Genomic DNA, 114,966 nt, shown 5'->3' with positions numbered 1-114,966 from the left:
CTGACCTGCGGTTTCTTCGAACATTCGTTTGCAGTTGGCTGTGCGTGAGCTAAGCAGCCTGGTGCTCGGCGAGTAGCGCTGCGACTTCCGGCACGTCCGCGTATTCCCTCAGCCGGTCGAGAATGACGCGCACTCGCTCAGCCACTCTTTCTGACGGGGTGTCAGCCCCTAGGGAAATGACTCGGTCAGCCACGCTCGCCGCTTCCTCGGGCTCATTCGCGTCTGCCAGTGCCACGGCTAGCCATGAGAGGTACAGCGCCATTTCCCGGGTGTGCGTTGCGTCGTATTCGCTGAGCACGCTTCGCAGCAAGGGAACGGCACGTAGGGGCCGGTGAAGCTCTGTGTAGACGCGCGATTCCATGACCCGTAGCTCGCCAGCGTCGACCCAATACAGGTAGGCAGGCGACTCGATTCCCTCGCTGTCTTGGCTGAGCGCTTGTCCGGCTTCCCCGAGTGCGCGCATGGCTGCTTGCCCGTTGTCGACTCCCCCGGCTTTTGTATGTGCCCAAGCGACTCGATCGAGGTACAGCGCGCGTGCCTTTGGCGGGGCATCCGGCCCGGCATCGTTCAGGGCTGCATGCGCCAGCGTGACGCCCTCGACTTCCCTGCCTGTGTTGCTGAGTTGGTAGGCGAGTGAGCCAGCGATGTTGCCTGCAAGGGTGTGGTCTTCCGCCTGCCTCGCTGCGCTGATCCCTAGCCGGTAGATGCGCTCAGCTTCCGCATGCTGGCCTGCGTCGCTGGCAATCCATCCCGCGATTTGGGCCAACTCGCCAATCTGACGCAGGAGTTGGCGCCCTACCTCGCTGGTGTGGCTGCTCTCCCGGTAGAGCTTCACAGCGCGTCTCATGTCCCGTAGCGCAGGGCGGATGAGATCTCCCCCGGCTAGGACGTCATCGGCGAGCCGTAGGCCATGCACGCGCTGCTGTAGGTCTGCCACGGTGCCCATGCCGATACGGCGCCCTGAGCGCCCCTCTAGCGGACTTAGCGGGTCATCCTCGGGCAGGAAGTCGGCGAGTGTCGGCAAGGGTGGCTCAGCAGGCTTGAGCGGCTCGCGCAGGGTCTCGATGGACACGCCTAGGGCGCCAGCAATGAGCGGCAGCCATTCGCGGGGTGTGCGCTTGCCTGTCTCCCACCGGCTGACCTCTTGGCGCCCTACCGGCTCGCCCTGAACGCCAGCGGCACGGCAGACCTCACGCGCGAGGCGTGCCTGACTCCAACCTCGCTGCTCGCGTAGGCGCCGGATGTTCGCCCCAATGCTGGTCACCACACCTCAAGTCTGGCCTACACGTGGCCTACAGGGGGCCGCTAGTCGCTGATCAATGCCCGCAGGAGTCTGGACCCTCTAAGGAGCGATTCGAGGGGACGTCATGAGCGCAGCGACGGAATACACGACCTATCCGCCCGCTGGTACGAGGTGCGCAGCGTGTAAGGCGCCGTTCAAGGTGACGGAGCAAGCCCGACGGCTGACCCCGGAACGTGTCTCAGGCTCGCCAGTCGTGCAGTACCAGCACCTAGGGCCGTGCCCGATCAGAGGGGCTAGCCATGCTTGATCTGCGTATCCCTCGGCCGGGCAGAGTGGACCCTGATACGTGCCCTGTCTGTGCGCGTCTGCGTGTGTCGCTGAGTGCCGTTATCCAGACCAGGGCGCCGCAATTGGCAAGGGAGGTCGTGTACGCCATGCACACGCACATGGTGTACGGGCACCCCAGCGACCCTCGTAATCTCCGGCCCGCTGATCGACTGGTGTAGGTCTCAGCGGGTCGGCTGCCCCGTTCGTGCGCACGTCCCCTGTGGTGCACGGGCGGGGTCATAACCGCAGGTCAGAGGCCCTTCTGTTCATGTCATCGTTCGTGGCGTAACCTTTGCGTATTCCCACTTGGTCATGGGGCCGACTGTATCCGCTGTTGTCCACAGCCTCCCGCGTAGCCCGAGCGCGGACTGGTTAGGCTCGAAGACGTGAGCAGGCTCCAGGTCGTCAGCGGCAAGGGCGGGACCGGAAAGACCACGGTCGCCGCCGCCCTCGCGCTTGCCCTCGCCACGGCGGGGAAGCGAACGCTTCTCGTCGAGGTCGAGGGTCGGCAGGGCATCGCACAGCTCTTCGAAACGGAGGCGCTGCCCTACGAGGAACGGAAGATCGCGGTCGCTCCCGGGGGCGGGGAGGTGTACGCCCTGGCCATAGACCCCGAACTGGCCCTGCTGGACTACCTCCAGATGTTCTACAAGCTCGGCGGCGCGGGCCGGGCCCTGAAGAAGCTCGGCGCCATCGACTTCGCCACCACCGTCGCGCCGGGCCTGCGGGACGTCCTCCTGACCGGCAAGGCGTGCGAGGCGGTGCGGCGCAAGGACCGCGCCGGCCGCTTCGTGTACGACCACGTCGTGATGGACGCCCCGCCCACCGGTCGCATCACCCGCTTCCTCAACGTGAACGACGAGGTGGCCGGCCTGGCGAAGATCGGCCCCATACACAATCAGGCGCAGGCCGTGATGCGGGTGCTGAAGTCCGCCGAGACGGAGGTGCACCTGGTGACGCTGCTGGAGGAGATGCCGGTCCAGGAGACCGTCGACGGCATCGCCGAACTGCGCGGGGCGCGACTGCCGGTGGGACGCGTCATCGTGAACATGGTGCGTCCGCAGGTTTTGGACGGGCTCGACCTGGAACGCGTACGGACCGTGCCGCGCACCGCGCTCGCCCGGTCCCTGTCCGCCGCCGGCCTCGGCGGCGCGCGGCGCGGCGGAAACGCCGAGCGGCTGGTGGAGCCGCTGCTGGAGCAGGCCGAGGAATACGCAGAACGGTATCTGCTGGAGCAGGAGCAGCGGTCCGTCCTCGGTGAGCTCGGCCTGCCGCTGCACGAACTGCCGCTGTTCGCCGAGGGCATGGACCTGGCGGGCCTGTACGAACTGGCGACCGAGCTGCGGAAGCAGGGGATGTCATGAGCCCGGACCCGGCCCACGCGCACGAACCGCCCCGCCGGCTGGCCCCCGCGCCCCTGCTCGACGTCGATCCCCTGCTGGACGATCCCGGCACCCGGATCGTGGTCTGCTGCGGTTCGGGCGGTGTCGGCAAGACGACGACCGCGGCGGCCCTCGGGCTGCGGGCCGCCGAGCGCGGCCGCAAGGTGGTGGTCCTCACCATCGACCCGGCCCGCCGCCTCGCGCAGTCCATGGGCATCGACTCGCTCGACAACGTCCCGCGCCGGGTGAAGGGCACTGAGGGCGACGGCGAGCTGCACGCGATGATGCTCGACATGAAGCGCACCTTCGACGAGGTCGTCGAGGGGCACGCGGACCCCGAGCGGGCGGCCGCGATCCTGGCCAACCCCTTCTACCAGTCGCTCTCGGCGGGCTTCGCCGGCACGCAGGAGTACATGGCGATGGAGAAGCTCGGCCAGCTGCGCGCCAAGGACGAGTGGGACCTCATCGTCGTCGACACCCCGCCGTCGCGTTCCGCGCTCGACTTCCTGGACGCGCCCAAGCGGCTCGGTTCCTTCCTCGACGGCCGCCTGATCCGGCTGCTGACGGCCCCGGCCAAGCTGGGCGGGCGCGCGGGCATGAAGTTCCTGAACGTCGGCATGTCGATGATGACCGGCACGCTCGGCAAGCTGCTGGGCGGTCAACTGCTCAAGGACGTCCAGACGTTCGTGGCCGCGATGGACACGACCTTCGGCGGGTTCCGCACCCGCGCGGACGCCACGTACAAGCTGCTCCAGGCGCCCGGGACGGCGTTCCTGGTGGTCGCGGCCCCGGAGCGGGACGCGCTGCGCGAGGCCGCGTACTTCGTGGAGCGGCTGGCCGCGGAGCGGATGCCGCTCGCCGGTCTGGTCCTCAACCGGGTCCACGGCAGCGGCGCCGAACGGCTGTCGGCCGAACGGGCGCTCGCCGCCGCGGAAAATCTTGAGGAGCGCCGCATTGTGGATCAGGGGGACGGGAAGGCTGGACTTCGTAACTCTCCCGACACGTACGGCAGTTCAGATGCTCCCGTTTCCGACGTCTCCGGCGCTTCGGGCGCACCGGCTCCCGGCGACGGCTCCCCCACCGGCCCGGAGCGATCCGGGACGGGGTCGTCGCAGACCGAGCCCGCGCCGGGCACGGAATCCGCGGACCCCGAGCGTTCCGTGGACCAGCTCACCGCCGGCCTGCTGAGGCTGCACGCGGACCGCATGCAGCTGCTCTCCCGGGAGCGGCGCACGCGGGACCGTTTCACCGCGCTGCATCCCGAGGTCGCGGTGGCCGAGGTGGCCGCGCTGCCCGGCGATGTGCACGACCTCTCGGGGCTGCGGGACATCGGAAACCGACTCGCGGACAACGAACGGGAACTGCCGGAGGCGACTGCCTGACACCCACGACACGTAACCGGAGGCCTTCCGCCGCCTGACCCGTGGCACCCATGACCCACATGACAACCGTGGCACCCCTGGCACCCGACACCGGCCAAGGGCGCACCCGGCCCTGAAAAGGGTGCGCCTGCCGACCCGGTACAGGGGCGCCCTCGACCATCGAGGAAGGCGCCCTCGATCCATGGAGGGACATGCCCTCGGGCCGCCGGCTGGGGAGGTGCCCTCAGACGGCCGCCACAAGTGCCCTCAGCTCACCGCCGCGTAGTTCTCGTACACCTGGTCGTCGTCGAGCGGCACCAGGCCCACCCCGCGCTCGTACTCGAGACGGGCGGTCTCGAGCAGCCGGCGCCACGAAGTGACGGTCGGCCGGCGGCGCAGCAGCGCGCGGCGCTCCCGCTCCGTCATGCCTCCCCACACGCCGAACTCGACGCGGTTGTCGAGCGCGTCGGCCAGACATTCGGTGCGTACCGGGCATCCGGTGCACACCGCCTTGGCCCTGTTCTGCGCTGCTCCCTGAACGAACAGTTCATCCGGATCGGTAGTGCGGCAGGCCGCCTGCGCACTCCAGTCGGTTACCCAGCCCATACCGGCGCCGTCCTCTCCCGAATCGAGGCTCCCCCACGGCGGCAGCGGCATATTCACCGCCGCCAGTTGAGGACGTTACGGAAGGTGGGCACAGCGCAACACCCCCTTCGGGCCCAATCTTGAATGGCCCGAACGGACTATGGGTAAGCGGCAGATCACCCGGGGGAGTGAGCTGACGACATGTGCGACATAACCGGCAATTGAGGACGGTCCTGTTGCGCCACAACGGACGCCAGGTGGCACACAAGGCGAATTCGGGCACACCCCACACGTCTCGACAAAGAAAGTCGCGCAGACCCGGAACGTTTCGGGTCCGCCGGACGTATTGATACGTGGCCGCGCCGCTGTGACAGTTGGCAGCAGCTTAGGCCAAGGCCTATACGCGTGTCCGGCGAATGAGAACGTAGGCTGCCCTCATGCCAAACAAGCGCTCGGGCGGTGGCCTCTCGCCCATGCAGCAGGCCGCCAAGTTCCTCGGGGTCAGTGTGCTCGCGGGAGTGGTGCTGGCCGGTATCGCGCTGCCCGCCGCCGGGGTGTTCGGCCTGGCGGCCAAGGGCTCGGTCGAGGGGTTCGACGAGATCCCGGCCAACCTCAAGCGCCCACCACTCAGCCAGCGCACCACCATCCTGGACAGCAAGGGCGGCCAGATCGCTCAGGTCTACTCCCGGGACCGTACGGTGGTCGACCTCAAGGACATCTCGCCGTACATGCAGAAGGCGATCGTCGCGATCGAGGACTCGCGCTTCTACCAGCACGGCGCGATCGACCTTAAGGGCGTCCTGCGCGCCCTGAACAAGAACGCGCAGAGCGGCGGGGTCGCCCAGGGCGCCTCGACACTCACGCAGCAGTATGTGAAGAACGTCTTCGTGGAGGAGGCCGGCGACGACCCGACGAAGGTCGCGCAGGCCACCCAGCAGACCCTCGGCCGCAAGGTCAAGGAACTGAAGTTCGCGATCCAGGTCGAGCAGGAGCTGGGCAAGAAGAAGATCCTCGAGAACTACCTGAACATCACCTTCTTCGGCGAGCAGGCCTACGGCATCGAGGCCGCCTCGCGGCGCTACTTCAGCAAGCACGCCAAGGACCTCACCCTCCCCGAGTCGGCGCTGCTGGCCGGCATCGTCCAGTCGCCGAGCCGCTACGACCCGGTCAACGACGAGGCGGAGGCCACCAGGCGGCGCAACGTCGTGCTGCAGCGCATGGCCGAGGTCGGCGACGTGTCGCAGGGGGAGGCCGACCAGGCGAAGAAGGCGCCCCTGGGCCTGAGGATGACCCAGCCGCGCAACGGCTGCATCACGGCGGTCAAGGGCGCCAACTTCTTCTGCAAGTACGTCGAGCAGGTCTTCCTCAACGACCCGGTGTTCGGCGCCTCCCGCGAGAAGCGCGCCAAGGTCTGGAACCAGGGCGGCCTCACCGTCCGCACGACGCTGGACCCGCAGGCCCAGCAGTCCGTGCAGGCCTCGCTCAAGAAGCACGTCTACCAGTCGGACGCGGTCGCCGCGGCGTCGGTGCTGGTCGAGCCCGGCACCGGCAAAATCATGGGGATGGGCCAGTCGAAGCCGTACGGCTACGGCAAGAACGAGACCGAGATCAACTACTCGGTCGGCAATTCCATGGGCGGCTCCAACTTCGGCTTCCCGACGGGTTCGACGTTCAAGCCGTTCGTGGCGGCGGCCGCGCTGGAGCAGGGCCGGCCGCCGACGCAGCAGTACTCGGCGCCGTACAAGATGGAGTACCCGAGCCCCGTCCAGACGTGCGACGGCCGGCCCTGGACCAACCAGGACCACACCCAGGTCGAGAACGAGAACGAGTCGGAGAAGGGCCCGTACCGGATGAAGGAGGCGATGGCGAAGTCCATCAACACCTACTTCGTCCAGATGATCTCCGACATCGGCCTGTGCCCGGTGGCCAACATGACCGACAAGCTGCACGTGGTGCAGGGCGACGGCAGCAAGCTGCCCGAGAAGCCCGCCATCGCACTGGGCTCGATCGGCCTCTCGCCGCTGACGATGGCGAGCGCCTACGCCGCCTTCGCCGACCGGGGCACCTACTGCACGCCGGTCGCCATCCAGTCGATCACGCAGCGGGTCGGCAACCGCGAGAAGTCGCTCCCGGTCCCGAAGACGACGTGCTCGCGGGTGATGTCCCAGAAGACCGCGGACACCGTGAACACCCTGCTGCAGGGCGTGGTCGACTCCGGCACCGGTCAGCAGGCCGGCCTGTCCGACCGTGACAACGCGGGCAAGACGGGTACGACGGACGAGCGCAAGAACGCGTGGTTCGTGGGTTACACGCCCAACCTGTCGGGCGCGGTGTGGGTGGGCAGCGCCACCCAGAAGGTGAAGATGATCAACATCCGCATCGGCGGTGTGTTCAACTCCCTGGTCTACGGCGGTCAGGTGCCCGGCCCGATCTGGCGGGACGCGATGACCGGCGCCCTCGCGGGCAAGCCGGCGCCGTCCTTCAACCTCATCGACATCCCGGACCCCGAGAAGGACAACAAGGGAAAAGGAAACGGGAAGGGCCCCGGCGGCCCCACCGGCGGCACCGGTGACATCGGCGGCCTGATCGGCGGCGGCACCAGCGACGGCGGCACCTTCCCGACTCCGACCTTCTCCTTCCCCGACGGCTTCATACAGGGCCAGAGCGGATCCAACGGAAACGGCGTCGGGGGGCGGAAGGGCTGACGCGGGAGCGCGTGAGGCTCTGAAGTCACCGGGCGCCGTACTGGGAGACACAGGGAAGGGCGCCGGCAGCGGGTTGCTGCCGGCGCCCTTGTCGTTCAGTGGGCGCGCCGCGGATGTGCAGAGCTGGAGCTGCGGACGGCTCAGCCGGCCAGCAGCCTCTTGACCGCGGCGGCGACGCGGCCGCCCTCGGCCTGGCCCGCGACCTTCGGGTTCACGATCTTCATGACGGCGCCCATGGCCCGCGGGCCCTCCGCACCGGCCGCCCTGGCCTCCTCGACGGCCTGCGCGACGATCCGGTTCAGCTCCTCGTCGGACAGCTGCTTGGGCAGGTACGCGGCAAGCAACTCACCCTCGGCCTTCTCCCGCTCGGCCTGCTCGGGACGACCGCCCTGCGCGAACGCGTCGGCGGCCTCACGGCGCTTCTTGGCCTCCTTGGTGATCACCTTGAGGACCTCGTCGTCGGAGAGCTCGCGCTTCTCCTTGCCCGCGACCTCCTCCTTGGTGATCGCGGTGAGCGTCAGCCGGAGCGTCGAGGAGCGGAGCTCGTCGCGCTCCCTGATCGCGGCGTTGAGGTCTTCCTGCAGCTTCGACTTGAGCGTGGTCATGGGTCCGATTGTCGCAGGTGCGCCGACACACCCGCGCGCCGATTTCCGGGGCACGCCCGAGTGTTGACCCCTCGCCGCCGTTCCTTCGATCTCCCGAACGATTTCCGCCGCACCGCACGGGCCTGACACGATGGACCCATGCGCGCGCGATACGGAGTACCCCTGGGCATCACGGCGGTCGCGGCCGCCGGTCTTCTCTACTCCGCGGGCTTCGAGGCCCGCTCCTTCCGTCTGCGGCGGGTGACCGTCCCCGTCCTGCCCTCCGGGATGCGCCCCCTGCGTGTGCTGCAGGTCTCCGACATCCACATGGTCGGCGGCCAGCGCAAGAAGCAGCGCTGGCTGCGCTCGCTGGCCGGTCTGCGCCCGGACTTCGTGATCAACACCGGGGACAACCTCTCGGACCCGGAGGGCGTGCCGGAGGTCCTGGACTCGCTGGGCCCCCTGATGGACTTCCCGGGGGCGTACGTCTTCGGCTCCAACGACTACTACGGCCCCAAGCTCCGCAACCCCGCCCGCTACCTGATCGAGAAGGCCCACGGCCGCCACGGCCTGAACGGCAACGCGCCCGCGGTCGGCGTCGTGCACAACCCGTGGGAGGACCTGCGCGACGGCTTCGACGCGGCGGGCTGGCTCAACCTGACGAACACGCGCGGCATCCTGAAGGTCGAGGGCGTGTCGGTGGAGCTGACGGGCCTGGACGACCCGCACATCAGGCGGGACCGCTACGCGCGGGTGGCAGGCGGCCCGTCGGGCTCGGCGGACTTCTCCATGGGCGTGGTGCACGCGCCGTACCTGCGCGTCCTGGACGCCTTCGCGGCCGACGACTACCCCCTGATCCTGGCCGGCCACACCCACGGCGGCCAGCTCTGCATCCCCTTCTACGGGGCCCTCGTGACCAACTGCGACCTGGACACGGACCGGGTGAAGGGCCTGTCCACCCATACGGCCGAGGGCCACACCTCCTACCTGCACGTCTCGGCGGGCTGCGGCACCAACCGCTACACCCCGGTCCGCTTCGCCTGCCCACCGGAGGCGACGTTGCTGACGCTGGTTGGTCGGGAGTAGGCAGCCCTGGGCAGGTCTCTGGACGGGTCCTGCCCGGAGCCGTGGCGGGCGGGTCCCTGGCCGGGACAGGCGCCCCGAACCGGCACCGCGCCCGCCGGGCCGTTCCGGGCGGGGGGTCTCACGGCACCCACCGGCAGGTCCGGGAACCGCGTCGGCCAGGCCGGGCCAGGCCGGGGGCCTCACGGCCCGGGGGCAGACCCACCCGGAACCGACCCCCGGCGCCGACCTGCCGTAACTCGGACAGCGCACCCGAATCGCCCCATTCATCCCCTCTCCCTACCGTGAGGGCATGACCGCCCCGATCCCCAGGGACATACCGGATCTCCCCGCGATCCCGGGCATACCCGTCCTGATGCCCTCCGCCGTCCCCGCGACCGCGGTGGTGGAGCCCACCCGACGCCCCTGGACGGCGCTCTACCGCCTGCTGGTCGCCGCATCGACCGCGGCCGCGGTCGCCGTCGAGGTGGCCATCGGCCCCCCGGCCCACGTCCTGAGCCACTTCGCGATCCAGGCCGCCGTCCTGCTGGCCGCCGTCATGGCCTCCTCGGCCCGCAGAGCGTGGACCGCCCGCCGTCCCCTGCCCTCGGCACTGACCGGCGCGGCGCTGCTCTACGTCATCATCGCGGGCCTGGTCTACCACCTGCTCCTGACCCGCACGGCCACGCCGTTCTCCCTGACGGGCGCACCGGGCACCCACACGGTGTGGCAGGCGGCGGCCGGCGCGATCATCCACACCGCGGCCCCGGTGGCGGCACTCCTGGACTGGCTCCTGCTGACCATCCCCGACCGCCTGCACCTGCGCCAGACGGCCACATGGATGCTGTACCCCCTGACCTACCTGGCCTTCTCCCTCACCCGGGGCGAACTGCTCCACCCCGGCGCACCGGGCCGCTACCTGTACCCATTCCTGGACGTCGTCCGGCACGGCTACAAGCACGTCCTCGGCAACGCCCTCCTCCTGGGCCTCTCCTTCTACGCCCTGGCCGTCCTCCTCGTGGCCCTGGACCACACCCGCCCGAACCCCGTCCGCCGTCGCTACAAAACCGGATTTCGTCTCCGGCCACCGGTGGGCTAAAGTAAACGACGTCGCCGCGGCAACGCAGTGGCATCGGGGTGTAGCGCAGCTTGGCAGCGCGCTTCGTTCGGGACGAAGAGGTCGTGGGTTCAAATCCCGCCACCCCGACACAGGTCAGAGGGCCAATCGCGTGATCGCGATTGGCCCTCTTTCGTGCTTGGGGGGCCAAACGGGGGGCCAACCGAAGTTGATCAGGGTTGGCGCTACGTCCACTAGGTCCTCCACATAGGGTCGTCCCAGACGCAGCACGAGACCCTTGTGCCGGCCTCAGGGGATGATGCTGTCCGCGGAGAGCACCGGTTCCGCCCATGCAGCGAAGCCGAAGATCGGTCGCTGAGTAAGCCTTCCCCCGCTGTCGTCATACAGCGTCCGACGCACCCTTCGGCCTCGACGCACCAGGTATCGGAGGCCCTCTACGTCGACGATCCCGCACCCGCCAGCGTCCAGGTCGATGGAAGCCTCGTCGACGCGGTTGACATCCCAACCCGCCTTCGCGGCGAGATGCATCCACACCTGGATCGCTCGCTCGGGCTGCTCCGCGGAGAAGCCCGTCCCGCTCTCGCGATGATCTGCCCCGGGTCAGGTCGCTCGTCAATGGCCATTGCAGCCCCTCTCATCGACAGGCGATCATGGCAGAGTCCTCAGCCCAGCCGACTCGCCGGGTCTCCGGGAAGCCTTTGCGGGACAGCCTAGGGTGCGGTTCTGATCAGCCGGGCGCATATGGGAGACACATGCCGGAGCAAGCAGAAGCCCTACGGATCGCGGTCACGTTCTTGGAGCGGAGCCAGCGCACCACAGAACCACCACTCGCCATCGATGCAGCGCGAGTCCGAGTGGGCCATGGCCTCCTGATCGTGCCCTATAACTCCGTCCAGTACCTAACCTCACGCGACCCCAGGGATCAGCTCCTCGACTGCTGGCCGATCCTCGTCGATCTTGAGACCGGGCACGTCCGGTTCGGCACACTCGAGGAGAGGCCTCTCTGGAAGCAGGCGTCCACCTTGAGCGCGATCGTGTGTCTGTTACGGGACAGCTCTTAAGGGTTGTCCCGTATGTTCTCGGGGCATGCTGAGCGTCGGGGCGACTGGTTGAACTGGGTAGCGATCGAGTGATCGCGAGTGGGCGGCAGAGTGCGTCCATGATCACGACGCTGTTTCTTTGCGAACCGCCTGCGGGGTTGGCTCGAGGGATGACCCGAGGCGATCTATTTACCCCCTAAAGACCGTAATTACAAGGGGGGTATGCATGGTAAACGGCAACGCATTCTCCGATCCTGCAAGCCATCTGATCGGCCTCTATCGAGATCAGAGCTCCGGTGGATTTCGATTCGTTATGCCCAGGCCAGGCAAAAGGGGCGTCAATACTGTCACCAGTGCGGCCTTCGCCACTTTCTACAGCATCCTTGACGCCAAGGACAAGCCGCCAAAGGCGTCAACCTCGCTTAAGTACATCAGCTTCGTGGCGAGCAAGCACGCAGCAGGAGCGGCCGTCGATATCCTCGTAGGGCAGCTGCTCGATACCGCGCTTGCTGACGCCCTCCGCACGCTTGGCGATGTGAGCCTCAGGGCTGCGTCTGTAGAGCTTGATGACGCCAACAACGAACCCACCGAGAAGGGCAAGAAACGTCATCGCATGCTCGCGCAGGGGCACCTTGGCGTGGTGTTCCAGGCGGCCGAGAGCGAGATAACAGCATTTGAGAAGAAGCTACTCCCCCACACAGATCGAAGAGCTGAGGCGCACCGCAAAGCGACTCTTGTTGCAGCCACCATTGCGCTCATCAACCACGACGCCGGCATGCAGGCAGCGGCTAAATGGGCCGAGAAGGCGAAAACTCATTTCGAGCGATACGACGAGCTGAAGGGCGACACTGATAGGGCGGTCCTAGCCCGCATGAACCGGCAGGAGAGCAAGCTTCAGTCCGGCCGGTCACCTATCGTGATACACCCCACCCGGAGTGGTAATGCCGCAGGGCCTTGCGGACCCCGCTGGGTCTTACGCAAGACCGCCATTCGGGAACTCCAAGAAGACAGGCGCCCGATCTTAGCACGCGTTACCACGCTTAAAGAGGAGCGATCGCATTTTGAAGTGCTCTATAGAGCCCTCCGGTCTTAAGAGGTTGCCCCGTATGGAGCGTGGGTTATCCGGTGAGGGTCAGGTTGTGTAACCGGGCGATGCCGAGCATGGCTTGGTGAACGCCGCGCCCCTTGAGACGGCAGTCCCGCAGGACCTTGGATGGCGTTGCGGGGGTCTGTTTGGTATACCGCAACGAGGTACAGCAACCACAGCAACCGACCCCGTCCTGTAGCGGCCTTGTGAGACCTCGGCGCGATGCCCGTCGCTTACCGGTCCACATAGAGCCACGGATCAGAAGGCTTCTGACATCCACGGCTGACATCAACGACGCCGGACGGGGACGAACATCAGCAACTCTGTCCGGCCAGGGCACCAGCCGACGACAGCAGCCGGAGCGGGTTCGGATCGAACTCCTAAAGCCAATGCCGGTGACTTTGCCGCCTTCCAGAGCTCGGCCGTGAGGGTACAGCCGCAGGTCAAAGGCTTGCGCGCGCCGTTAAGTCAGTGGCATTGCTCCTAAAGCGGGTGTCGGAGGTTCGAATCCTGCCGGGGGCACAGAAGAAAGGGCCAGCTCAGGAGGGTTTCCCTCCCAGGCTGGCCCTTCGTCGTTCCAGGCGCCGTGCCACACGCACGCCACTACGTCCGCTCGGCGTCCTCTCCAGAGGACTCGGAGGCCGCTCCCCCACCGCCTCGGATCATGGCCCCGAGCCGATCCGCGATGGCCCGATCACGGTCGCTGGTCATGTGCTGATAGATCAGAGCGGCCCGTGAGCTGCTGTGGCCCATGCGCGTCATCAGCTCACGCGTACTTGCCCCCGCCGTCGAGGGCCAGCGTGCCCGTGTGCCGGAGATCGTGGAAGTGCAGCTCCGCCGTGACGCCTGCGGCCTGCCGTGCCTTGACCCAGTCGTCCCGGAAGTTGCTCCGCCGTAACTGCCCGCCCTGCGGCCCGACGAAGACGTGACCGTCACGACCAGCCGCAGCGAACTGCTCCAGGTGGTGCGTTCAAAGAGACATCGGGTAGCTCAAGTTACGCTCAGAACCGAGATCTCTTTCTTGAAGTGCGCATGCTCAGCCCGTAGCGTTCTGGGCATCCGGCCGCCTGACCAGCGGCCACTAACAAGGGGGAACCCATGGGTATACGGATGCGTCGAACTGCCATCGCGTCCAGCACGGCACTGCTGCTCTGCCTCGGAGTAGGCGGGACTGCAAATGCAGACTCCAACCCCACAGAGAACCCGGTCGAGATCAACACTGCGCCGCCGCAGGAACCCGAGGAACAGGTCACCGATGTTCCCGATGACGCGGTCAACGATGAACCCACGGGCAAGCCGGATCCCGACGCAGTACCTGCCGGCCGAGACTGCGGTCAGACTGAATTCGTGTACAAGCCCAAGTCGCAGGGCAAGCAGTACCACCAGGGCGTGGGGGCCACGAACGCGAACTACAACGGCACCTCCAGAACTGCCAAGTCGACCTTCACCTCTGAGGTGACGGGCGAGGTAGGTGTCTCCGTCAGCGGCGATCTGCAAACGTCGGTCAACACGATGCTCATGAAGATCAAGGCCAAGTTCAACGTCACCGTGTCGGCGAAGCTCACCGCCAAGCTCGGCAACCAGATCGCCGTGGACACCCCACCCCACAAGACCACGCACGCCAAATACGGTGTCTACCGGCTGAAGCACACCGGGGTCAGCTACGTGATTCACACGAATTGCACTGTCTCCCCCGAGAAGACCGTTGTCAGCTACTCCCCCTACCGGGTCGGGTGGTACTTGTGGGAAAGCTGAAGAAGTTGACGGCCGCCGCGGGACTCGCAGCGGTGGTTGCGTTGGCGGGCTGCACCAGCGATCAGGACCCGGCCACGCCTTCTCCTCATAAGTCGCCGCCCCGGTCCACAACCTCTCCGACCAGCTCGCCGACGTCAGAGCGCGCTGAGAACGTTCCTGGGGAGACTGTGACCAAAGCGCCGGTGCTTCCGGACGGGAAGGTTGTGGCACAGGCCGTGAACGCCACGGGCAATCGAGAGGTGGAGATCCGAGGCGGAATCAAGGCCGGACCGCTGTCAGTCCTCGTGAATTGCCAGGGTAAGGGAACCCTGACCATCTCCGTGGAACCGATCGGGCTGAGCTTTCCCCTCGAATGCGTGGATGGAGAGGTCAGCAGTACCTTCAACCAACTCGCCCTGAAGCGCGCCCGTGATCACGGCACCGTGAACGTGACGGCCCCATCCCAGGTTCGCTGGGCACTTACCGTCGGACAGTAAACCGGAAGCGGTTCGGCACTCACGCCGATTGCCGAACCCATTTCGTGACGGTCGAACTTGGGCCGTCTGTGGGCCATCCGAGGGCGGCCGACGACGACAGATGACAACAGTCGACGACAGCCCTCCCCCTGCTCAACGGGGGGTGGTTCGGGTACCGGCGCAGGCGCTCATCCTTGAAGCAGAGTTGAGGAACATCAGAAGACCAGATGGCAGGCCCCCGACGCCGTATCCACCAGCAGTGACGGCAACGTTGACGGCAACGACGACGGACGGCAGCGGCACTGGACGGCCCGGCACGGTAGCGGCAGAGTGCCGGCGGGCCGTCCCATCACGGCGTGCCCGCATTTTCTAAGCGCCGGGTCTGGTTCGCGGGTGAGTGTCTAACTGCGTGACAACGCCGACGCACAGCGGCGGACGAGCGCGGACGGCTGTGGACGCTCGCAGCAGTTGAGAGGCCCACCGAACCGTGGTCGGCCACCCGCGCAAGTTCCTTCGGGACGAAGAGGTCGTGGGTTCAAATCCCGCCACCCCGACAGAGAAACACCAGTTCAGGGCGGGTGCTGAGAGATCAGCACCGGCCCTGAACTGTTCTCCAGAGGCTCTCTGGAGAAATCCTGGAGAAGATCTTGAAAATCGTCTCCAGACCAGTGCCCTACCCGCGAGCCCTCAGCAGCGCATCCAGAGCAGCAACGGGCGAGCCGGGGCTCATCGCTCGGCGCGCGTCCAACGCCTCCTCCCACATTCCGGTGAGCGCGGTCATCAGCGCCTGCCGCATGCCAGCCGTGATGTGGTCATAGCGGGACTGCACCGAGCCGTCCTCGTGACCCATGCGTTCGTCCATCAGCTTCGGCGGGGTTCCCACCTCTCTCATCAGGGTCTTGTGCGTATGGCGCAGCCCGTGCGGTGTCAGCCCCGGAGCGATCGGCACCCAGCACGCCTCAGCCCGCTTGGAGGCTCCTCGCCCACGTGCGGGAATCCCTGGCCACGGCTCAGCGACCACCGGCACAGGGTGCTCTTCCTGATTGCCGCGTCCGGGGTACCGTCCCGTGGCAGCAAGTCGAAAGAGCCAAGTGGCGAAGCCCGAGCGTCGCCAGTGTGCGGCCAGCTCCCCCGCTCCCGCGTTACGGACGTACCCGAGTTCGGTGATGGCATCCAGCACCTTCAGACGAGTCGGCTCCGCCACAGCGCCGGGGCGGTTGAGCACGTTGGAGACGGTGCCTGTCGAGACGACGGCGCGGCGAGCGACGTCGACCAGCTTTGCTCCCGGACGGCTCACAGAGCCATTGGCAGCGCCGTGGCCACGGAAGACGTAGGCCAGTCCGTGGCAATCACAAGGCTTCGGTTTTGGTAATAGATGCAATGCCGCTTTACCGCTTACGAAAACCCGCGGTGGTGGCGCGCAGCGGGCACTTGAAGAAGCAATCTTGGGTGGACTGCGTACTTTTTCTTCCTCACACCCTGGGGACGGGAAAACCTGCTGGCCAGAGCCGCTATCTCGTGCGGAGGAGTCGACTGTCCACAGGCCTGTCCCGCATTCGTCCACAGCGAAAGGTCAAGTTTCCCCAGAAGCAAGGCAGTTGTGCCCAGGCCCTGTGGACAGCCAGATTCGACTGAGGCCGAGAGCGTGCCACTATGAGTGAGCCATATGACTGTACTGGCCTTTTACGTCGCGCAATTGACGACCAGTGGGTTTCACGTGAAACGACGCGTGGGCACATCCTTGCCTGCAAGAAGTGGAGTTGAGCCTCTCATTTGTCATGGTCGTGCCGTAGAAACGACAAGCAAGACAGGCCACCGGCCCTTGCTGACACACCTCGTGTCAGTGCGGCGCCACAGAATGTTCCTTGGCGGCCTCTTTGGGGCCCGTCGCCAACACGGCGGCGGCCCCCTGTTGCGAGCAGGAGGCCACCGACTTCGACAGCAAGAACCGACGACCTGAGGAGGTCACGATTCCCACCGAAGACGAGCCTACGGGCTCCCACTGTCAAAGCAACTCTGACCAGCACCTTGACGGCCCGCCGCTCGGTGCGAAGCCCAGGGAAAGGCGCCTACGCCCGGGGCGGGCGCAGGCTCGTCGACTGCTGGAGACCGCGAGTGACGAGTTCGTGCGGTTGGCGGTGAAGGCGTCCACGATGGGCCTGGCCGGCCTGGCGGTCTACTGGTTCGAGCGCCGGTGATCCGGGCCGCCTAGGAGTGCCCGAGGTACTCCCAGGCGGCCCTCCTTGCCCGGTCTACGAGATGGGATACGCCGCCGGCGACGAGGTCGACATCTCCGCGCTCGCCGTGGGCGATGTCTTCGTGAAGTTCAGCTACGTCCGCGACGAGCCCCTGTTCGGGATTCCCGTGCGCCCACTCCTGGCCACTGCGACGCTTGATCAGGCAGTAAGGGGAGAGGAACCGCTTTGATCATCCTGGACACAAACATCCTGACGAAGTCCGGCATCGACAGCGCCACCACAGATCTGGTCAAGATCATCAGGGCGTCCGATGTGGAACGCGTGGCCGTGCCGTGGATGGTGCTGGAGGAGCTTACGGCCCACCGTGCGGTGCCGTACCGCCAGAAGTACGAGGCAGCCGAGGCAGCCCTACGCAGCCTCAAGGACGGAACGCCGTGGCCGATCCGCGTGACGCTGCCGCGGATGGATCTACAGCGTTTCCAAGACGAGTGGCGCCAGAAGTGGCTTGACGTGGTCGACGTCGTCCCAACGAGCGAGGCCGCGCTGAAGCAGGCCTTGATCCGGGAGGCGAACCTTCTGCCGCCGTGCAAGCAGGTCACCATCAAGGCGGGCGGCGACACCGGGAAGATAGGCGGGCGGGACGCCGCGATCTGGCTCACGGCCGTCGAGTACGCGCGGGAGCATCCTGACGAGACGGTCTACTTCGTCAGCAATAACACCAAGGGCTTCGGCGACGGGGCAGCCTTCCCGTACCCGATGAACGAGGACCTCACCGGCATTGAGGATCAGTTCGTGCTCCTCACCACCTGGTACGAGGTCGTGGAGAAGTTCGCCCAGCGGACGGACGATGTGGACGAGGACGCGGTGCGTTCGATCCTCTCGAGCCGGGAAAGCCTCAGCGTGATCGAGGAGGAGGCCGTTCGTCTGATGCTCGTGCCGCCGGACCTGGTGGGGCCGGACTTCGAAGCCGCGATGGGTCTCTTTGTGCAGGGCGAGGGCACGCTGGTCGATACCGACACCGTGCGGGTGCTTGGCTGGGCAGTACCCCCGTTCGTCACTTTCGATCAGGCAACCGATCTGACCGCCTACCGCATCGGGGACCACGTCTGGTGCACTGCCACGGTGCGGTGGGTCTTGGCCGCGCCCGGCCTCGTGAGGGACAGCCTTCAAATCCAGGGCGTTGCCTGTGTGTGGGAGACCCGTGTTCTCGTGAGCACGACGAACGCTGACGCCAAGCTCACTGTCCTGCGAAGCCAGGGCACCCGTGCGCTGTCCGCAGGCCAGTCCTCCGCCCTTTCCCGGGAACTCGCCGATTACGTCAGCATCATCAGCCACGAGCGTAGGTGGATGAATCTCCGCCATGAGTTCGCCGGCCGCCTCACTCTCTCAAGGATGGAGAGGCTCGTTGCGGAAGGTCTTCTGCCGCCACCTTCCGCTGCTCACTAGCCGATGCGGCACCCGTACGCCGACGCCGCGCGGCCCAGCCGGGCGCTCGGCTGGGGGCTATGGGGCGCGCGGCGTGGACGATGGCGCCCTGGTTGGCCTCCGGGATCAGGCCGTACACGAGGATGCAGGAGGCGTCGATGCGGCCCGGGCTGTCGGGGTCGGTGGACTGCCACGTCGACCACTCGCTGGAGAAATCCTGGAGACGATCTTGAGATAGCGGCCCCGGAGCACCACCGGAGACCGACGCATCCCGACCCTCTGACCTGCAACTTTGACATGATCCCCAGGTCGGCGCTCTTCTAAGGCCTAATTCGGGAGCAAGCGGTCCACGAGCAAAGTAGGGCGCGCACGGTGGGGCGCCGGCCACGGTCGGGGTTGATGCAGGTTCGGGTGACAGGTTGACCTGCCCCAGGTCCTACGGTCTCAAATTCGAGGGGGGAGCAGGCCCCGAACGAATGCCGTTCGGAGCCTGCTCCATACAGCCGCATCAAATCAGAGCGGAAGATGCGGTATCCCGGCCGAACGCAAGGCTCATCGCGCACCGGGGTCCCAGTGGCGCCTCCGCCCCGGGCGCCGCAGAGCGCCGTACATTGGGGACGGTAAGAAGGGTGTCATATTTCGCAGATGAGCATTGTTCTCGCAGGTGAGAAGCCTTGTAACTGACCTGGTCTCGGTAGGCCGCCGGTATGTCATGCCGTGTCACAATCCGGAACCGAGAGTGGCGATCGTCCGCCCGCTACTCAGCGGACTGGCGACCATACGTCGCATGAGACGATCACGGACCCGCCGGTCAGCCTCCATCTATGCCGTCCTGCAGGCCGTGACCGTGGTGTTGGCGCTGTGGCTGTCCAAGCACTTCCAGGTGGCGCGACTGGGCGCCACACTCGTCGCCCTGGCCCCCACCGTGCCGGGCGCCTACCTGGCCTGGGCCGCCTACCGCGACGACCGCCGCGAGGCCGCAGCGGACACCGACGCAAAGGTGAAAACGCTGGCCGCAGTCGTGGCCGCGGCCGAGACCCGGCAGCGCGCCCAGCTGATCGGGCCCGGCGCCCATCGCATCGACGTGGCCTTCCACCAGCGCACCGAGCCCGCCAACAACGCGACCGGCGCCGCAGCCCACGGCCGCCTCACCGACATCGTGTCCTACTACCAGAACCTGCGCCCCGCCCGCCTGACCATCACCGGTGAACCGGGCGCCGGCAAGACCCTGCTCGCCCTGGACCTCATCCTCGGACTGTTGACCCACCCCGGCCGCGCCGACACCGACCCCGTCCCGGTCCGCTTCTCCCTGGCTGACTGGAACACCGACCGCCCCCTTCAGGAATGGCTCGCCCACCAGGTCCACCAGCAGTTCCGGGACCATGGCATCACCCTCGCCGACGCATCCACCCTGGTGGACGGATACCACGTCCTGCCGGTCCTGGACGGCCTGGATGAGATGGACACCGACGCAACTCCAGCCGGCCGCCGCCGTGCCGCGCGCGCGCTGGAGAAACTCAACGCTTACCAGGACCCCACTGGCAGCGCCCCGGTCGTCCTCACCTGCCGCACCGCCCAGTACGAGAACCTAGCCAGCCTGGACCTGCGGATGCGTGAGGCCGCCCGCATCCAGCTCGACGACGTCAGCCCCGGCCAGGCCGCCGCTTATCTCACCGCTCGCAGCACCAGCCCCGACCGCTGGACGCCGGTCATCGAGACGTTCACGACCGCGCCCGGCGGCACACTGGCCCGCTCCCTTTCCACCCCCTGGCGCCTCAACCTGGCCGCCACCGCCTACGAAGAACGCCACCCCGACACCCTGGCCTACCTCCGCGAACCGGACCAGCTGCTCACCCTGGCTTCCCCCAGCGCGGTCCGCGACCACCTCCTCGCCCGCTACCTGCCCGCAGCCGCCCACCAGCACCCCACACACCCCATCCGCTACCGCCCCGACCAGACCCACCACTGGCTCGCCGCGCTCGCCGCCCATCTCGCCACCACCGCACCTGCATCCACCGCAAGCAGCACCGACATCGTCCTCCACCAGCTGTGGCCCATGGCCGGTCCCCGCCGCGTCCGCACCGCTGACGCCCTGCTCGGCGCCCTCCTCGCTCTCGCCTTCACCGCCCTGGTCCTGGCCCAGGTCCCCATCGGCTTCTCAACCAAACAACTATTCGGCGCCTCAGCCGGCGTGTTGGTTGCCCTGGGAACTATCTGGCAAGCCAGCCGTCCTCTCGTCCCAGAGCCTCAAACGTTCCAACTCCAGCGGCTGCGCAGCCCAACCCACCGCCGCAAGCTCGCCCGGACCATCGCAATGGGGCTCGTGACCGGGTTCGCAGCCGGGCTCGCGGGTGGGCTCGTGCTCGGGCTCGCCAGCGCGCTCGTGATCGGGCTCGTGATCGGGCTCGTGTTCGGGCTCGTAAGCGGGGCTGGGTTCGGACTCGTGATCGGGCTCGTGGAACCCCTGAAAGATGCTCCGCCGACAGACCCGCGTCATCCGGTGCGGGACGATCTCGCGTTCGGGCCTGCGGTGGGGCTCGTGTTCGGGCTCGCGGGCGGGCTCGCAACCAGCCTCGTAAGCGGGCTCCCAATCGGGCTCGTGCTCGGGCTCACGCTCGGGCTCGCGGGCGGGCTGTACTGGCTCTCTGGGGCTGGCCGCCGCTACCTGGTTTTCCTGCTCTGTATCCGGGGCCGATTGCCCTGGCGGCTCGGCACTTTCCTGAACTGGTCCTACGAGGCAGGACTCCTGCGGATCTCCGGCGTGGCCTACCAGTTCCGCCACCGGGAACTCCAGGACTGGCTCACCGCGCACCCTACGCCCTGACAGGAAGAGGATTCCTAGAAGTGGGCGCGCTGTGATCGTGGTTGCTGCCTTGGAGAAACCCTGGAGATGATCTTGCGTGGGGACCCCTGAGGTGCCGACAGAGGCCGACGCTTCCCAACACTCTGACCAGCGTGCTTGACCTGGAGCACAGGTAGACGATCTTCCAGGGCCTAATTCGGGACGAAGAGGTCGTGGGTTCAAATCCCGCCACCCCGACAGTGAGACACCAGGTGAGGCACCTAGGAACGTTCCTAGGTGCCTCACCTGTTTCGTCTGCGTGTCCATCTGCGTGACTACCGCTCCGCACCCCGCTTGAAGATGCCGTCCATGACCACGGCGCCGGTTTGGATCACGGGGCGGATCTGCTTTCGGTAGACCTCCTCGGTCACGGCCGTGCCGGAGTGGCCGACGAGACGGGAGATCTCTTCCAACGGGACGCCCCGGTCGGAGAGCAGGGACACGAAGCTGTGCCGCAGCTCCCTCGGGGTCCACTCGTTGGCGTTGATCCCTTCGGCGTCCTTGAGTGCCTGACGGAAGGCCCGCCGGACGTTGGTCGCGTCGAGCGGCTTGCCCACAGCCGACGAGAAGACCAGGCCGTGTTCCTCCCACTGATCCCCAGCAGCGAGCCGCTCCCAGCCCTGGTCCTCGAAGTGCTGCCAGAGGACCTCGACGCAACGCGCCGGCAGAGCGAGCGTGCGCCGGGACTTCCGGGTCTTGGTGTCCCCGCCACGCCGGACCGAGCGCCAGACCGCGATGTGGGGAAGCTGCGGCGGGTCAGCGTCGGACCTTCCTTTGAGGAAGACGTGGTCCCAGGTGAAGGCCCGAAGCTCCTCGGTACGCGCACCAGTCAGCAGGGCGACGACGACGTAAGCGTGCATCGAGATCCTCTCAGCCGCCTTGAGCACTGCCTCGGCCTGGGCGAAGTTGAGCGCCTTGGACGGCCGTCCCGGCTGACCCTGAGGTACCGAGCACAGCTCGACGACGTTGCGTTTCACCTTGTCGCGGGCCATGGCCCGCTTGACCGAGCGGTTCAGACAGGAGTGGACGGCGGGGGCGCCGCTCGCGGGTGCCGGTCCGTAGATGGCGTGCGTGGGGAGGCTCCCATCCCGTCTGCCGTCAACCCAGGCAGAGCCGAGCAGTCGCGGCCCAGGGCATCAAGGTCGTTCGTACAGTGGCGCGCTCCACCTTGACGCCCTGAAGCACGCCCGCTCCACGGTGTGTGGGTCGACGGCAGACGGGGTGGGAGCCGGGGAAGGTGATGGCCCAAGGCGAGAAGACCCGGTACGCCGCGCGTGAACACTGAGCCCGTAGGCCACTAGTCCGACTCGTTGATATATGGGCGTGTTACCCCCAGACGTGCCAAGTGATCCTGTGTGTGCGGTTCAAGCTCGCATCGGATGTAGGAGACATCCGAGACGCTTGAAACAAGGAGCACACATGAGTCCTGACCACAGGACACCTACGCCGTCCGGGCCCCTACTGCGAGGCAAGCGCAGGAAGATTGGCGGGCTCGCCACAACCGCGCTGCTGGTGGCGATCGGACTGATCACCCCCGCCGCGGCCATCGCACACACCATGACTGGCCACGCGTCCGCCGCCGACGATAGGTGCGACAAACCTGGCATGGGCGGGCTGGACAACTGTAGGGGGCCGAGGCCGCCGAAGCCGAAGCCGAAGCCGACCCCGACCCCGACCCCGCCGCCAACGGGCTGCAACGACATCGACTCAGCAGTTCAGGGGATGACCAAGTACGTCTCGGTGGTTTGTAGCGGGGAGGTGCGGGTCCTGTCCGTCGATGAGGCTGGTCCGAATCCGCCGACCCCTGTTGCTAACGGAAGCGGCGTCTTCTGGCAGCTGGTGGGAGGTCCGACCAACGTATTCGACGCCACGCTGTCGGTATTCGATGCTCGCCTCCTGGTCACCGAGCTGACCTCAACAGGAGAGGTGTGGCAGGGGGTGTGCACCTCAGCGCTGCCGCTGACGGTGCCGTGCACCTTCACGCAGATGCCCACGCCACCGAACACGTAACGAACCTGCTCGCGGCGATCGTGTGGCCTGTCGGAAGCATGCGGCGGTCCGCTCACTACCGTGGCAACATCGGCCGGCTAGGCTACACCGTGCCCCTGGCGTGCCCGTTCGAGAGGCACGCCAGGGGCTACGGGGAACACCGGAAACAACTCGAGGTCGCTGCCCAGCCGCTTGAGTGACAGCCGGGGGCGGGCGCGACCTACGTCACGTCGGCGACGGGTGGGCAGTCTCCTGGGCCGCCCCTGGGCCGTGCGGGGGCGCTCGACGATGACAGATGACGACAGTCGACAACGGCTCTCCCCCTGCTCAGGGGCGGTGCTTCGGGTGCCAGCGCAGGTGCCCATCGGTGAAGCAGAGTTGAGGAACTTCTGAGGAACGAGCATCTCGGCCGCGCCCGATTGCCTTCCAACGCGTCGCCCACCCGTCGGCGGCTCTTCCGGGCCCACGGGCCGCAGTCTCCGGACGGGCTGTTCGAGGTCGACAGCGGCCTGGCGACAGAGGAGTACCTGGGACTGCATGAAGCGTTCGAGGAACTTGGGGCCATTCAAGTGCGCCGCTTCGCTCCGACCACTCCTCGGACCCGGCCAATAAGGTCGCGTCGCGCAAGCATCAGAAGCTCGCATTTATATCGTCGGCACCACAGTGCAACCGTCCACGCGCCCGCCAAATCCTTTCCCGCTCTACCGAATTTATCGGCACTAAAATACGGCAACGCAACCCCTTGACCCGCTCTTGGGAGCTAGCTAGCTTTCACTCACCGCATCCGAGCCATGGGGGGAAAGTGAAACTACGACTCATCTCTCTCTTCTGTTCAAAAACAGAGGATGACACAGGCGAGGACGAACCCCGCCTGATCGTGAACGGCGTACAGGTTTGGGGAGCAGAAGCTCCTGGGCTGAACGATCGCGACACTGCGGACCTTTCGGCGGTTCCTGTAATCGAGTTCGGCACACGGGCTCGCATCGAGCTATTCGACGCCGACGCCGGCGGCGAGGACGACGACGACCTCTTGGGTCGTTTCTATGTAGGTCGCATGCAGAGCGGGCAAGGGGAAGTGGAGTACCACTTCGTCGAGGATGACGCTGACTATACGCTGACCTACGAAGTCACGTCGTAGTCCCTCGGCGCCCGGCCCGGAGCTCTCCTGGCCATAGGCAACATCTCTACGCCACGGGGGCATATGTGTGCAGTCTAAACCGGGTTGCCGCGCTCACCTGGGCCACAATAGGCCTGCTAGGAGCGGCGATTGCGTGTGGCGTAGGCGCGGTGTTCGCGCCCTGGCCATATGACATTGCTCTAGCAATAGCAGCTCTGGCATTCGCAGGCGGCGCGGCGCTCACGGTCCAGCTACTGAAAACCGCCATCAATGATTATGTGGCTTGCCGAGACCGGCAGGACGGACGGTCCGACTGCACGATCACCCCATCCTGGGAAACCTTTTTCCAGGCAACAAGCTTCATGTCACTCATTTCCTGGGTGGCAGCAGCTGGGTGCATCGTCATTCCTTGGTTCGGAAAAGGAGCGGCTGTCTATTTCCTCTGGTCCGGCGTCACAAATAGCGTCGCTGCGATTGGGGTACTCATCGGCCTACTTAGCAACCTGTACTCCTATGCTGCCTGTCGCGACAAGGCAAACCGCCCGGGGCCGATCGGGTGAGGGGTCACATCGCCCTGCGATCAAATGACCGTGAGGCATTGAAGGCAAGCCGGAGGGCCATTCATGTATTCGTGAATGGCCCTCGCTGGCTCACCCGTACTGCAGGCGGCTTAACAGATCAGGCCACGGTGCCGGCGTCGTCGCGCTTTACGGGATCTTCAGTGAAAATGTCATCCATCGCCTCGGCACCCTGCGTGATCACGGGCCGAAGTTGCATGCGGTAGACCGCCTCCGTGGTCGCCTGGCTGCTGTGACCGACCAGGAGCGCGATTCGTTCCAGGGGGATTTACGGTCCCTGACCTCCTAACCAGATCAGGGGCCGTTCTCCCTGCTCAGCGAGCGGAGGCGGTGGGATTTGAACCCACGGTGACATCGCTGCCACGACGGTTTTCAAGACCGTGTACGGATCGACTCTCCCCAGGCGTCGAGTGCGCCCACGGCCGTGTGGATATGAGCCGGGCCGCGAAGCAACCGTTCTCCCGCGCACCACCAGGACAGTTGCTCCTCTGCATCCTCCCTTGGATGCATGCCCAGGCCATGCTCGGGACAGAGGGGCCACGCATGCCACAGAAGCTCCATGACGGTCTCCTGTGCGGCATCGGCGACGCTCGCCAGCGCAGAGGCGAGGCCGTCCTGCGAGTCCGGGTCCAGGTGATTGCCGTGCCACTCGCCGTTGGCCGTGGCGACGTAGACGTTCTCCGGCTCATCCGCATCGTAGGACGGAAGGGCCAGCAGTTGCAGGGGTTCGAGCTGGGGAAGCGTCACCGCCAGGTCCCGGTTCAGAAGGGCGAGAGCCTGGTCCCACACGGGGTACTCGCCCGGCGAGACGCGGCGAGGCTCGGGAGGGTCGAAAAGAGCGCACATGAACACCATCCTCCGCCACACCAGGGGCAGCCCCCTCGCTCAACAGCGTCGCCCTCCGCAAAGACCGCGTGCGGCGGCTGACGTCAGCGGCTGATCGCGCGGCGTCCTCTCAGGGGCCGGCCCAGCGGTCTCGCCGTGCTTGCGCACCGATCGCCGCACGGCGACGTGAGGCGGGGTGTCGTCATCCGTCTCCAGGAAGACGTGGTCCCCGGTGCAAACCCCACTGCCTCCCCACGATGAGCGGAGAGAGCGGCTCCTGACCTGGGTAGCTGGCCGGGGGCCGTTCTCGTGCACGGTTCTTCACGACTGACCGCGGCTCGCCTCCGACCATCTCCGTAGATGCGCGAGAGAGCGACATGATGAGTTGAGACGTCTATTCCATTGTGCGAATCGGCATTTTATGACCTCTTCCAGAGGCCCATACGGTCGGATTCATGGAGTGGAATTTTCCGACGGCCGAAGAACTGGCGGCCGCCTTGCGTGCCGGTGAAGTGACATCGGTGGAGCTGACCGACCAGGCAATCGCCCGTATCGAGCGGGACGACAAGGTGATCAACGCGATCTGCGTGCCGGACTTCGACCGTGCGCGGGCCGCCGCGCACCGTGCCGACCGGGCGCGCGCCCGCGGCGAGGACAGGCCACTGCTCGGTATTCCGGTGACGGTCAAGGAGTCCTACAACATCGCCGAGCTGCCGACGACTTGGGGCATCCCGATGTACCGGGACTTCGTGCCGGCCGAGGACGCGGTACAGGTGTCGCGGCTCCGGGCCGCCGGCGCGGTGGTGCTCGGCAAGACCAACGTGCCCTTGGGGCTGCAGGATCTGCAGAGCTTCAACGAGATCTATGGCACCACCAACAACCCATGGGATCACGCTCGTACGCCGGGCGGGTCCTCCGGCGGATCAGCGGCGGCCCTGGCGGCTGGATTCGGCGCGTTGTCCATCGGCTCCGACATCGGCGGCTCGCTGCGCAGCCCCGCGCATTTCTGCGGTGTCTACGCGCACAAGCCGACACTCGGGCTGGTGGCGAACCGCGGTATGGTCCCGCCCACCACGCCGGCGTTGCCGGTCGACCTCGACCTCGCGGTCGTCGGCCCGATGGCGCGCACCGCCCGCGACCTCACGCTCCTGCTCGACGTCATGGCCGGGCCGGACCCGCTGACGCTCGGCGTGGCGCACGACTTGACCCTGCCGCCCGCACGCCACCAGCGGCTGAGCGACTTCCGGGTCCTGGTCCTCGACGAGCATCCGTTCATTGCGACCGGGTCCGCTGTGCGGGCCGGCGTGAACCGGGTGGCCGACGCACTTGTCGACGGCGGCGCCCACGTCGAACGGTACAGTCCGCTGCTGCCCGACCCGGCCGAAGCCGCGACGCTCTATATGCAGTTGCTGTTCTCGGGCTCCGTTGCGCGTTTTCCCGTCGAAGCGTACGAGCAACTGCGGGCCCGCGCCGCCGGACTGAGCGCGGACGACCAGAGTCTCGACGCGGCGCGACTGCGCGGGATGGTGTTCAGCCACCGCGACTGGATCGAGGCGAACGACCGTCGCGAGCTCCACCGTCACGGCTGGCGGCAGCTCTTCGCCGAGTTCGACGCCGTGGTGTGCCCGATCACGCCGACTCCCGCGTTCCCGCACGACCACAACCCCGATCTGCTGGAACGCCGGATCGACATCGACGGCGTCGAGTACCCCTACCTCGACCAGCTCGTCTGGGCCGGTCTGGCCACCATGCCCGGCCTCCCCGCCACGGCCGTACCGGCGGCCCGGACCCCTGAGGGCCTGCCGGTGGGAGTGCAACTCATCGGTCCGCTGTTCGAGGACCGCACCCCGTTGCGGCTGGCCGAACTGCTCGAGCAGGAGATCGGCGGCTTCCAGGCACCGAAGTAGGGCGTACTACCGGGTGGCCGGCGGGGACAACCGCCACGGCTGCGTGTCTCTCTGCGTGACTACCGCCCTGGATCACGGACCGGATCTGCTTCCGGTGAACCTCCTCGGCCGGGGCCGCCCCTGAGAGCCCGACGAGCCGGGAGAAACGACGCCGAGCACCCCAGGAAGGCGCAGGTCAACGTCCATCGCGTCCCTGCCGCAATCGGCCTGCGCGCATGCCTCTACACTCCGCACACCTGTTCAACATTCCACCGTCATGAATCAGGACGGTGGGCCTGCCCTGTGGGGGGTTTCATGCGCAAGCTCGCCGTCGGCATCCTGCTGCCGTGTGCGGTGGCACTGTCGGCGCTGACCGGTCCGGCCGCCGAGGCCGTGACCGGGGACGGAGATCTGAAGATCACAAACGTGTCGTTCAACGGTGGCAAGTCCGTCGTGGTCGGCACCACGGAGAAGAAGACCTTCATCCTGGCGATCACCGCCACGGACAGCTCCGGGATCAACGCGGCCTACTCCGACATCTGGAGCACAGCAACCGCCACCGGTTTCGGATACCACGACAACCTGGGGTGCAAGGCCGTCAACGCCACCACCGCCACCTGCTCGATGAGCTACGTCATGGACCCGGGCCACTACGGACTGGAGAACGCGCAGGCGGGGGCCTGGCAGGCATACCTGGACATCAGCTCCAAGGACCACGACGTGATAACGGAGAACTTCCCGGACAAGTTCTACGTCAAGCGGTATGCCAAGCTCACGACCGACGCCTCGCCCGAACCGGTGAGCAAGGGCGCGACGCTGACCGTGACGGGCAAGCTCAGCCGGGCCAACTGGGACGACAACGCGTATCACGGGTACGCCAAGCAGTCGGTGAAGCTGCAGTTCCGCAAGGCGGGCACCAGCACCTACACCACGGTCAAGACCGTCACCACAAGCAGCACCGGCACTCTGAGGACCACCGTCGCGGCATCCGCCGACGGCTACTGGCGCTACGCCTTCGCGGGCACCACCACGACGGCCTCCGCCAAGGCCGCCGGCGACTACGTCGACACCAAGTAGTCAGCGGGACGCCGACACCGGCTCCGGCAGCGTCCCACGGCCGTCGCCCGGCCGGTACGAACGTCAACGACCGATCCCCATGGGCCTGCGGATCAGAAGTTCCCCGTGCCCCTGCCCTGCCCGATCGCGCGGGGGACCACGGGGGAACGGCGGGAAGTCCCGGAGTCCGGGCAGGCGAACGGCCCCCGACCATCAATCCTGGTCAGGGGCCGTTCGGCCGTTTCCTGCCGCGCGGGGTCGTCGGGGTGCGCCCCCGGAGCCGTGCCGCCGGTGTGGGTTTCCGGAGTCGGGGGCGCACAGGTCATGACGCTCCGTATACGGTGATCCCAGGGTGTGAGTCGTCGAGGCCGTGACTGGTCGGCACAAGGGGGCAGAAGATGGTGCGGGCACCGAAGAGCGTCAACGTGAAGCTGAATCTGCGCGTGCTGGAGATCTCCGGCACCTGGGAGCCGAACGACGCGGAACGGCGGGCCGCCTGGGAGCTGTACGTCGAGCTGGTGACCCGTGTGTCGGTCGTGCCCCTGCGGACCGACGAGGGGCTGTTGCGTGAGGCGCTCAGCAGTCTGTACTCCCTGTTCGGCACCACCCGGGAAGTGCTGCGCAAGTACGGCCCCGAGGTAGCGGAGCCCAAGAAGGACGGGCAGTACAACTTCGGTTACCTCGCGGTCGCCATGCTCAACTACGGCATCCGGCCGCTGCTCGCGGTCTGGCACCCCGTCCTGGAGGACTGGGAGAGCCGGCGTCCCGCGGACCGCTCGCGCCGGGACCACGAGCAGGCCTGGGAGGCGGCCGACGAGCTGCGCGCCTCCCTGCGCGACACCCGCGCGATCCTCACCGAGTACGCGGACCTCCTGGCCAGTGCCTGCGGCGTCCCGAACCTCCTCCAGGCGGTGCCCGGGGACTGAGGCGCCGTACCTCTCTTCGGACACCTCACTCCCGCGGCCGTTCTTCGTCAGCGTCCGCCCCGGGCCCTCCCCCGCTCTCCGGGCACAGGGTGAACCCGGCGGTTCTGGAACCGGTCGTCCCGGTGCGGCAGTCTTCTTCCTCGTGGGGAGCGTTCCGTATCAAGGGGGTGCGCCGGGTTACCCGGGCGCGCACATGGTGGTGTGCGGCGACGACGGGCTCGCGCACCGCCTGGCCGCCGAGTTGCGCGGTGTCTACGGTGAGCAGGTCACGCTGGTCGTGCCGCCCTCCGAGCGCGGTGTCCGCCCGCCGGTGGTCGGCCGGGGCCGGACCGCTTCGGCGTTGCTGGACCGGGTGGTCAGCGCCGCCGTGGGCCGGGTCGGGGGCAACGGGGGCAACAGCGCCAACAGCGCCGGTGGCACCAGCGGCACCGGCGGCGGGTCGGCCTCTGATGCTGATCACCTTCTGGAGACCGCCGAGCTGACCGACGCCGTGCTCGTGGCGGCGGGTGTGGAGCAGGCGGCCGCGCTGGCGCTCGTGTACGACGACGACGAGACCAACATCCGCGCCGCGCTGACCGCCCGCCGGATCAACCCGCGCCTGCGGCTCGTCCTGCGCCTGTACAACCGGCGGTTGGGGCAGCACATCGAGGAACTCCTCGACCAGGCGGCCGTGTTGGCCGTCGGCAGCAACGACACCTCCGGGACCGACGCGTCCACGACCGTGCTGTCCGACGCCGACACGGCCGCGCCCGCCCTCGCCGCCAGCGCCGTCGCCGGCACCAGCAAGGTCGTCCAGACCGACGGGCTGCTGCTGCGCGCGGTGGAACGGCCGCCGCCCGCGCCGGGACAGGTCGCCGATCCCGGGCTGTGCACCCTGGCGCTGCTGTCGGCGACCAGCACCGACCCGGCGGGCGCGGACGGCTCCGAGGGCAGCGGGGAGCAGCGGCCCCGGCTGCTGCCCGACGAGGCGGCGGTACACGAGGCCACCGGGCGCGGGACCGTGGTGCTGGAGCAGGTGTCGTACGCCGGTCCGGCGCTGTCCGCGGGGCGCGGCACCGGCGTCGTACCGTCGCTCACGTCGTTGTTCTCGCGGCGGCTGCGGTGGTCGCTGGCGGGTCTCGTGGGGTGCGTGTTCGCGCTCGCGGTGGCGTTGTGGGTGGTGACCGGGATCCATCCGCTCGGGGCCCTGTATCTGACGCTGCTCGACCTGTTCGCCATCGACGACCCGGCCCTCGGCCAGTCCATCGGGCGGCAGATCCTCCAACTCCTGTCCGGCCTGGTGGGGTTGCTGCTGCTGCCGGTGCTGCTGGCCGCGGTGCTGGAGGCGCTGGGGACCTTCCGGTCGGCGTCCGCGCTGCGCAAGCCGCCGCGCGGGCTCGGCGGGCACGTCGTACTGCTGGGGCTGGGGAAGATCGGCACCCGGGTGCTGACGCGGCTGCGGGAGCTGGACATTCCGGTGGTGTGCGTGGAGTCCGGGCCCGAGGCGCGGGGGCTGGCGACGGCCCGGCGGCTGCGGGTGCCGGTGGTGCTCGGGGACGTCACGCAGGAGGGCGTCCTGGAGGCCGCGAAGATCCACCGCGCCCATGCGCTGCTGGCGGTGACGAGCGCCGACACCACGAACCTGGAGGCCGTGCTGTACGCGCGGTCCGTACGCCCCGACCTGCGCGTCGTGCTGCGTCTGTACGACGACGACTTCGCCACCGCCGTGTACCGCACCCTGCGGGCCGCGCACCCGCACGCGCTGACGCGCAGCCGCAGCGTGTCGCACCTGGCGGCGCCCGCGTTCGCCGGGGCGATGTTCGGGCGGCAGATCCTCGGGGCGATCCCCGTGGAGCGGCGGGTGCTGCTGTTCGCGGCCGTGGAGGTGGGCGGGCACCCGCAGCTGGAGGGCCGGACGGTCGCGGAGGCGTTCCGCGCGGGGTACTGGCGGGTGCTGGCCATGGAGGCGGGGCTGACCGCACAGCAGCGGCGGGAGCCGGCCGCGGAGGCGGCGGCCGAGGACACCGGACGCCCCTCGGGACTGGTGTGGAACCTGCCCGGCACCTACGTCCTGCGCGCCGAGGACCGCGTGGTGCTGGCGGCGACCCGGCGGGGCCTGGCGGAACTGCTGGGGCGCCGGGGCCGGGAGCGAGCGGGTGCGTAGGCAGCCGCACCCACCCGCCCGCACGGGGCCGTCGGCTATCTCGGCAGGTGGCGTTCCGCGAAGTCCAGTTCCAGGCGGACCTGCTTGATGCGCTCGTCCACCACCAGCGAGCCGTGGCCCGCGTCGTAGCGGTAGACCTCGTGGACGGCGCCGCGGGCGTCCAGGCGCTTGACGTAGTTCTCGATCTGGCGGATGGGGCAGCGCGGGTCGTGCACCCCCGCGGAGATGTACACCGGGGCCTTGACCTGGTCCACGTAGGTCAGGGGCGAGGACGCCTCGAAGCGCTCGGGGACCTCTTCCGGGGTGCCGCCGAGCAGCGTGCGGTCCATGGCCTTCAGCGCCTCCATCTCGTCGTGGTACGCCGTGACGTAGTCGGCGACCGGGACCGCCGCGATGCCCAGCGTCCACGCCCCCGGCTGGACGCCGAGGCCGAGCAGGGTGAGGTAGCCGCCCCAGGAGCCGCCGGTGAGGATCAGGCGTTCGGGGTCGGCGAGACCGGAGCCGATCGCCCACTCGCGCACCGCCGCGATGTCCTCCAGTTCGATCAGGCCGACCCGGTGCTTCAGGGCGTCGGTCCACGCGCGGCCGTAGCCGGTGGAGCCCCGGTAGTTCACCCGGACCACGGCGTATCCGTGGTCGACCCAGGCGGCCGGGCCCGCGGCGAAGGAGTCGCTGTCGTGCCAGGTGGGGCCGCCGTGGATGTCGAAGACGGTGGGGAGCGGACCGGTCGCGCCCGCCGGGCGCTGCACGAGGGCGTGGATGCGGCCGCCTGGACCCTCCACCCACACGTCCTCCACCGGCACCGACACCGGGGACCTCATGCCGGGCGGGTCCAGGACCACCTGGCCCGTGGTGGAGCGCACGGCGGGCGGCTCGGCCGCCGAGGACCACAGGTACTCCACACTGCCGTCGGGGCGGGCCGTCGCCCCCGAGACCGTGCCGGGCGGAGTGGCGATCCGGGCGAGCTCGCGGCTCGCCAGGTCGTAGCGGAACAGCTCGCTGCGGGCCTCGAAGCTGTGCGCGATGAGCAGACCGGTGCCGTCCGGGTACCACTCCGCGCTCACGTCGCCGGGCAGGTCGAGGGCCAGGTCCGTCTCCTCGCCGGTGGCGACGTCCCACACCAGCGGCTCCCAGCGGCCGCGCCGCTGATGACCGATGAGCAGCCGTGTGTCGCCGTCGACCGGCGCGAACCCCAGCACCTCGAGGCCCAGCTCCTGGGTACCGCCCTTGGTGTCGTCCAGCTCGGCGACCGCGGTGCCGTCCGGGCGCAGCACGCGCAGCGCCGAGTGCATCGCGTCGCCGTGCTCGGTGTGCTCGACGGCGATCAGCGAGCCGTCGTGGGAGAGGTCGCCGACGCCCGCCGATTCGCGGTGGCGGTAGATCTCGGCGACGGTCCCGCCGGCCCGCGCGAGGTGGATGGTCGTCCCGTCCTCGTCGGTGGAGCGGCCCACCACCGCCGTCCGGCCGTCCCGGCCGAGCGCCAGGCCCGCCGGGTACGACGGGTCCAGGCCGGCCGCGGCCGGCTCGTCCGGTCCACCGGTGAAGGGCTGGCGGCGCCAGACGCCGAACTCGTCGCCGTCCTTGTCGTCGAACCACCAGATCCACTGGCCGTCGGGGGAGAGCACACCGTCCGTCGTGCCGTTCGGCCGGTCCGTGACCTGGCGTTGCTCACCCGTGGCACGGTCCCAGGCGTACAGCTCGTACGTCCCCGTCGCGTTCGACACGAACAGGGAGCGGGCCGGTGCGTCCTCCGCCCAGTCCGGCAGCGACACCCGGGGCGCCCGGAAGCGCTTCTCCCACTCCGGCATCTTTTCGATCTGTTCCCGCTGATCCCGCGCCTCGGACCCGTTGCTCTCAGTCATGGCCCCATAGTGCCTGCTCCGGCCGACAATTCGCTGCCGGGGGCCCCAGCCTGTGGACAACTTCGACCGGGCCCTTCCGAACCCCTTACGATTCCCGTCCGGCCGCGGTTCCGTCCGGCGCCGGAATCCGCTCATGTACTCGCTCGAAGCGGCCCGGGATCGGCCCAGGACCTGGCTCGGGACCGACCCGGAGCCGACTCGAGAGGGACCCAGGACCGACTCGGCAGGGACCCAGGGCCGACACGGGAGTGCCCCAGGACCGACTCGGGCCGCCCCGCGGCCCGAGGGTGCCCGGCGGCCCCGTACCGTTGAGGGCGTGTACCGGTTTCTGCTGACGCCCCGCTGGTGGGGCATCAACGTCTTCGTGCTGCTCGCCATCCCCTTCTGCGTGTTCATGGGGTCGTGGCAGCTGAGCCGGTTCGAGGCGCGGGTGCAGGACCACCGCACGGCGAGCGCCCGGGCCGCGTCGGACCGCCGGGAGGCTGCCCGCCCGGTGGCCGAGCTGCTGCCGGTGGACAAGCGGACGTCCGGCAGGCAGGCCACCGCCACCGGCCGGTACGGCAAGCAGCTGCTGGTCCCGGACCGCGAGCTGGACGGCAGGCGCGGGTACTACGTGCTCACGCTGCTGCGGACCGGCTCCGGCAAGGCGCTGCCGGTGGTACGGGGCTGGCTGCCGGGGAAGGCGGACCCGGCCAAGGCTCCGGCTCCGCCCACCGGCGAGGTCACGGTCACCGGTGCCCTGCAGGCGTCGGAGACGCCGGGGGACACCGGAGTCGGCACCCGGGGCGGCCTCCCTGCCGGGCAGACCGGGGCGATCAGCGCCGCCTCACTGGTGAACCTCGTGCCGTACGACGTGTACGACGCGTGGATCACGCTCGGCGAGGGCGACTCCGGGATGAAGGCCGTTCCGGCCACGGCGCCGGCGAACACCGGGCTGGACCTGAAGGCCTTCCAGAACCTCGGCTACACCGGTGAGTGGTTCGTCTTCGCCGGGTTCGTGGTGTTCATGTGGTTCCGGCTGGTGCGGCGTGAGGTCGAGTACGCCCGGGACGCCGAGCTGGGCCTGGTGCCGGACCCGGACCAGGACGAGGAGCACGCCACGGTGTGAGCGCCGTGGCGTGAGCCCCGCAATGTGAGCCTGGGTGAGCGGCGGGATGTGCCGGGCGCATGGGCAGCGGACCGGCCTACCCGTGCCGCCACCTGGGGCAAGGGCACGGGCACGTGGCGCCACCGCCCCAGCGCTCCCCCGCTCCTCAGGACGCCGCCAGCACTCCGGTCCGGTAGATCGTGCCCGCGCAGGCGTTCGACACCACGGTGGAGACCGTCGGTGAGCCCGCCTCCGGCGTGTGGGAGACCGCGACGCTTCCGTCCGCCGTGCCGTCCACCGTCATCATCTGCGGGGACGTGCCCGGGTCGGTTCCGGTGGTGGTGCTGCCGGTCGCGCTCGCGTCCTGGCTGGGCGACGGGTCCGGCGAGGGGCCGCCGGTCTCCGTGTCACCGGTGGTGCCGGTGCCGCCGCCGCTCGTGGTGGGGCAGGTCTCCGAGGGCACCCAGGCGAACTTCACCTCGTACGCCGAACCCGGCAGGAGCACCAGCCCGGACACCTCGGTGGAGGGGTCGGGCAGTCCGGCCGCCGCGTCGCCCGAGGTGTGGGCCACCACGCTGATCTTCGTGGGGTCGGCCGCGCCCTGCGCCTGCGGGGTCACGCCGCCGGGGCCGCCGACGGTGCAGCTGGTGGCGGAGACGTTGGTGATGTGGAAGGTGCCGTAGACCACGCCCGCGGAGTCCGGGGCGTCGGCCGTGGCGGTGGCGGAGCCGAGCTGGGTCGCCGCGCACACCGGTGCGCTGGTTCCGGTGCCGGTCGAGGGGGTGCCGGTGTTGCCGGTGGATCCGCTGCCGGTACCGGTGGCCGTGCCGCCCTTGTGGTCCTTCTTGCCGCCGCCCTTGTCCTGCCCGGAGGTCCGGCCGGGCGACCCGCCGGCGGTGCTCGCCCCGCCGTCCGGGCCCTTGCCCTCGCCCGTGCCGCCCTGAGCCTGCGAGGCCTGGCCGGCGATGGCCGGGTTGGCGTCGGAGCCGGTGGAGCCGGAGACGTGCACCAGGGCCGGGATGGCGGTGCCGACGAACAGGGCGGCGGCCGCCATGCCGACGGCTGCCTGCCGCTTGCGGGCCCGCCGGGCCGGCACCGCACGGCGGAGGTGGTCCAGCGTGCCGTCGGCCGGCTCGATGGCCCGCACCGCCTGGTGCAGCATGCTGCGCAGATCCAGCTCGTCCGAGTCGAACCCCTCGGGGTCCTTTTCGTCGGGGCTGTGGTTCACGGTTCCGTTCCCAGCGTGCGATTGCGTGTCGTCCTGCTCGTGCGGCCGCGTCGGCTCGTGCCACGCGTAGGGCTCGTGCCGCTCGTGCGAGTTGCGCCCCTCGCCGTGCTCGCTCATACCGGCGCCTCCATGGCGATGCGCAGCGCCGCGATGCCGCGCGAGCCGTACGCCTTGACCGATCCGAGCGATATCCCGAGGGTCTCGGCGACCTGGGCCTCGGTCATGTCCGCGAAGTAGCGCAGCACCAGCACCTCGCGCTGGCGGCGCTGCAGACCCTTCATCGCCTTGATCAGGGAGTCGCGCTCCAGCTGGTCGTAGGCGCCCTCCTCGGCGCTCGCCATGTCCGGCATCGGCTTGGACAGCAGCTTCAGGCCGAGGATGCGGCGGCGCAGGGCCGAGCGGGAGAGGTTCACCACCGTCTGCCGCAGGTAGGCGAGGGTCTTCTCGGGGTCGCGGACGCGTTTGCGGGCCGAGTGGACGCGGATGAAGGCCTCCTGCACGACGTCCTCGCAGGAGGCGGTGTCGTCGAGGAGGAGGGCGGCGAGACCGAGCAGCGAGCGGTAGTGGGCGCTGTAGGTCTCGGTGAGGTGGTCGACGGTGGTGCCGGCCACCACGCCGTCCTCGGCGCCGTCACGCTGGTTCGGTATGCGGGCGGGCCGCGCAGCGGGCATGGGCGCGATCACCGGCAAGCCGCCGGGCGTGCCGGCCATGCGCGGACGGAGCGCCGCGCGGGACGGCCGCAGAGCCGTGCCGCGGGTCGCCGCTGGGAGTACCCCCTGCTCGAAGAGCGTGGGGGGGAAGTCGAGTACCTCTGCCACGCCAGTTGGACTCGTCTCCCCCCTCGGAGGTTGTACGTGCCGGGCATCACTTTTGCGTCCGACCGCGCCACCGACAACGTTCTCACGTCAGGCAGCGCGTCAGACGGCTCCTCACATGCCCACATGCGTCCCGCTCTTCCCCTGTGTCCTGATTGACCGGGGCGTCCCCACGCCCCGGAGCGTCCACGCCCCCGCAGGGCGACCGCAAAGACGCTCCCCGCCTTCCGCGCGGTTGCGGAGGGCGGGGAGGAAAATCTTCGGACGTCGAGACGGCGCGGATCAAGCGGTCCGGACCATCGACTGGATCACGCTCTTACGTGAATCCTACAAATGATTCACGCCACGGTCAGGGGATTTCCCGCGGTAACAGCGAAACTCAGCCCGGCTCGGCCGCCACCAGCTCCGCGATCTGCGCTGTGTTCAGCGCCGCGCCCTTGCGCAGGTTGTCGCCGCAGACGAAGAACTCCAGCGCCGTGGGATCGTCGAGCGCACGCCGCAGTCGCCCGACCCAGGTGGGGTCGGTGCCCACCACGTCGGCGGGCGTCGGGAACTCACCGGCGGCCGGGTCGTCGCACAGGACCACCCCGGGGGCCGTGGCGAGGATCTCGCGGGCCCGGTCGACGGTGACCTCGTCCTCGAAGCGGGCGTGGACGGTGAGGGAGTCCGTGGTGATCACCGGGACCCGGACACAGGTCACGGCGACCGGCAGCCGCGGCAGGCCGAGGATCTTGCGGGCCTCGTCCCGCACCTTCATCTCCTCCGAGGACCAGCCGTCGTCGCACAGCGTCCCGGCCCAGGGCACCACGTTCAGCGCGACCGGTTCCGGGAACGGCCCGGTGTCGTCCCCGAGGGCGCGCCGCACGTCACCGGGGTTGGTGCCCAGCTCAGTGCCCGCGACCAGGGACAGCTGCCGGCGCAGCGTCTCGACGCCGGCCCGCCCGGCCCCGCTCACCGCCTGGTACGAGGAGACGACCAGCTCGCGCAGCCCGAACTCGGCGTGCAGCGCGCCCAGCGCCACGATCATGGAGAGGGTCGTGCAGTGCGGGCTGGCGATGATCCCGCGCGGGCGCCGCCGGGCCGCGTGAGGGTTGACCTCGGGCACGACCAAGGGCACGTCGCTGTCGCAGCGGAAGACGCCGGAGTTGTCGACCACCACGGCGCCCCGGTCCGCCGCGACCGGCGCCCACTGGGCGGCGACCTCGTCGGGGACGTCGAACAGGGCGATGTCCACACCGTCGAAGGCCGCCTCGGTGAGCGGGACCACCTCGACCTCCTCGCCGCGCACGGCCAGCTTGCGGCCGGCCGAGCGCGGTGAGGCGATCAGGCGGATCTCGCCCCAGATGTCCGCGCGCTGGGACAGGATCCGGAGCAGGACCGTGCCGACGGCTCCGGTCGCACCCACGACCGCGAGCGTCGGTCGGACGGTCATCGTCGTACGCCTCCGTACGAGGGGGCGGCGGTCACCGCCCGGTGCCTCCGTAGACGACGGCCTCGTCGCTGTCGGAGTCGAGCCCGAAGGCGGTGTGCACGGCGCGCACGGCCTCCGACACGTCGTCCTTGCGGGTGACCACCGAGATACGGATCTCGGAGGTCGAGATCAGCTCGATGTTCACGCCCGCGTCGGACAGCGCGGTGAAGAAGTCGGCCGTGACGCCCGGGTTGGTCTTCATCCCGGCGCCGACGAGGGAGATCTTGCCGATCTGGTCGTCGTAGCGCAGGGAGTCGAAGCCGATGCCGCCGCGGTTCTTCTCCAGCGCGTCGATGGCCTTGCGGCCCTCGGTCTTCGGCAGCGTGAAGGAGATGTCCGTCAGGCCCGTGGAGGCCGCGGACACGTTCTGCACGACCATGTCGATGTTGATCTCGGCGTCCGCGATCGCGCGGAAGATCGAGGCGGCCTCGCCCGGCTTGTCGGGCACGCCGACGACCGTGATCTTGGCCTCGGAGGTGTCGTGCGCGACACCGGAGATGATGGCCTGCTCCACCTTCTTTTCCCCTCGCTCGATCGGCTCGCTGCTGACCCAGGTGCCCTGCAGCCCACTGAAGGAGGAGCGGACGTGGATCGGGATGTTGTACCGGCGCGCGTACTCCACACAGCGGTGGAGCAGCACCTTGGAGCCGGACGCGGCCAGCTCCAGCATGTCCTCGAAGGAGATCCAGTCGATCTTCCGGGCCTTCTTCACCACGCGCGGGTCGGCGGTGAACACGCCGTCGACGTCGGTGTAGATCTCGCAGACACCGGCGTCGAGGGCGGCCGCGAGCGCCACGGCGGTGGTGTCGGAACCACCGCGCCCCAGGGTCGTGATGTCCTTCTTGTCCTGGCTGACGCCCTGGAAACCGGCGACGATGGCGATGTTGCCCTCGTCCAGGGCGGTCCGGATGCGGCCCGGGGTGACGTCGATGATCCGGGCTTTGTTGTGGACCGAGTCGGTGATGACACCTGCCTGGCTGCCGGTGAACGACTGCGCCTTGTGGCCCAGGTTCTTGATCGCCATGGCCAGCAGGGCCATGGAGATCCGCTCTCCGGCGGTCAGCAGCATGTCGAGCTCGCGTCCGGCAGGGATCGGGGATACCTGCTCGGCGAGATCGATCAGCTCGTCCGTCGTGTCGCCCATCGCGGAAACGACCACGACAACGTCGTTGCCGTTCTTCTTCGCTTCCACGATTCGCTTGGCGACGCGCTTGATGCCCTCGGCATCGGCAACGGAGGAGCCTCCGTACTTCTGCACGACAAGGCCCACGTGCGCTCCTCGCTCAGTCCGTCTCTGTCGCATCCGCGCAGTCGCGGTGCGGTCGGCTCAGTCTATCGAGCGTCCGAAATTCCCCTCTGCGATATCGCATGGTGAGATGTCCGGACGCCTCTGTCTCAGGACGGCTCATGCCCAGACAGCCCCCGGCCACTCGGAAAGTGCCCGGGGTCACAGAGGGGCAGTCCTGCCGACGGGCACCCGGACGGGTTACCGACGGCCCTACGGGTGCGTCCGCAGCCCCAGCGGTCCCGCGATCTCCTGAGCCATGACCTTCCCGGCCTCGAACTCGAGCGTGTCGTCGCCCATGCCCTGGTCGGTGTCCAGGCCGTCCAGCTCCTCCAGGGGCTGGTTCAGACGGACGTGGGCGACCAGGGACTGCAGGGCGCGCAGGGTGGCGGACGCGGTGGAGCCCCAGTTGGAGAAGTAGGAGAACTGCCACCACCACATGGCCTCGGCGGTGCGGCCGGCCCGGTAGTGGGACATGCCGTGCCGCAGGTCGGTGACGACGTCCGCCAGGTCGTCGGAGATGCGGGCGGGAACGGGCGCCCGGCGCGGCTCGTAGGGGTCGAAGACCTCGGAGTAGACGTCGATCGGCTCCAGCAGGCGGGCCAGGTTCTCGCGGAGCTTGTCGACGTCCTGCTCGGGGCCGGAGTCCGGCTCGTAGCGCTCGTCGGGGAGGAAGTCCTCGTGCGCGCCTAGACGGCCGCCGGCCAGCAGCAGCTGGGAGACCTCCAGCAGGAGGAAGGGCACCGCGGAGTCCGGCTCGTCGCCCTTGGCCACCTCGGTGACCGCGACCAGGAAGCTCTCGATCTGGTCGGCGATCTGGACCGCGAAGTCGTCCGGGTTCCGGTTGGTCGCGTGCAGCGTCGCGTCAGACATCTAGGAGTCGTCTCCCCTCGAAGGCGCGGCCGAGGGTCACCTCGTCCGCGTATTCCAGGTCGCCACCCACCGGGAGGCCGCTGGCCAGGCGGGTGACCTTCAGGCCCATCGGCTTGATCATGCGGGCGAGGTACGTCGCCGTCGCCTCGCCCTCGAGGTTGGGGTCCGTGGCGAGGATCAGCTCGGTCACCGTGCCGTCCGCCAGCCGGGCCAGGAGTTCCCTGATGCGCAGGTCGTCCGGGCCGACCCCCTCGATGGGGCTGATCGCGCCGCCGAGGACGTGGTAGCGACCGCGGAACTCGCGCGTGCGCTCGATGGCGACGACGTCCTTCGGCTCCTCCACGACGCAGATGACGGCGGGGTCGCGGCGCGGGTCGCGGCAGATCCCGCACAGCTCCTCCTGCGCCACGTTGCCGCAGGTCGCGCAGAAGCGGACCTTCGCCTTCACCTCGAGCAGGGCATGGGCGAGCCGCCGTACGTCCGTCGGTTCCGCCTGCAGGATGTGGAAGGCGATCCGCTGCGCGCTCTTGGGACCGACGCCGGGCAGCCGCCCCAGCTCGTCGATGAGGTCCTGGACCACGCCTTCGTACAACGGAGTGCCTTCCTGCGTCGGGTGCGCGCGGGTGGTCCGCACGCACCGCCTGTCAGAACGTACGGTAGTTGGCCGCCACCTGTCCGAGGAAGGCGGTACGGGGGGATCGCGGGGAGAAACGTCAGAACGGGAGCCCCGGGATACCGCCACCGCCCAGGCCCTCGGCCAGCGGACCGAGCTTCTGCTGCTGGAGGGCCTGCGCGTTCTCGTTGGCCGCCTGGACCGCCGCGACGACCAGGTCGGCCAGGGTCTCGGTGTCCTCCGGGTCCACCGCCTTCGGGTCGATCTTCAGGGCGCGCAGCTCGCCGGCGCCGGTGACGGTGGCCCGCACCAGTCCGCCGCCCGCCTGGCCCTCCACCTCGGTCCGCGCCAGTTCCTCCTGCGCCCGTTGCAGGTCCTGCTGCATCTTCTGGGCCTGCTGGAGCAGCTGCTGCATGTTGGGCTGGCCACCACCGGGAATCACGATCGGCTCCTGCTTTCCTACGACTGTCCGGGCGGGGTTGGTCTCACAACCCCGTTGTGCACGAGCCTACGTGGTCCCCGCGGACGGCGCCCTGCCACTCTTTCGAGTGAGCCGCGCGTGAGTCTCCACCAGATCACGGCCCTCTTCCGGGCGGAAAAACGGCGCATCGCGCCGCTCCACCGCCCATGGGGCGGTAGGAAGGGGTCCGTCGCACCGGGCGCACCGGGACCGGAGGGCCACAGGGCTCACTGGCGGGGGGAGCGATCCGGCCCGGCACGGGCCGCAACCGGGCCCGGGCGGGCCGGAGTCGGCTCGGAGTGGCGGGCAGCGTCGTACAGGCGTACCAGCATCACGCACCGTGATCAGTAGGGAGTGCCGGGTGGGTCAGCCGGAGATGCAGCCCGAGGGTCGGCCTCAGGACGCGCGGGGTGAGGGTGAGGGGGCGGCCGGGCCGCGGTCGGGCGATCTGACCGGGCGGCCCTTCCCGCTCGGCGACTGGGGCGAGCCGGCCGAACGGCTGGACGAGCTGTACCGGTGGGTGGAGCGCGGGGCGCTGCGCACCGCCGAGTGGTACCTCGGGGACCGGGTCTGGAAGCGGCGCGGGGCGCGGGTGCTGCGCTGCGGGGCCGCGGCGGGGGCGGTGGCCGGGGCCGGACTGCCGTTGCTGGACCTCACCGGGGTGATCGGCGGAGTCGCGCCCTGGGGGTATCTGGCGCTGCTGCTCTCGGTGGCATGTGTCGGGATCGACCGGTACTTCGGCGTGACGTCCGGATGGATAAGGGACGTGGCGACCGCGCAGGCGGTGCAGCGGCGGTTGCAGGTGCTCCAGTTCGACTGGGCGTCCGAGAGCGTGCGGGAGGTGCTGGGACCGGCGGAGGGCACGGCCGGCGAGGCCGCCGAGCGGTGTCTCGGGGTGCTGCGGCGGTTCTCGGAGGACGTGACCGAGCTGGTGCGCACCGAGACGGCCGACTGGATGGTGGAGTTCCGGATCGGGTCGGCGCCGATGGGGCTCCAGTCGGCGGTGCCGGGGGGCACGCGGCCCGAGCCGGGCGGGGTGCCGGGCCGGTTCCCGCTGCCCCCGGGTACCGCCCGGCCCAACATGCCCCGGCAGCGGCCGCCGGAGCCGCGATGAGCCCGGAGGCGGCGCGCCCCGGTGAACCGGTGGCACGGTCGGGCAGCACCCGTGTGAACGGGTGGCCCGGTGAGGCGGCGCGCCCGTGAACCGACGCGCTGGTGAACCGGTGGCCCGGCGCGCCGGCACGTGACGGGCCCGTCGTCCGTCACTGCCTCGTGTACGTCAGCTTCTCCCCGTTGCTCGTGTTCACTCGCTCCAGGCTGCCGTCCGGCAGCAGGGTGACCTCCGTGGCCGCACCCGGGGTGCAGGCGGAACGGGGCTGCCCCGAGGTGACGGTGGAGGGGCCGATCTCCAAGGGGCCGTTGACGCCCGGCCGTTGGGTGAGCCGGGCCTCGAACACGCAGTGGTAGGAGCCGCCGCCGGTCGGCCCGTCGGCGACCAGGGTGAGCACGGTGTCGCCCGGATCGCCCTGGGTGAGGGTCAGTTGGCGGGGGTTCTCGCCGAGCGCGTTGGTGATCGACGCCGACCAGGTGCCGAGGTACGCGGCCGGGATCGATCCGTCGGCCGAGACCGGGCTGTCCGGCGGCGAGGTCGCCGGGGACGATCCCGGTGTGTTCGGGCCTGGGGTGGTGGGGGCGCTGGTGGCGGGCGAGGGGCCGGGGCCGCTGCCCTGGTCCTCGCTGCCGCCCTTCATCAGCGCGTACACCGTGCCGCCCGCGCCGAGCGCGACGACCAGCGCCACCGCGACCAGCACGGCGGTGGAGCGTCCGTTCCTGCGCGGGGGCTCCTGTGCCGGGAGCGGGCTCGGACCGTAGGGCGGGGTGGCGCCGACCGGCGGCGGACCGTACGGCGGGGTCGGGCCGAGGCCGCCGTAGGCCTGGGGCACCTGCGCACCGGGCGGCAGGGCCCAGACGGGCTGCGGCTGACCGTACGCGGCGGACTGCGGGTACTGGGGGTGCTGCGGCTGCGGGGGGTGCTGCTGGGGATAGCCGTACCCCGGGTGTACGGGCGCCGGGCCCGGCGGGGGTGCCTGACCGGCGACCATGGTGGGCAGGTGGTCCATCGGGGCGGGCGCCCCGGCACCCGGACGGCCGGGCGGCGGGACCGGAGTGGAGGCGTCGGCGGCCGGCGCGTGCTCGAGGGAGGCCGCCCGTGAAGCGGGCGCGGGCCCCTGAGCCGCACCGGCGTCGCCGTGCCCGGTGGGGTCCTGGCCCACGGCGTTCCCGTGGCCGGCGCCGGGCCCGCCCCGACCGGCAGAAGCCTGGCCCTTGCCTGCGGCGCTCCCCTGTCCGGCGGGGGCATCGCTCTGCCCGGCAGGGTCATCTCCCTCACGACCAGCGGTACTTGCCCGACCGGCAGCGGCCCCGCCCTGTCCCGCAGGAGCCTGCCCCTGGCCCGCAGCATTCCCCTGGCCGGCGGCGGCATCGCCCGTCTCGACGGGGCCGTCCCCCCCATTCACAGCGGCACTCGCCCGGTCGGCAGCAGCCCCGGCGGCGACTCCGGCCCCGGCCGCTCCGTCACCCCCGGGCGCCCCTGCCCCCGCCGACGGCTTCTTCTCCAGGCGGGGTGCGGAAGGAGCCGCCCCCTCCCTCACCCCCGGCTTCTTCTCCAGCCGGGGAGCGGAAGGAGCCGCCGCCTCCCCCGGTGCCGTCGGCGCGGCCGGATCCTCCGGGTTCTCCGCGTCCAGCAAGCGCACCGCGTGCCGCCCGAGTTGGGCCACCAGGGCGCTCGGCAGCCACGGGTCGCGGGAGCGTCCGTCCAGGACCGTGTCCTGCGCGCCCGTGCGCGCGAGGATCTGGTCCAGCGTCGGCCGGGCGGCCGGGTCCTTCTTCAGGCAGGCGCGGACGAGGTCGGCGATTCCCTCGGGCACTCTCGTCAGGTCGGGCTCCTGCTCGGCGATGCGGAACATCAGCGCGTGCACCCCGCTGTCCCCGCCGCCGAAGGGCAGGGCGCCGGTGGCCGCGTAGGCGAGCACCGAGCCGAGGCAGAAGACGTCGCACGCGGACGTGATCCGTTCGCCGCGCACCTGTTCGGGTGCCATGAACCCGGGCGAGCCGACGAGCGCTCCGGTCCGGGTGAGCCCGCCGTCCGTGACGGTCTCCAGCGCCCGCGCGATACCGAAGTCGATCACGCGCGGACCATCGATCGTCACGAGCACGTTGGACGGCTTGAGGTCGCGGTGGATGAGCCCGGCGGCGTGGATGTCCTTCAGCGCGTTGGCCAGGCCCGCCGCCAGGATCCGTACCGACCGCTCGGGCAGGGCCCCGTGGTCGTGCCCGACGACCTGCTGGAGGGTGGGCCCGGCGACGTACCCGGTGGCCACCCACGGCACGACGGCCTCGGTGTCCGCGTCCAGGACGGGCGCGGTCCAGTACCCGCCGACCCGCCGCGCGGCCTGCACCTCCTGCCGGAAGCGCGCCCGGAACTCCTCCTGCTCGGCCAGCTCCCGCCGCACCAGCTTCACGGCGACGGTGCGGCCCCGGCCGGAGCGGGCCAGGTACACCTGCCCCATTCCGCCCGCACCGAGTCGCGCCAGCAGCCGGTAGGCCCCGATTCGCTGCGGATCCCCCGCCCCGAGTGTCTGCACGGCTCCGCCGCCTCCCCCCGATGTCCCCCGCCACGCCCCCCTGAGCACGGCAACATTCCGAGAATAGTGCGGACGTCGGAGGAGGTGGGCCGGGCCGGTGTCTACGTTTCCGTAACAGCGGCCCCCGGCTCCGGCACCGGCTCCCCGGCCCCGACTCCCCGGCTTCGGCCCGGCCCCCGGCCCGGACGGCCCGCCCGGAGCGGCCCGTTCGACAACCTGTCGTGGAAACCCCCGCACCGCAGACAGGACGCCGATACCGCGTCCGCATCCCGGACATTTACGCTCCCCGCATGACCCCTCAGCCGAATCCCGAAACCGGGGCCGCCGTCAAGGCCGCCGACCGCGCGCACGTGTTCCACTCCTGGTCCGCGCAGGAGCTCATCGACCCGCTGGCCGTGGCCGGCGCCGAAGGGTCGTACTTCTGGGACTACGACGGCAGGCGCTACCTCGACTTCACCAGCGGGCTCGTCTTCACCAACATCGGCTACCAGCACCCCAAGGTGGTCGCCGCGATCCAGGAACAGGCCGCGACCCTGTCCACCTTCGCGCCGGCCTTCGCCGTCGAGGCCCGGTCGGAGGCGGCGCGGCTGATCGCCGAGCGGACCCCCGGCGACCTGGACAAGATCTTCTTCACCAACGGCGGGGCGGACGCCGTCGAGCACGCGGTGCGGATGGCCCGGCTGCACACCGGGCGGCCGAAGGTGCTGTCGGCGTACCGCTCGTACCACGGCGGCACCCAGCAGGCCGTGAACATCACCGGCGACCCGCGGCGCTGGCCCTCCGACAGCGGCTCGGCCGGCGTGGTCCGCTTCTGGGCGCCCTTCCTCTACCGGTCCCGCTTCTACGCCGAGACCGAGGAGCAGGAGTGCGCGCGGGCCCTGGAGCACCTGGAGACGACGATCGCCTTCGAGGGGCCGTCGACCATCGCCGCGATCATCCTGGAGACCATCCCGGGCACGGCCGGGATCATGGTGCCGCCGGCCGGCTACCTCGCCGGGGTGCGCGAACTGTGCGACAAGTACGGGATCGTCTTCGTCCTGGACGAGGTCATGGCCGGGTTCGGGCGGACCGGTGAGTGGTTCGCGGCGGACCTGTTCGGCGTCGTGCCGGACCTGATGACCTTCGCCAAGGGCGTGAACTCCGGCTATGTGCCGCTGGGCGGTGTGGCGATCTCCGGGAGGATCGCGGAGACGTTCGGGAAGCGGCCGTACCCCGGCGGTCTGACCTACTCCGGGCACCCGCTGGCGTGCGCGGCGGCCGTCGCGACGATCAACGTGATGGCCGAGGAGGGCGTCGTCGAGAACGCCGCCCGGCTGGGCGCGGAGGTTCTGGAGCCGGGTCTGCGGGAGCTGGCCGAGCGGCACCCGAGTGTCGGCGAGGTGCGCGGTGTGGGCATGTTCTGGGCCCTGGAGCTGGTGCGGAACCGGGAGACCCGGGAGCCGCTGGTGCCGTACAACGCGGCGGGCGAGGCGAACGCGGCGATGGCCGCCTTCGGCGCCGCCGCGAAGGCCGGCGGCCTGTGGCCCTTCGTCAACATGAACCGGACGCACGTCGTCCCGCCGTGCAACGTGAGCGAGGCCGAACTGAAGGAGGGTCTGGCCGTCCTCGACGCCGCACTGTCCGTGGCCGACGAGCACACGGAGTAGCGCTCGGGACGCCGTATCGGCGCGCGGCGGACGCAACCCGAACGCGTAAGGTGGCGTGCTCGTAGACATGGACGTACGAGTACGCCACCCGCACGCACCAGGAGACGCCCCGACCATGCCCGGCATCAGCGGCAACGGCGCAGTGACGCGCAGTACCCTGCGGCAGCAGATCGCCGACGCGCTCCGGGACGAGGTGCTGGCCGGGCGGCTCCAGCCGGGGCAGGCGTTCACGGTCAAGGAGATCGCCGAGCAGTACGGGGTGTCCGCGACACCCGTGCGGGAGGCGCTCGTCGATCTGTCGGCGCAGGGGCTGCTCGAGGCGGACCAGCACCGCGGCTTCCGGGTGCGCGAGTACTCCCTGGGCGACTTCCGCGGGATGATCGAGGCGCGCACCCTCGTCATAGACGGCATGTTCCGGGCCCTGGACGCGGGCCACGAGGCGTTCCGCGACCCCGGCAACCCGCGGACCTCGGCCGCGCTCGCCGTGGTCCGCCGGCGCGGCGAGGAGGCGCAGCGCGCCGCCGGGTCCGGCGACCTCACCGTCCTGATCGGCTACGACCTGCGCTTCTGGCGCGAGCTGAGCGCCCTGTTCGGCAACCCCTACCTCGGCGACTTCCTGCACCGGCTGCGCGTGCAGTCCTGGGTGTGCGTGGTACAGCACCTGCGCCGTCTGCCCGACCTGCGCGGGGTGCTGTGGGCCGGGCACACCGCTCTCGTCGGCGCCCTGGCGGCGCGGGACACCGCGGCCGCCCGCGCGGTCGTCGCCGAGTACAACGCCCACTCCCTCGCCCTGATCGAGCGGCTGGCCGCCGCATGACCGAAACCGTCACCCGGGTCGTCGACCTGTCCGTGGTCATCCCCGCCTACAACGAGGAACAGCGGCTCGGCCCCACCCTCGACGCCGTCGTCGCGTATCTGACCGACAACGAGAGCCGCTTCGGCGCGTGGGAGGTCGTCGTCGCCGACGACGGCTCCACCGACGGCACCCGGGACCTCGTGACGACGCGTCAGGACTCCCGGGTCCAGCTCGTGACCGCCGTCCGCAACCGCGGCAAGGGCCACGCCCTGCGCCTCGGCGTCGCCGCCACCAGCGGCCGGCGCGTGCTGGTCACCGACGCCGACCTGGCCGCCCCGATCGAGGAGCTGGAGCAGCTCGACAAGGCGCTCGGCGAGGGCAACGCGGCGGCGATCGGCTCCCGTTCGGTGCCCGGCGCGACGATCGAGCGGCACCAGCACCGGGTGCGCGAGCTGCTGGGCCGGGCCGGGAACCTCCTCATACGCGGGGTCGCGGTGCCGGGCATACGGGACACCCAGTGCGGCTTCAAGCTGTTCGAGGGCGACCGGGCCCGCGAGGCCTTCGCGACCTCCCGGCTCAACGGCTGGGGCATCGACGTGGAGGTGCTCCAGCACTTCCACCGCTCCGACTGGCCGGTCGCCGAGGTGCCGGTGCGCTGGTCCCACCGGTCCGGCTCGAAGGTCGGGGCGCTCGACTACGGCCGGGTCCTCGCCGAACTCGCCCGGCTCAAGGCCCGTTCCCTGCGCCCCCCCGACCTGTTCGCCTGCGCCCTGTTCCTGCTGATGGCGGTGACGCTCTACTCGGGCCGCCTCTTCGACCCGGCCCACCGCTACCTCCCCGACTCCCTCCAGGACCAGAACCAGTGGGAGTGGTTCTTCGCGGCCACCGCCGACAGCGTCGCCCACCTGCGCAACCCGCTCTTCACCGATCTCCAGGGCTTCCCGGACGGCGTCAACCTCATGGCCAACACGGTCATGTTGGGCCTGTCCGTGCCCTTCACCCCCCTCACGCTGGCCTTCGGCCCGGCGGTCGCCCTCAGCGTCTGCATGACCCTGGGCCTGGCCGCCACCGCCGCCGCCTGGTACCGGCTGATCGTCAAGCGGGTGGCACGGCAGCGGGGTGCGGCCTTCCTCGGTGCCGCGCTGGCCGCCTTCGCGCCGCCGATGGTCAGCCACGCCAACGCGCACCCGAACTTCGTGGTTCTGTTCATGATCCCGCTGCTCGTCGACCGGGCGCTGCGCCTGTGCGCGGGCGCCCGGGTCCGGCGGGACGGGATCGTGCTCGGACTGATGGCGGCGTACCAGATCTTCCTCGGCGAGGAGCCGCTGCTGCTCGCCGCGATCGGCATGACGCTGTTCGCCGCCGCGTACGGGCTCGTCCGCCGGGACGTGGCGCGGCGGGCCTGGCGGCCGCTGGCGAAGGGTCTGCTGATCGGCGTCGCGGTCTGTCTGCCGATCGTGGCCTACCCGCTGTACTGGCAGTTCACCGGCCCGCAGAGCTACCGGAGCGTCCTGCACGGCGACAACGCGGGCAACAGCCCCCTCGCGCTGCTCGCCTTCTCCGAGCGGTCCCTGCTCTTCGGCGACGCGGCGCGGGCCAACTCCCTCTCCCTCAACCCCACCGAGCAGAACGCGTTCTACGGATGGCCGCTGGCCCTCCTCGCCCTCGGCATCGTCGTACGGCTGTGGGAGCGCCCCCTGGTCAAGGCGCTGGCCGTCACGACGGCCGGCGCGGCGCTGCTGTCCCTGGGCCCGAAATTCCGTGTCCCGCTGACCGACACGGTCTACCCCGGCCCCTGGGCGCTGCTCGCCCACAAGCCGCTGTTCGAGTCGGTGATCGAGGGCCGGCTGGCGATGATCTGCGCCCCGGCGCTCGGCATGCTGCTCGCGGTCGCCGTCGAGCGGCTGACGGCGACCCGCCGGATCGGCACGCTCTACGGCGGCCTGCTCGCGGTGTGCCTGGCCCTGCTCCCGATCGTCCCGGCGCCGTTGAAGGCCGAGGACCGGGCGCCGGTGCCGGAGTTCTTCACGGACGGCCGGTGGAAGCAGTACGTGCGCGAGGGCGAGTCCCTCGTCCCGGTGCCGCTGCCCGACCCGGGCGGCGCGGAGGCGCTGCACTGGCAGACCGCCGCCCACCTCGGCTTCCGCATGCCCGGCGGCTACTACAACGGCCCCTACGGCCCGGACCGCACCGGCATCTACGGCGCCGCCCCGCGCTACACCTCCGACCTGCTGCGGGACGTGCGCTACAGCGGCGTCGTCCCGGTCATCGGCAGGAACTGGCGGGCGCAGGCCCGGCGGGACTTCGCCTTCTGGCACGCGGGGGCGCTGGTGCTCGCCCCGCAGCCCAACGACGGCCCCCTGCGCCAGGCGGTGACGCGGCTCGTGGGCCGTCCGGGACGGTGGACCGGCGGGGTGTGGGTATGGGACCTGCACGAGGAACACTGAGCCACGCCGCACCGACTACTCTTCCATGACCACCGTGCACCATCGTGCGACCGAGGAGCCCTCTTTGGCCTGTGACCTGTGGCTGGTACCGCTCGTCGACGTGTTGTGCCACACCCCCGACAACCCGTTCGCCGAGGAACTCGCGCAGTACAACAAGGTGCTCGCCGAGAGCGGGCTCCCGCCGGTGCCGGTGTACCAGTACATGCCGGGCCTGTCCGGGGACGTCGCGCCGGTGGCGGGCTTCGACTACGACGCGCTGCACTTCCTGCGCCGCGCCTATCTGCTGCAGGTCTGCGGTCTGGCGCTGACGCCGGTCGACGAACTCGGCGGCGACTACGAGCAGTTGCTGGAGATGTTCGAGACGACGGCGCAGCAGTCCCACCTGGTCTGGCACTACGACCACGCGGGCGCCTACGTCCCGCTCGACTTCCCGCAGCCGCTGTCCAGCGACGAACTGCTCGCCGGCGGGGGCCCGCTGGGCTCCTCGCAGGCGCTGCTGCGGGAGCTGGAGTACGTCGCCCCGGCCATCGGGATCGACCCGGCCAACCCTCCGGCGGCCCCCGAACCCCCGGCCGCGCCGACCGAGCTGGAGCAGCCGGCCGCCCCCGCGCCGTACGATCCCAGCCCCTTCGCCCGGGAGCGGCACGTCTGGCTGGGGCTGCACCAGGCGGCGACCCGCAGCCTGGCCCAGGGCTCGATGATCGTCTTCAGCTGAGACGTACTGAGACGGCTGTACTGAGACGGCGGAGACGGCCGTACCGGGACGTCAGCAAGAACGGCCGGACCGGGACCGCACGGCCACGCCCCCGGTTCGGCCGGAGCCTCGCCGGGGGCGTGTCCACACCCTGTGGAGGGGGCGGGGCGGAGCGGACTAGAGGAACGAGTTGATCTCGATCGTCTCGTCGCGGCCCGGGCCCACACCGATCGCGGAGATCGGGGCGCCGGACATCTCCTCCAGGGCCTTGACGTAGGCCTGGGCGTTCTTCGGCAGGTCGCCGAAGGTCTTGGCCTTCGAGATGTCCTCCTGCCAGCCGGGGAGGTACTCGTAGACGGGCTTCGCGTGGTGGAAGTCGGTCTGGGAGTACGGCAGCTCCTCGACGCGCCGACCGTCGATCTCGTAGGCGACGCAGACCGGGATCTGCTCCCACCCGGTGAGGACGTCGAGCTTGGTGAGGAAGAAGTCGGTCAGGCCGTTGACCCGGGTCGCGTAGCGGGCGATCACCGCGTCGAACCAGCCGCAGCGGCGGTCCCGGCCCGTCGTCACGCCCCGCTCGCCGCCGATCCGGCGCAGCGCCTCGCCGTCCTCGTCGAACAGCTCGGTCGGGAAGGGGCCCGAGCCGACGCGGGTCGTGTAGGCCTTCAGGATGCCGATGACCCGGCTGATCTTCGTCGGGCCGACACCGGCGCCCGTGCAGGCGCCGCCCGCGGTCGGGTTGGAGGAGGTCACGAAGGGGTACGTGCCGTGGTCGATGTCCAGGAGCGTGCCCTGGCCGCCCTCGAAGAGGACCACCTTGTCGTCTTCCAGCGCCTGGTTGAGGACCAGCACCGTGTCCGCGACGTACGGCTTGATCTGCTCCGCGTAGCCCAGCAGCTCCTCGACCACCTGGTCCACCGCGATCGCGCGCCGGTTGTAGAGCTTGGTGAGGATCTGGTTCTTGGCGTCGAGGGCCGCCTCGACCTTCTGCGTGAGGATCGACTCGTCGTAGAGGTCCTGCACGCGGATGCCGACGCGGTTGATCTTGTCCGCGTAGGTCGGGCCGATGCCGCGCCCCGTGGTGCCGATCTTGCGCTTGCCGAGGAAGCGCTCGGTCACCTTGTCGATGGTCACGTTGTACGGCGTGATGACGTGCGCGTTGCCGCTGATCAGCAGCTTGGACGTGTCCACGCCGCGCTCGTTCAGACCGCTCAGCTCGGAGAGCAGGACCGACGGGTCGACGACGACGCCGTTGCCGATGACGGGCGTACAACCGGGCGACAGAATGCCGGAGGGGAGAAGGTGCAGGGCGTACTTCTGATCGCCCACGACCACCGTGTGGCCGGCGTTGTTGCCGCCCTGGTAGCGCACCACATAATCCACCGATCCACCGAGCAAGTCGGTGGCCTTCCCCTTGCCTTCGTCACCCCACTGAGCACCGAGCAGCACAAGTGCGGGCACGCGCGTACACCCCTTCCGGGCGGGGCATGTCCAAGGTCAGGGGCGAACGCGTAGGGTTCACCGCCGCGTGCACCGCGACCGCCATTGGTCGCACAACCGTCGGACCGGATGCCCCGGAATAGACGAAGCCCCTGGCGCAATAGCGCAAGGGGCTCTTGCACAAAGATGCTACCCGAGGAAGCGAGGCAGGACCGAGGTGGCGACTTCCGACCCGTTGCTGGTGGTCATCGACCCGGTCGCCCGAAGGACCGACGGTGAGTCCGTACGCATCGCGAAGGACGTGCTCAGCGCGGGTGCGGCCGCCAAGGTGTGCCTGCCGGAGGGGCCCGAGGAATTCGCCCGCGCGCTGGCGCGGCGCGGCTCGCGCCGGCCCGTGGTGGTGGGGGACGACCGGGCGCTGCTGCGGGCGGTGGCCCTGCTCCACCGGCAGCGGGAGCTGGGGGCGTGCGCGCTGTCGGTGGTGCCGGTCGGGGGCCTGCTGTCCCTGACCCGCTCGCTGGGCGTGCCGGCCGGGGCGGTCGCGGCGGCGCGGGCGGTGCTCGACGGGGCCGAACGAAGGCTCGACCTGCTCGTCGACGACAGCGACGGGGTGGTGCTGGCCGCGCTGCGCATCCCGCCGCTCGCCCTGCGGGAGGGGCCCGCGGGGGCGACCGCGGCAGGCTCCGCCGAGCCGGCCCACCCCTGGCTGCGGACCTGCCAGTCCCTGGTGCGGACGCTGGTGACCCGCCCGCCCCGGACGACGACGCTCACCGGGCCCAGCCCCTCCCGGCTGCGGGTGGAGGTCGACGGGCGCACGGTCATGGACCTGGACCACCCCGTGGAGGCGGTGTCGGTCTCCCCGGGCGCCTCGGGGCTGGCGGAGGTGGAGATCCGGCCGCTGTCGGTGGGGGCGGAGGCCTCGCCGGTGCGGGCGGAGGGCCGGACGGTCACGGTGTCGGGCGCGGACTTCCGCTACCGGGCGGACACGGTGCTGTCGGGCCCGGTGCGGACCCGGACGTGGACGGTACGGGAGGAGGCCTGGCGGCTGACGCTGCCCGTGCCGGGGTGATCCGGGGTGAGCTGGAGTGAGCCGGGGTGGCCCGGGGGGAGCCCGGGTGAGCCGGGCAGCCCGTCCGTCCGCGCCACGATCGGCCGGACGGGCGCCGCGGACAGGCCCTAGTCCTGGCCGAAGAGCCGCTCCCGGTGGGCTCGCCAGCGCTCCATCATGGCCTCGACCTCGTGCTCGACGAACTCGAAGAAGGCCAGCGTCTCGGCCAGCCGACGGCCCGCCGGGGTGTCGGCGCCGAGACTGGTCACCCCCTCGCGCAGGGCGTCCTCCCACCGCTTGATGATGGCCTCGCGGTTGGTCAGCGCCTCGTACCACTGGTCGCCGTGGACCCGGTACCGCTCCCGGCGCGAGCCGGGCGCCCGCTCGCGCGACACCATGTGCACCTGGGCCAGATAGCGCACCGCCCCCGAGACGGCCGCGGGGCTGACCTTCAGCTGCTCCCCCAGCTCGGCGGAGGTCAGGGCGCCGGTGTCGGAGGCGAGCAGCGCCGCGAAGACCCGTCCGGGCATCCGGGGCAGGCCGGCCTCGACGAGCTGTGCCGCGAAGTGCTCCACGAACCGCGACACGGACTCGGGGTCCCGCCCCACCGCCTTCGGCTCCGTCATGTCCGGATCATCTCCCCTGTTCAGACGCCTCCCACAGTCTACCGGAAGGTTTCCATCCTTCTTTAACTTCACAAATTTCTGAAAGAGACGTACGTTCTGGAGCATGACGAAGGCCATCACCGTCTCCGGACTGCACAAGTCCTTCGGCCGGACGCACGCGCTGGACGGGCTCGACCTGGAGGTCGAGCCCGGTGAGGTGCACGGCTTCCTCGGCCCCAACGGCTCCGGCAAGTCCACCACCATCCGGGTCCTGCTCGGCCTGCTGCGCGCCGACGCGGGCGCCGCGCAGGTGCTGGGCCACGACCCGTGGAAGGACGCCGTGGAGGTGCACCGCCGGATCGCCTACGTGCCCGGCGACGTGACCCTGTGGCGCAACCTCTCCGGCGGCGAGGTCATCGACCTGTACGGGCGGCTGCGCGGAGGGCTCGACCGGGGGCGCCGGGCGGAGCTGATCGAGCGGTTCGAACTGGATCCGACGAAGAAGGGGCGGACGTACTCCAAGGGCAACCGGCAGAAGGTCGCCCTGATCGCCGCCTTCGCCTCGGACGTCGACCTGCTGATCCTGGACGAGCCGACGACGGGCCTCGACCCGCTGATGGAGGAGGTCTTCCAGCGGTGCGTCGAGGAGGAACGCGGGCGCGGGCGGACCATCCTGCTCTCCTCCCACATCCTCAGCGAGGTCGAGGAGCTGTGCGACCGGGTGAGCATCATCCGCAAGGGGCGCACCGTGGAGAGCGGCTCGCTGGCCGACCTGCGCCATCTCACCCGCACCAGCGTGACGGCCGAGCTCGCGGGCCCTCCGAACGGGCTGTCCCGGCTCCCCGGCGTCCACGACCTCGACGTCCAGGGCAGCCGGGTGCGGCTCCAGGTCGACACCGACCGGCTGGACGGCGTACTCCGGCAGCTCGCCGAGTCGGGCGTGCGGTCCCTGACCTCCAAGCCGCCCACCCTGGAGGAGCTGTTCCTGCGCCACTACCAGGACGACCTCGGCGAGGTGTCCCGATGACCGCGACGGCGACACCGCGTCCGACGGTGCGCCCCCGCGGCTCCCGCCAACTCGCGGGCACGGGAGTGCTGTTGCGCTTCGCCCTGCGCCGCGACCGGGTGCTGATCCCGGTCTGGGTCGCGGTGAACGCGGTCATGATCCTCTCCATGCCGGACACGCTGCGCAGCCTGTACGGCACCAGCGCCCAACGCGAGGGCCTGCTGCGGCAGATGGAGGCCAACGCCTCCTTCCGCGCCCTGATCGGCCCGGTCTTCGACACCTCGATCGGCGCCCTGACCGCCTGGCGCGTCGGCGTCTACGCCGCCGCGCTCGGTGCCGTGACGAGCCTGCTGATCGTCGTCCGGCACACCCGCGAGGAGGAGGAGAGCGGCCGGCAGGAGCTGGTGGCGTCGGGGGCGGTGGGCCGCCGCGCCTCTCTCACGGCGGCGCTGCTCGCCGCGGCCGTCGCGAACGCCGTCCTGGCCCTGCTGGTCACGGCGGGCCTGGCCGGGCAGGGCGGCGCGGGGGCGCTGTCCTTCGGGCTCGGCCTGGCCGGGGTCGGCATGGTCTTCGCCACCACGGCGGCGGTCGCCGCCCAGCTGACCGAGAGCGCGCGCCTCGCCCGCGGGCTGACGGCGGCGGTGCTGGGTGCCGCGTTCGTGCTGCGCGCGGCGGGCGACTCCGCGACCGCCGACGGATCGTCCGTGCTGACCTGGCTGTCGCCCCTGGGCTGGCTGGAGAACCAGCGGTCCTTCGCCGGTGAGCGGTGGTGGGTGCTGGTGCTGTTCGCGGCGGCGGTGCTGGTCCAGGGCGCGCTGGCGTACGAGCTCGCCGGGCGCCGGGACGTCGGCATGAGCTTCCTTCCCACCCTCCCCGGGCCCGCCTCCGGCCGCCTGGGCACGGCCGGCGCGCTGGCCCGGCGGCTCCAGCGCGGCAGCGTGATCGGCTGGTCGCTGGGCTTCCTCCTCGCCGGGGTGGTGTACGGCGGAATGACGGACGGCGCGGCCGACCTGGTCCGCGACAACGACCGGGCGCGGGAGATCTTCGCGCGGATGGGCGGGCAGAGCGCCCTCACGGACATGTTCCTCGCCGCGATGGTCGGGATGCTCGGCCTGATCGCCGCCCTCTACGTCGTGGGGTCCGTACTGCGCCTGCACGGCGAGGAGACCTCGGGCCGCGCGGAACCGGTGCTGGCGGGCCCGGTGGGGCGGCTGCGCTGGGCCGCCGGCCATCTGGTGATCGCCTTCGGCGGGACCGTCCTGATCATGCTCCTGGCGGGCCTGGGCCTCGCCATCGGCTACGGCAAGGAGGCCGGACCGATCCTGGGCGCCTGCCTGGCGCAGCTCCCGGCGGTGTGGGTGATCGGCGGGCTGACGCTGCTGCTGTACGGCCTCGCCCCGCGCGTGGCGACGGCGGCGTGGGGCGTCGCGGTGGCCGTCCTCCTGATCGGCTGGGTCGGCCCGGCCCTGAATGCCCCCCGACTGGTCCTGGACCTCTCCCCCTTCGCCCACCTGCCGAAGCTGCCGGGCGGGCCGATGCGGTGGAGCCCGGTGCTCCTCCTCACGGCCCTGGCCGCGCTGCTGACGAGCGCGGGCCTGGCCGGTCTGCGCAGGCGGGACATGACCACCTGACGGGATCACCCCACCTCGACGGTCAAGCCCTCCAGGCCGCGGATCACGAAGTTCGGCTTTCGTTTCGGTTCCGCGGCCGGGGTGAGGGTGGGGGCCTTCTCCAGGAGGGCCGTCATCGAGGCGGCCAGCTCCATGCGGGCCAGCGGGGCACCGATGCAGTAGTGGATGCCGGCGCTGAAGGAGATGTGCGGGTTGTCCCGGCGGGTGAGGTCGAGCCGGGCGGGGTCGCCGAACACCGCCGGGTCGTGGTTGGCGGAGCCGAAGAGCATGGCGACCTCCGCGCCCCTCGGGATCGTCGTGCCGTCGATCTCGATCTCGTCCAGGACCCAGCGCTCGAAGAGCTGGAGCGGGGTGTCGTAGCGCATCAGCTCCTCGACGGCGGACGGGACCAGGGAGTGGTCCGCGCGCAGGGCCGCGAGCTGGCCCGGATTGCGGAACAGGGCCCACCAGCCGTTGACCGTGGCGTTCACCGTGGCTTCGTGCCCGGCGTTGAGGAGGAGGACCGCCGTGGAGATCATCTCCTGCTCCGTCAGACGGTCGCCCTCGTCGTGCGCCGCGATCAGGCCGGAGATCAGGTCCTCGCCGGGCTCCGCGCGGCGGGCCGCGATCAGCTCGCGCAGGTAGCCGGAGAACTCCACCGACGCCCGCACCGCCCGCTCGGCCGTCTCCTCGGACGGGTTGAGCTCGTACATCCCGCAGATGTCCGCCGACCAGGGGCGCAGCAACCCCCGGTCCGGCTCGGGGATGCCGAGCATCTCGGCGATCACCGCGACCGGCAGCGGCTCCGCGACGTCGGTCAGCAGGTCGCCGCCGCCCGCCTCCACCAGGGCGGAGACCAGGTCGTCCGCCAGGCCGTGGACGTACGGCCCAAGCCGCTCCACCGTGCGCGGGGTGAACGCCTTGGACACCAGGCGCCGGATGCGGGTGTGGTCCGGCGGTTCGAGGTCGAGCATCCCGTGGTCGTTGAGGACGTGGAACGGCTCGTGCTCCGCCGGGGGCGCGGTGCGGCCGAAGTCCTCGTGCGTGAACCGGTGCTGGTACGTCCGGCCCAGCCTGCGGTCCCGCAACAGCGCCGAGACGTCCGCGTGGTGCGGGACCAGCCACTGGTCGGTCGGCGCGTAGTGGAGCACCCGGCCCCGGGCCCGCAGCTCGGCGTACGCCGGGTACGGGTCGGCGAGGAACGCCGGGTCCCAGGGGTCGAAGGCGAGGCCGGAAGGGGGGCCGGAGGCGGGTTCGAAAGCTGCTGCCATTGACGGACGCTAGCCCGGCCGCCGCGGGTCTGACCAGGGTTTGCCCCGGTCCGGGCGGTCCCCGGTGCGCCGGGCTCAGCCCGGTGTGACCAGCCTCGCCTCGTAGGCGAACACCGCCGCCTGGGTGCGGTCGCGCAGCCCCAGTTTCACCAGGATCCGGCTCACATGGGTCTTGATGGTCGACTCGGCGACCACCAGCCGTTCGGCGATCTCCGCGTTCGACAGGCCCTGCGCGATGAGCACCAGCACCTCCGTCTCCCGCTCGGTGAGCTCGCCGTACGCCCCCGGGCCGGCCGGGGTCGGGCGCGGGACGTCGGCCAGCTTCGAGAACTCCGTGATCAGCCGCCGGGTGACCGAGGGCGCGAGCAGGGCCTCACCGGCCGCCACCACCCGTACGCCGTCCGCGAGTTGCCTCGCCGAGGCGTCCTTGAGCAGGAAGCCGGAGGCGCCCGCCCGCAGCGCCTGGTACACGTACTCGTCCAGGTCGAAGGTGGTCAGTACCAGCACCTTCGCCGTACCGTCCGCGGCGACGATCTCCCGGGTCGCCTCGATGCCGTTCAGCTCCGGCATACGGATGTCCATCAGCACGACGTCCGGGGCGAGTTCGCGGACCCGGTCCACGGCCTCGCGCCCGTTGACGGCCTCGCCGACGACCTCGATGTCCGGCATCGCGTTCAGCAGGACCGAGAAGCCCTCGCGCACCATCATCTGGTCGTCCGCGATCAGCACGCGGATCGTCATGCCGCATCCTCGCCCGCGGAGGGCACCGGCAGGAACACCGCCACCTCGTATCCGCCGTCCGGGGCCGGCCCCGCCGTCATCTCGCCGTTCAGCATGGCCACCCGCTCCCTCATGCCGGTGATGCCGTGTCCGGCGCCGGGCGAAGGCCGCAACGGCGCCGGCCCGGGCGGGGGCCCGTTGACGACGCGCAGGCCGAGCCCGCCGAGGACGTAGCCGATCTCCACGCGGGCGCTCGCGCCGGGCGCGTGCCGCAGGGTGTTGCTCAGCGCCTCCTGCACGATCCGGTACGCCGACAGCTCGACGCCCTGTGGGAGTTCCCGGACCGCGCCGGTCACCGCCCGCTCCACGTCCAGGCCCGCCTCCCGCACGTTCGCCAGCAGGGTGCCGAGGTCGGCGAGCGTGGGTTGCGGGGCGTCCGGCGCCGCGTAGTCCTCCGCGCGGACGACGCCGAGCACCCGGCGCAGTTCGGTCAGCGCGGCCACCGCGTTCTCCCGGATGGTGGCGAAGGCCTTCTCCAGCTCCGGCGGCGGGTTCTCCACCCGGTAGGGGGCGGCCTCGGCCTGGATGGCGACCACGGACATGTGGTGCGCCACCACGTCGTGCAGCTCCCGCGCGATGGTGGTGCGCTCCTCCAGGAGGGCGCGGCGGGAGCGCTCGTGCGCGGTCACCGACTGCTGGGCGGTCACCTCCTGCTCGGCGCTGCGGCGGACGTGCCAGACGGTGACGGCCAGCAGCGCGAACGCGGAGACGGCCAGCACGGGGGCCGAGTTGGTGCTGAAGCGGTAGCCGAACAGGCCCTCGGCGAGGAAGGAGTAGGCCGCGGTGAGCACCCACATCCACGCCGCCGTGCGCGGCCGGGTGCGGATCGCCACCACGGTGAGCACGGTCAGGTGCGAGACGATGCTGCCGGGCTGCCACGGCCAGTCGCCGAAACCGCCGGAGATCACCGAGCAGGCCGCGGCCGCCGTCAGCGACACCCAGAAGGCGCCGACCGGGCGGACCAGGGTCAGCAGCACCGGGACCAGCGCCAGCAGCCCGGTCACCAGGCCCACCGGGCCTTCGGCCTGGGCCGCCAGGGCGACGAGCATCGCCAGCGCTCCGGCCGCCGCCACCAGGGCGTGCGGCCGCCAGGCCGCGTACCTCCGGGTGCGGCCGGACAGCCGCCTGCCCAGCGGGCCGTCGGCGCTCGCGCGGGGCAGCGGGCGGTAGGCGAACGCGTCGTGGAACAGGTCCTGCCGCAGTCCGCGCAGTGCCTGCGCTGCCGCCCGGTACTCCGGGCTGCGCGGGATGTACGGGCGGAACGCGCCGTCCGGCGGCTGCGTCTGGGTCGTCTCGGTCACGGTGGAAACGGTAGGCGGGGGCGGGCCCGGGGTCGTCACCTGTGAGGGGGGCCTTCGGCATCCTTCTCAGGTACTACCCGCCAGCCTGCCCAGCCGACTGCCCGCCCGACTGCCCACACGCCTGCCCGCACGGCCCGACGCCGACCGCTCACCAAGCCAGTTGGGCGATCTCCTCCGCCACCACCGCGCACGCGTCCGCCGCCGGGTCGATCAGCGGGAAGTGTCCGGCGCTCTCCAGCAGGGTCAGGCCCACCACCTCGCCGGCCTTCGCCGCCGCCTCCGCGTAGGACTCGGCCACCGCCTGCGGCACGACCACGTCGGTCCGCCCCTGCACCAGCGTCGTCGCGATGCCGGTCGGCAGCAGCAGGGCCGGGTCGGCGTACGGCTGCCGCAGTGGGAACTGCTCCTCGCCGCCAAGGAGTTGACCGGAGGCGCCGCCGCACACGTCCAGCTTCTCGGCGACCGCGAAGTCGGCGATCGGCGCGAGGGCCACCACACCGCGCAGGGGCGCGGGGCCGTCGATGCGCCAGGGCGCGTCGGCGGGGAGGACGTGCCGGGCCGCGGCCCACAGCGCGAGCTGGCCGCCCGCCGAGTGCCCGGTGAGCACCGTGCGGCCCGGGTCGGCCTGCGGGAGCGCCTCCCGTACGAGCGCGGGCAGGGCGTCCAGCGCGGCCGCCACGTCGTCGAAGGTGTCCGGCCAGCGGCCCGCGACCGGGGCCTCGCCCGGCCGGTCCGGGGCGTCGGCGCCGCGCCGGTACTCGACGCTGGCCACGGCGAAGCCCCGGCGGGCCAGGAAGTCGGCGAAGGGGCTGATGTGCCGCCGGTCGTACGGGGCCCGCCAGGCGCCGCCGTGCAGCACCACGACGAGCGGCGCGAGGGCGGGGGGCGCCGCGGCGCCGGAGCCGCGCGGGGCGTAGAAGTCGATCACCTGGTCCGGGTGGTCGCCGTACGCGGCGGTGGCGTCGGGGTCGACGGGCGGGTGCGAGAAGGCCGACTCCTCCTCCGCGGCGTCCCGTGCCGCGGCGTCCCGGCCGGCGGTGTTCTCCGGCCCGGCGGCATCGCTGGGTGGGGCGGCGTCCGGCATGCTCCAACCTCTCAGTGACGGAACGTACTTGACGTACCAGGAGTGAATTCGGCCGTTGGCGGGGACGGTACCAGGCCGGTGACGTGGGCGGACATGGGGAGGTCACGCTCGGTGAGGGTCCAACGGTTCAGCCGTCTCGTCAGGCACCTCGTTACCGGCACGCCCCCGGCGCCCCCGCCGCCGACCAGGCGGCCCGCGCCGCGTACGCCGCCGCGACGGCGGGGGTGTACGTCAGGGGGATCCCGCCGGCACGGCCGGAGGACCCCCGGCAGGGGATGCCGGATGGCCAGTGGCACGGCCGGGCGCGGCCCGGTGCACGCCACCGGGTCGCGTCCGGCACAGCCTTGCCGGTGGCTACTCCGCCAGGGTCTCCGCCAGCACCCGCGCCGCCCGTTCCGTGTCGGCGAAACCGACGTACAGCGGGGTGAAGCCGAAGCGGAGCACGTCCGGGTGGCGGAAGTCGCCGACCACCCCGCGCGCGATGAGCCGCTTCATCACGTCCCCGGCGTCCGGGCAGCGCAGCGCGATCTGACTGCCCCGCTCGGCGTGGGCGGACGGCGTCACGGACTCCACGCGCCCGGCCGGGACGTAGGCGGCGACGCACTCCAGGAAGAAGTCCGTCAGCGCGAGGGACTTCGCCCGGACCGCCTCGATCCGCACCCCGTCCCAGACCTCCAGCGCCGCCTCCAGGGCGAGCAGGGAGAGGATGTCCGGGGTGCCGACCCGGCCGCGCAGCGCGCCCGCCGCCGGTTCGTACTCCGGGCGCATCCCGAACGGCTCGGCGTGCGAGTTCCAGCCGGGCAGCGGGGAGTCGAAGCGGTCCTGGAGGTCCCGGCGCACATGGAGGAACGCGGGTGAACCGGGGCCGCCGTTGAGGTACTTGTACGTGCAGCCCACCGCCAGGGCGACCCCGTGCTCGTCCAGCCCCACCGGCAGGGCGCCCGCGCTGTGGCACAGGTCCCAGACGGCGTACGCGCCCGCCGCGTGCACCGCGGCGGTGAGCGAGGGCAGGTCGTACAGGCGGCCGGTGCGGTAGTCGACGTGGTTCAGCAGGACCGCGGCCGTACGCCCGGACAGGGCGCCGGGCACCTGTGCCGGGGCCACCGGCCGCAGCGCGCAGCCCGTCATCCGGGCCGCCGACTGGGCGATGTACCCGTCCGTGGGGAAGGTCGTGGCGTCGACGAGGATCTCGTCGCGCCCGTCGCCGCCCGCCTCCCGGGCCATCCGGACCGCCGCCACGACCGCCTTGAACACGTTGACGCTGGTCGAGTCGCCCACGACAATCTGCCCCGGTGCCGCCCCGACCAGCGGGGCGATCCGGTCGCCGATCCGCTCGGGCGCCGTCCACCAGCCGCTCTCCTCCCAGGAGCGGATGCGCAGTTCGCCCCACTGGCGGCGGACGACGTCCGCGACCCGGTCCGGCACGACGGCCGGCAGCGCGCCCAGCGAGTTCCCGTCGAGGTAGACGCCCGCGGCGTCGGCCGCGTGATCGGACACGGTGTCGAGGACGAACCGGTCGCGCAGCACGGCCAGCTCGTCAGCGGCGTCCAGCTTCCCCGCGCGAACGACGAGGTCAGACATGAGACCTCGCCGTCCACAGCTCGGGGAACACGTTCTTCTGCGCCCGCTTCTCCAGCCAGGCGACCCCCGCGGAGCCGCCGGTGCCGGGCTTCGCGCCCATCGCGCGGCGGGTGGCGACGAGGTGGTCGTTGCGCCAGCGCCACACCAGTTCGGCTACATCGGTCAGCGCCTCGCCGAGACGGGCGAGCTCGTCGGTGGCATCACCGGCGTAGATCGCGGTCCAGATGGCCTCCACCTGCTCCGACGGCGTGTACCGCTGCGCGACGTCGCGGCGCAGCACGTCGTCCGGGACGGCGTGCCCGCGCCGGGCGAGCAGCCGCAGCACCTCGTCGTACAGGGAGGGCTCGTGCAGCGCCTTCTCCAGCTCGGCGTGGACGCGCGGAGCGCCGCGGTGCGGGACGAGCATCGACGCGGACTTCTCGCCGAGCAGGAACTCCATCCGCCGGTACATCGCCGACTGGAAGCCGGAGCCCTCGCCCAGCGCGCCGCGGTAGGAGTTGAACTGGGCGGGGGTGAGCTGGCCGAGCGGCTTCCAGGAGGCGTTCAGGGCGTCCAGTTCTCGTACGGAGCGCTTCAGCGCGTCGAGCGCCACCGGCACCCGGTCTTCGCGAAGGGCACGCGCGGCGGTCTCCCACTCGTGCACGATGACGGTGAACCACAGCTCCATGACCTGGGTCGTCACCAGGAAGACCATCTCTCCCGGGTCGTCGGAGAGGGTGTGCTGGAGGTGGGTGAGCACGTCCGCCTTGACGTAGTCCTCGTACGGCGTCGTGCCCGCGAAGTCGAGATGCGGGGTCTCGGGCTCGTGAGTCCCCACGGAACGATGAGCCTGTTGGGACATCGCTGTCTCCTGTTGTTGCTCCGGGTAGCGGTCCGCCCCTGCCGATGCCGGCACGGGGGCCCCGGTCCCCACCCGCATCTTCCGCATCACCCACCCGGACCGCAAGGTCGGACCGGAAACGCAGGGGCCCGCCCGGCCGTGCGGGCGGGCCCCGGGTGCGCTCCGGTCAGCCCAGGGGTGCGGGCGTCAGCCCGGAGTCCGGGCGTCAGCCCAAGGTCTGGGCGGCCGTCGGCGAGGAGTCCTTCAGGAACTGCGAGCAGCGCTCGTACTCCTCCTGCTCGCCGATCGCCTGCGCGGCGCGGCCCAGGGCGTGCAGGGCGCGCAGGAAGCCGCGGTTCGGCTCGTGCTCCCAGGGGACCGGGCCGTGCCCCTTCCAGCCGCTGCGGCGCAGCGCGTCCAGGCCCCGGTGGTAGCCGGTCCGGGCGTACGCGTACGACTCCACGGCCGCGCCCCGCTCGAAGGCGTCGTCGGCCAGCTGCGCCCAGGCCAGCGAGGACGCCGGGTGCTGGGCCGCGACCTCGGCGGGGGCCGTGCCCCGGGCGAGGAGCTCGCGGGGCTCCGGGTCGTCGGGCAGGTGGGTGGGAGGCGGACCACCCAGGAGGTTCTCGTGAATGCTCATGGGTTCAGTCTGCGGTATCCGCCAGGCGCGGGGCCGGGCGGCGTCCTCATCCGTGGTGCCCGTCCTCCAGCGGCGGAGCCGTCACCCAGCCGTGGGTGCGGCACTCGGGGTGACGGCAGTCCGGTGCCGGCCGGCGCACCGTCGCGAAGGCCAGCACCGCCCCCGCCACCAGCACCCCCGCGAGGACCGGCATGGCCCGGCGGAAGGCGGCGTCGAAGGCGGACGCGGAGCGGTAGGCCTCCGGGCCCATCCCGCTGACCAGCGGCAGCGCGGCCACCGCGACCAGGCCGGCCGCGCGTGCGGCGGCGTTGTTGATGCCGCTGGCCAGCCCGGCCCGGGCGGTGGGCACGGAGGCGAGGACGGCGGCGGTCAGCGGGGCGACCAGGGTGACCATGCCGGCTCCCATGACCAGCAGGGCGGGCAGCACGTCGGTGAGATAGTCCGCGCCCTCGCCGACCCGCAGCATCAGCAGCATCGCGGCGGCGCACAGCAGAGGACCGGCCGTGAGGGGGATGCGCGGCCCGATGCGGTCCGCGAGGGCGCCCGAGCGGGCCGAGAACAGCAGCATGAGCACGGTCGTCGGCAGCAGGGCGGTCCCCGCCTGGAGCGCCGACCAGCCGACCGCGACCTGGAGCTGGAGGGCGGTGAGGAAGAAGAAGCCGCCGAAGGCCGCGTACACGCACAGGGTGACCAGGTTGACCGCGGTGAACTGGCGGGAGGCGAAGATGTCGAGCGGCATCATCGCCGTGGCGCGGTGCTTCTCGACGTACACGAAGGCGACGCCCGCGGCGACCCCGGCGGCCGCGGTCGGCGCCACGGCGGCGGACCCGTGCCCCGCCTCGATCAGCGCGTACGTCACCAGCGCGAGGGAGAGGGCGCCGAGGGCCGCGCCGAGCACGTCGAAGCGGCCGTGGGCGCCGGGGTCCGCCGACTCGGGCACGTGCCGCACCGCGACGGGGGCGCAGACCAGTGCCAGCGGCACGTTGAGCAGGAAGACCCACCGCCAGCCGGGACCGTCCACCAGCCAGCCGCCGACGAACGGGCCGACCGCCGCGCCGATGCCGCCGAACCCCGACCACAGGCCGACGGCCCGGGCCCGGTCGTCGGGGTGGAAGGAGGCCTGGATGAGGGCGAGTGAGCCAGGGGTGAGCAGGGCCCCGCCGATGCCCTGCAGGGCGCGGGCGGCGACCAGGACGCCGGCGTTCGGGGCGAGGCCGCAGAGCAGGGAGGCGGCGGCGAACCACAGGACGCCGAGCACGAAGATCCTGCGGCGGCCGTAGCGGTCGCCGAGGGAGCCGCCGAGGAGGATCAGGCCGGCCAGCGTGAGCATGTACGCGTTGACGGTCCACTGGAGGGCGGCGAGGCTCGCGTCGAGGTCCCGGCCGATGTGGGGAAGGGCGACGTTGACGACCGTCGAGTCCAGCAGGGCCATGCTGGAGCCGAGCACGGTGGTGAGGAGGATCCAGCGCCCGGTGGGGCTGGAGATCCTGACGGCGGGGGCGTGCTGTGCGGTGACAGCCATGGAGGGATCATCCCGCGCCCGCCCTTGCGCTGCCAGACGGGCGGCAACCGCGGTGCCGGACGGGGAACGGCCCCGGCAGCGCACCGGAACGGCCCCGGCAGCGCACCGGAACGGCCCCGGCAGCGCACCGGAACGGCCCCGGCAGCGCACCGGAACGGCCCCGGCAGCGGACGGGAACGGCCCCGGCGCCGTGGGCGCCGGGGCCGTCACCGGCCGTGCGGGAGCGCCGGTTACTTGATCTTCGTGCCCGTGGAGCGCAGGTTGCCGCACGCCTGTACGACGCGCTGCGACATCGACGCCTCGGCGAGCTTGCCCCAGGTGCGCGGGTCGTAGGACTTCTTGTTGCCGACCTCGCCGTCGACCTTCAGGACGCCGTCGTAGTTCCTGAACATGTGGTCGGCGACCGGGCGGGTGAAGGCGTACTGGGTGTCCGTGTCGATGTTCATCTTCACGACGCCGTTCTCCAGCGCGGTGCGGATCTCCTCCTCGGTGGAGCCGGAACCGCCGTGGAAGACGAAGTCGAAGGGCTGGCTGCCGGACGGCAGGCCGTACTTCGCCGCGACACCCTCGTTGAGGTCCTTGAGCAGGTCGGGGCGGAGCACGACGTTGCCCGGCTTGTACACGCCGTGCACGTTGCCGAAGGAGGCGGCCAGCAGGTAACGGCCCTTCTCGCCCAGGCCGAGGGCCTCGGCGGTGCGGATCGCGTCCTCGACCGTGGTGTACAGCGAGTCGTTGATCTCGTGGGAGACGCCGTCCTCCTCGCCGCCGGTCGGGGTGATCTCGACCTCGAGGATGATCCTGGCGGCGCGGGCCTGCTCCAGCAGCTCCTGGGCGATGGCGAGGTTGTCCGCGAGGGTCTCCGCCGAGCCGTCCCACATGTGCGACTGGAACAGCGGGTTCAGACCGGCCTCGACACGCTTCCGGGAGAGCGCGAGCAGCGGACGCACGTACCCGTCGAGCTTGTCCTTCGGGCAGTGGTCGGTGTGCAGCGCGACGTTGACCGGGTACTTCTCGGCGACGATGTGCGCGAACTCGGCCAGGGCCACCGCGCCGGTGACCATGTCCTTGCTGTACTGGCCGCCCAGGAACTCGGCGCCACCCGTCGAGATCTGGACGATGCCGTCGCTCTCCGCCTCGGCGAAACCGCGCAGGGCCGCGTGCAGGGTCTGGGAAGACGTCACGTTGATGGCCGGGTAGGCGAACTTGCCTGCCTTCGCCCGGTCGAGCATCTCGTTGTAGACCTCGGGGGTCGCGATGGGCATGGTCCGCTCCTTGTATGTGCGGGTGGCGTTCTGCGTACTGAAGGCCCTGACCTAGGGGGTGACGTCGTCGTCGGCCCCATCTTCGCAGACGGAGCCGGATCCTTCGGACACCCTGTCCAGCCTGTGGATGACCCGGCGTCTCAGTCCAGACCCAGGTCGTCCTTCGAGTACGCGAACACGTAGGGGACACCGGCCTTTTCGGCGATCGCCTCGGCCGCACCGGTCGCCCGGTCCACGATCGTGGCGACCGCGACGACCTCCGCGCCCGCCTCCCGCAGCGCCTCCACCGCGGTGAGCACCGACCCGCCCGTGGTGGAGGTGTCCTCGACGGCCAGCACCCGGCGGCCGGCCACCTCGGCGCCCTCGATCCGGCGCTGCAGCCCGTGCGCCTTGCCCGCCTTGCGCACGACGAAGGCGTCCAGGGTCCGGCCGCGGGCGGCGGAGGCGTGCAGCATCGCGGTGGCCACCGGGTCGGCGCCCAGGGTGAGGCCGCCGACCGCGTCGTAGTCCAGGTCGGCGGTCAGGTCGAGCATGACCTGGCCGACCAGCGGGGCTGCCACGCCGTCGAGCGTGATGCGGCGCAGGTCGATGTAGTAGTCGGCTTCCTTGCCCGACGACAGGGTCACCTTGCCGTGCACCACGGCCTTGTCCTTGATCTCCTGCAGCAGCTCGCCGCGAACGTCACTCATGGCAGTCAGCTTAAGGGCGGCGCCAGGTCCAGGTGGTCGTGGCCTCCAGCGGCTCCAGGGGCGTGACCAGGCGCGGGAGGGTGTTGAGGCCGTTGGGCGGGCCGGTCTGCGGCTCCACGCACACGGCGGCGTCCTGCTCGTCGTAGACGACGACCCACTCCTCGGGGCTGGTCACCCTCAGCTCCAGCTGCCCCGGCCAGGTGAGCGTGACGTCGACGCCGCCGGGCATTGCGAAGCAGTCGTCCCAGGGGCCGGGGGCGGGGTCGACGCGCTGCCCGGTGGGCAGGTGGTCCGCGCCGCGCTCCTCCTGCCAGGCGGCGCTGAAGTCGATCAGCACTCCCTCACCGCCGAGGGTGCGGTTGAACCACGGGTGCCAGCCGATCTGCGCCGGGAACGAGGAGTCGTACGTCTCCACGGACATGGTCAGCGTCAGGGCGTCCCCGGTCAGGGCGACCACCTGGGTGACGCGGCCGGCGTAGGGCCAGGGGTCGACCAGGTCGTACGTGAGGACCGCCTCGCTCCGTGTGGTGCGGGCGGTGGTCCACGCGCCGTCGCGGGCCGTGCCGTGGATGGCGTGCGGCGGGGAGTTCAGCGGCATCTGGTGGACGGCGGCACCGTCCCGGAAACGGCCGTCGCGGATGCGCCCGCACCAGGGGACCATCGGGAAGCAGCCGTACCGCTCGCCCTGGCGCAGCAGTTCGAGCCCCCCGACCCGGAGCCCCCCGATCCGTCCCCCGTCGCCCGGCCGCACGGTCACTTCCGCGTCACCCGCGGTCAGCGTGATGTCTTCGTTACTCACGCGACGAGGCTACTGGGCCGATCAAGAGCGTGGTGCGCGTCCCGGCCACCGGCGGTGGCGGGGGTCGGACGGAGGGGGAGGCGGAGGTGCGGGTGGGAGGTCAGCGGCGGCGTCTGAGGGCTCGCCCCAGGACGATCGCCGAGGCCACGACCAGGGCCGCCGCGGGGGCCGCCCAGCGGAGGGTGGGGCTGGAGGAGACGGTGAGCGGGGCCGGGACGGGGGCGTAACGGCCGCGCGGCGGGGCGTGGTCGACCTCCTCCGCGCTGCGCCCGATCATCGTCCGCCGGGCGTGCGCCGCCTCGGCGGGCGGCTCGGCGGCCGGCGCGGCCGCCGCTTCCGGTGCTGCTTCTTCCGACGCCTCTCCCCCGGCTTCCCCCGCCTCTCCTGCTTCCCCTTCTTCCTCGCCCTCGTCTGCCGACCGGGCGAGGGAGGACGGGGGCACCTCGGTGTCGAAGACGGAGGCGGGCTCGGGCTCCGCGCGCAGGTTCTCCGTTCCCTCGGCGGACGCGTTCCCCGTGCCGGAGTCGGCGCCGGTGCCGGTGTCAGTGCCGGTGCCGGTGTCAGTGCCGGCGGCCAAGTGCTCCGCGAAACGGTTCAGCAGCCGGACCGCCGCCGAGCGCACCGCGTCCTCGGGCAGTTCCTCGACCCGGCCGTCCGCGGAGGCGGTGCCCTCGAAGAGGAGCGCGCAGCCGCCCTCGGCGTCCCGCACGCGGAGCGTGAGCGCGAGCTTGACCGAGCCGGTGCCCCGGGACTCGGTGGCGTCCCCCTCGACGGCGTACGACCCGTCGTCGCGGGCGGAGACCCGCAGGGTGCCCCGGTAGGTGATGGAATGGCCGCCGATCCGCACCTTGAGGCGCCCGGCGAGGGGCTCGGCGTCCGCGTCCCGCTGGAGTCCGGGCACCGCGCGCGCCACCTGTGCGGGGTCGGCGAACGCCGCCCGCAGCCGTCGGGCCGGGACCGGAACGAACACCTCGTGCTCCATGTCAGCCGAGGGTACCCAGTTTGACGGCCGGGGATACGTCCTTGTAACCGTCTCGTTCTCCTGCGGGCGGGCCCCTCAGTCCGCGTATCGCGGGTGGACCAGCGTGGACGGCGGCAGATGGCGTACACATGTGCGGGCCGCGGCGCGGAAGTCCGCCGCGAGCCCTGCCGGGGTGAGCGTCCGCGGGCGCGGGGCGCTCGGGTCCAGACGCAGCGCGGGGGTCGTCCGCGCCGCCAGCACGAACCCCCAGTCGCCGGGCGACCGGGAGGCTCCGGCCGTACGGTCGGGTCCGGCGGCGAACCCGGCGTCCCGGCCGCCGACCCGGTACGGAGCGGTACGCAGGCCGGCCGCCCGGATCGTCGCCTCCACCGTCCAGAAGACCCGCGGGCGGGAGGAGACCGGACCGGCGTGCACCACGAGCCGCCCGTCGGCGGCCAGGGCCCGCCGGGCCAGGCCGTAGAACTCCTGCGCGTACAGCTTCGTGCTCGCGGTGATGCCCGGGTCGGGCAGGTCCGCGATGACCACGTCGTACCCGCCGGGCGGCGCCCCGCGCAGCCACCCGAAGGCGTCGGCCGTGGTGACGTGCACGCGCCGGTCGCGGTACGCGTGCCCGTTCAGCCGGGTGAGGGACGGGTCGCTGCGGGCCAGGTGGACGACGCCCGGGTCGAGTTCGACGATGTCCACCCGGTCGACGCCGGGATGCCGGAGCACCTCGCGCGCGGCGAGGCCGTCGCCGCCGCCGAGGATCAGCACGCGCGCGTGCGGTCCGGCCATCGCCGGGTGCACGAGCGCCTCGTGGTAGCGGCGCTCGTCGCGGCCGCCGACCCGCAGCCGCCCGTCGAGATAGAGGTCCAGGGGCCGGCCCCTGGTGCCCCCGGCGAGGACCACCTCCTGCACGCCCGTCTGGAGCGCCACCCGGACGTCCGTGCCGTACACCGCCTGCCGTGCGGCCTGTTCGAAGTCGCCGACCAGGGCGGCGGCCGAGGCGAGCAGGCCGAGCACGGCGAGGTTGGCGGCCAGCAGCAGCCGGCGCCCGCGCGGGCTCAGATCCCGGCGGAACAGGCCGAGGACGAGGGCGCCGCCCGCCACCACGTTGACCGCGCCGGTGAGGAGTGCGCCGGTCAACTGGCCCAGAATCGGCAGCAGCAGGAAGGGAAAGGCGAGGCCGCCGACGAGCGCGCCGACGTAGTCCGCGGCGAACAGGTCGGCGACCGCGCCGCCCGCGTCCTGGCGCCGGATCCGCTGGATCAGCTCCATCAGCAGCGGCACCTCGGCGCCGATCAGCAGGCCTATGGCGAGCGAGAAGGCGACCAGCAGGCAGCGCGGACCGTTCGCCCACAGCCCGCCCCAGGCGCCGGTCCAGGCGAAGACGGCGTACAACGCCATGGCACTGCATCCGCCGACGAGGGCGAGTGCCGCCTCGATCACCCCGAACCCGATGGCGGCATGGCGCCGCAGACGCTTCGCGGCGAGCGAGCCGATGCCCATCGCGAACACCATGACGGACAGCACGACGGACGCCTGGGTGACCGAGTCGCCCATCAAGTAGGAGGCGAGAGCGACCAGTTCCAGCTCGTACACCAAACCGCAGGCCGCGCAGACGAAGACGCCCGCGAGGACGAGGAACCGGCCGGTGCCCGGCCGGACGGGCAGTCTCGCGGGGCCGCCCCAGGGTGGGGCAGTACCGGACGGGGCCGGGGCGTGCGGTTCGATCACGACTGCGACGTTACGTCACGGCCATGGGGCGCTTCGTCACCCACACGTGTGGAAAAAGAGGTGGATGGGGCACGGGAGTTTGAATGGTTCAGCCGGTCCCGGCCAGCGCCGATCTGCGCGCCCCCACCTTCGTCCGGGTCGCCACCAACTGGCCGTCCTGCGGGTACGCGTGCCAGGTGCGCCAGTGCACCTGCCCGTCGTGCCGCTGCGCCAGCAGCGCGGTGAACGCGTGCGGGCTGCCCGGGAAGACACCGGCGAGGCCCTGGGGATGGTCGGAGACGAGGGCGAGCAGTTCCTGGGCGCGGCCGGCGAACGAGCCGGGCGACAGCACTTCCACGCGCGCCGCGAACTCGTACTCCCAGTCGCCGACCCGCTTGGCGACGCCCAGCGGAAGGGGCGTACTCGAGCCCGGCAGGCACGCCACGGTCTCCGAACAAAGACCCCGGGCCTCCTCCAGGAGTACCTGGTGGGACGCGCCGAGGAGTCTCAACTGCATTTTCGCACCCGCGAGTTCAAGGTCCAGCGTGGCCAGGGCAGGGAGCGGTTCGCGCCCCAGGGCCCAGGCGAGGTCGGCCGCGCGCGTGTCGGTGTAAGAGGTATTCAGGGTCGTGAGCATGGATCGGCTCCGCTTGCACGCAAGAAAAGGGAGGTGTGGGGCCGACGTGCCCCTGTCGGCACAGGGGGACGGCCCGGTCAGCCCAGTTCGGGAGGGGGGTGCGGGACGTCCGAGGGGCTGCGTCGGTGAAGTAGAGGGAATCATGAACGGCGGTTTCGCCACAGCGTTTTTACCCAACTTCGGGGGCTTTCCATCCCCTAGAGGGCCCCACAGCTCAACTGTTCAACCAGCAAGGGCGCCGGGCATGCGGGCACACACCGGGCCACACGCCAGGGCGCCCGCCGGGAGGGGCTTCCCGCCGGGCGCCCGTCGGTACGCGGCTCCCCTGGACGGGGCCGGCTGCCCCGCGAGCCGTGCGCTCCCCGTGTCAGCTGCCTCCGCCGCATCCGCCGCCCCCGCAGGACGACCCTCCGCCGCAGGAGGAACCGCCCCCGCAGGAGGACCCTCCGCCGCAGGAGTGACTGCTGCTGCAGGAGTGGCCGTGGTGCCCGCCGGAGTGGTGCCCCCCGGACGACGACGAGCCGCTGTCCCCCGAAGCGGCCCACCAGCCGACGGCACCGGCGTCACTGCTGCTCCCGCTGCTGCTTCCCCGGCTCCTGCTGTACGACCGCGCGCGCACCCCGTTCCGCCGGATGTTCCGGCTGCGCCCGTTCCGGCGCAGGCCGGACACCAGCACCGCCACGAACAGCACTGCCATCACCGTCAGGATGATGCCGATGGCCATGGCGTCACCCTCCTTCCGATTCCCCGTGATGTCCCCCGAAGCGGCCCCCGTGGACGCCTCGCTCGTTGCGTGACCCGGGGATGCCCGGCCGCCACACCGGCCAAAGCACACTTGAGGAACTTCAGAGGGTCCGGCCAGGGGAACGACCCACGGGGTCGGACTTGCCGTTGGCCCGCCGGGCTTTGCGGTCGGGGCGGTCCTGTCCACGTCCACGCCGGTGGCCTCCTTCGACCGCGGGAACCGGGCTTAGTGGGGCGCTCCACCTGGACACCAGGAACCACGCCCGCGTTCGAGCGTGTTTCTGACGCCCCGCGCCTCAGGGCCGCGTATTTAAGGAGAGTTGGGCCTTTGTTTCGTTACGGCCCTTCGCTCCAAGAGGAGTTGGGACTCCAATTCTGCGGGGGTCGGATGCAGGCCATCGCCGTGTTCTAGCGACAGTTGAAGCATCAATCGCGCGCGTTAGGCCTTAAGTGGACACGTTGCACGCCACTCGCTACGGTCGAATCAGGGGCGCCACAAGTACACGAATGATCCGCACGCAGAGAATTTGGCGTCAGAAGCCGGAATTCATCCGCCCTCATGGTGCCCAGCGCATCGCGGTATAGATACCGCTCCCTGGACCGTAACCGCACACGGGATGTGTCCTGGCCAGGTCGAGGCACCGTGTGCGTGTGCCGACTCGAAGAAAGAGGATAGCTATGCGCGCGAAGCGATTCACCGCGGTCGTGGCGGGCCCCCTCGCCGCAGCAGCACTGGGATTCTCGCCGGCGCTGATGACGCAGGCGGTAGCCGACACCACCCAAGCACCGGCGGCGTCCGCCCCGCAGGCCCCCAACGCCAAGACCCCGGCGCAACAGGGCAAGACGGACGGTAACAAGGCCGGGAAGAAGGACGGCGAGAACTGCGATTCTCAGGGGTCCTACAACCCCGCTGCAAAGAAGAAGAATTACCCGGACGCCTCGGATTACAGCGCGTACAAGGCCGCGTACAAGGTGGCGTATGCCGCGGCCTACAAGGCCAACTTCGACCAAGATGCCTGTGAGGAAGAGTAGCGTTCATTGCCCGCAAGGGTGGGGCACCTCTCGTCCGGTAGGGCCGCCCGCCCTTGCGGGTCCGCCATGACTGCGCCCGTCCTTGCGGGTCCGCCATGACGGGTGTCGCGCTCGACCCGAACGCGCGGCCTCCCGCCGCCACGGTCCACCACCTGCCAGCCCGATGGCGGGTGGTGGTCCGGCTAGTGGCTGTGGACCGCTCTTTGGGAGGCGGAGTTGGAGTTCGGCACCCAGCAGGTGAACGCGGTGGCTCCGGAGCCGGCGTCGAGATGACCGGTGATCACGGCACGGCCGAGGCCGACCGGCGCTGGCAGGCGCTGACAGGTGGCCACGGCATCTCCGCAGATCGAAGTTGTATGCAGCCCCAGAGCTCCGTGTCGGCGTAGTCGTATCCCACTTCCTGCGCAACAAGAAGCCGGCTGGAGCGCCTGCGTACCCAGCTCGCAGAGATTGCGACACGGACGAGGCGTGGACGAGCCGCTTCTTCCCGTCGTCGGTGAGCGTGCACACGGAGACCGCGGTCATGCCCGGTGTCGTGGTGACTCCCATGACGTCGGCGCCCTTCGCCGCGAGGAACTCCGTAGCGTGGGCGCCGAGCACATCGTCTCCCACGACGGCGAGCAGAGCGGTGGCGACGCCCTATCGGGCCCAGGCGATCGCCGGGTTCCCACTCCACCAGCACTCACCAGGTCCTCGAACGCGTGCGTCTTCTGGTCCGCGTCAGGGTGGTGGAGAACGCGCAACGCCAATCGAGGGCGCTGTCTCCGCAGAACAGGGCCGTGGCCGTCATGCCCCTCATCGTGTCCTCGTCGGGCCGGGATCAGGGACCTACCCTGCCCTGCTCGTCGACACGCTCCACCGCGCCCGGACCAGAGGCTGACACACAGCCCTGGCTCTTGGGGGCTTCAGCCGTGCCTCTAGGGGCCGTCCGAGGACGGCCGACGACGACAGTCGGCGACGGCTCTTCCCCTGCTCGAAGAAGGTGCTTCGGGTACTGGCGCAGGTGCCCGCCAGTGAAGCAGGGTTGAGGAACTCCAGGGCTTCGACGCAGGATGGCCGCCATGACCTCCACCGCACGCCCCTCAGGCGCAGACGCCGCCGGCGCACGCCCGCTCCTGAACCGGCGGCTCGCCGAGTTCGGGACGACGATCTTCGCCGAGATGTCCGCCCTGGCGGTGCGGACGGGTTCGATCAACCTCGGGCAGGGCTTCCCCGACACGGACGGCCCCGAGGAGATCCGGGAGGCCGCCGTTCGGGCCCTGCGGGACGGACGCGGCAACCAGTACCCGCCGGGCCCGGGCGTCCCCGAGCTGCGCACGGCGATCGCCGCCCACCAGAAGCGGCGGTACGGCCTGTCGTACGACCCGGACACGGAGGTGCTGGTGACCGCGGGCGCCACCGAGGCCATCGCGGCCTCGCTGCTGGCACTGCTGGAGCCCGGGGACGAGGTCGTCGCCCTGGAGCCGTACTACGACTCCTACGCCGCCTGCATCGCGATGGCGGGCGGCAGGCGGGTGCCGGTCACCCTGCGCCCGCACCACGAGGAGGGCGCCCGCGACGCCGTGTTCCGCCCGGACCTCGACGAACTGCGCGCGGCGGTGACCGACCGGACCCGGCTGCTGCTGGTCAACACCCCGCACAACCCGACCGGGACGGTCCTCACCCGCGAGGAGCTGGCGGCGATCGCGGAGCTGGCCGTCGAGCGGGACCTGCTGGTGGTCACCGACGAGGTGTACGAGCACCTCGTCTTCGACGACGCCGAGCACCTGCCGCTGGCGTGCTTCCCCGGGATGCGCGAGCGGACGGTGACGATCGGCTCGGCCGGCAAGACGTTCTCGTTCACCGGCTGGAAGGTCGGCTGGATCACGGCGGCTCCGGCACTGGTGGCGGCGGTCCGCTCCGCGAAGCAGTTCCTGACGTACGTGGCCTCTGGCCCGTTCCAGTACGCGATCGCCGAGGCCCTGGCCCTGCCCGACTCCTACTTCGAGGGCTTCCGCGCCGACCACCGCCGCAAGCGCGACCTCCTCGCCGACGGCCTGCACACCGCCGGCTTCACCGTCTACCGGCCGCAGGGCACGTACTTCATCACCACCGACATCGCCCCCTTCGGCGAGAAGGACGCCTACGCCTTCTGCCGCGCCCTCCCCGACCGCTGCGGCGTCGTCGCCGTCCCCAACTCCGTCTTCTACGACGACCCCGAAGCAGGCCGCACCCAGGTCCGCTTCGCCTTCTGCAAGAAGGACGAGGTCCTCCAGGAGGCGAGCGCCCGCCTCCGGCGCCTGGCGCGCTGAGCCCGGATCGCTCTCGGAGCATCGAGCTCGGCTGCAACAACCACGCCGTCCTCGGCCACGACGGCTACACCGGCGCCACCTCACCCTGCTCATGCGCCTGCCGGCCGCCGGCCGCCTCGACCTGATCCGGTCGATCTCCGGCCTCCTGCCCCTGGAGGACGTCGGCCTCGGCGGGGAGCGGATGCGGACGAAGGAAGGCGCCCCGGTCCGCCTCGTCGTCACGCCCCAGCCACCGGGCGGCGGCGCGGGACAGCCCGTACCGTCCCCCGGATGGCCCGTACGGCGTAGAGGCTCGGGGTGAGCCGTCCGGCGTAAGGGCACGGGACTCCGCACCCGGCGCCCCGGCGCCGACCCGCGCAGGGCGTGCCGGTCCGCGCACGGCGAGAGCCCGGCCCCGGCGCATGGCCGTGGTGGCCCGCGCCCTGGCCGGGCTCTCGCTCGCTCAGCGCGTGTCCGGTGGTCCGGGGAGGACTACTCCTCGCCGTCTCCCTCTCCGGGCTGGTCGGAGTCGTTGACCTCCTGCTCGAGGCCGAGCTGCTCGACGAGCCACCTGTCGAACTCGATCGCGGCCCGCACCCAGCTGACGGTGGAGGACACGAAGTGCTCCAGGCTCACGCCCATGCCGATGAGCATCTGCGCCTCGCCGATGAGGCGGACGGTGCCGTCGTCATGGGTGTGGGTGTAGACCTTGGGCCACAGGGTGCGCCGGTTCCAGTCGTCGATGGACTCGAGCAGCTGCGGCTTCTCGTCGATCTTGTGGGGCCGGTCGTAGAACGTCCGCACCGAGAAGACCTGCTGGTCGGCCTCGCCCCGGAACATGAAGTACGTGCGGAACTGCTCCCACGGCGCCGCGAGGTCTCCCTCTTCGTCGACGACGTACTTCAGCTCCATCTGGTCGAGGAGCTGCTTCACGAGGTCCTGATCCGGGACGACGGGGCCCGCCGGTCCTTGCGGCTGCGGCTCGGGCTGGCCCCCGAAGTTCGGAATCGAGGACGGGTCGATGGTCACCGTGTTTTTCCCTTCGTACGGATCCCGCCATCCTCTCCCATCCGGGGAGGGGGGTGGCAAGCCTGTCGGCGGCCTGTCAGCCCTGGGCTGACATGATCCGGCCGACGGGTGAACGTCTGGCGGTGGAGGTGGGGGTCATGACACGGAGTGGAGCCTCGGTGCCGGACGGCACCGCGGGGGCGCCGCGGGGCCGGACCAGATGGTGGCTGGTGGCGGCGGTGGCGGCACTGCCTGCGCTGACCCTGCTCCCCTTCCTGGTCGTCTTCGTGGGCATAGCCCTGTCCGATTCCGAGTACCCACTCGGCGGCGGGCCCAAGGCCGTCCCGTGCGCCGAGGTGCTGAAGTCCGGCGGGGCAGTGCTTCCGGAGGGCGCCCAGCCGGTCGGTGCGTGTATGGAGCAGAGCTGGCAGGACGTCTCCTACCTGGCGACCTTCCGGATGCCGCGAGCCGGCGTCGCGGAGTGGCTTCACCGCACCTACCCGGAGGCTCCCGCACTCAGGACCGACCTCTGCGAGAACGACGCGGAGCTGTGTCTGGACCTGAGCCGCACCCAGGGCCTCCCGGCGACCGTGCACGTCGACGCCGTACAGATCGAGGTGGAGTACGAGAACGCCGACACCGCACTGATCAGCTTCGCGGCGTTCACGGTGTGACCCCGCCGGCCGAGCGCCCACCCGGGGTGACGGGCCGCCGCCCACCCGGGGGGCGGCGGCCCGTCACCCACCGCCTGGGTGAGGGGCCGCGCACGGCCGGAAGGAGGCGGGGAGACGCCGCAGACCGGGCCCGGGTTACAACGTCTTCCCCGTCGCCGGCCCGACCAGCAGGCCGTCCTCGAAGCGGTCGACGCGGACGGTGTCGCCGTCCTTGATCTCTCCGGAGAGGATCTCCCGGGCGAGCCGGTCGCCGATGGCGGTCTGCACCAGGCGGCGCAGCGGCCGGGCGCCGTAGGCCGGGTCCAGGCCCTCCTCCGCGAGCCAGGCCAGTGCCTGCGGAGTGATCTCCAGGGCCAGGCGCCGCTCGGCCAGGCGCTTGGCGAGTCGGTCGATCTGGAGCTGTGCGATCCGCTCCAGCTCGGCCTTCGTCAACGCGGAGAACACCACCAGGTCGTCCAGCCGGTTGAGGAACTCCGGCTTGAAGGAGACCCGGACGACCTCCAGAACCTGCTCCTTCTTCTCCTCCTCGCCGGCGATCGGGTCGACCAGGAACTGGCTGCCCAGGTTGGAGGTGAGGATCAGGATGGTGTTGCGGAAGTCGACCGTGCGGCCCTGACCGTCCGTCAGGCGGCCGTCGTCCAGCACCTGGAGGAGGATGTCGAAGACCTCGGGGTGGGCCTTCTCCACCTCGTCCAGCAGGACCACGCTGTACGGGCGGCGGCGCACCGCCTCGGTGAGCTGACCGCCCTCCTCGTACCCGACGTATCCGGGCGGGGCGCCGACCAGACGGGCGACGCTGTGCTTCTCGCCGTACTCCGACATGTCGATGCGGACCATGGCCCGCTCGTCGTCGAAGAGGAAGTCGGCCAGTGCCTTGGCCAGTTCGGTCTTGCCGACGCCGGTGGGGCCGAGGAAGAGGAACGAGCCGGTCGGGCGATCCGGGTCGGCGATGCCGGCGCGGCTGCGGCGGACGGCGTCCGAGACGGCCCGGACGGCCTCGCCCTGGCCGATGAGCCGCTTGCCGATCTCCTCCTCCATGCGCAGCAGCTTCTGCGTCTCGCCCTCCAGGAGGCGGCCGGCCGGGATGCCGGTCCAGGAGGCGACGACGTCCGCGATGTCGTCGGGGCCGACCTCCTCCTTGACCATGGTGTCCTTGGCGGCCTCCTCCTCGGCCTCCGAGGCGGCCTCCAGCTCCTTCTCCAGGCCGGGGATCTCCCCGTACAGCAGCTTGGAGGCGGTGTCGAAGTCGCCGTCGCGCTGGGCGCGTTCGGCCTGGCCGCGCAGGTCGTCGAGCTTCTCCTTCAGCTCACCGACGCGGTTGAGGGACTGCTTCTCCTTCTCCCAGCGGGCGGTCAGGCCCCGCAGCTCCTCCTCCTTGTCGGCGAGGTCGCGGCGCAGCTTCTCCAGCCGCTCCTTGGAGGCCTGGTCGGTCTCCTTGCCGATCGCCAGCTCCTCCATGCGCAACCGGTCGACGGCGCGCTGGAGTTCGTCGATCTCGACCGGGGAGGAGTCGATCTCCATGCGCAGCCGGGAGGCGGACTCGTCGACCAGGTCGATGGCCTTGTCGGGCAGGAAGCGGGAGGTGATGTACCGGTCGGACAGGGTGGCCGCCGCCACCAGCGCGCTGTCCGCGATCTGCACCTTGTGGTGGGCCTCGTAGCGTCCCTTGAGGCCGCGCAGGATCGCGATGGTGTCCTCGACGGTCGGCTCGGCGACCAGCACCTGCTGGAAGCGCCGCTCCAGCGCGGGATCCTTCTCGATCCGCTCGCGGTACTCGTCCAGGGTCGTGGCACCCACCATGCGCAGCTCGCCGCGGGCCAGCATCGGCTTGAGCATGTTGCCCGCGTCCATCGCGGAGTCGCCGCCGGCGCCCGCGCCGACGACGGTGTGCAGCTCGTCGATGAAGGTGATGATCTGCCCGTCGGATTCCTTGATCTCCGCCAGGACCGTCTTCAGGCGCTCCTCGAACTCGCCGCGGTACTTCGCCCCGGCGACCATGGCGCCGAGGTCGAGCGCGACCAGCCGCTTGTCCTTCAGGGACTCGGGCACGTCGCCCTTGACGATCCGCTGGGCGAGGCCCTCGACGACGGCGGTCTTGCCGACGCCGGGCTCACCGATCAGCACCGGGTTGTTCTTGGTGCGGCGGGACAGCACCTGCACGACGCGGCGGATCTCCTGGTCCCGGCCGATGACCGGGTCCAGCCTGCCCTCACGCGCCGCGGCGGTGAAGTCGGTGCCGAACTTCTCCAGGGCCTTGTACTGGCCCTCGGGGTCGGGTGTGGTCACCCGGCGCCCTCCCCTCGCCTTCTGGAAAGCCTCTTGCAGCTTCTTCGCCCCGGCCCCCTGCCCGGACAGCACCTCGCCGGCCGCGCCGCCCTTGGCGGCGATGCCCATGAGCAGATGCTCGGTGGACAGGTACTCGTCGCCGAGGTCCCGGGCCCGGCTCTGCGCGTCCGCGATCACGGAGAGCAGCTCGCGGTTGGGCTGCGGCGGCGCGACGGTGGACCCGGTCACGCTGGGCAGTCCGGCGAGCACGCGCTCGGTGCCGGAGCGGACGGACGCCTGGTCGGCGTCCACGGCCGACAGCAGGTCGATGATGTTCTCGTTGTCCTGCCCCTCGAGCAGCGCGAGGAGCAGGTGGGCGGGGGTGAGGTCCGGGTGTCCCTCGGACACGGCCCGGTTGCTGGCCGCGTTGATCGCGTCCCGGCTCCTGTTGGTCAGCTCGGCGTCCACGGTCGCGTTCTCCTCCTTGGCGTCAGCGCTCTGCCACGTCTCCCAATGCTGACTCAGTCAGCGTACACAAAGTTGAGTCTATTGCACTCAAGGCGGCACGCGGGAGTCCTGGCGGGTTAAGTTCCGGTCCCATGGCCACCACATATGCCCAGAACCCCGGCGATCCCGACGTGCCGTACCGCAACTTCTGGCGGGAGCGGCATTTGTGCACGCTGACCACGCTGCGCCCGGACGGCACCCCGCACGTCGTCCCCGTCGCGGTGACCTACGATCCGGCGGCGCGGCTGGCCCGGGTGGTCGCGAACAAGTCCAGCGCCAAGGTGCGGCACGTGCGGGCGGCCGGCGCCGAGGGCGCTCCGGTCGCGGTGTGCCAGGTGGACGGCCGGCGCTGGGCGACGCTGGAGGGGCGCGCGCACGTCCGGACGGAACCGGAGCGGATCGCGGAGGCGGAGCGGCGGTACGCCGAGCGCTACGAGCGGGCGCCGCGGCCGAACCCGTCCCGGGTGGTGATCGAGATCGAGGTGACACGGGCGCTGGGACGCGGCTGAGCCGGAGCGCCGGTTTTCAGCCAGCGCGTGAACCGGGGGATTCCCGGAGATTCCCGGGAAAACTGCAGCGGCGTCACCGTGTTCAGGTCACGGTGACGCCGCTGCGGGGGGAAGCACCTGAGCGATCTGTTACGACGGGGGAATCGCGTCAGGCACTGCGGGGGGTGGCTGAGATGGTCCTGATGTCCTGCGGTTCCGGCGCCACCTGCCGGTGGTCCCGCTGGTCGAGATTCACGAAGATCATTCCGTACCGGATGGCGCACCGCACGGGCTGCGGCGCCCCCCGAGGCCGTCGCAGACAGCGGTACGCCCGTAGGTCTCCGTCCTCGTCCCGCGTGACCACGACCGGCTCGCCGAACACGGTCACCATCAACGAGTCACCGCTGTGGGGGATGGCGGTGACCAGGTCGATGAAGTGCCAGCCGGAGCGGTAGGCCGTGGCCATTTCGCGACGGAAGGAGCGGTCGTCGGGTGGCGTGGTCACTTGGAGCCACCACCTGCGCCGGCCGGCGCGCCACCACTGTCGAAGGTTGTGCTGTTGACAGGCGCTATCGGCCAGGCACTGTCCGCCCGAGTATCACCCTTCGCACCCGCGAGGCCACTCAGCGCACCGACGGCCACAACGGTGGTGAAGGCTGCTACAAGCACCGAGCGAAGCATTCTCTTACGCATAGTCGGCTTCGTCCTCACTTGAAGGTCCCCTCTTCCCCCGTCGACTACGACGATGGCTCATTCGGGCACGTCATGGCCACACAATCGGTGCATCATGTTCCTGCATGTTCAGGACCCTGGGGGGTGGAGATTTGACAACGAATCGCACTAAGGCGACACATCCCCATGCGGTGACCCAGATGTGCGAGGAAGGCGGCCGTCTCTACGCGCAGGCCCTGCGCCTGGGACGTGTCTCCCGCGCCGATGTCGCGTCCGCCCCCTGTCTGATCGAGTTCGCCCTGCTGCACCCCGACCCGGAGGACGCGCGCTGGCTGCGCCCGGTGCCTCCGGCGGCCGCGCTGGCCCAGCGGCTCAATCCCATCGAGCAGGAGATCACCGAGCGGCGGCGGTTGTCGATCGAACTGTCGGACGCATTCGAGCCATTCATGACGCTCAGCGCGCAGGCGACCGCCGGCACGGACGCCATCACCGTGCTGGAGGGCAGGGAGCGGATCAACTCGGCCCTCAACCTGGCCGCCGCCCAGTGCCATTCGGAGATGCTCACCATCCAGCCCAGCGGCAACCGCAGCGAGGACAGCATCCTGCAGGGCCTGGAGCGCGACCGGCCGATGACCGAACGCGGCGTCCGGATACGCACCCTGTACCAGCACACCGCGCGCTTCAGCCCCGAGAAACTCGCCTACGGCACCCAACTGACCGACGGCAAGGCCGAGTACCGCACCATCGACGAACTCGTCGAGCGCCTGATCATCTGCGACGAGACCGTCGCCTTCATCCCGGCCCGCGACGACCAGCAGGTCGCCCTGGAGCTGCGGCACCCGGGGCTCGTCCGCTACCTCATCAAGCTCTTCGAGTTCCTGTGGGACCGGGCGGTCCCGCTGAGCACCGGCGCCCCCTACGAGACCGCCCCCGGCGGCATCACGGAGATCCAGCACTCCATCGCCAAACTGCTCGTGGAGGGCCACGTCGACGAGGCCATCGCCCGCCGCCTGGGCATGAACGTCCGCACCTGCCGGGCCCACATAGCCAAGCTGGCCACCGCCCTCGGCAGCGGCAGCCGCGCCCAACTCGGTTACCTCATCGCCCAGTCCGGGATCCTGGACCGGGAACCGTGAGCGGGGCCGGCGCGGAGGTGCGCGGCGGCCCGTCCAGGCCGGCCTGCGCGATGCGCACACCGAGCTGCGTCCGGCTCGCCGCGCCCAGCGTCTCCGACAGCCGCGCGATGTGGGCGCGGCAGGTGCGGACGCTGATCCCCAGCCGTTCGGCGATCACCGCGTCCTGATGCCCCTCCGCCAGCAGCGCGGCGATGGACTGCTCACGGTGCGAGATGCCCTCGATGCCGGTCTCCGGCAGCGGCGCGGTCAGCGGGATCGCCAGCCGCCACAGGCGTTCGAAGACCGTCACCAGGTACTCGATCAGCGCGGGGTGACGCAGCTCCAGCGCCATGGTGCGGTCGCTGTTGGCGGGGATGAAGGCGACCGTGCGGTCGAACAGGATCAGACGGTCGATCACCTCGTCGAGCGTGCGTGCCTCGACCGCGTCGCCCATCAGCTCCAGGTAGGTGAGCAGGCCCTGGCCGTGCCGGGCCACGTGCGTGTACAGGTCGCGCATCCGCACCCCGCGGCCGCGCAGCGCCAGGGCGCGGTGCAGGCCCTCCGACAACTCGTGCTCACGGCGGATGCCGCCGGGCTGGACGGTGAGCACCTCCGTGGTGCACGCCTCGGTCGCCTCGTCCATGGCCGCCTGGATGCGGGCCAGTCCGTCCAGCACACGGATCGCCGTGCCCTCCAGGGCGGCGGAGGGAAACGGGACCGGACGACCCAGACCGGCGTACCGCTCGAAGGCGGCGACGACCGAACCCACTCGCCGGTGGCTCTCGCTGACCTCGTCGTACATCCCGCGCAGCAGCCGGGTCATGACCTCCTGCGGCGCGGTCGGCACCAGGAAGTCCATGTCGTCGGGGTCCGGGTGCAGCAGTGCCAGTTCCAGCAGGCAGGGCACCGGCTCGGCGTCCCGGCGCGCCACACGGCCCCGCCGTACGGCCCGGGAATACACACGATCCCCGGCCTCGCACAGTCGGTCAGCACCGTGAGGATGCCCCTCCGCCCCGTGCCCGGCCATGGCCCATCACACCCCCGGTTTCCGTCTTCCGCAGCGCAACTATGCGCGGACGGGACCGGCTCCGCAACACGGCTCCCTGGGTCGTGCCCCCCGGTAACCACCGGTATCGCCCGCTGTGTACCGGCCCTCGGCTGGCGCATTGCCGCAAGGTGGAAGCGTCCGCCGCGACCCGCCCGGAGGCACCCCTTCACCCGCCCCCGGGAAGGGTTCGCACTCGCGAAGAGCTTCGCCCGGCGGCCGTACGCGCGAAGGAGGCCCGGGACGGGGTCCCGGGCCTCCTTCGCGCGCTGGGCGCGGTGCGCGTGCGGGCGTGCGGTGTCGACTACTTGAGGCCGACGGCCGCGCACGCCGCCCGGTAACGGCTCGTGCAGATCTCGGAGACCTTGTAGATGCCGTCGGCGATGACGGTGGACTTGATGTTGCTCTTGGTGAGCGCGGTCACGGGGACGAGCTGGGCCGGGACGTTCTTGTCGGTCGGGCTGCTGACCGCGTCCCGGGTGAGGGAGTCGAACTGGATGTCGCGGCCCTGGACCTTGGCGACGGCCATGTCGGCGGCGGCTTCCGCCTCGGTCGGGTAGGACTTGTACACGCTCATGTACTGCTCGCCGATGAGGATCCGCTGGACCGCGTCGAGTTCGGCGTCCTGGCCGGTGATCGGGGGCATCTTGGTGACTCCTGCGGCCTTCAGCGCCTTGATGACGCCGCCCGCCATGCCGTCGTTGGCCGCGTAGACGCCGACGAGGTTGTCCTTGCCGATCTCGTTGAGCGCCTCGGTCATGTTGGCCTGGGCGTTCTCCGGCTTCCAGTCCTTGGTGTCGTAGGACTTGGCGACCGTCACCTTGCCGTTGAGCTCGGACAGCGCGCCGGACTTGAACTGCTTGGCGTTCGGGTCGGTGGGCGAGCCGTTCATCATGACGATCTTGGAGGAGCTGTCGACCTCCCGGCCCAGCGCCTCCAGGAGGGTGCGGCCCTGCACCTCGCCGACCAGCTCGTTGTCGAAGGAGATGTACGCGTCGATCGGGCCCTCGGCCAGCCGGTCGTAGGCGATGACCGGGATGCCCGCCTCCTTGGCCTTCTTCACCTCGCCCGCGATGGAGTGCGAGTCGACGGCGTCGATCAGGATGATGTCGACCTTGTCGTCGATCATCCGCTGCATCTGGCTGCTCTGCTTGTCCGCGCTCGCACCGGCGTTGGCATAGTCCACCTTGCCCTGGTTGCGGGTGAGTTCGGCCACCTTCGCCTTGAAGATGGGGTAGTCGAACTTGTCGTAGCGCGTGTTCGCCGTCTCCGGCAGCAGCAGGCCCACCGTGAGGTCGTTGCCCTTGGTCGGGCTCGCGTCACTGCCGCTCCCCGATACACCGAGCGCGCCGCAGGCGGCCAGCGAGAGGGTCAGCGTGGGCGCAGCCACGGCTATGGCGATACGACGCATCGAGGTGCTCACTTCTGGTGCCTTCCGGACGCGGGCGCAACTTTGCGCCCCAGGTGACTGAAAAGCCAACGCGGAGGCGGGTACCGGCGTCAACCCGTGCCACTTAACGAGATGGCAACATCACCCTCCGCTTCTCTTGTGAAGGGACTGGGGAATCGTCTCCAAACGCGCGTTACGGACCCTTCACCCAACGGCGGTTAACGGAGAGGCAAAGATCCGTACAACCAATTCCATTCCCCGCGAGTCGTGATCACGAAAGTTCCGCCCACCCGTTCAGGCGTCGACCAGAGGACCGAATGAACCCAGCCAGACGCACGACGGCCGCCGCCCTCGTGCTCACCACCGCGGCCGGCGCGCTCAGCGTGGCCGCCGTCCCGGCCTCGGCCGCGGTCAGTTGCGCCTCCCCCGTCTACAAGCGGCAGTTCTACGCGAACACCACTTTCTCCGGCACCCCGAAGAAGACGGACTGCGACAGCGCGATCGACCAGAACTGGGGCACCGGTGCGCCCGCCTCCGGCCTGCCTTCCAACTACTTCGCCGTCCGCTGGACCGTCACCCGCGACTTCGGCTCCGGCGGTCCCTTCGCCCTCGCCGCGTCCGCGCAGGACGGCATCCGCGTCTACCTGGACGGCGTCCGCAAGATCGATCTGTGGAAGAACGTCTCGTCCACGGTGCGCAAGACCGTCAACGTCACCGTTCCCTCCGGCAAACACACCCTCCGCGTCGACTTCGTCAACTGGACGGGCACGGCCAACGCCGCCTTCACCTACAAGCCGCGCACCTCCGCAGACGTCGACAAGGTCAGGCCGCTGACGCCGACCGCGCCCTTCCTGACGTACGACCCCGCCACCGGCAGAGCCGTGTTCACCTGGTCGAGGAACGTGGAGATGGACCTCGCCGGCTACCGCGTCTACCGCCGCCTGAAGGGCACCTCCTACGGCAGCAAGCCCCTGGCGACGACCACCTCCACGTCGTACACGGACACCACGCTGCCGAAGACCGGCGCGACCTACTACTACGAGGTGCGCGCCGTCGACCGGGCGGGCAACGAGTCGGGGGGCACCGCGGACCAGGGCGCCACCACCGTCGACACCACCGCCCCCGTCCCGCCGGGCGGCGTGGGGGACAACTGGGCCATCGGCGACGTCACCAAGGTGACGCTGTACTGGGACAGCAGCCCCGATGCCGACGTGGCCGGCTACCGCGTCTACCGCTCCCGGCAGCAGACCGTCGCGCCGACCGCCGCGAACCTGGTGAGCGGCACCGGCCTGGTCCACCAGGGCTTCACCGACAACCCGCCGCAGACCGGCGACTTCTACTACTACGTCGTCACCGCCGTCGACACGCACGGCAACGAGTCGGCGGTCTCCGGCACGGCCGTGTACAGCACCAATGACTGGACCCCGCCGTCCTTCGTCCCCGACGACTTCGAGGCCGTCGACGGGGAGCACGAGGTGACGCTCACCTGGTCGTGGCAGCAGGACCCGGAATCCCCGCTGAACGGCTTCGAGGTGTACCGCGACGGGGCCCGGCTCGGGGTCTCCTACGGCTCGTTCGTGGACCGCGACGTCGCGCGCTCCTCCACGCACACCTACTGGGTCCGGGCCATCGACGACGCGGGCAACGTCGGTCCCGCCTCGGAGAAGATCACCGTCGACCACGTCGGCGACTTCACCGCCCCCGGCGTGGTGACCGGCCTGACCGCGACACCCGTGGAGAACGGCGTCCGCCTCGACTGGGACGACAGCACGGCCGACGACATCGACCACTACGAGATCCACCGGGGCGTGTACGCCGACGGCAGCTGGACCTACACCGACATCACCGGAATCCTCCCCTACGGCACCGTGTGGTCCGACAACCGCGACCCGAACCTGCCCGACGGCGAGCGCCTGCGCTACGCGGTGATCGCCGTGGACCGGGACGGCAACGCCCTGGACGTCGCCTCCGCCACCACCGTCGACGTCACCGAACTCGACCTCAGGCCGGACGAGACCTACCCCGAGGACGTCGGCGTCCTGTCCGTGCGGGACGCGTGGGGCGAGCTCCGCGTGTCCTACGACGCCGAGCACGACACCCACGGCACCGCCACCGGCTTCCACGTCGACCGCTGGGACCACACCGGCGGCCGCTGGGTCCGGCTCACCGACACGCCCGTCACCGGCACCGACCGGTACACGGACACCACGGCGCCGGCCGGCTCCACCGTCTACTACCGGGTCACGCTCGCCTACCCGGACGGGACCGAGTCCGCGCCGGCGGGCACACACATGTCCACCTGACGCCCGCGCCCGCTGCGGCCCGGCCGCAGCGGGCGCGGGCACACGAAGGGGCCGGGAGGCTGCTGCCTCCCGGCCCCTTCGCCGTGGCCCTCGCGGGCGGGGTCAGTCCTTGGCCTTCTTGGGACGCCACACCACCAGCGCGCTGGTCTGCTGGACCTCCTGGTACGGGACCAGGTCCCGGCGGTAGGAGGCGTGCACGGCGGCCTCGCGCTGACGCATGGCGGCCGCGGCTCCGTCCAGGGCCGCCTCCAGCTCCGCCACCCGGGACTGGAGCGCGACGACCTGGTTCTCCAGTTCGATGATCCGCTTGATGCCGGCCAGGTTGATGCCCTCGTCCTGCGACAACTGCTGCACCTGACGGAGCAGTTCGATGTCACGGGCCGAATAGCGGCGGCCCCGCCCGGCGGTGCGGTCGGGCGAGACCAGGCCCAGCCGGTCGTACTGACGGAGCGTCTGGGGGTGCAGTCCGGAGAGCTGAGCGGCCACCGAGATGACGTACACCGGTGTCTCTTCCGTCAGTTCGTACGGGTTGCGGCGGCGCCCGTCCATCTCACTCATGCTCCCTTCGCGGCCTCGAACAGCTCCGCCCGCGGGTCCTCGCCCGCGGTCGCCTCGCGATACGCCTCCAGTGCGTCACGAGCCTTCCCCACCAAGTCCTTCGGGACACTCACCTCGACGGTGACCAGCAGGTCCCCGCGGGTGCCGTCCTTGCGGACCGCGCCCTTGCCCCGGGCCCGCATGGTCCGGCCGTTCGGCGTGCCCGGCGGCAGCTTCAGCGTCACGGGGGGGCCGCCGAGCGTCGGGACCCGCACCTCGCCGCCGAGGGCCGCCTCCGCGAAGGTGACGGGCACCGTGACGGTGAGGTTGTCGTCCTTGCGGCCGAAGACCGGGTGGGCGCCCACGTGCACGACCACGTACAGGTCGCCCGAGGGGCCGCCCCGCTCGCCCGGCGCGCCCTTGCCGCGAAGCCGGATGCGCTGGCCGTCGAAGACGCCCGCGGGGATGCGCACCTGCATCGTGCGGGACGACTTGGCACGGCCCGAGCCCTTGCACACCTCGCACGGGTGCTCGGCGATCAGGCCGCGGCCCTTGCAGTCCGGGCAGGGGTCGGTGAGCGAGAAACCGCCGCCCGAGCCGCGGGCCACCTGGCCGGTGCCGACGCAGGTCGGGCACACGCGCGGCGTGCCGTTCTTGTCGCCGGTGCCCGAACAGGCCTTGCACGGCGACTGCGAGGACATGCGCAGCGGAACCGTCGCGCCCTCGATGGCCTCCGTGAAGCTCAGCGTGACCTCGGACTCGATGTCCTGGCCGCGCCGGGGCTGGGTGCGCGTGGCGCCCGCGCCGCCGCGGTTGAACAGGCCCCCGAAGACGTCACCTATGCCACCGCCGAAGCCGCCGGTGCCCCCGCCCTGGGCGCCGCCTCCGAAGAGGTCGCCCAGGTCGAAGTTGAACGAGCCTCCGCCCGCGCCCGGCCCCGGGCGGAACCCGCCGCTGCCGAAGAGTGCGCGGGCCTCGTCGTACTCCTTGCGCTTCTTGGGGTCACCGAGGACGTCGTTCGCCTCGGAGATCTCCTTGAAGCGCTCCTCGGCCCTGGCGTTGCCCTTGTTGGCGTCCGGGTGGAACTCGCGGGCGAGCTTCCGGTACGCCTTCTTGATCTCGGCGTCGGTGGCGTCCTTGGGGACGCCGAGGACCTTGTAGTAGTCCTTCTCGATGAAGTCCTTGGTGCTCATCCCCGACGTCCCTCCTTCCCTGCGTTCGTGTCGACGTCAGCCCTCGTCCGGGCCACCGCTCTCCTTGTCCTCGGCCGGCTCCTCGGCCTTGGCCTGGCCCGACTCCTCGGCCGGCTTGACCGTCTGCGCGCCCGGCTGGGGCTCGGCCACCGCCACCCGCGCGGGGCGGATGGTGCGCTCGCCGATCCGGTACCCGGGCTGCAGAATCGCCACGCACGTCGTCTCCGTGACGTCCGGGGCGTAGGAGTGCATCAGGGCCTCGTGGATCGTCGGGTCGAAGGGCTCGCCCTCCTTGCCGAACTGCTGGAGGCCCATCTTGGCCGCCACGGTCTCCGTCGACTCGGCGACGGACTTGAAACCGCCCACCAGTTCGCCGTGCTCCCGTGCGCGCCCGATGTCGTCGAGCACGGGCAGGAGTTCGGTCAGGAGATTCGCGACGGCGATCTCCTTGACCGTGACGCGGTCGCGCTCGACCCGGCGCCGGTAGTTCTGGAACTCGGCCTGCAGCCGCTGCAGGTCCGCCGTCCGCTCACTCAGCGCCGTGCGTGCCTGGTCCAGCTGCGCCGTCAGGCCCGCCACGCGGCCCTCGTCCCCGGCCGGGGCCGCCTCCTTCTCCTGGGAGGAGGCGGCGGCCTGCGGCTCGGCGTCGTCAGAGGTGGCGCCGGAGGGGACGTCGGGCTGCTGAGACTGCTGCTCGTCGAAGCCCGGGGTCTCCTCCGTCACGCGGCACCGTCCTTGCGCTCGTCGTCGACGATCTCGGCGTCCACCACGTCGTCGTCGGCCCTGGCCTCACCGGCGCCGGCGGACTCGCCGCCCGCGGCCTGCGCGGCCTGGGCGTCGGCGTACATCGCCTGGCCGAGCTTCTGGGAGACGGCGGCGACCTTCTCCGTGGCGGTGCGGATCTCGGTGGTGTCCTCGCCCTTGAGCTTCTCCTTCAGCTCGGCGACGGCCTCCTCGACCTCGGTCTTGATCTCGCCCGGGACCTTGTCCTCGTTGTCCTTGAGGAACTTCTCGGTCTGGTAGACGAGCTGCTCGCCCTGGTTGCGGGTCTCGGCGGCCTCGCGGCGCTTGTGGTCCTCCTCCGCGTAGCGCTCGGCCTCCTCGCGCATCCGGTCGACCTCGTCCTTCGGGAGCGAGGAGCCGCCGGTGACGGTCATCTTCTGCTCCTTGCCGGTGCCGAGGTCCTTCGCCGTGACGTGCATGATGCCGTTGGCGTCGATGTCGAAGGAGACCTCGATCTGCGGGACGCCGCGCGGCGCCGGCGGCAGACCGGTCAGCTCGAACATGCCGAGCTTCTTGTTGTAGGCCGCGATCTCGCGCTCGCCCTGGTAGACCTGGATCTGCACCGACGGCTGGTTGTCCTCGGCCGTGGTGAAGATCTCCGACCGCTTGGTCGGGATGGTCGTGTTGCGCTCGATGAGCTTGGTCATGATGCCGCCCTTGGTCTCGATACCGAGGGACAGCGGGGTCACGTCGAGGAGCAGGACGTCCTTGACCTCACCCTTGAGGACACCGGCCTGGAGCGAGGCGCCGATGGCGACGACCTCGTCCGGGTTCACGCCCTTGTTGGCCTCCTTGCCGCCGGTCAGCTCCTTGACGAGCTCGGCGACGGCGGGCATACGGGTGGAGCCACCGACGAGGACGACGTGGTCGATCTCGCCGAGCTGGATGCCGGCGTCCTTGATGACGTTGTGGAACGGCGTCTTGCAGCGCTCCAGCAGGTCGGCCGTCAGCTGCTGGAACTGAGCCCGGCTGAGCTTCTCGTCCAGGTGCAGCGGGCCCTCGGCGGACGCGGTGATGTAGGGCAGGTTGATCGTGGTCTCGGTGGACGAGGACAGTTCGATCTTGGCCTTCTCCGCCGCCTCACGCAGGCGCTGGAGGGCCATCTTGTCCTTGCTCAGGTCCACGCCGTGACCGGACTGGAACTGCTTGACCAGGTAGTCGACGACACGCTGGTCCCAGTCGTCACCACCGAGGTGGTTGTCACCGTTGGTGGCCTTCACCTCGACGACGCCGTCGCCGATCTCCAGCAGCGAGACGTCGAAGGTGCCGCCACCGAGGTCGAAGACCAGGATGGTCTGGTCGTCCTTGTCGAGGCCGTACGCGAGAGCGGCGGCCGTCGGCTCGTTGACGATGCGCAGCACGTTCAGGCCCGCGATCTCGCCGGCCTCCTTGGTGGCCTGGCGCTCGGCGTCGTTGAAGTACGCCGGGACGGTGATGACCGCGTCGGTCACCTTCTCGCCCAGGTAGGACTCGGCGTCCCGCTTCAGCTTCTGCAGCACGAACGCGCTGATCTGCTGGGGGTTGAAGTCCTTGCCGTCGAGGTTGATCTTCCAGTCGGTGCCCATGTGGCGCTTGACCGACCGGATGGTCCTGTCGACGTTCGTCACGGCCTGACGCTTGGCCACCTCGCCGACCAGCACCTCGCCGTTCTTGGCGAAGGCGACGACGGACGGCGTGGTCCTGGCGCCCTCGGCGTTGGTGATGACGGTGGGCTCGCCGCCCTCCAGAACGCTGACGACGGAGTTAGTCGTGCCCAGGTCGATGCCGACCGCACGTGCCATGGTGAATTCCTCCAGCTGACTTGAGTGGAACGGACTCAAGTGTGCATGAGGCTCGCCATGCGGTCAACAGACCTGAGCCGCTCCGACTCAAGTCTTATCCATCCCTTACGCGCAAGGACTCGCTGACCTGCGCCGATGTGGACTGCCGGGGCGGCCGCGGGGTGACCTGAGGGTGACGACCGGTCCCCTGGGTTGACTGACCGCGGGCGGACCGGGGCGCTCGGACGGCCGCCTCCCCTCGGGTGGGCGGGACCTCGCGGGCGCCCGTCCGCCCTCGGACGGGCGGGGTCTCACGCAGGCCCGTCCGGTGGACGCCGGTCCGGCTCCGGGTCACCGGGGCCCCGTGGACGCCGGTCCGAATCCGGGTGTGACGGGTCTCGCCGGGGCGCCGGGGGCCGTACCCCCGGACCCGCAGCAGTGCGAGCACGGCCACCAGGGCCACGCCGGCCACCCACAGGCCGCCGGTCCACGGCAGCCAGCCCGTGTGCACCAGCACCCCCACGAGTACCGCGGAGAAGGTGCCCACACCCAGCAGGACGGTGGCACCCGGCGGGGTGATCCCGAGCCGGCGCAGCCGGTGCGCGAGATGGTCCGGCCCGCGGCGCGGCGCGGGCCGCCGGGCCGGCCACCGGAAGAGCGCCGGCCACCGGGACAGCAGCACGACGAGGGCGTCCGCGGCGGCCGTGGCGGTGAGCGCGAACAGCACCGCCGCGCTGGAGAGGGAGTCGTACCCGCTGCGGGTGAGCACCGCCGCCGAGGCCAGTACGAAGCCGGTGAACAGGGAGCCGCAGGCGCCGAACGCGATCCGCGCGGGCGGCCAGTTGTGCATCAGGAAGCCGGTGAGGGCGGCCGCCAGCACGCTCAACAGCGCCGCCAGGTCGTCCATCACCTCGGCCGCCGCACAGGCGCCCACCCCGAAGGCGGTAACCACGCCCACTGTGCCCGCCAGACCGTCCGCGTGGTCCAGCCCCCGGAAAGCGGCCGCCACACAGGCGATCCAGACCACGGCGCAGATCCCGGCGGGCAGCCCGGTCTCGTCGTAGGGCACCACGAAGGCGGCCGCGACGGCCGCGCCCACCAGCAGGAGCCGTGTCCTCAGCCGCCACAGGTCGGCGGCCAGGCCGAGGAGGGCGACCGCGGCCCCCGCGACCAGCAGCCCGCCGACCGGGTCGCTGAGCGGCGCGGCCCCCGTCCAGCCCCCCGCCGCGGCGACCAGGCAGGTGCTGGCCACCACGGCCACGCCCCCGAGCAGCGGCACCGGCCGCATCCGCCGCCGGTCGACGAGCCCCAGCCGCAGGGCGGCCGTCCGGAGCAGCGCCGAGAGCAGGGCGGCGAGGAGCAGAGCGGTGATGGCGGTGACGATCCCGTAGAGCACGGTTCTTAAATTAGGGGTGAATGTACTGATTGGGTGCGAATAACACGAATGGATCGTCAGGCAACCCTCAGCGACCGAGATCACCCCGCGCTCGGCTACATTGCGTCGCAGGATGGGGGTAGTCTCAGTCGAACTGCATAAGTTACCGCTTAGTAATCTCCGTCCTCTCCCGCGGTCCCCGTCGCGGGAGCCGCTCGAAGAGAACCTCGCAGGCCCGAGGAGCCCCCATGCAACTCGCCGCGATCATCGTGTCGCTGGTACTGACCGTGGTCGGCGTCGCGCTGCTCGCCCGCGCCATCGGCCAGTTCGTCCGGTACTTCAAGCTGGGCCAGCCCGTGCCCGCCGGCAGCCGGACCGACAACCCCTACCAGCGCAGCGTGACCCTGGTAAGGGAGTTCCTCGGCCACACGCGCATGAACCGGTGGGGGATCGTGGGCTTCGCCCACTGGTTCGTCGCCGTCGGCTTCCTGACGCTGCCGCCGACCCTCGCGCAGGCGTTCGGCCAGCTCTTCCAGGCCGACTGGACACTGCCGGTCATCGGCGACTTCCTGCCGTTCGAGATGTACACCGAGTTCATCGGCGTGATGACCGTCCTGGGCATCGTCGTGCTCATCACGATCCGCCTGCTGAGCCTGCCCTCGCGGCCCGGCCGCAAGTCGCGGTTCGCGGGCTCCAAGGCCGGCCAGGCGTACTTCGTCGAGTACGTCATCCTCACCATCGGCCTGGCGATCTACGTGCTGCGCGGCCTGGAGGGCGCCCTCCACCACGTCGAGGGCTACGAGGCCGGGTACTTCGCCTCGTACCCGCTGGTCCTGGCCTTCAAGGGACTGAGCCTCCCCACGCTGCAGAACCTGGTCTACCTCGTCGCGGCGATCAAGATCGGCACCTCGTTCATCTGGATGATCGTGGTCTCGCTGAACACCAACATGGGTGTGGCCTGGCACCGCTTCCTCGCGTTCCCGAACATCTGGTTCAAGCGCGACGCGGCCGGCGGGACGGCCCTCGGCGGCCTCCAGCCGATGACGAGCGGCGGCAAGCCGATCGACTTCGCGGACCCGGGCGAGGACGACGTCTTCGGCGTCTCCCAGGTCGAGCAGTTCTCCTGGAAGGGTCTCCTCGACTTCTCCACCTGCACCGAGTGCGGCCGCTGCCAGTCGCAGTGCCCCGCCTGGAACACCGGCAAGCCCCTCTCCCCGAAGCTGCTGATCATGTCGCTGCGCGACCACGCGCACGCCAAGGCCCCCTACCTGCTGGCCGGCGGCGGCAAGACGATGGAGGGCGAGGAGAAGGCCTCCACGGAGCAGCTCGCCGGTGTGCCCGCCGCGGCCCTCGCCGAGGCCGAGCGCCCGCTGATCGGCACCGCCGAGGAGAACGGCGTCATCGACCCGGACGTCCTGTGGTCCTGCACCACCTGCGGCGCCTGCGTCGAGCAGTGCCCGGTGGACATCGAGCACGTCGACCACATCGTCGACATGCGCCGCTACCAGGTGATGATCGAGTCGGCTTTCCCGTCCGAGGCGGGCACGATGCTCAAGAACCTGGAGAAGAAGGGCAACCCCTGGGGCCTGGCCAAGAAGCAGCGCCTGGAGTGGACCAAGGAGGTCGACTTCGAGATCCCGGTCGTCGGCCGGGACATCGAGGACCTCACCGAGGTCGAGTACCTCTACTGGGTCGGCTGCGCCGGCGCCCTGGAGGACCGCGCCAAGAAGACCACCAAGGCCTTCGCGGAGCTGCTGCACATCGCGGGCGTCAAGTTCGCGATCATGGGCGGCGACGAGAAGTGCACCGGTGACTCCGCCCGCCGCCTGGGCAACGAGCCCCTGTTCCAGGAGCTCGGCATGGAGAACGTCATGGCGCTGAACATGGCGTTCGGCGAGGACACGGACGACGAGGGCAAGGTCACCGAGGAGTCCCGCAAGCCGAAGTCGGCGAAGAAGATCGTCGCCACCTGCCCGCACTGCCTCAACACCATCGGCAACGAGTACCCGCAGCTCGGCGGCGACTACGAGGTCATCCACCACACCCAGCTGCTCCAGCACCTCGTCGACGAGGGCAAGCTGGTCCCGGTGACGCCGGTCGAGGGCATCATCACCTACCACGACCCGTGCTACCTGGGCCGCCACAACAAGATCTACACGCCCCCGCGCGAGATCATCGGCAAGGTCCCGGGCCTGCGCAACGAGGAGATGCACCGCCACAAGGAGCGGGGCTTCTGCTGCGGCGCCGGCGGCGCGCGGATGTGGATGGAGGAGCGCATCGGCAAGCGCATCAACAACGAGCGCGTCGACGAGGCCCTGTCGCTGAACCCCGACATCGTGTCCACGGCCTGCCCGTTCTGCCTCGTCATGCTCACGGACTCCGTGAACGGCAAGAAGAACGACGGCAAGGCCAAGGAGTCGATCCAGGTCGTCGACGTCGCCCAGCTGCTCCTGGACTCCGTCAAGACGCCGGCCGACCCGGCGGGCGAGACGGAGGCCGAGAGCGAGCCGGAGCCGGAGCCGGTGAAGTAACCGGCCGCGTCATCACGACCGACGCCCCCATGTCCCGTACGGACATGGGGGCGTCGTCCTGTACCAGGGGGCGCGGGCGGACTACTCGCCCTTCGGCCCCGCCTGCTGCACCACCTCGAAGGACCACAGCGTGGCGCCGGAGGCCGCGGGCCGCGGCCGCTCCCCGCCCTCACCGCCCCTTCCGCCCTCCGCACCCTGCCCGGCGCCCTGGTGCGCCGCCTTCATCGGCCCCTCCATCCAGACCTGGAACGCCTCCTCGTCCCGCCAGCGGGTGTAGACGAGATAGGTGTCGGTGCCCTCGACCGGGCGGAGCAGCTCGAACCACTCGAACCCGTCGGAGTTCTCCACGGCGTGCGCGCGCGAGGCGAACCGCTTCTCCAGCGTCTCCCGCTGCTCGGCCGGCACGGTCAGCACATTGATCTTCACTACGCTCATGCCCCCATCCTGCCCTCCGGCCCCACCGGGCGGACGACGGGCATACCGGCCACGGCGGAATCAGAGATTCCCGCAGCCGACCCGAACATTTACCGGATTCACGTACAACCCTTACCTCCGGCGGGAGGTCTCCTGAGCGCCGACCCCGGCGCCCGCCGGGCCCGCTCCGGGCCCGACCGCCACCCACCCCAGAACGGACCGGAATGCGCAAGCGCACTCTCCTGCTGGCCGCCTCCACCCTCACCGCGGCCCTGACCACCGGCCTGCTCACCGTCCTGCCCGCCCCCACGGCCGCCGCCGCCCCCTCCGGCCTCTCCGGCGACTTCAACGGCGACGGCCACCGGGACCTCGTGATCGCCGCCCCCATCGCCAAGGTCTCCAGCAGGTCCGGCGCGGGCTACGTCGCCGTCGTCTACGGCACCTCCCACGGCCTCGACACCACCAGGCGCCAGATCATCAGCCAGGCGACCACCGGCATCCCCGGCACTCCCGAGTCGGGCGACTACTTCGGAGACCGCCTGACCACGGGCGACTTCGACGGCGACGGCTACACCGACGTCGTGGTCGGCGTGCACGCCGAGCGCATCGGCTCCACCGACGACTACGGCACCCTCACGGTGCTCTGGGGCGGGGCGGCCGGCATCACCTCCGGCACCGACATCTCCTCCCCGCTGCCGAAGTACCGCAACGAGCTCGGCTGGTCCGTGGCGGCGGGCGACTTCGACGGCGACGGCAAGACCGACCTGGCCGCCCTGAACAACGCCTCGCCCTCGCTGAGCGTCTTCCGCGGCCCCCTCTCCCGCACCGGCCAGGCGGCCTCGCTCCTCGGCATCGACCCGGTGGAGCAGACCGGCGTCGTCCCGAGCTCCCTCGTCGCGGGCGAGGTCAACGGCGACGGCAGGACCGACCTGGTGGTCCTCGGCCAGGAGGAGACCACCTCGGGCGAGTACCGCACCCGCAGCGTCCTCTACACCGGCTCCGCCACCGGCCCCACCCCCGGCAAGAAGCTCGCCGGCGGTTACGCGGCCGTGGTCGCCGACGTCGACAAGGACGGCTACGGCGACATCGTCACCGGCAACTTCATGGAGAAGTCGACCACCGAGCCGAACGGCGGCTTGGGCGGCGCGCTCACCGTCACCTACGGCGCCTCGGGCGGCCTGAGCAGCCGTACGCCGGTCCGCATCACCCAGGACACGGCCGGCGTGCCCGGCTCGGCCGAGAAGGGCGACGCCTTCGGCTGGAGCCTCGCGGCCGGCGACACCAACGGCGACGGCTACCCCGACATCGCGGTCGGCGTCGCCGACGAGGACCTGGGAGCCAAGCGGGGCGCCGGCGCGGTGGTCGTGCTGCGCGGCTCGGCGACCGGCCTGACCGGCACCGGCGCCAAGTCCTTCTCCCAGGACACCTCCGGCGTCCCCGGCACCGCCGAGTCGCAGGACTTCTTCGGCGACGCGGTCTTCCTCACCGACGCCGACGGAGACCACCGCGCGGAGCTGGTGGCCGGCGCCCGCGGCGAGAACGACGGGGCGGGCTCGGTCTGGGTGCTGCGCGGCTCCTCCTCCGGCACCACGGCCACCGGCGCCACGTCCTTCGGCAGCACCACCCTGGGCGGCCCGTCGGGCACCGCGTACTTCGGCAACGTGCTGGGCGGCTGAGCAGAGCGGCGGGAGGGAGCCGGAGCAAGCCGGATGGAGCAAGCAGTCCGGTACTCCGGATGGAGCAGGCCCCTCCTCCGGATGGAGCAGGGGCCTGCTCAGGTAGGACAGCCCTCCCGCGATCCCCCTAGGGGATGTCACAGCTCGGCAGCAAAGGCGGTCCCGAATCCCCCGGCCTCGCACGTCACTCTCCGGGACCAGGTACGTTCGAAGACGTGGCTGGATTCAGGAACGGACGCGGCGGCCGGGACAACCGGGCCCCGCAAACGCGCCCCCAACAACCCCCGTACGGACAGCAGGCGCCCCGGGCGCAGTCGTACGGCTACCCGTCGGCGCCGCACCCGCAGCAGCAACCGCCGTACGGGAACGGCGGCGGGGCCCGGGGCGGCCAGTGGCCGCAGTCGAACGGCGGGGGCTACGGCGGCCAGGGCGAGCCGGAGTACTTCGGCGACGGGTCCTACGCGCAGGGCGGCCCCGACCCGTACGCGGCCAACAACCCGGGGCACACCCAGGCCTTCTCGGTCGGCGAGGACCCGTACCAGCAGGGCGGGACCTACCGGGCCGGTTCGGCCCCGGCCGGCCCGATCGGCCCGCGGCTGCACTGGAAGGAGCTGCTGCGCGGGATCGTGCTGGCCCCCAACCAGACGTTCCTCCGGATGCGCGACTACACGATGTGGGGCCCCGCCCTCACCGTGACGTTCCTCTACGGCCTGCTGGCCGTCTTCGGCTTCGACGGCGCCCGCGAGGACGCCATCAACGCCACGCTCTCGAACGCGGTCCCGATCGTCCTGGTCACCGCCGTGGCAATGGTGATCAGCTCCTTCGTCCTCGGCGTGGTCACCCACACCGTGGCCCGCCAGCTCGGGGGCGACGGCGCCTGGCAGCCCACGGTCGGACTGTCCATGCTGATCATGTCCCTCACGGACGCGCCGCGCCTGCTCGTCGCCATGTTCCTCGGCGGCGACGCCGGCTTCGTGCAGATGCTGGGCTGGGCCACCTGGGTCGGGGCCGGTGTCCTGCTGACGCTCATGGTCAGCCGCTCCCACGACCTGCCCTGGCCGAAGGCGCTGGGCGCGAGCGCGATCCAGCTGATCGCCCTGCTGTCGATCGTGAAGCTCGGCACCTTCTGACGCACTGACGCACGACCGCGTGAGAAGGGCCCCCGACTGCGCGCCGGGGGCCCTTCTCACGCGGTCACGGCGCCATGCGGGCGGGGCGTCCCCGGCGACCCCGAGCGGCCGGCCTGTACGGCTCGCACCGTTGACGCCCGAGCGGTGGCGGAACCTGGAAGCGGGCCAGGTGATCACCATGCTCCGCAGCTCAGGGGGCTTCCTTGTTCGCATTCGGCGCCTCGCCCGACCTGTGCACCGGAGGCAGGACGCTCCAGGCGTCATTGACCGGATGAGGGTAGTCCGCAGGCATCATTTGCGCAGGTCAGCGCCGGGCAGACGCACGAGGTCCGCTCGCGAGCGCCCGTCACCCGGACGTCGGCCTGGACGGGCGAGGGCTCCTGGGGAGCGGGCGCTGCTGCATCGGTCAGCCCTCAAAGCCAACAACGCGCGGACCTGCCCGGATGGAGATGACGTGCTTGGCCGGGAGCGTGGCACGCAGCGTTAGTGCGACGGCACGCGGGCGTGGAGGGTCCGGTTCCGGCGTGCATAGGTCAGGTGGCAGCCCTACGTTTGGGAAAGCCGAGGTCGCAAAGCCACCGAAATGACCGCAGGCACATCCACGGCCGAGTCGCCCTGGATCAGCAGAGGAGATCGTCATGGCAAGCAGCAACCGCGCCGTCGTCTTCCAGAACCCGAAAGACATGCGCGTCGAGTCACTCGACTTCCCCAAGCTTGAGATGCCGAACGGGAAAAAGGCCCCGCATGGCGTCATCCTCAGAATCGTCGCCACCAACATCTGCGGTAGCGACCTGCACATCTACCGCGGGTCCTTCCCGGTGCCCCAGGGCATGGTGATGGGGCACGAGATGACCGGGGAGGTCATCGAGCTCGGCCCCGACGTCGAGTTCCTCAGTGAGGGCGACCTCGTCTCCGTCCCGTTCAATGTCGCCTGCGGCCGATGCCGCAACTGCAAGGCGCGCCGGACCGAGGTCTGCGAGACCACGAACCCCAAGGTGTCCTGCGGAGCGTACGGCTTCAACCTGGGCGACTGGACCGGCGGCCAGGCCGAGTACCTGTTCGTCCCGTACGCCGACTTCCAGCTCCTGCGCTTCCCGGACAGGGACCAGGCCATGGCGAAGATCCGTGACCTGGCGCTGCTCTCGGACATCCTGCCCACCGCGTTCCACGGCCTCATGGAGGCCGGTGCCAAGCCGGGCTCGACCGTGTACATCGCCGGCGCCGGCCCGGTCGGCCGCTGCGGCGCAGCAGCGGCGCGCCTCCTCGGGGCGTCCTGCATCATCGTCGGCGACCACAACAAGGACCGCCTGGAGCTGGTGAAGAGGAACGGCTGCGAGACGATCGACCTGAACCAGGACGCCGCGCTCACCGACCAGATCGAGGCCATCCTGGGAGAACCCATGGTCGACTGCGCAGTCGACTACGTCGGCACCGAGGCGCACGGCATCGGCCGCGAGGCCGAGGAAATGGACCCGGCCTACGCGATCAACCAGGTGATCGACGCCACCCGCGCGGGCGGAGCCACCGGCGTCATCGGCGTCTACGGCCCCGACCCGCTCGCGAAGTCGAAGGCCGAGCAAGAGGGAACGTACCCGATCGACTTCGGCAAGGCCTGGATCAAGTCGCCGCGGATCACCGCCGGGCAGGCACCGATCATGCACTACAACCGCGAGCTGATGATGGCGATCCTGTGGGACCGCATGCCCTACTTGAGCGCCATGCTCAACACGAAGGTGATCAGCCTCGACGACGCCCCCGAGGCCTACGCGACCTTCGACACAGGAGTGGCCGAGAAGTTCATCATCAACCCCCACGGCCTCATTCCCGCCTGAGGACCGCCCTCCCCGACCCGCAGTCCCCGTTCAGGGAGGCTGCGGGCCGTGCGGGGCTGCTCAGCGACAACCCACGCTGACCAACATCGACTGCTCCGCCGGTGGTCAGAAGGTTGACCAAGGACGGAGCCGCAGATCACCGGCCTGCGGTTTCAGAACTTGTTCCTCTGAGGTGCTCCAGGATCCATCGCCTCGTCCGGGCCGGCTTCCCCAGCGGCCCCGGCAAGGGGCTGGACTGAGGGCAGCCTGATGCGGCACTGGGCGCCGCAGCGAAGTCACCAGGTCAGAGCGCTTCCTTGTTCTCCTTCGGCGCCTCGCCCGCCCTGTGCACCGGAGGCAGGACACTCCACGGGAAGTTGATCCAGTCGTCCGTGCGCTTCCACACGTACTCGCACTTCACCAGGGACTGGGACTTCTCGTAGACGACGGCGCTGCGCACCTCGGCGACGGTGTCGAGGCAGAAGTCACGGACCAGTTTGAGTGTCTTGCCGGTGTCGGCGACGTCGTCGGTGATCAGGACCTTCTTGTCGGAGAAGTCGATGGCGTTGGGGACGGGCGCGAGCATGACGGGCATCTCGAGCGTGGTGCCGACCCCGGTGTAGAACTCGACGTTCACCAGGTGGATGTTCTTGCAGTCGAGGGCGTAGGCGAGCCCGCCCGCCACGAAGACGCCGCCGCGGGCGATCGACAGGACGATGTCGGGCTGGTACCCGTCGTCGGCGATGGCCTGCGCGAGCTCGCGGACGGCGACGCCGAACTGCTCGTAGCTGAGGTTCTCTCGTATGTCGCTCATGCCCGTGTCGCTCACACCTGCGTCCGGTGGAAATTCAGGTAGGACCGGGAGGGGGTCGGCCCGCGCTGGCCCTGGTACCGGGACCCGTAGCGTTCGCTGCCGTAGGGGAACTCGGCGGGGGAGCTCAGCCGGAACATGCACAGCTGGCCGATCTTCATACCGGGCCAGAGCTTGATCGGCAGGGTCGCGAGGTTCGACAGCTCCAGCGTCACGTGCCCGGAGAAACCGGGGTCGATGAAGCCGGCGGTGGAGTGGGTGACCAGCCCGAGCCGCCCGAGCGAGCTCTTGCCCTCGAGCCGCGAGGCGAGGTCGTCGGGCAGCGAGACGACCTCGTACGTCGAGGCGAGGACGAACTCCCCCGGATGCAGGATGAACGGCTCGTCGCCCTCCGGCTCGACGAGCCGGGTGAGGTCCGGCTGCTCGACGGAGGGGTCGATGTGGGGGTAGCGGTGGTTCTCGAACACCCGGAAATAGCGGTCGAGTCGCACGTCGATGCTCGACGGCTGCACCATGGATTCGTCGTAGGGATCGATCCGCACCCGGCCGGCGTCGATCTCGGCCCGGATGTCCTTGTCTGAGAGAAGCACGCCCCGAGGATACGCAAGGCGCGCGGAGCGACCACAATCGTGACCGGCCCCACGCGCCTGTGATCAGCCGCTCTGCCGCGTGCCCTACCGCCTCTCCAGGCTCACCGGCACGACACTGCGGAGCCGGGCACACCCCGGACAGCGCATGAGCCGGCCGGGGCCGAGCCGCTCGGCCTTCTGCATCGGGAACGAAGCGGTGCTGAACACGTGCCCATCGGCACAACGGACGACGGTGCGCTCCATCAAGTCCTAGAGTCCCTTCCCCAGAGCCGCGTCGGGCTGCTGCCACCTGACGACAAAAGGCACATTACGGGACGGAAGAGACGACCCTCCAGGCGGCACTCCGGCCCCACCTGGCCCCTGCTCCACCGGACCACCGTACGCCCCAACTCCGGTACCCCGCAGCTCCGTCACCACACCTCCCACCCACCTGAAACGCACTCAGGCCCCTCGGCCTGAGCACCGGGGGCCCACACATGGGGTACAGTGGGCGAGCATTCGACACCGGGGCGATCCGGCGTCTTACGCGGGTGTAGTTTAATGGTAGAACATCAGCTTCCCAAGCTGAGAGCGCGAGTTCGATTCTCGTCACCCGCTCCATGATTAAGGCCCAGGTCAGAGACCCGGGCCTTTTTGCTGTCCTCGGTGATCAGCCGCCGCGTGCCAGATTCGTGCCAGAAGGCTTGTCGGGTGCCTTCTGAGCTGCGGCGGCCCGAGCCTTCCGGACGGTGGCGTCGAGGCCCGCGGCGACCTCCTCCTGACGCTCCTCGTCGGAGTGCTGATAGATCAGCGCCGCCTTCTCCGAGGACTGCCCCGCACGGACCATCGTGTCTTGAGCGTGGCCCCGGATCGCGTCGACAGGGTGTGTCCGGTGTGACGAAGATCGTAGAACCGGAAGCCCCCGGGCATGCCGACGATCCCCCGCGCCCACGCCGCGTCAGACAAGAGGAAGCCCCGGCGGAACATGTCCGCCGGGGCTGTTGCCCGGGACAGGGCGTGGGCTGTGTGTCAGCGGGCGAAGCCGTAGCCGAACCAGGCGTCGGTGACGGGCGCGCCGACGTCGGCGGGCCCGAAGGAGACCGAGCCGGAGGCGGTCGGGCCGGTGCTGGTGGAGCGGAAGGCCCAGACGGCGCCGTCGTAGGTGTTCTCGCCGTGCGCGGCGACGTACAGCTCGGCACGGCCGTCGTGGTTGGTGTCGGCCAGTGCGGTGTGCCCGCCGAAGAGGTCGCCCTTCTCGGCGGTGCCGGGCACACCCGTGGTGTTCTGGCTGAAGGACACGGCGCCGCTGCCGGTGAGGCCGGACGCTCCGCCGCGCAGCACGGCCACGCCGCCCGCCTCGGCGACCGTGCCGATGTCCTCACCCGGGGAGCCGACGGCCGCGTCCGCGTACCCGTCGCCGTTGGTGTCCCCGACGGAGATGCCCAGGCCGAAGTCGTCGCCGTACTCGGACACTCCGGGCACGCCCGCCGTGTCCTGGTTGATCACCGTCGTACGGGAGGTGTCGGGCCCGCTCGCCGAGCCGTACACCACCCCGACCTGCCCGCCGAGGAGCGCCGGTTCGACGGATCGCTCACCTTGGCCGTCGACGGGGCGCCCGACGACCAGGTCTGCGTACCCGTCCTTGTTCACGTCGCCGATGCCGAGGCTGGAGCCGCCGGGCATGCTGGTGCCGTCGGACCGCTTCAGGACGACCGGGTCGCTCAGCCCCTGCTTGGTGCCGTGGAGGTAGGCGATGCGATAGGCGGCGCCCGGCGGCCCCTCCTCTGTGGGGGTGTGGACGAGCCCGACGAGGTCGGTGATGCCGTCGTGGTCGACGTCCCCGGCGGCGACGTCGTCGATGACGAAGCCGGCGTCTTCGTAGCTGAGGTCGAAGGCGATGTCCGCGGACGCCGCGGCACCGGCGGTGCGGGTGAACGGACCGCTCAGCAGGCGGTTGTCCGTGGCCACGTCGAGGTGACCGTCACCGTTGAAGTCGCCGACGGTGACATGCCGGGGCGCGACCAGGCCGAGCGTGCCGCCGGCGGCCACGACCTTGCCGCCGGACAGCCCCGCCCTCCCGCCCCAGACGACGGTCACGGTGCCCGCGTCATCCACGGTCCCGATGTCCTCGCCGCTCGCACCGACGACCAGGTCCGTGTATCCGTCGCCGTCCAGGTCGCCGAGGGACAGGCCCCAGCCGAACCAGTCGCCGGTCTCGGCGGCGCCGGGTATGCCGGCCGTGTTCTGGCTGATGACCTGCCGGTGCTTGATGTCCAGCCCCTGCGAGGAGCCGTACACGACGCTCACGTACCCGGCACGGGCGTACCCGCCGACCGTGCCCCAGGGGGCGGCGACGGCGAGGTCCGTGTAGCCGTCGGCGTTGAAGTCGGCGCGCACGCTCGTCGCCCCGGCGCTCGCCGTACCGGCCGCGTGCGCGCTCACCGGGCCGACAACGGCTCCGGCGACGGCCACGGCGGCCAGGAGTCCGAGGCGGGAACGAAACTTGCGTCTTCTCATGTGGAACCCAACTCCCGCGCTGAAAGTGCAGCTGCCCGACGGAGAAGTCAAGATCCTTACTCCGCCGCCAGTACGACTCCCGTGGTGGTGGCAGGGTTGTCGTGAAAGACGGCGGGGGTTCCCGAATCGTTACAGTGGCTGCTGCTCGCAGGGCGACTGACATGCGCCGTGCGAGGTTCAAGAGGCGTGCGCCCCGCCGACGACAGACGGTCGGCGGCGAGGCGCCACGACGAGACCACCGGCCGCCAGGTCATGGGCGATGAGGTCACTCGCCGGGTCGAGCAGCCAGGAACACCGCTGCCACCGATGGGCGGACCGCGTACCTCGCGCCCGTACTCCCCTCAGGCGCCGCCCACCAGTGGAACGGATACCGCCGCCCACTGTTGCTCTGACCTTTGTCCATTCCACGCACTACACCTGCACGCGCGCCGCCAGATTCCCCTCATTCGACCAACCCAGAGCTTTGTCCGCTCGAATCCGTGTCGACGTTCCACCCCTCGCGGACGCCCTTAACGGACGTGGGTGACGTCCACGGCCGCCATCAACGCCCAGGCACACCAGCGGTCCAGGGCAGTCAGACAGGACCGTCCCCTCATGCGGTGAAGTGCCTCCGGGCGACCGGCGACCGAACTCGTGAAGCGGGTGTCGCGGGTTCGAATCCTGTCGGAGGTACCAGCCAAAAGGCCCCGGACCGATTTTAGGTTCTAGTGATCGTTGCAGCACCTCACTTGAATGGGTGCGATGGACTTCAGGATTGAGGGAAGACCGGGCCAAGCCTCAGGACCGCAAGGTCCTGGTCCCGTGGGCGGGAGGAATACTTCCGGCTCGTGGCTTCGCGTTGGGTTTCTTGGACGACGTGTGTGTACACGGCCATGGTGATGCTGACCTGGCAGTGGCCCAAGACCTCCATCACGACTCGGGGTGCTCTCCCCTAAGCGCTGCCAATGCATTGTTGAATCGGTCTTCTGCCGTCTTGGCGCTCAAGCCGTCAAGTGAAGCTATGAGCGCAATGAAAGTCTCTCGATCGGGCGACTTGAAGTCGAACACTGATCCCGTCGACGGAAAAAGCCTCTTAATGAGATCCATTGAGGCGCCGACGACCTGACCGTTTGTAGCCTCATCGTCGCCGTCTCCCAGCGCGGCCAAAGCTCCGAACCAGGCCCCGAGACGCCAGGTGGTTGCCTTGGCGAAGGCGACATTAAATGGAATCCCAATCAATGGGATCTGGCCGATCACCTTGTCCCACAGGAAATCCTGAACCAGAAATCCTAGATTTGGTTTGAGGTACTCCTTAGCAGCGTGAGCCGAGATCCTTCCTTTTCCGTAGATGGTCCGTACGTCGCTCCACAGGTCGCTGTATGCGACAAGGGCCGCCCCGTCCACGAGGATCGGCACACCGAAGCCAACGACGGCGCTGAGCCCCTGCCACCACATGTTCGATAGGGCAAGGTCCCCGGTAAGTCCGTAGACTCGCGCGGCACGATCTTCCTTTTCCCCCATACCCCCCCATTCGATCAGAATAGAGCACGGGTACTTTAGCGTTTAGGGAAGGTGCAGCCAAGAGGTCGCCCACATAAACCGCACCTCATGCGGTGAACCACCGCATCCCTGAGGCGTTTGAGGTTGGTTGGGATCAGTGATTCTTCCATCAAAGCGCCGAGACAGGAGATCGTCTTTTTTAGGGGGGCCGACGGATGTCCGAAGTCGCTCAACAGTGGGCAAGGTCGACCAACGACGACCACCAGGCACACCGAACCACCGCCCCTGAACAGGGAAAATGCAGGTCACCAAGATCTCCGGCAAGACCCCGGGCAAGAAGACATATGCGGGCAAGCGAGGAGCCTTGACGAGTGATCGCAGGTCCCAGAGGCCTCGGGGCCGGGTTGGTCGGCGTGCGGGAGAACTCCGACCTACGCGAGTTCCTCTTCGGTGGAGTAGATCTCCGGCATCGGGTGTCCCACGCCTTTGCGCCACATGTGCCGCTGGGCGTTGTACTCCGCGTCGTCCTTGAAGGGATCGCCGCCGCGAGTCGGATCTTCATGCGCGGCACCGTAGCGTCGACCGATGGCGCGTGCACCGCTTAGCTCAGTTCGCCATATGTACGAGCCGCCCATGCGCTTCCGCCGCCGAGACTTGCTCTGACCAATGACCGACGGCGTGGCTCAGGGCAGCGGGGTACAGCGAGGTATACGCGCGCCTGTACGGTCAGCTGACCCGCCATCGTGGCTGACTGTCGTCGGCTGAGGCTGAGACGCTCCGGAACCCAACTCCCCAAGGGATGTTCGAGACGAGGGACCGTGCCATTCGCGTGCCAGATCTTGCGGGGGACCACGGGGAACAACGGGGACTCGTCACAGGTGCGACCGACGGTCCAACACCACTTGGCCGCAGGTCAACGCAACAATCGCCGCCAAGAGACCCGAGCTTCCCCAGCTGAGAGCGCGAGTTCGATTCTCGTCACCCGCTCCACGAGAAACCCCCAGGTCATGGACCCGGGGGTTCTTTGTTGTCTAGACCGGTGGGCGGGAGCCGCACCACAGCCGCACCCTAAGGCGTAGCCACACCTTTGGCCGATTGCTGGAAGGATCGGAATCAGCTCTAGCTCCCTGGCCGCCGGCTCGCTGTTGATCTGGTCAATCAGGCCTTGGGGCACATGGAACGCCGTCCGCGTGTCGTTGGCTGCAGGTCCCCAGACTGCCCGACGCACCGGGAGCTTACGGGCCGTGATCACTCGCGCCAAAGCAGCGCCACCCCAAAGCCGCTACGCCGACCGCGTGCCTAAGCACAGGCCCTGGATCATCCGCGGAGCCGACGATCACTTGGCGCCAGCGAGTCAGTCCCACCAGAACGACCAGTGCGTCCGCAGCGGCAAGCTCTCCGCGTACTCGGGGAAGGGTGTCGGCGGATCATCGACGATGTTGTCGGCGGTCGACAAGACATGCTCCAGGGCAAGAAGCTCCGCGTGCGCCGCGGTCCGCGGCGGGCGGGCCACGGAGACGAACAACTCGCCTCCCATTCCCACCACCCGGGCACCGAACCGCTCCTCCCAGCTGCGCAGCAGTGCGCACACCAGCGGCAGCGGAGCCTCCGCGTTCCAGCCGAGAAGTGCCGGGATATCGGCGCTGCGCTGTGCAGGGACCAGCACGAGGCGGCACCCGGCCAGCCTGTACGGGTTTGCAGCTATGAGGTGACCGATCGTCCGCGCTGCGGCGTCCGCCGGGGAGGGATCAGCATCCGTGACCGAAGTCGCCGGCGTCAGACCCGGCCACGTCTCGAAGGGTGGGCCCGGATCGTGCGGCCACGGCGCGATACCCTCCGGCACCGGCCCCGGCTTCGGGTCCGTCCACCAGGACAGACGACGGCGCCGGTACTCGGCGAAGTCCGAGGCCAGGACGTTCTCGAGGCGGACAGCGGATATCTCTGCCAGCTCTGTCGGACGACCCAGGAACGGCCCGCCCAGCAGCGGCACCAGCCCGGTGTCTTCCTGCCCGTGCAGCAGGGGTCGCCACACGCCATCGACGTCAGACGGCAGTTCGTCCGCAACCCAGACGCACGCCGACCCCGAGGAGACGAACCGCCCCGGGGGAAGACCCTCTGGCAAGTCGAAAACCATGCCCGGACGATAGACCTCGACTTCCCTCGGTCGCGCACCGCCCCGAACGGCCGGGCTGCGTGCGTCGCCACTCGAGCGCCGGACCGGGACGCGGGCAAGCCCGCCGAGCAGCGCGAGACCCACCGCGTGCTGGAGGACACCCACACCCTGACCGGGCCCCGCAAGAGCGGTCCGTCGTTGCCCGTGCGACGGATCCTGGTCCACTCCATCGCGAACGCCCTGGGCATCACCGGGAACGAGAGTGGAATCCAAGCCCTGACCTGGCACTTCGACCAGGCGTGCTCGACGCCGAAGCCGCCGTCGACGGCTGGTACGCACTGCTGACCAGCATCCCCGCGGACCAGTCGGGCCCGGTCGAGACGCTGATCCACTACAAGGGCCAGGGAGCGGTCGAGCGCCGCTACCACGACTTCAAAGGGCCCCTCGCGGTCGCCTCGGTCTTCGTGCAGCACAACCGGCGCGTCGTTGCCCTGATCCAGGTCATCTGGCCGCCCCCGCTCGTCTTCTGTCTCATCGAACGGCAGGTCAGACGCGCGCTCGGCCCCGGGACAGACCACGGTTGGCCTCTACCCCGACAACCGCCGAGTCCGCCCCACCGGGCGCGTGATCTTCTACCCCCTCGGCGAACTCACTCTGCGGAGCGGCAACATCACCGATCCGCCCACCGTCCAGATCACCCGCGGCGTCCAACTCCACCTCCTCGACCCCGACATCACACGAACCAGCTGGCCACAGACCTGAGACGGTGACCTGCGAAGAACGGGCTGGATGCCCCTCGGCGAACAGGCCTCTGCGGGCCCGGGCTCGTTTAATGTGCCCGCGTGACCTCAACAGAGACGTCCTCGCTGATACTGCACGGCAGACGCCGTGCGTCCATCCGTCTACGGGACGGGGTGGTACTGCTGGCGGCGGACGGCGTACAGCGCCGGATACCGTTGGCGTCGATAGAGCGGATCGACGTCCACGGCCCCAAAGGCCGACGGCTGGCCGTCGGCCTGACGGGCGACGAGTCCGTGGCATACCACCTCAGGTGTCGCAGCGCCCCCGCCGTGCACGAGTTCGCGTAGGCCGTCCGCCGTGCACTGCCCGTACGGGACGCCGACGAGCCGCGGCTGGACGGGGCGGGGTTGGTGACGGAGGCGCCGCTGGAGCGGGCGACGCCGAACCGGGTCCGACAGCTGTGGTGGGGCCTGGGGGCCGCCTTCGTGCTGGTGTTCGTCCTGCTGGTGGTTACACGCGCCGGGGCGGTCCCGGTGCTGCTCTGGGTGGTGGCTCCCGAGGCGATCGGCGGCGGGGGGTTCGGCGTCCAAGGACCCGAGATCGGGCGAGAATTGGCCACAACCTCGACGGCCGCCGGACGCGGGCCTGAGCACGCTCACGGTGGACGACGCGATGGCCCCGCGGGACCTCGCCTCGCTCTTCCGGAGCCTGCGGAGCGTACCGAGCCGCCACGGCAAGCGGCCCAACGTCCCCGTCTCCGACATGGGTTACCGCACGCCCAAGGGCAGCGGCCGTGCTGTGGAACGTGCCGCCGGCGAAGAAGCCCTTCGCCGAGCTGCGGAGCGACCAGCCCTTGACCCTCCGGCAGAAGAACTGACCCCGACGCGGGCCGCCCGGGGTCGGACCCACCAACGCCCCGGCCGGCTGCACCTGCCCCGGCCCTCCGGCGGGAGTCGGCGCGGCCGCCCGCCGCCCCGGTGGCAGGCCACGCCGTCGGGTGAGTGATGCGCCCCGAGTCGGCGGCGTCCTGGCGAGGCCGGACGGAGACCTTGTGCCACCCTGGGCCGCAGGCGAAGCCGCGACATGGCCGGCTCGGGGCCTCGGAGCATGGTCCGGGCCTGCCTCGGAAGACGCGAGCAGAAGCAGGACGGAACCGTGGGGCGACGCGGCAGACAGCGGCGGACCGGCGGACCGGCCGGCGATGGGCCCGGACCGGAGTTCGGGGCGCTGTTCCTTCCCCTCGCCCTGGAGAACCTGCTGCTGACGTACACCTCGACCGCCATGAACGTGGCGCTGTCGGCGATCGTCAGGGATCTGCACACCACGCTGACCGGCGTGCAGTCCGCGATCTCGCTGTACTCCCTCGTGGTGGCCGCGTCCCTGATCGCCGCGAGCAAGATCGGGGCCCGCCACGGGTACCGGCGCACCTTCGTCTTCGGAGCGGGGGTGTTCGCCGTGGGGACGCTGGTGACCGCACTCGCCCCGAACATCACGTTCATGCTGGTCGGCTGGTCGCTGCTGCAGGGGATCGGCGTCGCACTGATGCTTCCGGCGCTGCTGTCCCTGCTCACCGAGGCGCTCTCCGGGGCCACGCGGACGAGGGCGCTGTCGGCGCTGGGCACGATCGGCGGCATCGGCGCGGCGGCCGGCCCTCTGCTCGGCGGCTTCATCACCCACTACTCCAGCTGGCGTGTGTCGTTCCTCATGGGCACCGTGGTCACGGTCGCGGTCGTGCTCCTCATGCGGCGGGCGGCCGAACACGAGCCGCCGCCCGCGCGCCCCGGGCAGCCTTTCGACGTGCCCGGGGCACTGCTGTCCGCCACCGGAGTCGGGCTGCTGGTGGTCGCCATCCTGCTTGCGGGGCGGTACGGCCTGCTCAGGGCCCGGCAGGATTCCGAGGTCCTCGGCCACACGCTGTTCCACCGCGGTGGCCTGTCGCCCGTGCCCGTCCTCGCCGGTACCGGGCTGGTGGTGCTGGTCGTGTTCGCCGTCTGGGAGCGTCACCTGGTCGAGCGGGGCAAGGATCCCCTCGTGCGGCTCTCCGTGTTGCGCAACCGCACCGTCCGGGCCGGCACACAGACCCAGGCGATGCAGTACCTGGTGCCCAACGGCGCGCTCTTCCTCGTACCGGTGTTCCTGCAGACGACCCTGGGCCTGGACGCGCTCCGCTGCGGTATCACGCTGCTGCCGACGACCCTGGGGCTGGTGCTGACCGCCGCGCCGGCCGCACGGCTCGTCGCCGCCCGGCGGATGACCCACCGCGCCGCCCAGATGTGGTCGTTCGTGTTCATCCTCGCCGGTTGCGTCGTCGTCGCTGCCCTGTTCGACCCGCGCCGGGGGACCACGGCCACGGGCCTGGCGCTGGCACCGGGTCTGTTCCTGATCGGTATGGGGCAGGGCCTGGCCACGACGGTCACCGACCTCATCCAGTCGGCCGCGCCACCGGACGAGGTGAGCGACGTGACGGGGCTCTCGCGCAGTGGCACCTACCTCGGGAGTTCCCTCGGCGTGGCGCTGGCGGGTGCCGTCATGACCACGACGCTGCTCTACTCCTTCGAGTCCGGGGCGGACGGCAGCACCGTCCTGACATCGGCTCAGAAGGAGCTGACGAAGGAGGCGCTCGAAAAGCAGGTCCAGGTCACGGCGGCGACCGACGAAGCGGTCCGCGCGAAACTCGAGGCACGTGGGGTGCCGGGGGGCGCCTCCCAGGAAGTCGTCCGCATCAACGCCTATGCCCGCGAACGGGCGCTGACGGTGGGGGTCGTGTGCATGGCCGCGCTGGCGGCTGTGGGATACCTGGTGGCGGCCCGCATCCCGCGGGTCCGTACGCGCGCACCGCGGACACCATGATGTACGTCCGTGGGTCGTCCTCGGCGCGTGTGGCCTTCGTCTCCCTTCCGGGGTCCGGCGCGCACGCCGGTATCCCGTCCGGCGGCGACGACAACGGCCGCGTACGGACCTTCACAGGAGGTCACAGCGCTGTGAGGGGAATCGTTCGCCGGCAACCCTGCACCCCCAGGAACCAATATCTGTGCTTGCGACGTCAGAAATCGACGCGGCGCACGATAAACATTCCTGCAACCACAGGTGGTGCGGAATTACTTACCGCGCAGGGCCGACACCGACGTGCTACTGTCGTCATCAGTTGCGAGTGTGGTTGCCAGAAGGATTTCCGACGGCTGAGCATCGCGGCGACACGGAATGCGCACAGGGCGTGTTCCTGGCACCGTCTCCCGAAGGAGAAACCAAATGGCTACCGGCACCGTGAAGTGGTTCAACGCGGAAAAGGGCTTCGGCTTCATCGAGCAGGACGGCGGCGGCGCCGACGTCTTCGCCCACTACTCGAACATCGCCTCCCAGGGCTTCCGCGAGCTTCTGGAGGGCCAGAAGGTGTCGTTCGACGTCGCGCAGGGCCAGAAGGGCCTGACGGCCGAGAACATCGTTCCCGCCTGACACGTCGGCACCGACGCATACTTCGCAGCTGGGGCCCGCACCTTGGGGTGCGGGCCCCAGCTCGCTTTGTTTCCAGGGTGATTCGACCCTGTCATTTCCGGCCCGTTCTCGCGATTCTCTGCGCCGCTCATTCTGCTGCGGAAATTCCTTGATACGTGCCCGCATCGAGGAGGTTCCGCATGAACCGCACACGCCCTACTCGCGCACGCCCCAATCGCACATACGACCGCTTCGGAGGAAATGCCGCCGCGGGCCGCTCCGGCACACCGCGCCGCTCCAAAGGTTACGGAAACCGACAGCCCGCGGGGGGCGAGTTCGCACCGCCGAAGACGGTCACGCCCGCATTGCCCGCCGTCGAGTCGTTCGCCGATCTCGCCATGCCGGCGCCCTTGCTGGCCACGCTCGGCCAGGAAGGCGTGACCGTTCCGTTCCCGATCCAGGGGGCGACCCTGCCGAACTCCCTGGCCGGCCGTGACGTACTCGGTCGCGGCCGCACCGGGTCGGGCAAGACCCTCGCCTTCGGCCTCGCGGTACTGGCCCGTACGGCGGGCCGGCGTGCCGAGCCGCGCCGGCCACTGGCCCTGGTCCTCGTCCCCACCCGTGAGTTGGCCCAGCAGGTCACCGACGCGCTCGCTCCCTACGCCCGCTCCGTGCGCCTGCGGCTGGCCACCGTCGTCGGCGGAATGTCCCTCGGCAGGCAGGCCGGTGCGCTGCGCGCCGGCGCCGAGGTGGTCGTGGCGACGCCCGGCCGGCTCAAGGACCTCATCGACCGCGGCGACTGCCGGCTCGACGACGTCGCCACCACGGTTCTCGACGAGGCCGACCAGATGACCGACATGGGCTTCATGCCCCAGGTCACCGCCCTGCTCGACCAGGTGCGTCCCGACGGCCAGCGGATGCTCTTCTCGGCCACCCTGGACCGCAACGTGGACCTGCTGGTCCGCCGCTATCTGACCGACCCGGTGGTCCACTCCGTCGACCCGTCGGCCGGTGCCGTCACCACGATGGAGCACCACGTACTCCACGTGCACGACGCGGACAAGCACCGCACGACCACCGAGATCGCGGCCCGGGACGGCCGGGTCATCATGTTCCTGGACACCAAGCACGCCGTGGACCGGCTGACCCAGCACCTGCTGAACAGCGGTGTCCGCGCCGCGGCCCTGCACGGTGGCAGGTCCCAGCCGCAGCGCACCCGGACCCTGGCGCAGTTCAAGGACGGTCACGTCACCGTCCTGGTGGCCACCAACGTCGCGGCCCGCGGCATCCACATCGACAGCCTCGACCTGGTCGTCAACGTGGATCCGCCCAGCGACCACAAGGACTACCTGCACCGTGGCGGTCGTACGGCCCGTGCCGGCGAGTCCGGCAGCGTCGTCACCCTCGTGACTCCCCACCAGCGCCGCGGCATGAGCCGCCTGATGGCTTCGGCCGGCATCACCCCGCGGATCACCGCGGTCCGCTCGGGCGAGGCGGAGTTGAGCCGCATCACGGGCTCCCAGGCGCCCTCCGGCGTTCCGGTGATCATCACCGCACCGGTCGTGGAACGCCCCCGTCGTGCGTCTTCGGCGTCCAGGACCCGCCGGGGCCGCGCCGGCCAGGGCCGACCCGTCGGTGCGGGGACGCGGCGCGGGGCACAGCGGCGGACCGGCAACGACTCGGCCGCCTAGCTAGGCCCTCTCTTTCGAATCTTGCCGGTGGCGCGGCGTCTCGGAAGGCACCGTCGCCCGGAGCCGGCCTGATCCGAAAGAAAGGCCCTGGGCCGACGCAGTCCCCAAAGCCCCCGTTGGCCTCCCGGGAGACGCAGTGGCCTCCGGGGCCGCAAGGGCGACCCAGCCGACCAGCCCTTACCGAAGGAGACACCCCTTGAGGCCTGCGCGGACGCAGTACGGCATGCCGGACCCCGCCCCCGTGACCGTGGTCGAGGACAGCGAAGGGCACGGACCTCGGGTATGTGACGACATGACCGTCGAGGTGGCTCTGGCCGTCATGGCGAGTGCCCGTGTCGAGTACCTGACCGTATGCGACGGGGACGACCAGAGCACGGCTCTGATCAGCCTGGCCCGGCTCGCCGTTCTCCACGACAGTTCCACGTACACGGACCGGATCCGCCTGCGGGACGTCCTCGACGGATCGCTGCCCTCGCCCGGCGCCCGCCCCGGCGGCCTCGGGGAGCACGGCCGGGCGCCCGGCGTACTCGCGCTCTCACGCTGATCCGCCTCGACCGGGCGGACACTCCACTCCAGGTCGCGTCGGCGCTGCACGTCGGCACCGACCACCCGTGACTTCACGAGGACGAGCGGGAAACCGCCTTCAGGATCCCGGTGGGGGCCCTGCCGACGCGCGTCGGCAGGGCCCCCACCGCTGTGTCGCCGTCCGCTCGGAAGCCGCCGGCCGGGGCAATGGGGCGGATGCAGCGTGTCACCGGTCGAAATAGCTCAGATCGCCCACGGTCCATGCGCTGACGTCCTTGATCGCGACGCGGTACATGCCGCCCGTCTCCGGGATGCCGAGGCTTCCCTGCAGGATCCGGGCGAGATGGAAGTGCAGATGCGTGGGCTCTTCGCCGCGACCGGACCGGTTCCCTCGCTGGCCGCGGGTGAAGACGTCCGAGAACGGACCGAGACGGTCCGAGTCCTTCAGGACCTCCGCCACCCGCTCCCTCCACACGGCCTCGGGAGCCAGCCGGCCGGTGATGACGGCACCGCCGACGACCACGGTCAGCGACATCTGATTGCTTCGCTCGGACTCCACCGCGGCGGAGATCGCGACGAGCAGCTCATCAGGGTTCGACATGACAGCAGAGCTTATGCGGCCCGCCCTTGTGCGCACCCCCCGCGGGGGTGAAGCGGCTGCGCGCTCAGCGGGAGACGGCTGCCGCCCACCGGGGAGGGCCGATCGCGGCAGGGTTCCTCCTCCACCAGCAGGGCGAAATCTACTTTCACAGAAGTAGACTTTCGCGCCCGACGTGGGTACGATTCTTCTCGTAGACACGGTCGATCGAGGCCCGCCAGACACGAACTGGCGGGTGGCTGAATACGAAGTACGCAGGTCAGTGCGGCTCTCGAGCCTCGAAGCCAAGTGTTCCCAGAACGGGTGACGGGACTGGGAGCCGCACTGGGCGGCTCGCACGTCGAGGAGCTGCCGACAGAGGTACCGGTTCATCCAGTGGTTGGTTCAGAGAGGAACGGAGGAGCAGACGCCATCAGGATCGCCCG

Annotated in this window: 92 protein-coding genes, 4 tRNA genes and 7 pseudogenes; 47 read left to right on the top strand and 56 right to left on the bottom strand. The window is 70.3% G+C overall.

What is annotated here, in order from left to right:
* Window positions 1-49 precede the first annotated feature (49 nt).
* Together ACF1A5_RS09885 and ACF1A5_RS09880 are read right to left on the bottom strand one after the other, a co-directional pair.
* Window positions 50-835 carry a hypothetical protein gene (locus ACF1A5_RS09885; protein ID WP_392192440.1) on the bottom strand — a complete coding sequence of 262 codons (786 nt, stop codon included), beginning with the start codon at window positions 833-835 and terminating at the stop codon, window positions 50-52.
* Window positions 836-1,063: 228 nt separating this feature from the next.
* Window positions 1,064-1,264, bottom strand: a pseudogene (locus tag ACF1A5_RS09880) (helix-turn-helix transcriptional regulator); the annotation flags it as partial.
* A gap of 692 nt (window positions 1,265-1,956) precedes the next feature.
* On the opposite strand from ACF1A5_RS09880, the gene ACF1A5_RS09875 reads away from it, so the two are divergent.
* Together ACF1A5_RS09875 and ACF1A5_RS09870 are read left to right on the top strand one after the other, a co-directional pair.
* Entirely contained in the window at window positions 1,957-2,934 is a 978-nt protein-coding gene (locus ACF1A5_RS09875; protein WP_392192320.1) for an ArsA-related P-loop ATPase, read from the top strand.
* Window positions 2,931-4,334 (top strand): ArsA family ATPase, encoded by a 1,404-nt coding sequence (locus ACF1A5_RS09870; protein ID WP_392192319.1) that lies wholly within the window; start codon window positions 2,931-2,933, stop codon window positions 4,332-4,334. Before ACF1A5_RS09875 ends, ACF1A5_RS09870 begins: the two co-directional genes overlap by 4 nt.
* A 246-nt stretch (window positions 4,335-4,580) precedes the next feature.
* Here the strand turns inward: ACF1A5_RS09870 and wblA are convergent, their stop codons facing one another.
* Entirely contained in the window at window positions 4,581-4,919 is a 339-nt protein-coding gene (gene wblA / locus ACF1A5_RS09865; protein ID WP_356184958.1) for a transcriptional regulator WblA, read from the bottom strand.
* 416 nt (window positions 4,920-5,335) lie between these two features.
* Here wblA and ACF1A5_RS09860 point away from each other — a divergent pair, with 416 nt between their 5' ends.
* On the top strand, window positions 5,336-7,603 hold the full coding sequence (locus ACF1A5_RS09860) for a transglycosylase domain-containing protein (RefSeq protein ID WP_392192318.1): 2,268 nt from the start codon (window positions 5,336-5,338) through the stop codon (window positions 7,601-7,603).
* Window positions 7,604-7,743: 140 nt separating this feature from the next.
* Here the strand turns inward: ACF1A5_RS09860 and ACF1A5_RS09855 are convergent, their stop codons facing one another.
* Window positions 7,744-8,208, bottom strand: coding sequence for a GatB/YqeY domain-containing protein (locus ACF1A5_RS09855; protein WP_392192317.1), 465 nt, complete (start codon window positions 8,206-8,208; stop codon window positions 7,744-7,746).
* A 138-nt stretch (window positions 8,209-8,346) separates the two neighbouring features.
* On the opposite strand from ACF1A5_RS09855, the gene ACF1A5_RS09850 reads away from it, so the two are divergent.
* From ACF1A5_RS09850 to ACF1A5_RS09830, 5 genes are all read left to right on the top strand, one after another.
* Window positions 8,347-9,273 (top strand): metallophosphoesterase, encoded by a 927-nt coding sequence (locus ACF1A5_RS09850; protein WP_392192316.1) that lies wholly within the window; start codon window positions 8,347-8,349, stop codon window positions 9,271-9,273.
* Window positions 9,274-9,562: 289 nt separating this feature from the next.
* Window positions 9,563-10,348 carry a Pr6Pr family membrane protein gene (locus ACF1A5_RS09845; RefSeq protein WP_392192315.1) on the top strand — a complete coding sequence of 262 codons (786 nt, stop codon included), beginning with the start codon at window positions 9,563-9,565 and terminating at the stop codon, window positions 10,346-10,348.
* 34 nt (window positions 10,349-10,382) lie between these two features.
* A tRNA-Pro gene (locus tag ACF1A5_RS09840) sits at window positions 10,383-10,456 on the top strand.
* Window positions 10,457-10,977: 521 nt separating this feature from the next.
* Window positions 10,978-11,388, top strand: a complete 411-nt coding sequence (locus ACF1A5_RS09835) for a YrhB domain-containing protein (RefSeq protein ID WP_392192314.1) — start codon at window positions 10,978-10,980, stop codon at window positions 11,386-11,388.
* Between the two features lie 205 nt (window positions 11,389-11,593).
* The gene (locus ACF1A5_RS09830) at window positions 11,594-12,460 is read left to right on the top strand and encodes a hypothetical protein (RefSeq protein WP_392192313.1); all 867 of its coding nucleotides are present in this window, start codon (window positions 11,594-11,596) and stop codon (window positions 12,458-12,460) included.
* Between the two features lie 25 nt (window positions 12,461-12,485).
* On the opposite strand, the pseudogene ACF1A5_RS09825 reads toward ACF1A5_RS09830, so the two are convergent.
* Both ACF1A5_RS09825 and ACF1A5_RS09820 read right to left on the bottom strand, forming a co-directional pair.
* Window positions 12,486-12,578, bottom strand: a pseudogene (locus ACF1A5_RS09825) (IS5/IS1182 family transposase); the annotation flags it as partial.
* Between the two features lie 479 nt (window positions 12,579-13,057).
* A pseudogene (locus tag ACF1A5_RS09820) lies at window positions 13,058-13,424 on the bottom strand (tyrosine-type recombinase/integrase); the annotation flags it as partial.
* A gap of 128 nt (window positions 13,425-13,552) precedes the next feature.
* On the opposite strand from ACF1A5_RS09820, the gene ACF1A5_RS09815 reads away from it, so the two are divergent.
* Window positions 13,553-14,209: a hypothetical protein gene (locus ACF1A5_RS09815; RefSeq protein WP_392192312.1), complete on the top strand. Its 657-nt coding sequence runs from the start codon at window positions 13,553-13,555 to the stop codon at window positions 14,207-14,209.
* A 167-nt stretch (window positions 14,210-14,376) separates the two neighbouring features.
* Window positions 14,377-14,685 (top strand): hypothetical protein, encoded by a 309-nt coding sequence (locus tag ACF1A5_RS09810; RefSeq protein WP_392192311.1) that lies wholly within the window; start codon window positions 14,377-14,379, stop codon window positions 14,683-14,685.
* Window positions 14,686-15,337: 652 nt separating this feature from the next.
* On the opposite strand, the pseudogene ACF1A5_RS09805 reads toward ACF1A5_RS09810, so the two are convergent.
* Window positions 15,338-16,030, bottom strand: a pseudogene (locus tag ACF1A5_RS09805) (LacI family DNA-binding transcriptional regulator); the annotation flags it as partial.
* An 893-nt stretch (window positions 16,031-16,923) separates the two neighbouring features.
* Between ACF1A5_RS09805 and ACF1A5_RS09800 the strand changes: the two are divergent.
* From ACF1A5_RS09800 to ACF1A5_RS09790, 3 genes are all read left to right on the top strand, one after another.
* The gene (locus ACF1A5_RS09800; protein WP_392192310.1) at window positions 16,924-17,091 is read left to right on the top strand and encodes a hypothetical protein; all 168 of its coding nucleotides are present in this window, start codon (window positions 16,924-16,926) and stop codon (window positions 17,089-17,091) included.
* The gene (locus ACF1A5_RS09795; RefSeq protein WP_392192309.1) at window positions 17,088-18,308 is read left to right on the top strand and encodes a PIN domain-containing protein; all 1,221 of its coding nucleotides are present in this window, start codon (window positions 17,088-17,090) and stop codon (window positions 18,306-18,308) included. Before ACF1A5_RS09800 ends, ACF1A5_RS09795 begins: the two co-directional genes overlap by 4 nt.
* A gap of 820 nt (window positions 18,309-19,128) precedes the next feature.
* A complete protein-coding gene (locus ACF1A5_RS09790; protein WP_392192308.1) occupies window positions 19,129-21,111 on the top strand; it encodes an NACHT domain-containing protein in 1,983 nt (660 codons plus the stop codon).
* Between the two features lie 293 nt (window positions 21,112-21,404).
* Here ACF1A5_RS09790 and ACF1A5_RS09785 read toward each other — a convergent pair.
* Window positions 21,405-22,160: pseudogene (locus ACF1A5_RS09785) on the bottom strand (site-specific integrase); the annotation flags it as partial.
* 388 nt (window positions 22,161-22,548) lie between these two features.
* Here ACF1A5_RS09785 and ACF1A5_RS09780 point away from each other — a divergent pair.
* Both ACF1A5_RS09780 and ACF1A5_RS09775 read left to right on the top strand, forming a co-directional pair.
* Entirely contained in the window at window positions 22,549-23,139 is a 591-nt protein-coding gene (locus ACF1A5_RS09780) for a hypothetical protein (RefSeq protein ID WP_392192307.1), read from the top strand.
* Between the two features lie 781 nt (window positions 23,140-23,920).
* On the top strand, window positions 23,921-24,256 hold the full coding sequence (locus tag ACF1A5_RS09775) for a hypothetical protein (protein WP_392192306.1): 336 nt from the start codon (window positions 23,921-23,923) through the stop codon (window positions 24,254-24,256).
* Window positions 24,257-25,135: 879 nt separating this feature from the next.
* Here the strand turns inward: ACF1A5_RS09775 and ACF1A5_RS09770 are convergent.
* Both ACF1A5_RS09770 and ACF1A5_RS09765 read right to left on the bottom strand, forming a co-directional pair.
* Window positions 25,136-25,233 (bottom strand) — tRNA-Ser (locus tag ACF1A5_RS09770).
* Window positions 25,186-25,659, bottom strand: coding sequence for a hypothetical protein (locus tag ACF1A5_RS09765; protein ID WP_392192305.1), 474 nt, complete (start codon window positions 25,657-25,659; stop codon window positions 25,186-25,188). The genes ACF1A5_RS09770 and ACF1A5_RS09765 overlap by 48 nt, the downstream gene beginning before the upstream one ends.
* A gap of 434 nt (window positions 25,660-26,093) precedes the next feature.
* Here ACF1A5_RS09765 and ACF1A5_RS09760 point away from each other — a divergent pair, with 434 nt between their 5' ends.
* The 4 genes from ACF1A5_RS09760 (at window position 26,094) to ACF1A5_RS09745 (ending at window position 31,649) form a co-directional block, all read left to right on the top strand.
* On the top strand, window positions 26,094-27,545 hold the full coding sequence (locus ACF1A5_RS09760) for an amidase (RefSeq protein WP_392192304.1): 1,452 nt from the start codon (window positions 26,094-26,096) through the stop codon (window positions 27,543-27,545).
* A 294-nt stretch (window positions 27,546-27,839) separates the two neighbouring features.
* Window positions 27,840-28,601 carry a calcium-binding protein gene (locus tag ACF1A5_RS09755; RefSeq protein ID WP_392192303.1) on the top strand — a complete coding sequence of 254 codons (762 nt, stop codon included), beginning with the start codon at window positions 27,840-27,842 and terminating at the stop codon, window positions 28,599-28,601.
* Between the two features lie 377 nt (window positions 28,602-28,978).
* Window positions 28,979-29,506: a hypothetical protein gene (locus ACF1A5_RS09750; RefSeq protein ID WP_392192302.1), complete on the top strand. Its 528-nt coding sequence runs from the start codon at window positions 28,979-28,981 to the stop codon at window positions 29,504-29,506.
* A 193-nt stretch (window positions 29,507-29,699) separates the two neighbouring features.
* Window positions 29,700-31,649, top strand: a complete 1,950-nt coding sequence (locus tag ACF1A5_RS09745) for an NAD-binding protein (RefSeq protein ID WP_392192439.1) — start codon at window positions 29,700-29,702, stop codon at window positions 31,647-31,649.
* Between the two features lie 35 nt (window positions 31,650-31,684).
* On the opposite strand, the gene ACF1A5_RS09740 is transcribed toward ACF1A5_RS09745, so the two are convergent.
* Complete coding sequence (locus ACF1A5_RS09740; RefSeq protein ID WP_392192301.1) at window positions 31,685-33,511, bottom strand: prolyl oligopeptidase family serine peptidase; 1,827 nt, start codon at window positions 33,509-33,511, stop codon at window positions 31,685-31,687.
* A gap of 316 nt (window positions 33,512-33,827) precedes the next feature.
* Between ACF1A5_RS09740 and ACF1A5_RS09735 the strand changes: the two genes are divergently transcribed.
* Complete coding sequence (locus ACF1A5_RS09735; protein ID WP_392192300.1) at window positions 33,828-34,619, top strand: SURF1 family protein; 792 nt, start codon at window positions 33,828-33,830, stop codon at window positions 34,617-34,619.
* Window positions 34,620-34,764: 145 nt separating this feature from the next.
* Here the strand turns inward: ACF1A5_RS09735 and ACF1A5_RS09730 are convergent, their stop codons facing one another.
* The 7 genes from ACF1A5_RS09730 to ACF1A5_RS09700 all read right to left on the bottom strand — a co-directional run bounded on the left by ACF1A5_RS09730 (window position 34,765) and on the right by ACF1A5_RS09700 (window position 41,325).
* Window positions 34,765-35,943 carry a hypothetical protein gene (locus ACF1A5_RS09730; protein WP_392192299.1) on the bottom strand — a complete coding sequence of 393 codons (1,179 nt, stop codon included), beginning with the start codon at window positions 35,941-35,943 and terminating at the stop codon, window positions 34,765-34,767.
* Window positions 35,940-36,515, bottom strand: a complete 576-nt coding sequence (locus ACF1A5_RS09725; protein ID WP_392192438.1) for a SigE family RNA polymerase sigma factor — start codon at window positions 36,513-36,515, stop codon at window positions 35,940-35,942. Before ACF1A5_RS09725 ends, ACF1A5_RS09730 begins: the two co-directional genes overlap by 4 nt.
* A gap of 505 nt (window positions 36,516-37,020) precedes the next feature.
* Window positions 37,021-38,073, bottom strand: coding sequence for an aspartate-semialdehyde dehydrogenase (locus ACF1A5_RS09720; protein WP_392192298.1), 1,053 nt, complete (start codon window positions 38,071-38,073; stop codon window positions 37,021-37,023).
* Between the two features lie 31 nt (window positions 38,074-38,104).
* Window positions 38,105-39,382 (bottom strand): aspartate kinase, encoded by a 1,278-nt coding sequence (locus tag ACF1A5_RS09715; protein WP_392192297.1) that lies wholly within the window; start codon window positions 39,380-39,382, stop codon window positions 38,105-38,107.
* Between the two features lie 228 nt (window positions 39,383-39,610).
* Entirely contained in the window at window positions 39,611-40,270 is a 660-nt protein-coding gene (locus ACF1A5_RS09710) for a DUF5063 domain-containing protein (RefSeq protein ID WP_392192296.1), read from the bottom strand.
* Entirely contained in the window at window positions 40,263-40,862 is a 600-nt protein-coding gene (gene recR, locus ACF1A5_RS09705; protein WP_391679877.1) for a recombination mediator RecR, read from the bottom strand. Before recR ends, ACF1A5_RS09710 begins: the two co-directional genes overlap by 8 nt.
* A 121-nt stretch (window positions 40,863-40,983) precedes the next feature.
* A complete protein-coding gene (locus tag ACF1A5_RS09700; protein ID WP_356184662.1) occupies window positions 40,984-41,325 on the bottom strand; it encodes a YbaB/EbfC family nucleoid-associated protein in 342 nt (113 codons plus the stop codon).
* A gap of 379 nt (window positions 41,326-41,704) precedes the next feature.
* Between ACF1A5_RS09700 and ACF1A5_RS09695 the strand changes: the two genes are divergently transcribed.
* Window positions 41,705-42,457, top strand: coding sequence for an SLATT domain-containing protein (locus tag ACF1A5_RS09695; RefSeq protein ID WP_392192295.1), 753 nt, complete (start codon window positions 41,705-41,707; stop codon window positions 42,455-42,457).
* Window positions 42,458-42,605: 148 nt separating this feature from the next.
* On the opposite strand, the gene ACF1A5_RS09690 is transcribed toward ACF1A5_RS09695, so the two are convergent.
* A complete protein-coding gene (locus tag ACF1A5_RS09690) occupies window positions 42,606-44,987 on the bottom strand; it encodes a protein kinase (protein WP_392192294.1) in 2,382 nt (793 codons plus the stop codon).
* A 290-nt stretch (window positions 44,988-45,277) separates the two neighbouring features.
* Here ACF1A5_RS09690 and ACF1A5_RS09685 point away from each other — a divergent pair, with 290 nt between their 5' ends.
* The 4 genes from ACF1A5_RS09685 (at window position 45,278) to ACF1A5_RS09670 (ending at window position 50,591) form a co-directional block, all read left to right on the top strand.
* Window positions 45,278-46,633 (top strand): aspartate aminotransferase family protein, encoded by a 1,356-nt coding sequence (locus ACF1A5_RS09685; RefSeq protein ID WP_392192293.1) that lies wholly within the window; start codon window positions 45,278-45,280, stop codon window positions 46,631-46,633.
* Between the two features lie 115 nt (window positions 46,634-46,748).
* Window positions 46,749-47,450, top strand: a complete 702-nt coding sequence (locus ACF1A5_RS09680) for a GntR family transcriptional regulator (RefSeq protein ID WP_392192292.1) — start codon at window positions 46,749-46,751, stop codon at window positions 47,448-47,450.
* On the top strand, window positions 47,447-49,876 hold the full coding sequence (locus ACF1A5_RS09675) for a dolichyl-phosphate beta-glucosyltransferase (RefSeq protein WP_392192291.1): 2,430 nt from the start codon (window positions 47,447-47,449) through the stop codon (window positions 49,874-49,876). Before ACF1A5_RS09680 ends, ACF1A5_RS09675 begins: the two co-directional genes overlap by 4 nt.
* Before the next feature lie 64 nt (window positions 49,877-49,940).
* Window positions 49,941-50,591 carry a hypothetical protein gene (locus ACF1A5_RS09670; protein WP_392192437.1) on the top strand — a complete coding sequence of 217 codons (651 nt, stop codon included), beginning with the start codon at window positions 49,941-49,943 and terminating at the stop codon, window positions 50,589-50,591.
* A gap of 156 nt (window positions 50,592-50,747) precedes the next feature.
* On the opposite strand, the gene ACF1A5_RS09665 is transcribed toward ACF1A5_RS09670, so the two are convergent.
* Window positions 50,748-52,031: an adenylosuccinate synthase gene (locus ACF1A5_RS09665; RefSeq protein ID WP_392192290.1), complete on the bottom strand. Its 1,284-nt coding sequence runs from the start codon at window positions 52,029-52,031 to the stop codon at window positions 50,748-50,750.
* 196 nt (window positions 52,032-52,227) lie between these two features.
* Here ACF1A5_RS09665 and ACF1A5_RS09660 point away from each other — a divergent pair, with 196 nt between their 5' ends.
* A complete protein-coding gene (locus ACF1A5_RS09660; RefSeq protein WP_392192289.1) occupies window positions 52,228-53,079 on the top strand; it encodes a diacylglycerol kinase in 852 nt (283 codons plus the stop codon).
* Window positions 53,080-53,186: 107 nt separating this feature from the next.
* Here the strand turns inward: ACF1A5_RS09660 and ACF1A5_RS09655 are convergent, their stop codons facing one another.
* Window positions 53,187-53,684, bottom strand: a complete 498-nt coding sequence (locus ACF1A5_RS09655; protein ID WP_392192288.1) for a GbsR/MarR family transcriptional regulator — start codon at window positions 53,682-53,684, stop codon at window positions 53,187-53,189.
* Between the two features lie 103 nt (window positions 53,685-53,787).
* Here ACF1A5_RS09655 and ACF1A5_RS09650 point away from each other — a divergent pair, with 103 nt between their 5' ends.
* Together ACF1A5_RS09650 and ACF1A5_RS09645 are read left to right on the top strand one after the other, a co-directional pair.
* Window positions 53,788-54,690 (top strand): ATP-binding cassette domain-containing protein, encoded by a 903-nt coding sequence (locus ACF1A5_RS09650; protein ID WP_392192287.1) that lies wholly within the window; start codon window positions 53,788-53,790, stop codon window positions 54,688-54,690.
* Window positions 54,687-56,300 (top strand): ABC transporter permease, encoded by a 1,614-nt coding sequence (locus ACF1A5_RS09645; protein ID WP_392192286.1) that lies wholly within the window; start codon window positions 54,687-54,689, stop codon window positions 56,298-56,300. Before ACF1A5_RS09650 ends, ACF1A5_RS09645 begins: the two co-directional genes overlap by 4 nt.
* Window positions 56,301-56,305: 5 nt before the next feature.
* On the opposite strand, the gene ACF1A5_RS09640 is transcribed toward ACF1A5_RS09645, so the two are convergent.
* The 15 genes from ACF1A5_RS09640 to ACF1A5_RS09570 all read right to left on the bottom strand — a co-directional run bounded on the left by ACF1A5_RS09640 (window position 56,306) and on the right by ACF1A5_RS09570 (window position 72,066).
* Entirely contained in the window at window positions 56,306-57,550 is a 1,245-nt protein-coding gene (locus ACF1A5_RS09640) for a cytochrome P450 (RefSeq protein ID WP_392192285.1), read from the bottom strand.
* A gap of 75 nt (window positions 57,551-57,625) precedes the next feature.
* Window positions 57,626-58,291 (bottom strand): response regulator, encoded by a 666-nt coding sequence (locus ACF1A5_RS09635; protein WP_392192284.1) that lies wholly within the window; start codon window positions 58,289-58,291, stop codon window positions 57,626-57,628.
* Window positions 58,288-59,631, bottom strand: coding sequence for a sensor histidine kinase (locus tag ACF1A5_RS09630; protein ID WP_392192283.1), 1,344 nt, complete (start codon window positions 59,629-59,631; stop codon window positions 58,288-58,290). Before ACF1A5_RS09630 ends, ACF1A5_RS09635 begins: the two co-directional genes overlap by 4 nt.
* Before the next feature lie 148 nt (window positions 59,632-59,779).
* On the bottom strand, window positions 59,780-60,715 hold the full coding sequence (locus ACF1A5_RS09625; RefSeq protein ID WP_392192282.1) for an alpha/beta hydrolase: 936 nt from the start codon (window positions 60,713-60,715) through the stop codon (window positions 59,780-59,782).
* 354 nt (window positions 60,716-61,069) lie between these two features.
* Window positions 61,070-62,296 carry a kynureninase gene (gene kynU, locus ACF1A5_RS09620; RefSeq protein ID WP_392192281.1) on the bottom strand — a complete coding sequence of 409 codons (1,227 nt, stop codon included), beginning with the start codon at window positions 62,294-62,296 and terminating at the stop codon, window positions 61,070-61,072.
* On the bottom strand, window positions 62,289-63,137 hold the full coding sequence (locus tag ACF1A5_RS09615; RefSeq protein WP_392192280.1) for a tryptophan 2,3-dioxygenase family protein: 849 nt from the start codon (window positions 63,135-63,137) through the stop codon (window positions 62,289-62,291). The genes kynU and ACF1A5_RS09615 overlap by 8 nt, the downstream gene beginning before the upstream one ends.
* 205 nt (window positions 63,138-63,342) lie before the next feature.
* Window positions 63,343-63,756: a DUF3151 domain-containing protein gene (locus ACF1A5_RS09610; RefSeq protein ID WP_392192279.1), complete on the bottom strand. Its 414-nt coding sequence runs from the start codon at window positions 63,754-63,756 to the stop codon at window positions 63,343-63,345.
* A 46-nt stretch (window positions 63,757-63,802) separates the two neighbouring features.
* A complete protein-coding gene (locus ACF1A5_RS09605) occupies window positions 63,803-65,278 on the bottom strand; it encodes an MFS transporter (protein WP_392192278.1) in 1,476 nt (491 codons plus the stop codon).
* A 230-nt stretch (window positions 65,279-65,508) separates the two neighbouring features.
* Complete coding sequence (fbaA, locus tag ACF1A5_RS09600) at window positions 65,509-66,540, bottom strand: class II fructose-bisphosphate aldolase (protein WP_392192277.1); 1,032 nt, start codon at window positions 66,538-66,540, stop codon at window positions 65,509-65,511.
* 140 nt (window positions 66,541-66,680) lie between these two features.
* Complete coding sequence (gene pyrE, locus ACF1A5_RS09595) at window positions 66,681-67,229, bottom strand: orotate phosphoribosyltransferase (protein ID WP_392192276.1); 549 nt, start codon at window positions 67,227-67,229, stop codon at window positions 66,681-66,683.
* A gap of 10 nt (window positions 67,230-67,239) precedes the next feature.
* Window positions 67,240-68,028, bottom strand: a complete 789-nt coding sequence (locus ACF1A5_RS09590) for an aldose 1-epimerase (RefSeq protein ID WP_392192275.1) — start codon at window positions 68,026-68,028, stop codon at window positions 67,240-67,242.
* 100 nt (window positions 68,029-68,128) lie between these two features.
* Window positions 68,129-69,010, bottom strand: coding sequence for an SRPBCC domain-containing protein (locus ACF1A5_RS09585; protein ID WP_392192274.1), 882 nt, complete (start codon window positions 69,008-69,010; stop codon window positions 68,129-68,131).
* 75 nt (window positions 69,011-69,085) lie between these two features.
* A complete protein-coding gene (locus tag ACF1A5_RS09580) occupies window positions 69,086-70,726 on the bottom strand; it encodes a polyamine aminopropyltransferase (RefSeq protein WP_392192273.1) in 1,641 nt (546 codons plus the stop codon).
* 88 nt (window positions 70,727-70,814) lie between these two features.
* Complete coding sequence (locus ACF1A5_RS09575) at window positions 70,815-71,342, bottom strand: DUF2617 family protein (RefSeq protein WP_392192272.1); 528 nt, start codon at window positions 71,340-71,342, stop codon at window positions 70,815-70,817.
* Window positions 71,343-71,709: 367 nt separating this feature from the next.
* Window positions 71,710-72,066: a hypothetical protein gene (locus ACF1A5_RS09570; protein WP_392192271.1), complete on the bottom strand. Its 357-nt coding sequence runs from the start codon at window positions 72,064-72,066 to the stop codon at window positions 71,710-71,712.
* Window positions 72,067-72,764: 698 nt separating this feature from the next.
* On the opposite strand from ACF1A5_RS09570, the gene ACF1A5_RS09565 reads away from it, so the two are divergent.
* Both ACF1A5_RS09565 and ACF1A5_RS09560 read left to right on the top strand, forming a co-directional pair.
* Entirely contained in the window at window positions 72,765-73,118 is a 354-nt protein-coding gene (locus ACF1A5_RS09565; protein ID WP_392192270.1) for a hypothetical protein, read from the top strand.
* A 1,052-nt stretch (window positions 73,119-74,170) separates the two neighbouring features.
* Entirely contained in the window at window positions 74,171-75,409 is a 1,239-nt protein-coding gene (locus ACF1A5_RS09560; protein ID WP_392192269.1) for a pyridoxal phosphate-dependent aminotransferase, read from the top strand.
* 471 nt (window positions 75,410-75,880) lie between these two features.
* Here ACF1A5_RS09560 and ACF1A5_RS09555 read toward each other — a convergent pair whose 3' ends face one another.
* Window positions 75,881-76,417: a YbjN domain-containing protein gene (locus ACF1A5_RS09555; RefSeq protein ID WP_392192268.1), complete on the bottom strand. Its 537-nt coding sequence runs from the start codon at window positions 76,415-76,417 to the stop codon at window positions 75,881-75,883.
* Between the two features lie 137 nt (window positions 76,418-76,554).
* Between ACF1A5_RS09555 and ACF1A5_RS09550 the strand changes: the two genes are divergently transcribed.
* A complete protein-coding gene (locus ACF1A5_RS09550) occupies window positions 76,555-77,070 on the top strand; it encodes a hypothetical protein (RefSeq protein ID WP_392192267.1) in 516 nt (171 codons plus the stop codon).
* Between the two features lie 135 nt (window positions 77,071-77,205).
* On the opposite strand, the gene clpB is transcribed toward ACF1A5_RS09550, so the two are convergent.
* On the bottom strand, window positions 77,206-79,803 hold the full coding sequence (gene clpB / locus ACF1A5_RS09545; protein ID WP_392192266.1) for an ATP-dependent chaperone ClpB: 2,598 nt from the start codon (window positions 79,801-79,803) through the stop codon (window positions 77,206-77,208).
* Between the two features lie 131 nt (window positions 79,804-79,934).
* Here clpB and ACF1A5_RS09540 point away from each other — a divergent pair, with 131 nt between their 5' ends.
* Window positions 79,935-80,351 (top strand): pyridoxamine 5'-phosphate oxidase family protein, encoded by a 417-nt coding sequence (locus ACF1A5_RS09540; protein ID WP_392192265.1) that lies wholly within the window; start codon window positions 79,935-79,937, stop codon window positions 80,349-80,351.
* A 148-nt stretch (window positions 80,352-80,499) separates the two neighbouring features.
* Here ACF1A5_RS09540 and ACF1A5_RS09535 read toward each other — a convergent pair whose 3' ends face one another.
* Window positions 80,500-80,835 carry a hypothetical protein gene (locus ACF1A5_RS09535; protein ID WP_392192264.1) on the bottom strand — a complete coding sequence of 112 codons (336 nt, stop codon included), beginning with the start codon at window positions 80,833-80,835 and terminating at the stop codon, window positions 80,500-80,502.
* 292 nt (window positions 80,836-81,127) lie between these two features.
* On the opposite strand from ACF1A5_RS09535, the gene ACF1A5_RS09530 reads away from it, so the two are divergent.
* On the top strand, window positions 81,128-82,138 hold the full coding sequence (locus tag ACF1A5_RS09530; RefSeq protein WP_392192263.1) for a helix-turn-helix transcriptional regulator: 1,011 nt from the start codon (window positions 81,128-81,130) through the stop codon (window positions 82,136-82,138).
* Here ACF1A5_RS09530 and ACF1A5_RS09525 read toward each other — a convergent pair.
* Window positions 82,101-83,144: a helix-turn-helix transcriptional regulator gene (locus ACF1A5_RS09525; RefSeq protein ID WP_356184774.1), complete on the bottom strand. Its 1,044-nt coding sequence runs from the start codon at window positions 83,142-83,144 to the stop codon at window positions 82,101-82,103. The two genes, ACF1A5_RS09530 and ACF1A5_RS09525, sit on opposite strands and share 38 nt — an antisense overlap.
* A gap of 322 nt (window positions 83,145-83,466) precedes the next feature.
* On the bottom strand, window positions 83,467-84,573 hold the full coding sequence (locus ACF1A5_RS09520) for a sugar ABC transporter substrate-binding protein (RefSeq protein ID WP_392192436.1): 1,107 nt from the start codon (window positions 84,571-84,573) through the stop codon (window positions 83,467-83,469).
* A 296-nt stretch (window positions 84,574-84,869) separates the two neighbouring features.
* Between ACF1A5_RS09520 and ACF1A5_RS09515 the strand changes: the two genes are divergently transcribed.
* Window positions 84,870-86,855 carry a PA14 domain-containing protein gene (locus tag ACF1A5_RS09515; protein WP_392192262.1) on the top strand — a complete coding sequence of 662 codons (1,986 nt, stop codon included), beginning with the start codon at window positions 84,870-84,872 and terminating at the stop codon, window positions 86,853-86,855.
* A 102-nt stretch (window positions 86,856-86,957) separates the two neighbouring features.
* Here the strand turns inward: ACF1A5_RS09515 and ACF1A5_RS09510 are convergent, their stop codons facing one another.
* The 5 genes from ACF1A5_RS09510 to ACF1A5_RS09490 form a co-directional block, all read right to left on the bottom strand.
* Window positions 86,958-87,404 carry a heat shock protein transcriptional repressor HspR gene (locus ACF1A5_RS09510; protein WP_356184975.1) on the bottom strand — a complete coding sequence of 149 codons (447 nt, stop codon included), beginning with the start codon at window positions 87,402-87,404 and terminating at the stop codon, window positions 86,958-86,960.
* Between the two features lie 5 nt (window positions 87,405-87,409).
* On the bottom strand, window positions 87,410-88,585 hold the full coding sequence (dnaJ, locus tag ACF1A5_RS09505) for a molecular chaperone DnaJ (protein ID WP_392192261.1): 1,176 nt from the start codon (window positions 88,583-88,585) through the stop codon (window positions 87,410-87,412).
* 36 nt (window positions 88,586-88,621) lie between these two features.
* Entirely contained in the window at window positions 88,622-89,308 is a 687-nt protein-coding gene (gene grpE, locus ACF1A5_RS09500; protein WP_356184783.1) for a nucleotide exchange factor GrpE, read from the bottom strand.
* Window positions 89,305-91,149: a molecular chaperone DnaK gene (gene dnaK / locus ACF1A5_RS09495; protein ID WP_356184786.1), complete on the bottom strand. Its 1,845-nt coding sequence runs from the start codon at window positions 91,147-91,149 to the stop codon at window positions 89,305-89,307. The genes grpE and dnaK overlap by 4 nt, the downstream gene beginning before the upstream one ends.
* Before the next feature lie 94 nt (window positions 91,150-91,243).
* Window positions 91,244-92,524 carry an undecaprenyl/decaprenyl-phosphate alpha-N-acetylglucosaminyl 1-phosphate transferase gene (locus tag ACF1A5_RS09490; protein WP_392192260.1) on the bottom strand — a complete coding sequence of 427 codons (1,281 nt, stop codon included), beginning with the start codon at window positions 92,522-92,524 and terminating at the stop codon, window positions 91,244-91,246.
* A gap of 227 nt (window positions 92,525-92,751) precedes the next feature.
* On the opposite strand from ACF1A5_RS09490, the gene ACF1A5_RS09485 reads away from it, so the two are divergent.
* Window positions 92,752-95,034 (top strand): (Fe-S)-binding protein, encoded by a 2,283-nt coding sequence (locus ACF1A5_RS09485; RefSeq protein ID WP_392192259.1) that lies wholly within the window; start codon window positions 92,752-92,754, stop codon window positions 95,032-95,034.
* An 81-nt stretch (window positions 95,035-95,115) separates the two neighbouring features.
* On the opposite strand, the gene ACF1A5_RS09480 is transcribed toward ACF1A5_RS09485, so the two are convergent.
* The gene (locus ACF1A5_RS09480) at window positions 95,116-95,469 is read right to left on the bottom strand and encodes an antibiotic biosynthesis monooxygenase family protein (protein ID WP_392192258.1); all 354 of its coding nucleotides are present in this window, start codon (window positions 95,467-95,469) and stop codon (window positions 95,116-95,118) included.
* A 203-nt stretch (window positions 95,470-95,672) separates the two neighbouring features.
* Between ACF1A5_RS09480 and ACF1A5_RS09475 the strand changes: the two genes are divergently transcribed.
* From ACF1A5_RS09475 to ACF1A5_RS09465, 3 genes are all read left to right on the top strand, one after another.
* Window positions 95,673-97,124 carry an FG-GAP and VCBS repeat-containing protein gene (locus tag ACF1A5_RS09475; protein WP_392192257.1) on the top strand — a complete coding sequence of 484 codons (1,452 nt, stop codon included), beginning with the start codon at window positions 95,673-95,675 and terminating at the stop codon, window positions 97,122-97,124.
* A 134-nt stretch (window positions 97,125-97,258) separates the two neighbouring features.
* Window positions 97,259-98,254, top strand: coding sequence for a Yip1 family protein (locus ACF1A5_RS09470; protein ID WP_392192256.1), 996 nt, complete (start codon window positions 97,259-97,261; stop codon window positions 98,252-98,254).
* Between the two features lie 638 nt (window positions 98,255-98,892).
* Window positions 98,893-100,086 (top strand): alcohol dehydrogenase catalytic domain-containing protein, encoded by a 1,194-nt coding sequence (locus ACF1A5_RS09465; RefSeq protein WP_392192255.1) that lies wholly within the window; start codon window positions 98,893-98,895, stop codon window positions 100,084-100,086.
* Window positions 100,087-100,369: 283 nt separating this feature from the next.
* Here ACF1A5_RS09465 and ACF1A5_RS09460 read toward each other — a convergent pair whose 3' ends face one another.
* Window positions 100,370-100,879, bottom strand: a complete 510-nt coding sequence (locus ACF1A5_RS09460) for a phosphoribosyltransferase (protein ID WP_392192254.1) — start codon at window positions 100,877-100,879, stop codon at window positions 100,370-100,372.
* An 11-nt stretch (window positions 100,880-100,890) separates the two neighbouring features.
* Window positions 100,891-101,466: a dCTP deaminase gene (dcd, locus tag ACF1A5_RS09455; RefSeq protein WP_356184816.1), complete on the bottom strand. Its 576-nt coding sequence runs from the start codon at window positions 101,464-101,466 to the stop codon at window positions 100,891-100,893.
* A 526-nt stretch (window positions 101,467-101,992) separates the two neighbouring features.
* Here dcd and ACF1A5_RS09450 point away from each other — a divergent pair.
* Window positions 101,993-102,066 (top strand) — tRNA-Gly (locus ACF1A5_RS09450).
* Window positions 102,067-102,115: 49 nt separating this feature from the next.
* On the opposite strand, the pseudogene ACF1A5_RS09445 reads toward ACF1A5_RS09450, so the two are convergent.
* The 3 genes and pseudogenes from ACF1A5_RS09445 to ACF1A5_RS09435 all read right to left on the bottom strand — a co-directional run.
* A pseudogene (locus ACF1A5_RS09445) lies at window positions 102,116-102,429 on the bottom strand (site-specific integrase); the annotation flags it as partial.
* Window positions 102,430-102,474: 45 nt separating this feature from the next.
* Window positions 102,475-103,962: an FG-GAP repeat protein gene (locus ACF1A5_RS09440; protein ID WP_392192253.1), complete on the bottom strand. Its 1,488-nt coding sequence runs from the start codon at window positions 103,960-103,962 to the stop codon at window positions 102,475-102,477.
* A 265-nt stretch (window positions 103,963-104,227) separates the two neighbouring features.
* Window positions 104,228-104,365 (bottom strand): DUF6416 domain-containing protein, encoded by a 138-nt coding sequence (locus ACF1A5_RS09435; protein WP_392192252.1) that lies wholly within the window; start codon window positions 104,363-104,365, stop codon window positions 104,228-104,230.
* Window positions 104,366-104,568: 203 nt separating this feature from the next.
* Between ACF1A5_RS09435 and ACF1A5_RS09430 the strand changes: the two genes are divergently transcribed.
* Window positions 104,569-104,637, top strand: a tRNA-Phe gene (locus tag ACF1A5_RS09430).
* 73 nt (window positions 104,638-104,710) lie between these two features.
* On the opposite strand, the pseudogene ACF1A5_RS09425 reads toward ACF1A5_RS09430, so the two are convergent.
* From ACF1A5_RS09425 to ACF1A5_RS09415, 3 genes and pseudogenes are all read right to left on the bottom strand, one after another.
* Window positions 104,711-104,893 (bottom strand): annotated as a pseudogene (locus ACF1A5_RS09425) (hypothetical protein); the annotation flags it as partial.
* On the bottom strand, window positions 104,872-105,462 hold the full coding sequence (locus ACF1A5_RS09420) for a hypothetical protein (RefSeq protein WP_392192251.1): 591 nt from the start codon (window positions 105,460-105,462) through the stop codon (window positions 104,872-104,874). The pseudogene ACF1A5_RS09425 and the gene ACF1A5_RS09420, both read right to left, overlap by 22 nt.
* Before the next feature lie 1,333 nt (window positions 105,463-106,795).
* Window positions 106,796-107,575: a DUF4253 domain-containing protein gene (locus tag ACF1A5_RS09415; protein ID WP_392192250.1), complete on the bottom strand. Its 780-nt coding sequence runs from the start codon at window positions 107,573-107,575 to the stop codon at window positions 106,796-106,798.
* A 126-nt stretch (window positions 107,576-107,701) separates the two neighbouring features.
* On the opposite strand from ACF1A5_RS09415, the gene ACF1A5_RS09410 reads away from it, so the two are divergent.
* The 7 genes from ACF1A5_RS09410 (at window position 107,702) to ACF1A5_RS09380 (ending at window position 113,962) form a co-directional block, all read left to right on the top strand.
* Window positions 107,702-107,899 (top strand): hypothetical protein, encoded by a 198-nt coding sequence (locus ACF1A5_RS09410; protein ID WP_392192249.1) that lies wholly within the window; start codon window positions 107,702-107,704, stop codon window positions 107,897-107,899.
* Window positions 107,900-108,178: 279 nt separating this feature from the next.
* The gene (locus ACF1A5_RS09405) at window positions 108,179-108,316 is read left to right on the top strand and encodes a hypothetical protein (protein ID WP_392192248.1); all 138 of its coding nucleotides are present in this window, start codon (window positions 108,179-108,181) and stop codon (window positions 108,314-108,316) included.
* Window positions 108,317-108,396: 80 nt separating this feature from the next.
* A complete protein-coding gene (locus ACF1A5_RS09400) occupies window positions 108,397-108,642 on the top strand; it encodes a hypothetical protein (protein WP_392192247.1) in 246 nt (81 codons plus the stop codon).
* Between the two features lie 808 nt (window positions 108,643-109,450).
* Window positions 109,451-111,145 carry an MFS transporter gene (locus ACF1A5_RS09395; RefSeq protein ID WP_392192246.1) on the top strand — a complete coding sequence of 565 codons (1,695 nt, stop codon included), beginning with the start codon at window positions 109,451-109,453 and terminating at the stop codon, window positions 111,143-111,145.
* Window positions 111,146-111,544: 399 nt separating this feature from the next.
* Entirely contained in the window at window positions 111,545-111,748 is a 204-nt protein-coding gene (locus ACF1A5_RS09390; RefSeq protein ID WP_392192245.1) for a cold-shock protein, read from the top strand.
* Window positions 111,749-111,927: 179 nt separating this feature from the next.
* On the top strand, window positions 111,928-113,418 hold the full coding sequence (locus tag ACF1A5_RS09385) for a DEAD/DEAH box helicase (RefSeq protein WP_392192244.1): 1,491 nt from the start codon (window positions 111,928-111,930) through the stop codon (window positions 113,416-113,418).
* A gap of 223 nt (window positions 113,419-113,641) precedes the next feature.
* Complete coding sequence (locus tag ACF1A5_RS09380; protein ID WP_392192435.1) at window positions 113,642-113,962, top strand: CBS domain-containing protein; 321 nt, start codon at window positions 113,642-113,644, stop codon at window positions 113,960-113,962.
* A gap of 207 nt (window positions 113,963-114,169) precedes the next feature.
* Here ACF1A5_RS09380 and ACF1A5_RS09375 read toward each other — a convergent pair whose 3' ends face one another.
* Window positions 114,170-114,544: a hypothetical protein gene (locus ACF1A5_RS09375; protein WP_392192243.1), complete on the bottom strand. Its 375-nt coding sequence runs from the start codon at window positions 114,542-114,544 to the stop codon at window positions 114,170-114,172.
* Between the last annotated feature and the right edge of the window lie 422 nt (window positions 114,545-114,966).

The sequence above is a fragment of the Streptomyces sp. NPDC014864 genome (assembly GCF_043081525.1).
Classification (GTDB): Bacteria; Actinomycetota; Actinomycetes; order Streptomycetales; family Streptomycetaceae; genus Streptomyces.
This window is presented reverse-complemented; position numbering and strand designations above follow the sequence as displayed.

Bases quoted from the DNA above. Each gene is read 5' to 3' on its own strand.
- wblA (WP_356184958.1), bottom strand. From the start codon at position 4,919: ATGGGCTGGGTAACCGACTGGAGTGCGCAGGCGGCCTGCCGCACTACC.
- fbaA (WP_392192277.1), bottom strand. From the start codon at position 66,540: ATGCCCATCGCGACCCCCGAGGTCTACAACGAGATGCTCGACCGGGCG.
- ACF1A5_RS09585 (WP_392192274.1), bottom strand. From the start codon at position 69,010: ATGGAGCACGAGGTGTTCGTTCCGGTCCCGGCCCGACGGCTGCGGGCG.
- ACF1A5_RS09625 (WP_392192282.1), bottom strand. From the start codon at position 60,715: ATGCCGGACGCCGCCCCACCCAGCGATGCCGCCGGGCCGGAGAACACC.
- ACF1A5_RS09480 (WP_392192258.1), bottom strand. From the start codon at position 95,469: ATGAGCGTAGTGAAGATCAATGTGCTGACCGTGCCGGCCGAGCAGCGG.
- ACF1A5_RS09860 (WP_392192318.1), top strand. From the start codon at position 5,336: ATGCCAAACAAGCGCTCGGGCGGTGGCCTCTCGCCCATGCAGCAGGCC.
- ACF1A5_RS09765 (WP_392192305.1), bottom strand. From the start codon at position 25,659: ATGTGCGCTCTTTTCGACCCTCCCGAGCCTCGCCGCGTCTCGCCGGGC.
- ACF1A5_RS09800 (WP_392192310.1), top strand. From the start codon at position 16,924: ATGGGATACGCCGCCGGCGACGAGGTCGACATCTCCGCGCTCGCCGTG.
- ACF1A5_RS09835 (WP_392192314.1), top strand. From the start codon at position 10,978: ATGGCAGAGTCCTCAGCCCAGCCGACTCGCCGGGTCTCCGGGAAGCCT.
- ACF1A5_RS09525 (WP_356184774.1), bottom strand. From the start codon at position 83,144: ATGGCCGGGCACGGGGCGGAGGGGCATCCTCACGGTGCTGACCGACTG.
- ACF1A5_RS09465 (WP_392192255.1), top strand. From the start codon at position 98,893: ATGGCAAGCAGCAACCGCGCCGTCGTCTTCCAGAACCCGAAAGACATG.
- ACF1A5_RS09615 (WP_392192280.1), bottom strand. From the start codon at position 63,137: ATGTCCCAACAGGCTCATCGTTCCGTGGGGACTCACGAGCCCGAGACC.
- ACF1A5_RS09460 (WP_392192254.1), bottom strand. From the start codon at position 100,879: ATGAGCGACATACGAGAGAACCTCAGCTACGAGCAGTTCGGCGTCGCC.
- ACF1A5_RS09710 (WP_392192296.1), bottom strand. From the start codon at position 40,270: ATGTCTGACGCGACGCTGCACGCGACCAACCGGAACCCGGACGACTTC.
- ACF1A5_RS09420 (WP_392192251.1), bottom strand. From the start codon at position 105,462: ATGGGGGAAAAGGAAGATCGTGCCGCGCGAGTCTACGGACTTACCGGG.
- ACF1A5_RS09570 (WP_392192271.1), bottom strand. From the start codon at position 72,066: ATGGCCATCGGCATCATCCTGACGGTGATGGCAGTGCTGTTCGTGGCG.
- ACF1A5_RS09750 (WP_392192302.1), top strand. From the start codon at position 28,979: ATGGTGCGGGCACCGAAGAGCGTCAACGTGAAGCTGAATCTGCGCGTG.
- ACF1A5_RS09530 (WP_392192263.1), top strand. From the start codon at position 81,128: ATGTTCAGGACCCTGGGGGGTGGAGATTTGACAACGAATCGCACTAAG.
- ACF1A5_RS09485 (WP_392192259.1), top strand. From the start codon at position 92,752: ATGCAACTCGCCGCGATCATCGTGTCGCTGGTACTGACCGTGGTCGGC.
- ACF1A5_RS09605 (WP_392192278.1), bottom strand. From the start codon at position 65,278: ATGGCTGTCACCGCACAGCACGCCCCCGCCGTCAGGATCTCCAGCCCC.
- ACF1A5_RS09385 (WP_392192244.1), top strand. From the start codon at position 111,928: ATGAACCGCACACGCCCTACTCGCGCACGCCCCAATCGCACATACGAC.
- ACF1A5_RS09855 (WP_392192317.1), bottom strand. From the start codon at position 8,208: ATGACCACGCTCAAGTCGAAGCTGCAGGAAGACCTCAACGCCGCGATC.
- ACF1A5_RS09720 (WP_392192298.1), bottom strand. From the start codon at position 38,073: ATGACCGTCCGACCGACGCTCGCGGTCGTGGGTGCGACCGGAGCCGTC.
- ACF1A5_RS09830 (WP_392192313.1), top strand. From the start codon at position 11,594: ATGGTAAACGGCAACGCATTCTCCGATCCTGCAAGCCATCTGATCGGC.
- ACF1A5_RS09845 (WP_392192315.1), top strand. From the start codon at position 9,563: ATGACCGCCCCGATCCCCAGGGACATACCGGATCTCCCCGCGATCCCG.
- ACF1A5_RS09730 (WP_392192299.1), bottom strand. From the start codon at position 35,943: ATGAGCGAGCACGGCGAGGGGCGCAACTCGCACGAGCGGCACGAGCCC.
- ACF1A5_RS09390 (WP_392192245.1), top strand. From the start codon at position 111,545: ATGGCTACCGGCACCGTGAAGTGGTTCAACGCGGAAAAGGGCTTCGGC.
- ACF1A5_RS09780 (WP_392192307.1), top strand. From the start codon at position 22,549: ATGAGTCCTGACCACAGGACACCTACGCCGTCCGGGCCCCTACTGCGA.
- ACF1A5_RS09435 (WP_392192252.1), bottom strand. From the start codon at position 104,365: ATGGACAAAGGTCAGAGCAACAGTGGGCGGCGGTATCCGTTCCACTGG.
- ACF1A5_RS09640 (WP_392192285.1), bottom strand. From the start codon at position 57,550: ATGGCAGCAGCTTTCGAACCCGCCTCCGGCCCCCCTTCCGGCCTCGCC.
- ACF1A5_RS09540 (WP_392192265.1), top strand. From the start codon at position 79,935: ATGGCCACCACATATGCCCAGAACCCCGGCGATCCCGACGTGCCGTAC.
- ACF1A5_RS09850 (WP_392192316.1), top strand. From the start codon at position 8,347: ATGCGCGCGCGATACGGAGTACCCCTGGGCATCACGGCGGTCGCGGCC.
- ACF1A5_RS09560 (WP_392192269.1), top strand. From the start codon at position 74,171: ATGGCCGCCATGACCTCCACCGCACGCCCCTCAGGCGCAGACGCCGCC.
- ACF1A5_RS09645 (WP_392192286.1), top strand. From the start codon at position 54,687: ATGACCGCGACGGCGACACCGCGTCCGACGGTGCGCCCCCGCGGCTCC.
- ACF1A5_RS09550 (WP_392192267.1), top strand. From the start codon at position 76,555: ATGACACGGAGTGGAGCCTCGGTGCCGGACGGCACCGCGGGGGCGCCG.
- ACF1A5_RS09870 (WP_392192319.1), top strand. From the start codon at position 2,931: ATGAGCCCGGACCCGGCCCACGCGCACGAACCGCCCCGCCGGCTGGCC.
- ACF1A5_RS09440 (WP_392192253.1), bottom strand. From the start codon at position 103,962: ATGAGAAGACGCAAGTTTCGTTCCCGCCTCGGACTCCTGGCCGCCGTG.
- ACF1A5_RS09740 (WP_392192301.1), bottom strand. From the start codon at position 33,511: ATGACTGAGAGCAACGGGTCCGAGGCGCGGGATCAGCGGGAACAGATC.
- pyrE (WP_392192276.1), bottom strand. From the start codon at position 67,229: ATGAGTGACGTTCGCGGCGAGCTGCTGCAGGAGATCAAGGACAAGGCC.
- ACF1A5_RS09510 (WP_356184975.1), bottom strand. From the start codon at position 87,404: ATGGACGGGCGCCGCCGCAACCCGTACGAACTGACGGAAGAGACACCG.
- ACF1A5_RS09675 (WP_392192291.1), top strand. From the start codon at position 47,447: ATGACCGAAACCGTCACCCGGGTCGTCGACCTGTCCGTGGTCATCCCC.
- ACF1A5_RS09815 (WP_392192312.1), top strand. From the start codon at position 13,553: ATGGGTATACGGATGCGTCGAACTGCCATCGCGTCCAGCACGGCACTG.
- kynU (WP_392192281.1), bottom strand. From the start codon at position 62,296: ATGTCTGACCTCGTCGTTCGCGCGGGGAAGCTGGACGCCGCTGACGAG.
- ACF1A5_RS09650 (WP_392192287.1), top strand. From the start codon at position 53,788: ATGACGAAGGCCATCACCGTCTCCGGACTGCACAAGTCCTTCGGCCGG.
- ACF1A5_RS09760 (WP_392192304.1), top strand. From the start codon at position 26,094: ATGGAGTGGAATTTTCCGACGGCCGAAGAACTGGCGGCCGCCTTGCGT.
- ACF1A5_RS09520 (WP_392192436.1), bottom strand. From the start codon at position 84,573: ATGCGTCGTATCGCCATAGCCGTGGCTGCGCCCACGCTGACCCTCTCG.
- ACF1A5_RS09515 (WP_392192262.1), top strand. From the start codon at position 84,870: ATGAACCCAGCCAGACGCACGACGGCCGCCGCCCTCGTGCTCACCACC.
- ACF1A5_RS09685 (WP_392192293.1), top strand. From the start codon at position 45,278: ATGACCCCTCAGCCGAATCCCGAAACCGGGGCCGCCGTCAAGGCCGCC.
- ACF1A5_RS09470 (WP_392192256.1), top strand. From the start codon at position 97,259: ATGTCACAGCTCGGCAGCAAAGGCGGTCCCGAATCCCCCGGCCTCGCA.
- ACF1A5_RS09680 (WP_392192292.1), top strand. From the start codon at position 46,749: ATGCCCGGCATCAGCGGCAACGGCGCAGTGACGCGCAGTACCCTGCGG.
- ACF1A5_RS09745 (WP_392192439.1), top strand. From the start codon at position 29,700: ATGGTGGTGTGCGGCGACGACGGGCTCGCGCACCGCCTGGCCGCCGAG.
- ACF1A5_RS09635 (WP_392192284.1), bottom strand. From the start codon at position 58,291: ATGACGATCCGCGTGCTGATCGCGGACGACCAGATGATGGTGCGCGAG.
- ACF1A5_RS09375 (WP_392192243.1), bottom strand. From the start codon at position 114,544: ATGTCGAACCCTGATGAGCTGCTCGTCGCGATCTCCGCCGCGGTGGAG.
- ACF1A5_RS09575 (WP_392192272.1), bottom strand. From the start codon at position 71,342: ATGCTCACGACCCTGAATACCTCTTACACCGACACGCGCGCGGCCGAC.
- ACF1A5_RS09475 (WP_392192257.1), top strand. From the start codon at position 95,673: ATGCGCAAGCGCACTCTCCTGCTGGCCGCCTCCACCCTCACCGCGGCC.
- ACF1A5_RS09755 (WP_392192303.1), top strand. From the start codon at position 27,840: ATGCGCAAGCTCGCCGTCGGCATCCTGCTGCCGTGTGCGGTGGCACTG.
- ACF1A5_RS09380 (WP_392192435.1), top strand. From the start codon at position 113,642: ATGCCGGACCCCGCCCCCGTGACCGTGGTCGAGGACAGCGAAGGGCAC.
- ACF1A5_RS09415 (WP_392192250.1), bottom strand. From the start codon at position 107,575: ATGGTTTTCGACTTGCCAGAGGGTCTTCCCCCGGGGCGGTTCGTCTCC.
- dnaK (WP_356184786.1), bottom strand. From the start codon at position 91,149: ATGGCACGTGCGGTCGGCATCGACCTGGGCACGACTAACTCCGTCGTC.
- ACF1A5_RS09565 (WP_392192270.1), top strand. From the start codon at position 72,765: ATGCGCGCGAAGCGATTCACCGCGGTCGTGGCGGGCCCCCTCGCCGCA.
- ACF1A5_RS09610 (WP_392192279.1), bottom strand. From the start codon at position 63,756: ATGAGCATTCACGAGAACCTCCTGGGTGGTCCGCCTCCCACCCACCTG.
- dnaJ (WP_392192261.1), bottom strand. From the start codon at position 88,585: ATGAGCACCAAGGACTTCATCGAGAAGGACTACTACAAGGTCCTCGGC.
- ACF1A5_RS09655 (WP_392192288.1), bottom strand. From the start codon at position 53,684: ATGACGGAGCCGAAGGCGGTGGGGCGGGACCCCGAGTCCGTGTCGCGG.